The sequence below is a fragment of the Burkholderia sp. 4NA327C6 genome (assembly GCF_005502655.1).
GTDB classification, from domain to species: domain Bacteria; phylum Pseudomonadota; class Gammaproteobacteria; order Burkholderiales; family Burkholderiaceae; genus Burkholderia; species Burkholderia contaminans.
On the sequence record NZ_SCNZ01000012.1, the window covers coordinates 56,230 to 170,430 of the forward strand.

The 114,201-nt window shown below is 68.0% G+C and carries 103 protein-coding genes (1 of these 103 only partly in view); 44 read left to right on the plus strand and 59 right to left on the minus strand.

Features of this window, described 5'->3' with window-relative positions:
- Positions 1-45: 45 nt before the first annotated feature.
- Positions 46-798: a molybdopterin-synthase adenylyltransferase MoeB gene (moeB, locus tag FFS49_RS14605; protein WP_039346236.1), complete on the plus strand. Its 753-nt coding sequence runs from the start codon at positions 46-48 to the stop codon at positions 796-798.
- Positions 799-872: 74 nt separating this feature from the next.
- On the opposite strand, the gene ptsP is transcribed toward moeB, so the two are convergent.
- From ptsP to FFS49_RS14640, 7 genes are all read right to left on the minus strand, one after another.
- Positions 873-2,645, minus strand: coding sequence for a phosphoenolpyruvate--protein phosphotransferase (gene ptsP / locus FFS49_RS14610; protein WP_039346522.1), 1,773 nt, complete (start codon positions 2,643-2,645; stop codon positions 873-875).
- Between the two features lie 201 nt (positions 2,646-2,846).
- Positions 2,847-3,116 carry an HPr family phosphocarrier protein gene (locus FFS49_RS14615; protein ID WP_006477716.1) on the minus strand — a complete coding sequence of 90 codons (270 nt, stop codon included), beginning with the start codon at positions 3,114-3,116 and terminating at the stop codon, positions 2,847-2,849.
- Positions 3,117-3,189: 73 nt separating this feature from the next.
- Positions 3,190-3,660, minus strand: coding sequence for a PTS fructose transporter subunit IIA (locus tag FFS49_RS14620; RefSeq protein ID WP_039346239.1), 471 nt, complete (start codon positions 3,658-3,660; stop codon positions 3,190-3,192).
- 230 nt (positions 3,661-3,890) lie between these two features.
- The gene (gshB, locus tag FFS49_RS14625) at positions 3,891-4,847 is read right to left on the minus strand and encodes a glutathione synthase (protein ID WP_039346241.1); all 957 of its coding nucleotides are present in this window, start codon (positions 4,845-4,847) and stop codon (positions 3,891-3,893) included.
- A 26-nt stretch (positions 4,848-4,873) separates the two neighbouring features.
- The gene (gene gshA, locus FFS49_RS14630) at positions 4,874-6,163 is read right to left on the minus strand and encodes a glutamate--cysteine ligase (RefSeq protein ID WP_105816766.1); all 1,290 of its coding nucleotides are present in this window, start codon (positions 6,161-6,163) and stop codon (positions 4,874-4,876) included.
- A 244-nt stretch (positions 6,164-6,407) separates the two neighbouring features.
- Entirely contained in the window at positions 6,408-7,922 is a 1,515-nt protein-coding gene (locus tag FFS49_RS14635) for an ammonium transporter (RefSeq protein WP_071335128.1), read from the minus strand.
- Between the two features lie 37 nt (positions 7,923-7,959).
- Positions 7,960-8,298, minus strand: coding sequence for a P-II family nitrogen regulator (locus tag FFS49_RS14640; RefSeq protein ID WP_006398175.1), 339 nt, complete (start codon positions 8,296-8,298; stop codon positions 7,960-7,962).
- Positions 8,299-8,653: 355 nt separating this feature from the next.
- Here FFS49_RS14640 and FFS49_RS14645 point away from each other — a divergent pair, with 355 nt between their 5' ends.
- Positions 8,654-8,905 carry an accessory factor UbiK family protein gene (locus FFS49_RS14645; RefSeq protein WP_006489451.1) on the plus strand — a complete coding sequence of 84 codons (252 nt, stop codon included), beginning with the start codon at positions 8,654-8,656 and terminating at the stop codon, positions 8,903-8,905.
- A 311-nt stretch (positions 8,906-9,216) separates the two neighbouring features.
- On the plus strand, positions 9,217-10,848 hold the full coding sequence (locus FFS49_RS14650) for a YifB family Mg chelatase-like AAA ATPase (RefSeq protein WP_105816765.1): 1,632 nt from the start codon (positions 9,217-9,219) through the stop codon (positions 10,846-10,848).
- Positions 10,849-11,181: 333 nt separating this feature from the next.
- Here the strand turns inward: FFS49_RS14650 and FFS49_RS14660 are convergent, their stop codons facing one another.
- Positions 11,182-11,754 (minus strand): hypothetical protein, encoded by a 573-nt coding sequence (locus FFS49_RS14660; protein WP_105816764.1) that lies wholly within the window; start codon positions 11,752-11,754, stop codon positions 11,182-11,184.
- A 160-nt stretch (positions 11,755-11,914) separates the two neighbouring features.
- On the opposite strand from FFS49_RS14660, the gene FFS49_RS14665 reads away from it, so the two are divergent.
- Entirely contained in the window at positions 11,915-12,451 is a 537-nt protein-coding gene (locus FFS49_RS14665; protein WP_039346524.1) for a TlpA disulfide reductase family protein, read from the plus strand.
- Positions 12,452-12,548: 97 nt separating this feature from the next.
- Here FFS49_RS14665 and FFS49_RS14670 read toward each other — a convergent pair whose 3' ends face one another.
- The 9 genes from FFS49_RS14670 to FFS49_RS14710 form a co-directional block, all read right to left on the minus strand.
- Positions 12,549-13,904: a sigma-54 dependent transcriptional regulator gene (locus FFS49_RS14670; RefSeq protein WP_105816763.1), complete on the minus strand. Its 1,356-nt coding sequence runs from the start codon at positions 13,902-13,904 to the stop codon at positions 12,549-12,551.
- A gap of 94 nt (positions 13,905-13,998) precedes the next feature.
- The gene (locus tag FFS49_RS14675) at positions 13,999-16,023 is read right to left on the minus strand and encodes an ATP-binding protein (RefSeq protein ID WP_105816762.1); all 2,025 of its coding nucleotides are present in this window, start codon (positions 16,021-16,023) and stop codon (positions 13,999-14,001) included.
- A 4-nt stretch (positions 16,024-16,027) separates the two neighbouring features.
- On the minus strand, positions 16,028-17,317 hold the full coding sequence (locus FFS49_RS14680) for a dicarboxylate/amino acid:cation symporter (protein ID WP_039346259.1): 1,290 nt from the start codon (positions 17,315-17,317) through the stop codon (positions 16,028-16,030).
- A gap of 357 nt (positions 17,318-17,674) precedes the next feature.
- Positions 17,675-19,360, minus strand: coding sequence for a cation acetate symporter (locus FFS49_RS14685; RefSeq protein ID WP_105816761.1), 1,686 nt, complete (start codon positions 19,358-19,360; stop codon positions 17,675-17,677).
- Between the two features lie 11 nt (positions 19,361-19,371).
- Positions 19,372-19,677: a DUF485 domain-containing protein gene (locus FFS49_RS14690; RefSeq protein ID WP_071335156.1), complete on the minus strand. Its 306-nt coding sequence runs from the start codon at positions 19,675-19,677 to the stop codon at positions 19,372-19,374.
- Positions 19,678-19,797: 120 nt separating this feature from the next.
- Positions 19,798-21,003 carry a CaiB/BaiF CoA-transferase family protein gene (locus tag FFS49_RS14695; RefSeq protein ID WP_071335157.1) on the minus strand — a complete coding sequence of 402 codons (1,206 nt, stop codon included), beginning with the start codon at positions 21,001-21,003 and terminating at the stop codon, positions 19,798-19,800.
- A gap of 31 nt (positions 21,004-21,034) precedes the next feature.
- Positions 21,035-22,171: an acyl-CoA dehydrogenase family protein gene (locus tag FFS49_RS14700; protein ID WP_105816760.1), complete on the minus strand. Its 1,137-nt coding sequence runs from the start codon at positions 22,169-22,171 to the stop codon at positions 21,035-21,037.
- 14 nt (positions 22,172-22,185) lie between these two features.
- Positions 22,186-23,394, minus strand: a complete 1,209-nt coding sequence (locus FFS49_RS14705; RefSeq protein ID WP_039346268.1) for an acyl-CoA dehydrogenase family protein — start codon at positions 23,392-23,394, stop codon at positions 22,186-22,188.
- Between the two features lie 29 nt (positions 23,395-23,423).
- The gene (locus FFS49_RS14710; protein WP_105816759.1) at positions 23,424-25,556 is read right to left on the minus strand and encodes a 3-hydroxyacyl-CoA dehydrogenase NAD-binding domain-containing protein; all 2,133 of its coding nucleotides are present in this window, start codon (positions 25,554-25,556) and stop codon (positions 23,424-23,426) included.
- 261 nt (positions 25,557-25,817) lie between these two features.
- Here FFS49_RS14710 and FFS49_RS14715 point away from each other — a divergent pair, with 261 nt between their 5' ends.
- Both FFS49_RS14715 and ggt read left to right on the plus strand, forming a co-directional pair.
- Entirely contained in the window at positions 25,818-26,780 is a 963-nt protein-coding gene (locus FFS49_RS14715; protein ID WP_039346271.1) for a LysR family transcriptional regulator, read from the plus strand.
- 71 nt (positions 26,781-26,851) lie between these two features.
- The gene (ggt, locus tag FFS49_RS14720; RefSeq protein ID WP_105816758.1) at positions 26,852-28,729 is read left to right on the plus strand and encodes a gamma-glutamyltransferase; all 1,878 of its coding nucleotides are present in this window, start codon (positions 26,852-26,854) and stop codon (positions 28,727-28,729) included.
- Positions 28,730-28,792: 63 nt separating this feature from the next.
- Here ggt and FFS49_RS14725 read toward each other — a convergent pair whose 3' ends face one another.
- From FFS49_RS14725 to FFS49_RS14755, 7 genes are all read right to left on the minus strand, one after another.
- Positions 28,793-29,524, minus strand: a complete 732-nt coding sequence (locus FFS49_RS14725; protein WP_105816757.1) for a UPF0149 family protein — start codon at positions 29,522-29,524, stop codon at positions 28,793-28,795.
- 106 nt (positions 29,525-29,630) lie between these two features.
- Complete coding sequence (locus FFS49_RS14730) at positions 29,631-30,593, minus strand: ABC transporter permease subunit (protein ID WP_105816756.1); 963 nt, start codon at positions 30,591-30,593, stop codon at positions 29,631-29,633.
- On the minus strand, positions 30,593-31,390 hold the full coding sequence (locus FFS49_RS14735; RefSeq protein ID WP_105816755.1) for an ATP-binding cassette domain-containing protein: 798 nt from the start codon (positions 31,388-31,390) through the stop codon (positions 30,593-30,595). The genes FFS49_RS14730 and FFS49_RS14735 overlap by 1 nt, the downstream gene beginning before the upstream one ends.
- Before the next feature lie 40 nt (positions 31,391-31,430).
- Positions 31,431-32,447 (minus strand): taurine ABC transporter substrate-binding protein, encoded by a 1,017-nt coding sequence (gene tauA, locus FFS49_RS14740; RefSeq protein ID WP_105816754.1) that lies wholly within the window; start codon positions 32,445-32,447, stop codon positions 31,431-31,433.
- Positions 32,448-32,699: 252 nt separating this feature from the next.
- On the minus strand, positions 32,700-33,692 hold the full coding sequence (lipA, locus tag FFS49_RS14745) for a lipoyl synthase (protein WP_039346279.1): 993 nt from the start codon (positions 33,690-33,692) through the stop codon (positions 32,700-32,702).
- A complete protein-coding gene (lipB, locus tag FFS49_RS14750; protein ID WP_105816753.1) occupies positions 33,685-34,443 on the minus strand; it encodes a lipoyl(octanoyl) transferase LipB in 759 nt (252 codons plus the stop codon). Before lipB ends, lipA begins: the two co-directional genes overlap by 8 nt.
- Before the next feature lie 84 nt (positions 34,444-34,527).
- Entirely contained in the window at positions 34,528-34,854 is a 327-nt protein-coding gene (locus tag FFS49_RS14755) for a DUF2917 domain-containing protein (RefSeq protein ID WP_039346529.1), read from the minus strand.
- 102 nt (positions 34,855-34,956) lie between these two features.
- On the opposite strand from FFS49_RS14755, the gene FFS49_RS14760 reads away from it, so the two are divergent.
- Positions 34,957-35,928, plus strand: a complete 972-nt coding sequence (locus FFS49_RS14760; protein ID WP_105816752.1) for a transcriptional regulator GcvA — start codon at positions 34,957-34,959, stop codon at positions 35,926-35,928.
- Between the two features lie 25 nt (positions 35,929-35,953).
- Here FFS49_RS14760 and FFS49_RS14765 read toward each other — a convergent pair whose 3' ends face one another.
- The 10 genes from FFS49_RS14765 to FFS49_RS14810 form a co-directional block, all read right to left on the minus strand.
- A complete protein-coding gene (locus FFS49_RS14765) occupies positions 35,954-36,262 on the minus strand; it encodes a YbeD family protein (RefSeq protein ID WP_011353335.1) in 309 nt (102 codons plus the stop codon).
- Positions 36,262-37,188 (minus strand): D-amino acid aminotransferase, encoded by a 927-nt coding sequence (locus tag FFS49_RS14770; protein WP_105816751.1) that lies wholly within the window; start codon positions 37,186-37,188, stop codon positions 36,262-36,264. The genes FFS49_RS14765 and FFS49_RS14770 overlap by 1 nt, the downstream gene beginning before the upstream one ends.
- Positions 37,189-37,236: 48 nt before the next feature.
- Positions 37,237-38,550, minus strand: coding sequence for a D-alanyl-D-alanine carboxypeptidase family protein (locus tag FFS49_RS14775; protein WP_039346288.1), 1,314 nt, complete (start codon positions 38,548-38,550; stop codon positions 37,237-37,239).
- 488 nt (positions 38,551-39,038) lie between these two features.
- On the minus strand, positions 39,039-39,683 hold the full coding sequence (locus FFS49_RS14780; protein ID WP_034198940.1) for an alpha/beta hydrolase: 645 nt from the start codon (positions 39,681-39,683) through the stop codon (positions 39,039-39,041).
- Positions 39,684-39,696: 13 nt separating this feature from the next.
- Complete coding sequence (locus tag FFS49_RS14785) at positions 39,697-40,014, minus strand: ferredoxin (RefSeq protein WP_011694422.1); 318 nt, start codon at positions 40,012-40,014, stop codon at positions 39,697-39,699.
- 186 nt (positions 40,015-40,200) lie between these two features.
- Entirely contained in the window at positions 40,201-41,352 is a 1,152-nt protein-coding gene (locus tag FFS49_RS14790; protein WP_105816750.1) for a VanZ family protein, read from the minus strand.
- Between the two features lie 19 nt (positions 41,353-41,371).
- Positions 41,372-41,995: an ABC-type transport auxiliary lipoprotein family protein gene (locus FFS49_RS14795; protein WP_105816749.1), complete on the minus strand. Its 624-nt coding sequence runs from the start codon at positions 41,993-41,995 to the stop codon at positions 41,372-41,374.
- Positions 41,996-42,033: 38 nt separating this feature from the next.
- Positions 42,034-42,963, minus strand: a complete 930-nt coding sequence (locus tag FFS49_RS14800; protein ID WP_039346314.1) for an MlaD family protein — start codon at positions 42,961-42,963, stop codon at positions 42,034-42,036.
- 17 nt (positions 42,964-42,980) lie between these two features.
- Complete coding sequence (locus FFS49_RS14805) at positions 42,981-43,895, minus strand: ABC transporter ATP-binding protein (protein ID WP_137909846.1); 915 nt, start codon at positions 43,893-43,895, stop codon at positions 42,981-42,983.
- The gene (locus tag FFS49_RS14810) at positions 43,892-45,016 is read right to left on the minus strand and encodes an ABC transporter permease (RefSeq protein ID WP_039346320.1); all 1,125 of its coding nucleotides are present in this window, start codon (positions 45,014-45,016) and stop codon (positions 43,892-43,894) included. The genes FFS49_RS14805 and FFS49_RS14810 overlap by 4 nt, the downstream gene beginning before the upstream one ends.
- Positions 45,017-45,309: 293 nt before the next feature.
- On the opposite strand from FFS49_RS14810, the gene FFS49_RS14815 reads away from it, so the two are divergent.
- The 3 genes from FFS49_RS14815 (at position 45,310) to FFS49_RS14825 (ending at position 49,037) form a co-directional block, all read left to right on the plus strand.
- Positions 45,310-47,379, plus strand: coding sequence for a bifunctional 2',3'-cyclic-nucleotide 2'-phosphodiesterase/3'-nucleotidase (locus FFS49_RS14815; protein WP_039346322.1), 2,070 nt, complete (start codon positions 45,310-45,312; stop codon positions 47,377-47,379).
- Positions 47,380-47,387: 8 nt separating this feature from the next.
- Positions 47,388-48,233, plus strand: coding sequence for a tetratricopeptide repeat protein (locus FFS49_RS14820; protein ID WP_105816747.1), 846 nt, complete (start codon positions 47,388-47,390; stop codon positions 48,231-48,233).
- Positions 48,234-48,476: 243 nt separating this feature from the next.
- The gene (locus FFS49_RS14825) at positions 48,477-49,037 is read left to right on the plus strand and encodes a hypothetical protein (protein WP_105816746.1); all 561 of its coding nucleotides are present in this window, start codon (positions 48,477-48,479) and stop codon (positions 49,035-49,037) included.
- A 67-nt stretch (positions 49,038-49,104) separates the two neighbouring features.
- On the opposite strand, the gene FFS49_RS14830 is transcribed toward FFS49_RS14825, so the two are convergent.
- From FFS49_RS14830 to FFS49_RS14840, 3 genes are read right to left on the minus strand one after another with little or no spacing between them, the layout of a single operon-like run.
- Entirely contained in the window at positions 49,105-49,476 is a 372-nt protein-coding gene (locus FFS49_RS14830; protein ID WP_171026764.1) for an OmpA family protein, read from the minus strand.
- Between the two features lie 49 nt (positions 49,477-49,525).
- Complete coding sequence (locus FFS49_RS14835) at positions 49,526-50,200, minus strand: M35 family metallo-endopeptidase (protein ID WP_171026765.1); 675 nt, start codon at positions 50,198-50,200, stop codon at positions 49,526-49,528.
- Entirely contained in the window at positions 50,187-50,741 is a 555-nt protein-coding gene (locus tag FFS49_RS14840) for a hypothetical protein (protein WP_105816743.1), read from the minus strand. Before FFS49_RS14840 ends, FFS49_RS14835 begins: the two co-directional genes overlap by 14 nt.
- Before the next feature lie 469 nt (positions 50,742-51,210).
- Here FFS49_RS14840 and FFS49_RS14845 point away from each other — a divergent pair, with 469 nt between their 5' ends.
- The 3 genes from FFS49_RS14845 (at position 51,211) to FFS49_RS14855 (ending at position 53,354) form a co-directional block, all read left to right on the plus strand.
- Positions 51,211-52,131: a biotin--[acetyl-CoA-carboxylase] ligase gene (locus tag FFS49_RS14845; RefSeq protein WP_105816742.1), complete on the plus strand. Its 921-nt coding sequence runs from the start codon at positions 51,211-51,213 to the stop codon at positions 52,129-52,131.
- A complete protein-coding gene (locus tag FFS49_RS14850) occupies positions 52,128-52,916 on the plus strand; it encodes a type III pantothenate kinase (RefSeq protein WP_105816741.1) in 789 nt (262 codons plus the stop codon). The genes FFS49_RS14845 and FFS49_RS14850 overlap by 4 nt, the downstream gene beginning before the upstream one ends.
- A gap of 195 nt (positions 52,917-53,111) precedes the next feature.
- Positions 53,112-53,354: a hypothetical protein gene (locus tag FFS49_RS14855; RefSeq protein WP_105816740.1), complete on the plus strand. Its 243-nt coding sequence runs from the start codon at positions 53,112-53,114 to the stop codon at positions 53,352-53,354.
- A 16-nt stretch (positions 53,355-53,370) separates the two neighbouring features.
- On the opposite strand, the gene rfaE2 is transcribed toward FFS49_RS14855, so the two are convergent.
- From rfaE2 to FFS49_RS14890, 6 genes are all read right to left on the minus strand, one after another.
- Positions 53,371-53,856 carry a D-glycero-beta-D-manno-heptose 1-phosphate adenylyltransferase gene (gene rfaE2 / locus FFS49_RS14860; RefSeq protein WP_105816739.1) on the minus strand — a complete coding sequence of 162 codons (486 nt, stop codon included), beginning with the start codon at positions 53,854-53,856 and terminating at the stop codon, positions 53,371-53,373.
- 150 nt (positions 53,857-54,006) lie between these two features.
- Positions 54,007-54,885, minus strand: coding sequence for a diiron oxygenase (locus FFS49_RS14865; protein WP_011353352.1), 879 nt, complete (start codon positions 54,883-54,885; stop codon positions 54,007-54,009).
- A 464-nt stretch (positions 54,886-55,349) separates the two neighbouring features.
- Entirely contained in the window at positions 55,350-56,576 is a 1,227-nt protein-coding gene (locus tag FFS49_RS14875) for a patatin-like phospholipase family protein (protein WP_039346338.1), read from the minus strand.
- A 24-nt stretch (positions 56,577-56,600) separates the two neighbouring features.
- Positions 56,601-57,353, minus strand: coding sequence for a PhaM family polyhydroxyalkanoate granule multifunctional regulatory protein (locus tag FFS49_RS14880; protein ID WP_039346342.1), 753 nt, complete (start codon positions 57,351-57,353; stop codon positions 56,601-56,603).
- An 88-nt stretch (positions 57,354-57,441) separates the two neighbouring features.
- Positions 57,442-58,269: an enoyl-CoA hydratase/isomerase family protein gene (locus FFS49_RS14885; RefSeq protein WP_039346345.1), complete on the minus strand. Its 828-nt coding sequence runs from the start codon at positions 58,267-58,269 to the stop codon at positions 57,442-57,444.
- Positions 58,270-58,406: 137 nt separating this feature from the next.
- Entirely contained in the window at positions 58,407-59,399 is a 993-nt protein-coding gene (locus FFS49_RS14890) for a fumarylacetoacetate hydrolase family protein (RefSeq protein WP_039346348.1), read from the minus strand.
- Positions 59,400-59,529: 130 nt separating this feature from the next.
- On the opposite strand from FFS49_RS14890, the gene FFS49_RS14895 reads away from it, so the two are divergent.
- The 6 genes from FFS49_RS14895 to FFS49_RS14925 all read left to right on the plus strand — a co-directional run bounded on the left by FFS49_RS14895 (position 59,530) and on the right by FFS49_RS14925 (position 67,120).
- Complete coding sequence (locus FFS49_RS14895; RefSeq protein WP_105816738.1) at positions 59,530-60,396, plus strand: IclR family transcriptional regulator; 867 nt, start codon at positions 59,530-59,532, stop codon at positions 60,394-60,396.
- 126 nt (positions 60,397-60,522) lie between these two features.
- The gene (locus FFS49_RS14900) at positions 60,523-61,803 is read left to right on the plus strand and encodes a DUF3108 domain-containing protein (protein WP_105816737.1); all 1,281 of its coding nucleotides are present in this window, start codon (positions 60,523-60,525) and stop codon (positions 61,801-61,803) included.
- 254 nt (positions 61,804-62,057) lie between these two features.
- The gene (locus FFS49_RS14910) at positions 62,058-62,315 is read left to right on the plus strand and encodes a DUF3567 domain-containing protein (RefSeq protein WP_006477667.1); all 258 of its coding nucleotides are present in this window, start codon (positions 62,058-62,060) and stop codon (positions 62,313-62,315) included.
- A gap of 200 nt (positions 62,316-62,515) precedes the next feature.
- Positions 62,516-63,583 carry a homocysteine S-methyltransferase family protein gene (locus FFS49_RS14915; RefSeq protein ID WP_039346538.1) on the plus strand — a complete coding sequence of 356 codons (1,068 nt, stop codon included), beginning with the start codon at positions 62,516-62,518 and terminating at the stop codon, positions 63,581-63,583.
- Positions 63,584-63,625: 42 nt separating this feature from the next.
- Positions 63,626-66,343, plus strand: a complete 2,718-nt coding sequence (gene metH, locus FFS49_RS14920; protein ID WP_039346353.1) for a methionine synthase — start codon at positions 63,626-63,628, stop codon at positions 66,341-66,343.
- A 189-nt stretch (positions 66,344-66,532) separates the two neighbouring features.
- Positions 66,533-67,120, plus strand: a complete 588-nt coding sequence (locus FFS49_RS14925; RefSeq protein WP_039346355.1) for a hypothetical protein — start codon at positions 66,533-66,535, stop codon at positions 67,118-67,120.
- 304 nt (positions 67,121-67,424) lie between these two features.
- On the opposite strand, the gene FFS49_RS14930 is transcribed toward FFS49_RS14925, so the two are convergent.
- A complete protein-coding gene (locus FFS49_RS14930; protein ID WP_011353361.1) occupies positions 67,425-67,748 on the minus strand; it encodes a DUF1840 domain-containing protein in 324 nt (107 codons plus the stop codon).
- A gap of 200 nt (positions 67,749-67,948) precedes the next feature.
- On the opposite strand from FFS49_RS14930, the gene argS reads away from it, so the two are divergent.
- The 6 genes from argS to FFS49_RS14960 all read left to right on the plus strand — a co-directional run bounded on the left by argS (position 67,949) and on the right by FFS49_RS14960 (position 76,106).
- Complete coding sequence (argS, locus tag FFS49_RS14935; RefSeq protein WP_105816736.1) at positions 67,949-69,745, plus strand: arginine--tRNA ligase; 1,797 nt, start codon at positions 67,949-67,951, stop codon at positions 69,743-69,745.
- Between the two features lie 103 nt (positions 69,746-69,848).
- Complete coding sequence (locus FFS49_RS14940) at positions 69,849-70,754, plus strand: SPOR domain-containing protein (protein WP_039346359.1); 906 nt, start codon at positions 69,849-69,851, stop codon at positions 70,752-70,754.
- A gap of 69 nt (positions 70,755-70,823) precedes the next feature.
- Positions 70,824-71,462 carry a thiol:disulfide interchange protein DsbA/DsbL gene (locus FFS49_RS14945; RefSeq protein ID WP_039346369.1) on the plus strand — a complete coding sequence of 213 codons (639 nt, stop codon included), beginning with the start codon at positions 70,824-70,826 and terminating at the stop codon, positions 71,460-71,462.
- Positions 71,463-71,481: 19 nt separating this feature from the next.
- Positions 71,482-72,255, plus strand: coding sequence for an SDR family oxidoreductase (locus tag FFS49_RS14950; RefSeq protein WP_046544310.1), 774 nt, complete (start codon positions 71,482-71,484; stop codon positions 72,253-72,255).
- Between the two features lie 409 nt (positions 72,256-72,664).
- Positions 72,665-74,260 (plus strand): ABC transporter substrate-binding protein, encoded by a 1,596-nt coding sequence (locus FFS49_RS14955; RefSeq protein WP_105816735.1) that lies wholly within the window; start codon positions 72,665-72,667, stop codon positions 74,258-74,260.
- A gap of 199 nt (positions 74,261-74,459) precedes the next feature.
- On the plus strand, positions 74,460-76,106 hold the full coding sequence (locus FFS49_RS14960) for an ABC-F family ATP-binding cassette domain-containing protein (RefSeq protein ID WP_105816734.1): 1,647 nt from the start codon (positions 74,460-74,462) through the stop codon (positions 76,104-76,106).
- A gap of 16 nt (positions 76,107-76,122) precedes the next feature.
- On the opposite strand, the gene FFS49_RS14965 is transcribed toward FFS49_RS14960, so the two are convergent.
- Positions 76,123-77,202, minus strand: coding sequence for an MBL fold metallo-hydrolase (locus FFS49_RS14965; protein WP_105816733.1), 1,080 nt, complete (start codon positions 77,200-77,202; stop codon positions 76,123-76,125).
- A gap of 304 nt (positions 77,203-77,506) precedes the next feature.
- On the opposite strand from FFS49_RS14965, the gene aceK reads away from it, so the two are divergent.
- From aceK to bioB, 11 genes are all read left to right on the plus strand, one after another.
- The gene (aceK, locus tag FFS49_RS14975; RefSeq protein WP_105816732.1) at positions 77,507-79,324 is read left to right on the plus strand and encodes a bifunctional isocitrate dehydrogenase kinase/phosphatase; all 1,818 of its coding nucleotides are present in this window, start codon (positions 77,507-77,509) and stop codon (positions 79,322-79,324) included.
- Positions 79,325-79,379: 55 nt separating this feature from the next.
- On the plus strand, positions 79,380-80,147 hold the full coding sequence (gene can, locus FFS49_RS14980; protein ID WP_039346539.1) for a carbonate dehydratase: 768 nt from the start codon (positions 79,380-79,382) through the stop codon (positions 80,145-80,147).
- Between the two features lie 108 nt (positions 80,148-80,255).
- Positions 80,256-80,933, plus strand: coding sequence for an SDR family oxidoreductase (locus FFS49_RS14985; protein WP_039346388.1), 678 nt, complete (start codon positions 80,256-80,258; stop codon positions 80,931-80,933).
- A gap of 39 nt (positions 80,934-80,972) precedes the next feature.
- Positions 80,973-81,410 carry a YchJ family protein gene (locus tag FFS49_RS14990; RefSeq protein WP_039346391.1) on the plus strand — a complete coding sequence of 146 codons (438 nt, stop codon included), beginning with the start codon at positions 80,973-80,975 and terminating at the stop codon, positions 81,408-81,410.
- A gap of 106 nt (positions 81,411-81,516) precedes the next feature.
- Positions 81,517-82,800, plus strand: a complete 1,284-nt coding sequence (locus FFS49_RS14995) for a CocE/NonD family hydrolase (RefSeq protein ID WP_105816731.1) — start codon at positions 81,517-81,519, stop codon at positions 82,798-82,800.
- Between the two features lie 151 nt (positions 82,801-82,951).
- A complete protein-coding gene (locus tag FFS49_RS15000; RefSeq protein ID WP_224755985.1) occupies positions 82,952-83,341 on the plus strand; it encodes a helix-turn-helix transcriptional regulator in 390 nt (129 codons plus the stop codon).
- A complete protein-coding gene (locus tag FFS49_RS15005) occupies positions 83,341-84,690 on the plus strand; it encodes a HipA domain-containing protein (protein ID WP_105816730.1) in 1,350 nt (449 codons plus the stop codon). Before FFS49_RS15000 ends, FFS49_RS15005 begins: the two co-directional genes overlap by 1 nt.
- Positions 84,691-85,089: 399 nt before the next feature.
- Positions 85,090-86,436: an adenosylmethionine--8-amino-7-oxononanoate transaminase gene (gene bioA, locus FFS49_RS15015; protein ID WP_039346397.1), complete on the plus strand. Its 1,347-nt coding sequence runs from the start codon at positions 85,090-85,092 to the stop codon at positions 86,434-86,436.
- On the plus strand, positions 86,433-87,635 hold the full coding sequence (gene bioF, locus FFS49_RS15020; protein ID WP_105816728.1) for an 8-amino-7-oxononanoate synthase: 1,203 nt from the start codon (positions 86,433-86,435) through the stop codon (positions 87,633-87,635). Before bioA ends, bioF begins: the two co-directional genes overlap by 4 nt.
- Complete coding sequence (gene bioD / locus FFS49_RS15025; protein ID WP_105816727.1) at positions 87,632-88,351, plus strand: dethiobiotin synthase; 720 nt, start codon at positions 87,632-87,634, stop codon at positions 88,349-88,351. Before bioF ends, bioD begins: the two co-directional genes overlap by 4 nt.
- 62 nt (positions 88,352-88,413) lie before the next feature.
- Positions 88,414-89,436: a biotin synthase BioB gene (gene bioB, locus FFS49_RS15030; RefSeq protein ID WP_071335184.1), complete on the plus strand. Its 1,023-nt coding sequence runs from the start codon at positions 88,414-88,416 to the stop codon at positions 89,434-89,436.
- A 205-nt stretch (positions 89,437-89,641) separates the two neighbouring features.
- Here bioB and FFS49_RS15035 read toward each other — a convergent pair whose 3' ends face one another.
- From FFS49_RS15035 to FFS49_RS15050, 4 genes are all read right to left on the minus strand, one after another.
- Positions 89,642-90,367, minus strand: coding sequence for a copper homeostasis protein CutC (locus FFS49_RS15035; RefSeq protein WP_039346407.1), 726 nt, complete (start codon positions 90,365-90,367; stop codon positions 89,642-89,644).
- A 94-nt stretch (positions 90,368-90,461) separates the two neighbouring features.
- Positions 90,462-90,866, minus strand: a complete 405-nt coding sequence (locus FFS49_RS15040; RefSeq protein WP_071335186.1) for a hypothetical protein — start codon at positions 90,864-90,866, stop codon at positions 90,462-90,464.
- A complete protein-coding gene (locus FFS49_RS15045) occupies positions 90,863-91,246 on the minus strand; it encodes a hypothetical protein (protein ID WP_105816726.1) in 384 nt (127 codons plus the stop codon). The genes FFS49_RS15040 and FFS49_RS15045 overlap by 4 nt, the downstream gene beginning before the upstream one ends.
- A gap of 156 nt (positions 91,247-91,402) precedes the next feature.
- Positions 91,403-92,689 (minus strand): EAL domain-containing protein, encoded by a 1,287-nt coding sequence (locus FFS49_RS15050; protein WP_039346416.1) that lies wholly within the window; start codon positions 92,687-92,689, stop codon positions 91,403-91,405.
- Positions 92,690-92,986: 297 nt separating this feature from the next.
- Here FFS49_RS15050 and FFS49_RS15055 point away from each other — a divergent pair, with 297 nt between their 5' ends.
- The gene (locus FFS49_RS15055) at positions 92,987-94,654 is read left to right on the plus strand and encodes a Na+/H+ antiporter (RefSeq protein ID WP_039346420.1); all 1,668 of its coding nucleotides are present in this window, start codon (positions 92,987-92,989) and stop codon (positions 94,652-94,654) included.
- 89 nt (positions 94,655-94,743) lie between these two features.
- Here the strand turns inward: FFS49_RS15055 and FFS49_RS15060 are convergent, their stop codons facing one another.
- From FFS49_RS15060 to FFS49_RS15065, 3 genes are all read right to left on the minus strand, one after another.
- A complete protein-coding gene (locus FFS49_RS15060) occupies positions 94,744-98,316 on the minus strand; it encodes an indolepyruvate ferredoxin oxidoreductase family protein (protein WP_105816725.1) in 3,573 nt (1,190 codons plus the stop codon).
- Positions 98,317-99,601: 1,285 nt separating this feature from the next.
- Positions 99,602-99,760, minus strand: a complete 159-nt coding sequence (locus FFS49_RS41980; protein ID WP_171026766.1) for a hypothetical protein — start codon at positions 99,758-99,760, stop codon at positions 99,602-99,604.
- 468 nt (positions 99,761-100,228) lie between these two features.
- Positions 100,229-100,786: a sugar O-acetyltransferase gene (locus FFS49_RS15065; RefSeq protein WP_105816724.1), complete on the minus strand. Its 558-nt coding sequence runs from the start codon at positions 100,784-100,786 to the stop codon at positions 100,229-100,231.
- A gap of 438 nt (positions 100,787-101,224) precedes the next feature.
- On the opposite strand from FFS49_RS15065, the gene FFS49_RS15070 reads away from it, so the two are divergent.
- Positions 101,225-101,839 carry a glutathione S-transferase gene (locus FFS49_RS15070; protein WP_105816723.1) on the plus strand — a complete coding sequence of 205 codons (615 nt, stop codon included), beginning with the start codon at positions 101,225-101,227 and terminating at the stop codon, positions 101,837-101,839.
- Positions 101,840-101,890: 51 nt separating this feature from the next.
- On the opposite strand, the gene FFS49_RS15075 is transcribed toward FFS49_RS15070, so the two are convergent.
- On the minus strand, positions 101,891-102,853 hold the full coding sequence (locus FFS49_RS15075) for an ion channel (RefSeq protein WP_039346434.1): 963 nt from the start codon (positions 102,851-102,853) through the stop codon (positions 101,891-101,893).
- A gap of 179 nt (positions 102,854-103,032) precedes the next feature.
- The gene (locus tag FFS49_RS15080) at positions 103,033-104,052 is read right to left on the minus strand and encodes a sulfate ABC transporter substrate-binding protein (RefSeq protein WP_105816722.1); all 1,020 of its coding nucleotides are present in this window, start codon (positions 104,050-104,052) and stop codon (positions 103,033-103,035) included.
- Positions 104,053-104,504: 452 nt separating this feature from the next.
- Here FFS49_RS15080 and dapA point away from each other — a divergent pair, with 452 nt between their 5' ends.
- On the plus strand, positions 104,505-105,398 hold the full coding sequence (gene dapA / locus FFS49_RS15090; RefSeq protein WP_105816721.1) for a 4-hydroxy-tetrahydrodipicolinate synthase: 894 nt from the start codon (positions 104,505-104,507) through the stop codon (positions 105,396-105,398).
- Between the two features lie 21 nt (positions 105,399-105,419).
- On the opposite strand, the gene FFS49_RS15095 is transcribed toward dapA, so the two are convergent.
- The 3 genes from FFS49_RS15095 to FFS49_RS15105 form a co-directional block, all read right to left on the minus strand.
- Positions 105,420-105,800, minus strand: a complete 381-nt coding sequence (locus FFS49_RS15095; protein WP_039346442.1) for a type II toxin-antitoxin system VapC family toxin — start codon at positions 105,798-105,800, stop codon at positions 105,420-105,422.
- Positions 105,800-106,027, minus strand: coding sequence for a prevent-host-death protein (locus FFS49_RS15100; protein WP_039346445.1), 228 nt, complete (start codon positions 106,025-106,027; stop codon positions 105,800-105,802). The genes FFS49_RS15095 and FFS49_RS15100 overlap by 1 nt, the downstream gene beginning before the upstream one ends.
- A 96-nt stretch (positions 106,028-106,123) precedes the next feature.
- Positions 106,124-107,176 (minus strand): LysR substrate-binding domain-containing protein, encoded by a 1,053-nt coding sequence (locus FFS49_RS15105; protein WP_105816720.1) that lies wholly within the window; start codon positions 107,174-107,176, stop codon positions 106,124-106,126.
- Positions 107,177-107,282: 106 nt separating this feature from the next.
- On the opposite strand from FFS49_RS15105, the gene FFS49_RS15110 reads away from it, so the two are divergent.
- On the plus strand, positions 107,283-108,551 hold the full coding sequence (locus FFS49_RS15110; RefSeq protein WP_105816719.1) for an MFS transporter: 1,269 nt from the start codon (positions 107,283-107,285) through the stop codon (positions 108,549-108,551).
- 66 nt (positions 108,552-108,617) lie between these two features.
- Here FFS49_RS15110 and FFS49_RS15115 read toward each other — a convergent pair whose 3' ends face one another.
- Positions 108,618-109,256 carry a glutathione S-transferase gene (locus FFS49_RS15115; protein WP_105816718.1) on the minus strand — a complete coding sequence of 213 codons (639 nt, stop codon included), beginning with the start codon at positions 109,254-109,256 and terminating at the stop codon, positions 108,618-108,620.
- A 112-nt stretch (positions 109,257-109,368) separates the two neighbouring features.
- On the opposite strand from FFS49_RS15115, the gene FFS49_RS15120 reads away from it, so the two are divergent.
- From FFS49_RS15120 to FFS49_RS15130, 3 genes are all read left to right on the plus strand, one after another.
- Positions 109,369-110,289: a LysR substrate-binding domain-containing protein gene (locus tag FFS49_RS15120; protein WP_105816717.1), complete on the plus strand. Its 921-nt coding sequence runs from the start codon at positions 109,369-109,371 to the stop codon at positions 110,287-110,289.
- A gap of 249 nt (positions 110,290-110,538) precedes the next feature.
- A complete protein-coding gene (locus FFS49_RS15125; RefSeq protein WP_039346461.1) occupies positions 110,539-110,829 on the plus strand; it encodes a hypothetical protein in 291 nt (96 codons plus the stop codon).
- Positions 110,830-110,877: 48 nt separating this feature from the next.
- Positions 110,878-112,998 carry a phosphocholine-specific phospholipase C gene (locus FFS49_RS15130; protein ID WP_039346464.1) on the plus strand — a complete coding sequence of 707 codons (2,121 nt, stop codon included), beginning with the start codon at positions 110,878-110,880 and terminating at the stop codon, positions 112,996-112,998.
- A 51-nt stretch (positions 112,999-113,049) separates the two neighbouring features.
- Here the strand turns inward: FFS49_RS15130 and FFS49_RS15135 are convergent, their stop codons facing one another.
- A complete protein-coding gene (locus FFS49_RS15135; RefSeq protein WP_039346467.1) occupies positions 113,050-113,673 on the minus strand; it encodes an alpha/beta hydrolase in 624 nt (207 codons plus the stop codon).
- Positions 113,674-114,008: 335 nt separating this feature from the next.
- On the opposite strand from FFS49_RS15135, the gene FFS49_RS15145 reads away from it, so the two are divergent.
- Positions 114,009-114,201, plus strand: partial view of a glyoxylate/hydroxypyruvate reductase A gene (locus tag FFS49_RS15145; protein ID WP_039346470.1) — the 5' portion only. 749 nt of this gene lie beyond the right edge of the window; 193 of the gene's 942 nt are visible here — the first part of the coding sequence; its start codon is at positions 114,009-114,011; its stop codon lies off the right edge, out of view.

A 114,201-nucleotide genomic window follows, 5' to 3' on the forward strand; every position in this document is an offset into this window, starting at 1 on the left:
CGCGCCTAAAATAACGACACATACGCCGCCTCGCCACGACTCCCCATGAACGACGATCAACTCCTTCGCTACTCCCGTCACATCCTCGTCGACGAAATCGGCATCGAGGCACAGCAGCGCTTTCTCGATGCGCATGCGATCGTCGTCGGCGCGGGCGGCCTCGGCTCGCCCGCCGCGATGTACCTCGCGGCATCGGGCGTCGGTACGATCACGCTCGTCGACGCCGATACGGTCGATCTCACGAACCTGCAGCGGCAGATCCTGCACGTGACGGCTTCGGTCGGCCGCCACAAGGTCGAATCGGGGCGCGACGCGCTCGCGCAGCTGAACCCCGAGGTGAAAGTGCACGCGGTCGCGGAGCGTGTCGACGATGCATGGCTCGACGCGCACGTGCCGCACGCGAGCGTCGTGCTCGACTGCACCGACAACTTCGCGACGCGGCACGCGATCAACCGCGCCTGCGTCGCGCATGGCGTGCCGCTCGTATCGGGCGCCGCGCTGCGCTTCGACGGGCAGATCAGCACGTTCGACTTCCGCGACCCGGCCGCGCCCTGCTACGCGTGCGTGTTTCCGGAAGACCAGCCGTTCGAGGAAGTCGCGTGCGCGACGATGGGCGTGTTCGCGCCGACGGTCGGGATCATCGGCGCGATGCAGGCCGCCGAGGCGCTGCGCGTGATCGGGGAAATCGGCAAGACGCTCAACGGGCGCCTGATGATGCTCGATTCGCTGCGGATGGAATGGACGACGATGAAAATCGCGCGCCAGGCCGACTGCCCCGTGTGCGGGGGCCGGCACTGACGCGCGACGGGCATGCGCCCGGCGGCGCATGCATGGTGACACTTCGCTACGATTAGCGCAGACGCGGGCGCCTGCTACGCAGCCGCATCCGCGCGCGGCTCCGCCACCGACAGGCGCTGCAACGCGGCTTGCACTTCCTCCGGCTCGAACGCGGCGAGCACGTCGGCCGTCGGCTTTTCGAGCGCCTTCAGGTGGGCGCGCAGGATCTCCTGCTTCACGACCAGCAACTGGCTCGGGTGCATCGAGAACTCGGTGAGCCCCATCCCGAGCAACAGACGCGTGAGCGCCGGGTCCCCCGCCATTTCCCCGCATACCGACACGGACACGCCCGCGCGCTTCGCTTCGCGCAACGTATAGGCGATCAGGTGCAGCACGGCCGGATGCAGCGGGTCGTACAGGTGCGCGACCGCGTTGTCCGCGCGGTCGATCGCGAGCGTGTACTGGATCAGGTCGTTCGTGCCGATCGACAGGAAATCGAACCGCTTCAGGAACAGCGGCAGCGCGATCGCCGCGGCCGGGATCTCGATCATCGCGCCGATGCGCACGTTCGGGTCGTACGAGAGCCCCGCGTCGTCGAGCTGGCGCTTCGCCTCGCGGATCAGGTCGAGCGTCTGGTCGATCTCCTGCGCGTGCGCGAGCATCGGGATCAGGATCTTCACCTGGCCGAACGCGGACGCGCGCAGGATCGCGCGCAACTGCGTGAGGAACATCTGCGGCTCGGACAGGCTCCAGCGGATCGCGCGCAGGCCGAGCGCGGGGTTCGGCGCCGTCTCGTAGCCTTCGTCGAGCGCCTCGAGCGGCTTGTCCGCGCCGACGTCGATCGTGCGGATCGTCACCGGCATGCCCTTCATCCACTCGACAGCCCGCTTGTACGCGGCGAACTGCTCCTCCTCCTCCGGCATCTCCTTCTGATGCATGAACAGGAACTCGGAACGGAACAGGCCGACGCCGACCGCGCCGGCCTCGACGGCCGCCTTCGCGTCGTCGGGCAGCTCGATGTTCGCGTACAGCTCGATCTTGGTGCCGCACAACGTTTGCGTCGGCGAGAACTTCAGGCGCTGCAGCTTGCGTTGCTCCAGCAGCTTCTCGGACTGCCGGTACGAATATTCCTCGAGGACGATCGGCGCCGGATCGACGATCACGATGCCCTGGTCGCCGTCGACGATGATCAGGTCGTCCTGGCGAATCAGCGCGCTCGCATGCTGCACGCCGACCGCGGCCGGAATGCCGAGGCTGCGCGCGACGATCGCCGTGTGCGACGTGCGCCCGCCGAGATCGGTGACGAACGCCTGGAACGACTGCGACTTGAACTGCATCATGTCGGCCGGCGCGATGTCGTGCGCGACGACGATCATCTCGTTCGTGCCGTTCTTGGCCGCACGGTCGAGCGCCTGCGACGCGGACGGTGCGCCGGCGAGCGCCTTCAGCACACGCTCGACCACCTGCTCGATGTCGGCCTTGCGCTCACGCAGGTATTCGTCCTCGATATCGTCGAAGTGGCGCGTGAGCAGCTCGAGCTGCTCGGTCAGCGCCCACTCGACGTTGTAGCGGCGCGTGCGGATCAGGTCGATGGTTTCCTGCACGAGCATCTCGTCGCTCAGGATCATCGCGTGGACGTCGATGAATGCGCCGACTTCGCTCGGCGTGTCGTCGGTCAGGTCGGCGCGCAGCGCTTCGAGTTCGTGATGCACGACCTCGAGCGCGGTGCGGAAGCGCTCGACCTCCGCATCGATCTGGTTTGCCTCGACCAGGTAATGGGCGACGTCGAGCGCCGCCGGCGCGATCAGATACGCTCGCCCGATCGCGATACCACGTGAGACGGGAATGCCATGCAGCGTGAAGGACACGCGCACCTCCTCTGTACAAGTAAAGCCGCGGCACACTGCTGCGATGCGCTTATGACCCCGGTTAGCGATTATAAATTCCGCGACTCCCCGCTGACTGCATGCACCGCAGCATTGCGCATTCCGCATCAATGCTTCCGACGAAAAAAATGCCGCGGAATTCGCGGCATTCTGACTGGAAACGGCAACGATCCCGCGCGAGGATCACTGGCCTTCGCCGAACTTGTCGGCGATCAGCTTCAGCAGCGCGTCCATCGCTTCCCGCTCGTCGGGCCCTTCGGTCTCGATCGTCACGGTGCTGCCGATGCCGGCCGCCAGCATCATCACGCCCATGATGCTCTTCGCATTGATCTTGCGCCCGTTGCGTGTCATCCAGACTTCCGACTGGAAGTTGCCGGCCAGTTGCGTAAGCTTGGCCGATGCGCGCGCATGGAGCCCCAATTTATTGACGATGGTGGTTTCTTGTTGAAGCATGATTCTCGGTCGGGTCGGTCGGGACCGCCGGCGGCGCGCGCAGGCGGGTCGGTCTAAAACGGAAAACGGAGGCTCAGTGCGATTCGGTGCGCGGCTGCGGTTCGGGCGGAATCGGCGCGCACTGGCCGCAGCCGGTTTCGCTCGGCGGCGGCGGCGTGCCGGCCGACACCTCGTGCACGCCCTTCGCGCCGCCGGACAGCGCCTTGTCGACCAGCTTGTCGAGCGGCACGGTGCGGTAGCAGACGGCACGCACGAGCATCGGCAGGTTCACGCCCGCGAGCACGCGCACGTTGTCGAGCTTCGCGAGCTGGCCCGCGATGTTCGCGGGGGTCGCGCCGTACATGTCGGTCAGCACGACCACGCCGTTCTCTTCCCGGAGACGCGCGAGCTCCGCATGCGCGAACGCCATCACCTGGGTCGGGTCGCTGTCCGCCATCACGTCGATACAGCCGATGCGGGCGGGCACGCCGCCATAGATGTGCGCGATGCAGTCCCGCAGCGCGGTGGCGAGCGGGGCGTGCGCGATGATCAGGATCCCGGCCATGTCAGATCGCTCCCGGCCGCCCCTGGCGGGCCAATACCCCGCGGCGGGGCAATGAGCGTAGCGAGTGTGGGAAACGTTCCATGTTCAGCCTTGCAACAGTTTCGGCCCGACCGCCGGGCCTTGGGTGCGCGAGCGCGGCACCGGGCAAGCGGGCATTGTAGCAGGCCGGTCGAACTGCTCGGCGACGGGGGACCTGCGCGGCCGCCGCCGGGGTTGCGCGGGAAAGCAGCCTACGCGGCTGCCCGCTCCAGCGCGTCGATGAACATTGCGGCGACGTCGAAGCCCGTCTGCTCCATGATCTCGCGGAAGCACGTCGGGCTCGTGACGTTCACCTCGGTCAGCCAGTCGCCGATCGCATCCAGGCCGACCAGCAGCAACCCGCGTGCCGCGAGCACGGGCCCGAGCGTTTCGGCGATCTCGCGATCGCGCGCGGTCAGCGGCTGCGCCACGCCGAGCCCGCCCGCCGCGAGATTGCCGCGCACTTCGCTGCCCTGCGGAATCCGCGCGAGCGAAAACGGCACCGGTTCGCCCGCAATCAGCAGGATGCGCTTGTCGCCTGCCTTGATCTCCGGAATGAACTTTTGGATCATCAGCGAGCGCGTGCCGTCGTGGCCGAGCATCTCGATGATCGCGCCGAGATTCATCCCGTCGGCCTTCACACGGAACACGCCCATCCCGCCCATGCCGTCGAGCGGCTTGACGATCACGTCGCCATGCTCGGCGTGGAAGGCGCGCAGGCGCGCCGCATCACGCGTGACGAGCGTCGGCGCGACGAATTGCGGAAACTCGCCGATCGCGAGCTTTTCCGAGTGATCGCGGATCGACTGCGGCTTGTTGAACACGTGCGCGCCCGCCCGCTCGGCAAGCTCGAGCATCCACGTGGCCGTCACGTATTCCATGTCGAACGGCGGATCCTTGCGCATCAGCACCGCACCGAACGACGTCAGCGCACGGGATTCGTGCGCGGCCGCCTCGTACCACGGATGGCGGTGCAGATCGGCCGTATCGCCGACGATCGTCACGCGCTGCACGTCCGCCTCGACGCCCGAACCCGTCCACGCGAGCTGGTGCGGCTCGCATGCGTACACCGCATGCCCGCGCCGCGCCGCCTCCGCCATCATCGCGTAGGTCGAATCCTTGTAGATCTTGAAGCGCTCGAGCGGGTCGGCGATAAAGAGAATGTCCATGAGGTCCTGTACGTAGCGAAGGTCCGTTACACCTGGATGGCTTCGGGGTCGGTCTTTTCCAGTTCGATCGACGACGCGATCAGCGACAGCCGCGCGACGACGCCGTACATGTAGAAGCGGTTCGGCGGCGCGGCGCCCGGCTTCGCGCCCGCATCCGGCAGCGCGGTGTGCTCGAAGCCGAGCGGCACGTAGTGCATGCCGGGCGCGTTCAGGTTCTGGTCGCGCTCACGGCCGGCGTGCGTGCGGTAGAAGCCGCCGACCACGTAGCGGTCGATCATGTACACGACGGGCTCGGCGACTTCGTCGCCGACGCGCTCGAACGTATACACGCCTTCCTGCACGATCACGTCGCGCACCGCGAGGCCGGCCTTCGACTCGGCCATCTGCGTGCGCTCGGCCTTCGACATGCGGCCGATCTCGGCCGCATCGTGCACGGTCATCACGCCGCGCCCCGCCGTGCCCGCGTCGGCCTTCACGACGACGTACGGTTTCTCGCTGATCCCGTATTCGCGGTACTTGCGCGCGATCTTCTTCAGCACGCCGTCGATCGCATCGGCGAGCGCCTGCTCGCCTTCATGCGCCTGCCAGTCGACGCCTTCCACGTGCGCGAAATACGGATTCACCATCCACGGATCGACGCCGACCATCTTCGCGAACTTCTTCGCGACGTCGTCGTAGCACGAGAAATGCGTCGACTTGCGGCGCACGGCCCAGCCCGCGTGCAGCGGCGGCAGCAGGTACTGCTCGTGCAGGTTTTCCAGCACGGCCGGAATGCCGGCCGACAGGTCGTTGTTCAGCAGGATCGAGCACGGATCGAAATTCTTCAGGCCGAGGCGGCGCTGCGAACGCTCGAGCGGTTCGAGCACGATCTTCTGGCCGTCGGCCAGCGTGATCGGCGTCATGTCGGTGATGCTCGGGTCGAGCGAGCCGAAGCGCACGTTCAGGCCGGCCTGGCGCATGATCGTGGCGAGACGTGCGACGTTTTCGAGGTAGAACGCGTTGCGGGTCGGCAGCTCGGGAATCACGAGCAGGTTCTTCGCGTCCGGGCAGATCTTCTCGATCGCGGCCATCGCCGCCTGCACGGCGAGCGGCAGCACTTCGGACGGCAGGTTGTTGAACGCGCCGGGAAACAGGTTCGCGTCGACGGGCGCCAGCTTGAAGCCGGCGTTGCGCAGGTCCACCGAACAATAGAACGGCGGGGTGTGTTCCTGCCATTCGAGCCTGAACCAGCGTTCGATCGCAGGCGTCGCGTCGAGGATCTTCTGCTCGAGTTCGAGCAGCGGACCGTTCAACGCGGTAACGAGGTGGGGAACCATGAATCACTCGCGAGCGGGAGAATGAAGATTGTAGAGCAATTGCCCTGCCCATTTGGGGATTGTTCCCGGCTTCACAAGGATATGGAGGAAGTTTTCGGCTATTGACCCGATAGAGTGAAGGGTTATCCGCTACGGCAGCGCGTGACAGAAGAAAAAAAGCCCGCCGGGTGAGGCGGGCCCAAGTCGCTGCGCTCATTCATGGCGGGCGCCGTCGTCGCGGCGGCCCGCCGGTCATCCTTGTGACTTATTCGACATGCTCGCCGTGCAGGATCACGTCGAGGCCTTCGCGCTCTTCTTCTTCCGACACGCGCAGGCCGATCGTCAGGTCGATCAGCTTCAGCAGCACGAAGCTCAGCACGCCGCTGTAGACCAGCGTGATCAAGACGCCCTTCGCCTGCAGCAGCAGGCTGCCGTCGGCGCCGCCGATATCCTTGACCGCGAAGACGCCGGTCAGCAGTGCGCCGAGAATCCCGCCGATGCCGTGCACGCCGAACGCGTCGAGCGAATCGTCGTAGCCGAGCTTCGACTTGAGCCACGTCGCCGACCAGAAGCACACGACGCCCGCCGCGATACCGATCACGAGCGCGCCTGCCACGCCGACGAAGCCGGCTGCCGGCGTGATCGCCACCAGACCCGCGACCGCGCCCGACACGATGCCGAGCACCGACGGCTTGCCCTTCGCGATCCATTCGGCAAACATCCAGCCGAGCGCCGCGCACGCCGTCGCGACTTGCGTCGTCAGCATCGCGAAGCCGGCACGGCCGTCGGCCGCGACTGCGGAGCCCGCGTTGAAACCGAACCAGCCGACCCACAGCATCGAGCCGCCGATCATCGTCAGCACGAGGTTGTGCGGCGCCATCGATTCACGACCGTAGCCGACGCGCTTGCCGAGCACCAGGCACGACACGAGGCCCGCGATACCTGCGTTGATGTGCACCACCGTGCCGCCCGCGAAGTCGAGCACGCCGTCAGCCGACAGCCAGCCGGTCGGCTCCCACACCATGTGCGCGATCGGCACGTAGACGATCAGCGACCAGAGCGTCATGAACACGAGCATCGCCGAGAACTTCATCCGGTCGGCGAACGCGCCGCAGATCAGCGCCGGCGTGATGATCGCGAACGTCATCTGGTAGACGAAGTAGACCGATTCGGGAATCGTCGGTGCCAGGTGGCTGACGGTCAGCGTCGTCGCCTTGTCGCCGTGGATGTAGTTCATGCCGTGCAGGAACGCGCGCGACAGGCCGCCGATGAAGCCGCTGCCCGGCGTGAACGCGAGGCTGTAGCCGACCACCGTCCAGAGCACCGTGATCACCGCGGTGATCGCGAAGCTCTGCATCACGGTCGCGAGCACGTTCTTCTTGCGGACCATGCCCGCGTAGAACAGCGCGAGGCCGGGGATCGTCATGAACAGCACGAGCGCGGTGGACGTCAGCATCCACGCGGTGTCGCCCGCGCTGATCTTCGACGAATCGACCGAGAACGGGGCGGTCGGCGCAGCGGGAGCGGCCGGTGCCGAAGCAGCGGCGGCAGCCGACGCGTCGGTGGCGCCCGAGGCCGGTGCGGCGGCAGCGGCGGTTGCGGAGGCGTCGGTGGCAGCCGGTGCCGAAGCGGCCGGCGCGGCAGCAGCCGATGCGTCGGAAGCCGTTGCGGCGGGCGCGGACGCAGCCGCGGCGGACGCCGCGTCGTCGGCGAGCGCGGAGCCGACGCCGGCCGCGATCAGCGAGCCGGCCATCAGCAGGGACATCAGAAGTTTGCGCATCTTGGGTTTCCTCTTGTCGCTTGTCTTGTCTGTTCTGTTACAGCGCGTCAGCGCCGGTCTCCCCGGTGCGAATCCGGATCACTTGCTCGATGGGCGTGACGAAGATCTTGCCGTCGCCGATCTTGCCGGTGCGCGCGGCCCGCTCGATCGCTTCCACCGCCTGGTCGACGAGATCGTCCGACACGGCCGCCTCGATCTTCATCTTCGGCAGGAAATCGACCACGTATTCGGCGCCGCGGTACAGCTCGGTATGCCCCTTCTGGCGCCCGAACCCTTTCACCTCCGTCACCGTGATGCCCGAGACGCCAAGCGCCGACAGCGCTTCGCGCGTCTCATCGAGCTTGAACGGCTTGATGATTGCGGTAATGAGTTTCATGAAGTCCTCTCGCAGAGTTGTCCCGTCGAATTGGTTGGAATGTTGTAACGGACTCTTCTCAGCAACTCGCATGCCAAGTCGGTTCGAGCACCGTTTCAAAGGGCTTCATCAAGGGGTCGCATCGCGCGATGTAAGGCGCGGAAGCCCGGCCGAATGGCCAACGTGGCCCGGTTTGCTGGCGCGGCGAAAGGATCGTTGCTAGAGTGCACGCACGTCCCGGATCGCCGGGGCATTCACCCATGCGGGCGCCATGCCCGGAATTCGCGCTCCGGGCGCACCATTTCCGGTCATGCGTGCATCATGGGCACGTACGCAACTGAAGATGCACATTTTTTGTGCAAGGAAGGGGAATCACATGAAGCAACCCAGCGACGTTTTCAACGATCTGCAGTCGCGCGTCAGCGATCTGCTGAAAAACTCGCCGGCCAAGGACGTCGAGCGCAACGTGAAGGCCATGCTGTCGCAAGGCTTCTCGAAACTCGATCTCGTCACGCGCGAGGAATTCGACACGCAGGCGCAGGTGCTCGCCCGCACCCGCGTGCGCCTCGAGGAGCTCGAGAAACGCGTCGCGGAACTCGAGCAGAAGCTCGCCGCGCCGCAAGCCTGACGCCCTGCCCGGCCGCAAGGTCCGGGCGCGGGCCGCCTCGCGCGGCCCGCGCCCGCCGCCTTGAAGCACTGAAGCACTGAAGCACTGAAGCACTGAAGTCACCGTACCGCTCTTCGTCGTCCGTCGTTCTACGCAGTACCCCCGCTGTTCGCTGTTCATCGCTCTTCGCTGTTCTTCGCTCTTCGCAGTCCGTCGTTCCGCTGTTCCTCGTTCTTTCCCCGCGCCACGCCGGCAAGCGCGCACCGTTCCTCCGATTCCCGCGGCATGCGGCCTCGAACGGCCGTCGTCCGTCTTTTTTCAGGAGCCTCGCCATGTCGCTCGCCGTGGTGCGCAGTCGCGCGCCCGCCTCCGGCCGTGCGCCGGACGTCACCGTCGAAGTCCATCTCGCCAACGGGTTGCCGTCGTTCTCGATCGTCGGCCTGCCCGATCTCGAAGTCCGCGAAAGCCGCGAGCGGGTGCGCGCCGCGCTGCAGAACTGCGGCTTCGACTTCCCCGTGCGCCGCATCACCGTCAACCTCGCGCCGGCCGACCTGCCGAAGGAGTCGGGACGGTTCGACCTGCCGATCGCGCTCGGCATCCTCGCCGCGAACGGCCAGATCCCGGCCGACGCGCTGGCCGGCCGCGAATTCGCGGGTGAACTGTCGCTGACGGGCGCGCTGCGGCCGATGCGCGGCGCGTTCGCGATGGCGTGCGGCGTGGCGCGGGATTGGCAGGTGGCGGAAAGCGGCGCGGCTTCCGGCCTGGGTTCCGGCACGTTCTCCGGTTCAGGCGACGGTGGCCGGGAGGCCGGCCCGCAGCCGCACTCCGCCGCCGCGTCGAACGCCCCCGAGCTGTACCTGCCGCTCGCCAGCGCCGCCGAGGCCGCGCTCGTGCCGGGCGTCACCGTGTTCGGCGCGCCGGACCTGCCCGCGCTGTGCGCGCACCTCACCGGCGCGCCCGACGGGCGGCTCGCGCCGGTCGCGGCGCCGTGCCTCGACGGCCTGCCGATGCCGGCCGCGCCCGATCTCGCCGACGTGGTCGGCCAGCGCGGCGCCCGCCGCGCGCTGGAAGTCGCGGCCGCGGGCGGCCATCACATGCTGATGGTCGGGCCGCCGGGGGCCGGCAAGTCGATGCTGGCCGCACGGCTGCCGGGCCTCCTGCCGCCGCTGACCGACGACGAGGCGCTGACGTCGGCGGCGCTCCTCTCCGCGAGCCGCCTCGGCTTCTCGCCCACGCAGTGGCGCCGGCGGCCGTTCCGTGCGCCGCATCACTCGTCGAGCGCCGCCGCGCTGGTCGGCGGCCGCAACCCGCCGCAACCGGGCGAGATCACGCTCGCGCACCTCGGCGTGCTGTTCCTCGACGAACTCCCGGAATTCGACCGGCACGTGCTCGAAATGCTGCGCGAGCCGCTGGAGGCCGGCCGCATCACGATTTCACGTGCGGCCCAGCAGGCCGACTTTCCGGCCGCTTGCCAGCTGATTGCCGCGATGAATCCGTGCCCGTGCGGCTGGCACGGCGATCCGTCGGGGCGCTGCCGCTGCTCGCCTGACGTCGCCGCACGCTACCTGCGCAAGCTGTCGGGGCCGCTCGTCGATCGCATCGACATCCAGATCGACCTGCCCGCGCTGTCGCCCGCCGAACTGGCGACGCGCACATCGGCGCCCGGCGAGCCGAGTGCCGCGGTCGCCGCGCGGGTTGCGCAGGCGCGTGCGCTGCAACTCGATCGGCAGGGCAAGACGAACCACATGCTGAGCGGCCGCGAGACCGACGACCTGTGCCGGCCGACCGACGAAGGCGAACGGCTGTTGCGCGAGGCCGGCGAGCGCTTCGGCTGGTCGGCGCGCGCGTATTACCGCGTGCTGAAGGTCGCGCGGACGATCGCCGACCTGGCCGGCGACCCGCTGCCGACGGCCGCGCAGATCGCCGAAGCGATCCGCTACCGGCGCGCGCTGACGGCGCTTTGAACGCCCTCGGAGGACAAAATCCGGCTGTCAAGACTTGACTTATGCACAATTCCGCGAATCCGGCCCCGGATCAGGGCTCGGTGAGACCTTTGCGGCACGGAATCCGTATCTCCTTGTTTTGATTCACCTTTCCCAAAAGGCAAGCGAGCGACCAAACAGGCCGGAAGGCCGTCCCGCGCGGCTTGGCGGGAAATCCGGGCAACTTTTCAACAAAGTTATCCACATGCGCTGTGGATAGCCGAAAAAACCTCGCAAAATCCGGCGACTAGCGTCGAAAGCTGCGAATGAACTTTCAGTTGCCACCGCGTGTCTGAGCGCCCTCGCCGGCCGCCGTCAGTCGAGTTTGAACGACCCGAAAAACTGGTCGAGCTGCTCCTGCGCGAGCGGCCCGTCGGCAATCACGACAGCCTGGTACGCGTGCCGGCCGCGCGCGGCGAGCCGCGCGACGATCGTCTTGTGCGTGCGATCGCCGCCGGCCGCCGCGCCCGCGACGCGCAGCTCGAGCCCGTTCACCGCGCCGCCGGCCGCGAGCGGCACGGGCACCGACGCCGTCTGCGGCGCGCCCGCGAGGTTGCGGGACAGCCCGGCGCGCAAGAACTCGAGCGCCGCGCGGCGCGTGTCGTCACGGTCGTCCGGCAGCGTCAGCGTGCCGACCGCGAACACCGCGCCGTCGACGTGCGCGGCCTGCATCCGCATCGGCATCGACGTGCCGCCGATCGCCACCGGCTGCTCCTCGACGGTCGGCTTCGCCGGCAGGTCGATCGTGTAGCCGGCATCGTTGTGCAGCGTGCGCCAGTCGTACGACGGCGAGCACGCGGCCAGTGCCGCGCTCACGCACGCGAGCGCGGCGAAGTGTCGCAACGGGCGAAAAAGGGGGCGCAACGAAACGATGACTTCCTTCGGCATGGCGTGGATCGGGCAGGCAAAACGGGCATTATCCGCTGAACGTGAAATCCGGGATGTGTGCCCGCCGTCGGTGCGCAAGCCGCATTCGCGCTAAAATGAGCGTCGAATTTCGATGTCCTTTGCATTGATCCGCGTCATCGACCGACTCCGAGAGCACCAGATGAACACCACGCCTCCCGTCCGGCGCAGCGCCGGCCCCGCCCGCTACATCGTCGCCGCCGTCGTCGTCGCGGCGATCGCCGTCGCCGGCTTCTTCGCATTCAACGGCAAGTCCAGCGTGCCGGACGCCACGTTCACGCTGCTGTCGGGCCAGAAGGTCTCGACTGCAGGCGATCTGAAAGGCAAGGTCTATCTCGTGAACTTCTGGGCGACGAGCTGCGCAACCTGCATGCAGGAAATGCCGCAGATGGTCGATACCTACAACCGCTTCAAGGGTCAGGGTCTGGAATTCGTCGCGGTCGCGATGAACTACGATCCGCCGATGTACGTCGCGAACTACGCGCAGACGCGCCAGTTGCCGTTCAAGGTCGCGCTCGACGACGGCAGCGTCGCGAAGCAGTTCGGCAACGTGCAGCTCACGCCGACCACCTTCGTCGTCGACAAGGACGGCAAGATCCTGAAGCGCTACGTCGGCGCGCCGCAGTTCGCGGAACTCGACGCACTGCTCAAGAAGGCACTCGACGGCAACGCGGCCTGAGCGCCGCCCGATCCGGCTCGAAGGGCCGCGCACCGCGCCCTTCCCCGCACGACGGACCGCATGACCGGGCAACCCGGTTCCGCGGTCCGTTTGCTTTTCAGCGCTCGGTTTCGCCTTTCGCCGACAGCCCGTAGCGCTTCATCTTCTCGTACAGCGTCGCCTTGCCGACATGCAGCCGGTCGGCCGTCGCGGCGACCGCGCCGCCCGTCTGGTTCAGCGCCTCGGCGATCACCGCGCGCTCGAACTGCTCGATGCGCTCCTTCAGCGTCTGCTCGTTGTCGGCGTTGTCGCCGCTCGCGCCCGTCTCCTGCGGCATGTCGGCCACGCCGAGCACGAAGCGGTCGGCCGCGTTGCGCAGCTCGCGCACGTTGCCGGGCCAGTCGCGCTGCATCAGGCTCGCGCGCTGCCGGTCGGTGAGCACCGGCGCGGGCCGCGCGTAGCGCACGGCCGCATCGAGCATGAAATGCTCGAACAGCGGCACGATGTCCTCGCGGCGCTCGGCGAGCGGCGGCAGCGCGATCGTCACGACGTTGAGGCGGTACAGCAGGTCGCGCCGGAACGTGCCGGCCGCGACGAGCTCGCTCATGTCGCCTTTCGCAGCCGCCACCACGCGGCAGTTCACGCGGATCGGCTGGTTCGAGCCGAGCCGCTCCAGCACGCCGTCCTGCAGCACGCGCAGCAGCTTCACCTGCAGCGCGAGCGGCATGCTTTCGATTTCATCGAGGAACAGCGTGCCGCCGGACGCATATTCGAGCTTGCCGACGCGGCGCTTCGCGGCGCCGGTGAACGCGCCGGGCTCGTAGCCGAACATCTCCGACTCGAACATCGGCTCGGGCAGCGCGCCGCAGTTCACCGCGATGAACGGCTTGTCGCGGCGCGGCGACAGCTCGTGCAGGCTGCGCGCGATCAGCTCCTTGCCGGCGCCGGTGTCGCCGTTGATCAGCACCGACGCATCGGTCGGCGCGACGTTCGCGATCAGCTTGCGCACCTGCTCGATTGCCGGACTGCGGCCGATGATGCGCGGCGCGACGACGTTCTGCCCTGCCAGCTCGCGCCGCAACGCGTGGTTCTCGAGCACGAGCTCGCGGCGCTCGAGCGCGCGGCGCACCGTCTCGATCAGGCGCTCGGCCGCGAACGGTTTTTCGATGAAGTCGTACGCGCCGTCGCGCATCGCCTGCACGGCCATCGAGATGTCGCCGTGCCCGGTGACGAGGATCACGGGCACGTCGGGCACGCGCTCGCGGCACTGCGCGAGCACGTCGAGCCCGCTCGCGCCGGGCAGCCGGATGTCGCTGACGATCGCGCCGGCGGTATCCGCGACGATCGCCTTCTCGGCCGCTTCGGCCGACTCGAAGCCGGCGACGTCGAACCCCGCCAGCTGAAGGCTCTGCACGCTGGCGCGGCGAACGAGCGCATCGTCTTCGATATAGATCACTTGCAGCCGGTTGGCCATCGTACTCACTTGCTCCTGACGGGCCGCGCGGCGGCAGCGCGCGCGGCGTCGTTGATACCGATCGTGCGCCGATCGGGCGGGCGGCGTGGCGCGCCTAGCGCGAGCCCGCCGGCTCGGACACGGAGTCCGGATGATGCGTGCGGGCGCGCCGCAGCGTCAAGACGAACAGCGCGCCGCCCGAGGGCGCGTTGCGCGCTGTGAGCGCACCGCCCGCATCGCTCGCGATCGACGACGAGATCGCGAGGCCGAGCCCGAGCCCGCGCCCCATTTCCTTGGTCGTGAAGAACGGCTCGAACAGGCGCGGCAGCAGGTCGGGCGCGATGCCGCTTCCGTTGTCGCGCACCTCGACCGCGAGCGTGGCCGCCGACACCGCGATCGTCACCTCGATCGCCGGCGCCGCCACGCCCGCGACCGCGTCGAGCGCGTTGCCGAGCAGGTTGATCAGCACCTGTTCGAGGCGCAGATCCTCGCAACGGGCGACGAGCTCGGGATAGTCGCGCGCCAGGTCGAGCGGCACATCGTGCGCGGGCGACACGGTCGCGTCCTGGAGCGTCAGCGTGAGCGCAACGCCGCGCAGGCGCTCGTCGAGCAGCGACAGCACGCTGCGCAGCGCGCGCACGACGAGCGCCTGCTCGTTGCGCGGCTTCGCGCGGCCGACGAACAGCTTCAGCTGGTTCGTGATCTTGCCCATCCGCTCGGTGAGCGCGGCGATCGCCTCCAGGTTCTCGCGCGCGGCCGCCTGCTCGCCGCGATCGAGCAGCACGCGCGTGTTGTCCGAGAAGCTGCGCAGCGCCGCGAGCGGCTGGTTCAGTTCGTGCGTGATGCCGGCCGCCATCTGACCGAGCGCGGCGAGCTTGCTCGCCTGGATCAGTTCGTCGTGCGCGGCGCGCAGCTCCTGCTCCGCGCGGATCCTGTCGCCGACTTCCTTCTGCAACTGCTCGTTCGCCTCCGACAGGTCGGCCGTGCGCTCCTCGACGCGCCGGTTCAGCTCCGCATAGGCCTGCTGCAGCAGCGCGCGGCCGCGGATCATTTCCCGCACGCGCGCGCGGCGCATCCGCCAGTAGAACGCGAGCAGCGCGACCGACACGAAGCCGAAACCGGTGACGATCGTCGCGTTGCGCGCATCGGCGTCGACGGGCGCGATCGGCGCGAGCGTGACGAGCAGCCAGTCGGGCTCGCCGATCCGGCGCTTGCTCGCGAGGTAGCGCGGCGCGCGCAAGCCGGGGCCTATGCCGGCCGCTCCGAGGCGCACGATCTCCGCATCGGGGCCGAGCACCTGCTCGATGCGCAGCGGCAGCGGCGTGACGGGCTGCTGCGCGTACTGGCGCGTCTCGTAGATCGACTCGGCGACGGGCCCCGTGAGCGGCCGCAGCGTGTGGTACTTCCATGCGGGCACCGACGACAGGAACACGACGCCGTGATCGTCCGCGACAACGAGCGGCTCGGACGCATCGGCGCCCTGGAACCATTCGAGATTGAGCTTCACGACGACGACGCCCGCGATCTTGCCGTCGCGCCACACCGGCTGCGAGATGTAGTAGCCCGGATCGCGCGAGATCGTGCCGATCCCGAAGAAGCGGCCGACCTGGCCGTTCATCGCGTCGAGGAAATACGGGCGGAAACGGTATTCGGTTCCGACGAAGCTGTCGGGCGCACGCCAGTTGCTGGCGGCGACGCACAGGCCGTCCGCGCCGATCACGTAGGTGACGGTCGCGTGCGCGTGTTCGTTGAGGTCTTCGAGATAGCGATTGACGCGCCCGGTGTAGTCGGCGCGCTTCGGATCGGCAAGCAGCTCCTGCACGTACGGGTGGCTGCCGAGCAGATAGGGCAGCGACTCGTAGCGGTCGAGCGTGCTCTTGAGCGCGTTGGTGGTGCGGTCGACGCGCACCGCGGCGTTGCGCTGCAGCTCGGCGACGCCGCGCCGCCAGGTGATCGTCCACGTCAGCGCGCACGCCGCGGCTAGCGCGGCGGCAAGCACGACGAGAATGAGCAGGCGGCGCGTCACGGTCGAGGCTTCCTGGCGATGCGGATCGCCTATTGTGTCATAGGCCCCCGCCCCTCTGCGCTGGCCGCCGCGGGCCGCGCCGGCGGCGGGCGGTGCCGCCGCCTGCTCCTTCATGCCGTCAGACGCCGGCCGTCTCGGTCGGCGTCACTTCGCCGCCGCCCTTCAGCGCCTGGCGCAGCTTGTTGCGGTCGAGTTCCTTCTCCCAGGCCGACACGACGACCGTCGCGACGCCGTTGCCGACGATGTTGGTCAGCGCGCGGCACTCGCTCATGAAGCGGTCGATACCGAGGATCAGCACCATGCCCGACAGCGGGATCGTCGGCACGACGGCCAGCGTCGCGGCGAGCGTGATGAAGCCCGCGCCCGTGACGCCGCTCGCGCCCTTCGACGTCAGCATCGCAACGGCCAGCAGCGTGAGCTGCTGCATCCACGTCAGTTCGATGTTGGTCGCCTGCGCGATGAACAGCACGGCCATCGTCATGTAGATGTTGGTGCCGTCGAGGTTGAACGAATAGCCGGTCGGCACGACGAGGCCGACGACCGAACGCGAGCAGCCTGCCTTCTCGAGCTTTTCCATCAGCTGCGGCAGCGCGGCTTCCGACGAGCTCGTGCCGAGCACGATCAGCAGCTCTTCCTTGATGTACGACACGAAGCGGATGATCGAGAAGCCGGTGAAGCGCGCGATCGTGCCGAGCACGACCAGCACGAACACGACCGACGTCAGGTAGAACGTGCCGATCAGCTTGAGCAGCGGCACCAGCGAGCCGACGCCGTACTTGCCGATCGTGAACGCCATCGCGCCGAACGCGCCGATCGGGGCCAGCTTCGTGACGATGTGCACGATGCCGAACAGCACGCGCGTGAGCCCGTCGATGAAGTCGGTGACGACCTTGCCGCGCTCGCCGAGGTGCGCGAGCACGCTGCCGAACAGCAGTGCGATCAGCAGGATCTGCAGGATTTCGCCCTGCGCGAATGCATCGACCATCGTGTTCGGGATGATGTGCATCAGGAAGTCGACCGTCGACTGCCCGTGCGCCTTCGCCGCGTACGACGCGACGGCCTTGCCGTCGAGCGTCGCCGGATCGATGTTGAAGCCGACGCCCGGACGCAGGATGTGCGTGGCCGCGAGGCCGAGCACCAGCGCGAAGGTCGACACGATCTCGAAGTACAGCAGCGCCTTGCCGCCGACGCGGCCGACCTTCTTCATGTCCTCCATGCCGGCGATGCCGGTGACGACCGTACAGAAGATGATCGGGCCGATCACCATCTTGATCAGCTTGATGAAGCCGTCGCCGAGCGGCTTCATGTCGGTGGCGATCGACGGGTAGAAGTGGCCGAGGATCACGCCGACGATGATGGCGAAGATCACCTGCACATAGAGCACTTTGTAGAAGGGTTTCTTCTTCACGATGGTTCCTGCAGAAGTAGATGAGCCGATGGAAACGGCGTCACGCGCGCGGACGAATGTCTCAGGGGAAAGGCATTCGCCCGCGCGGCTGCCGTGCCGCAACAAGCGATGCCTCAGGACGTCCGGAGGGGGAGGAAGGCAGTGGTCATCGATTGTCTCCTTGCTTGCTGTAGTAGTTCGGCCGTGGGATGGCCGTGCGCTTTATATTGCAAGGTCAATGCCAGGTTCCTGAAACCCGTCAAACCTTTGTATTCATTGTATTTCTCATAATGCGGCAGGCAAGGAAATCCGGGATTCCGGATTTCCGGAAAATATCCGTCCGGCGATCCGGACGGAGGCATCGTTTCATCAGACGAATCAATGCTGCACGGCCCGGCCGGCCAGCACGCCCGTCTGCGCGTAGAACTCCTGCTGCGTGAACGCGTCGCGCTCGCGGCGTGCGCGCTCGCCGCGATCCGCGAGCGAGCCGACGACGATCCCGATGAAGGCGAGCGGCACCGACACGAGCGCCGGGTTGTCGAGGAACACCGGCGCGTGCGCGTGGTGCAGCACGTCGACCCACACCGACTTCGACAGCACCGTGAGCGCGACCGCCGACACGAGGCCGAGCCCCCCGCCGAGCACCGCGCCGCGCGTCGTCATCCCGCGCCAGAAGATCGACATCGCGAGCACCGGGAAATTGGCGCTCGCGGCCACCGCCGCGACGAGGCCGACCATGAACGCGACGTTCACGTGTTCGAACAGGATCGACAACCCGATCGCGACCGCCGACAGCGCGATCGTCGCCGCGCGCGAAATGCGCATCTCGACGCGTTCGTCGGGCTTGCCGCGCGCCCACATCTGCGCATACAGGTCGTGCGAGATCGTCGTCGCGCCGGCAAGCGTCAGGCCCGCGACCACCGCGAGGATCGTCGCGAACGTGACGGCCGCGATGAACCCGTAGAACCAGTTCCCGCCGACCGCCTGCGCGAGCTTCACCGCGACCATGTTCGAGCCGCCGAGCAGGTCGTGCGTCAGGTTGAACGTGCCGTTCGCGCCGACCTTGAAGAACTCCGGATGCTGCGCGAGCAGCACGATCGCCGAGAAGCCGATCACGAAGGTCAGCAGGTAGAAGTAGCCGATGAAGCCGGTCGCGTAGAGCACCGACTTGCGCGCCTCCTTCGCGTTCGGCACCGTGAAGAAGCGCATCAGGATGTGCGGGAAGCCGGCCGTGCCGAACATCAGCGCGATGCCGAGCGACAGCGCGTTCGCAGGATCGCGGATCAGCTTGCCGGGGCCCATGATCGACAGCGCGCCCGGATGCACGGCCACCGCGCGGCGGAACATCTCGTCGACGCTGAAGCCGAATTCGCCGAGCGCGAGCACGACGAGCAGCGTCGCGCCGCACAGCAGCAGCACGGCCTTGATCACCTGCACCCAGGTGGTGGCCGTCATCCCGCCGAAGAACACGTAGACGACCATCAGCACGCCGACGATCAGCTCGGCCGTGCCGTACGACAACCCGAACAGCAGCTGGATCAGCTTGCCCGCGCCGACCATCTGCACGACGAGGTACAGCACGACGATGGTCAGCGAATTCGCGGACGTCAGCAGCCGGATCGGCCGCTGCGCGAAGCGGTACGCGACGACGTCGACGAACGTGAACTTGCCGAGGTTGCGCAGCGGCTCGGCGATCAGGAACATCACGAACGGCCAGCCGACCAGAAAGCCGATCGAGTAGATGAGCCCGTCGAAGCCGAACATGAACACCATCCCGGACAGCCCGAGGAACGACGCGGCCGACATGTAGTCACCCGCGATCGCCAGCCCGTTCTGCAGCCCGGTGATGCCGCCGCCGGCCGTATAGAAGTCGCGTGTCGAGCGTGTGCGGCGCGCGGCCCAGCGCGTGAGCGCGAGCGTCGCGAACACGAACGCGAAGAACATCCCGATCGCGACCGGGTTCAGTTCGACCTTGTCGGGCATCGGGCCCGCGACCGATACCGCGTGCGCGGCGGAGGAAGCGAGAACGGCAGGCGCGCCGAGCGCCGTCGAGAGTCGTCGCATGTCGGCCTCCGTCACGAACGCTGCAGGATCGCGTCGACGCGGCGGTCGAACGCACGGTTCGCGCGCAGCACGTAGCACGCGGTCAGGCCGATCGCGACCAGGATGATCGCGACGCCCGCGGCGATCCCGACCGTCATCGTCGCACCGCGGTACAGCGGCGCGGCGAGCACGTGCGGCGCGAGCGCAACGAGCAGGATGAAGCCGTAGTACGTGGCGATCATCAGCGCCGTCAGCGTGAAGCTGAAGCGGCGCCGCGCCCGCACGAGCTGCTGGTAGTCGCGGCGCGCCGTGACCGATTCGATGACGGAAAGCTCCATGGTGTCTCCTTCGCCTCGTCTGTTCGCAAGGCGTGTCTTGTGGATGGCCGGCGCGTCAACCGATCCGCCCGCGCCGCGGCGGTGCAATGCAATGTGTTCTGCCCGTGCATGGGCGTGCGCTCAGACCACGCGATCCGCACGCAGCCGCGCGACCTCGTCGGCCGACATCCCGAGCCAGCCGCCGAGCACCGCGTCCGTATCCGCGCCGAGCACCGGGGGCGCACCGCGCACCGGCAACCGCGCCCCATCGAAGCGATACGGTGGCGCAAGCACGTCGACGCCGCCCGCGACCGGGTGCGGCTGTCGCGTGACGAGCCCCGCGCGCGTCGCGCGTTCCGACTTCAGCGCTTCGTGCAGCCCGAGCACTTCGCCGCACGGAATGCCTGCATCGGCGAGCGCCGTGAGCAACGCCGCGCGCGGCCGGCGTGCGAGTTCGCCGCAAATCTCGGGCAGCAGCTCGGCGCGGTTTTCCGAACGGCCGAGGTTGGTCTTGTAGCGCGCGTCGGCCGCGAGATCGGGCCGCTCGATCGCGTCGCAGAAACGCGCGAACTGCGTGTTGTTGCCGACCGTGATCACGAGCGGGCCGTCGGCCGCGTCGAACACACCGTACGGCACGACCGACGGATGCGCGTTGCCGTAGCGCGGCGGGTCCTCGCCCATCAGCAGCGCGTCGAGCCCGTAGTACGCGGTGATCATCAGCCCGCAGTCGAACAGCGCCATCTCGATGCGCCGCCCGCGCCCCGTCGCATGGCGCTCGTACAGCGCGGCGAGGATCGCCTGCGCGGAATACATGCCGGTGAACAGGTCGACCGCCGCGACGCCGAACTTCAAGGGCGGCTGGCCTGCCTCGCCGTTCAGCGCCATCAGCCCGGCCTCGCCCTGCACGACGAGGTCGTAGCCGGGCCGCGCGGCCTCGGTGCCCGAGCGGTCGTAGCCGGAAATCGCGCAGTGCACGAGGCGCGGATTCAGCTCGGCCAGCGCATCGTAGCCGAGCCCGAGCTTTTCCGCGCCGCCGAACTTGAAGTTGTGGAGCACCACGTCGGCCTGCGCGGCCAGCTCGCGTGCAAGGCGCCGCCCTGCTTCGGTCTGCAGGTCGAGACAGATCGAGCGCTTGCTGCGGTTTACGCTGTTGAAGTAGGTCGTCTCGGTGTCGCCGATCCTCAAGCCCCAGTCGCGCGTGTCGTCGCCGCGCGCCGGATGCTCGACCTTGATCACTTCCGCGCCGAAATCGGCGAGCACCATCGCGCACCACGGGCCCGCGAGCACGCGCGAGAAATCGAGCACCTTCACGCCGGCCAGCGGCAATGCGCGCGATTCGTTCGTCATCCTTGTCTCCTCCATTCGCGTCGTTCGTTATTTACTGTTTCGACAGCGCGATGTAGCGCACGAGGTGATGATCCTCGTCGCCGAGCTGGTGATCGATCATCACGAGCCGCTTCGCGTAGTGCGACAGCGGCAGCTCCCACGTCATCCCGATCCCGCCGTGCAGCTGGATGCTCTCCTCCGCGACGAGCGTGCCGATCCGGCCGATGCTGTATTTGGCGGCGGCGAGCGCGCGTTCGCGCACCACGCGCGGCGCATCGAGCTGCGCGGCCGCGTTGATCACCGCCGAGCGCGCCTGCTCGACTTCGAGCAGCAGGTCGGCCATCCGGTGCTGCAGCGCCTGGAAGCTGCCGATCGGCAAACCGAACTGCTTGCGCGTGCGCAGGTAGTCGAGCGTGTACTCCTTCGCCACATCCATCGCGCCGAGCGCTTCCGCCGACAGCGCGAGCAGCCCGTAGCCGAGCACGCGTTCGAGCAGCTCCGCGCCGGCCTCGCCGTCGTGCGCGCCGAGCGCGGCATCGGCCGGCAGCACGACGCGTTCGAAGCGCACCTCGGCCGCGCGGCCGCCGTCGATCTTCCGGTAGTCGCGCAGTGATACGCCCGGTGCATCGGCCGGCAAGACGAACAGGCCGATGCCGGCTGCATCGTCGTCATGACCCGACACGCGCGCGCTGACGACGAAGAACGCCGCCTGCGCGGCCTGGTCGACGACACCCTTCGCGCCCGTCAGCACCCAGCCGTCACCCGAGCGTTCGGCACGCGTGCGCACGGTCGTCAGTTCGTAGTGCGAGCCCGGCTCGTCATGCGCGAACGCGGCGCTCGCGCGGCCGTCGATCAGCGCGGCCAGCCAGTCGCGATGCGCGGCGCCGCCGGCGAGCGACAGCGCACGGCCCGCGAGCAGCGCGCCGAGGAACGGCTCGACGACGAGCCCGCGCCCGAGGCATTCGAACACCACGGCGATGTCGAAGCCCGCGCCGCCGAACCCGCCGTCGGCTTCGGCAAACAGCGCGCCGACCGTGCCGAGTTCGGCAAAGCGCCGCCACATCGCGCGATCGAACCCCTCGGCCGACTGCGCGATGCGATCGCGCACCGGGAACGCATACTGCTCGGCGATGAAGCGGTTCAACGTATCCGCCAGCATCCGGCGGTCTTCTGTGTGCTGGAAATCCATCGTCGCGTCCCTCGTTACAGCCCGAGCATCATCTTCGCGATGATGTTCTTCTGGATCTCGTTCGAGCCGCCGAAGATCGACAGCTTCCGGTTGTTGAAATACTGCTGCGCGGCGCTCGCGGCGTCGTCCGGGCCGACCGGCTCGCCGTCGTAGTCGGCATCGAGCGCTTCCTCGACGAACGGCTGCGCGTACGGCCCCATCGCGCGCCGCATCAGCGCGGTGATCTCCTGGCGGATCTGCGTGCCGCGGATCTTGAGCATCGAGCTTTCCGCTCCGGGCGCGCCGCCGCCCGCGACCGCGGCCAGCACGCGCAGGTTGGTCGTGCGCATGTTCTCGAGCTCGATCTCGACGCGTGCTACGCGCGCCGCGAAGAACGGATCGTCCGCGAGCGGCCGGCCGTTCTTCGTGACCTTCGCGGCCACCGCGCGCAGCCGGTCGAGCGCGGCCGTCGAGAAGCCGATCCCCGCGATGTTGGTGCGCTCGTACGTGAGCAGGTATTTCGCGTAGGTCCAGCCGCGGTTCTCTTCGCCGACGAGGTTTGCCGCAGGCACGCGCACGTCGGTGAAGAACACCTCGTTGACTTCGTGCTCGCCGTCGAGCGTGATGATCGGGCGCACCTCGACACCCGGCGTGTTCATGTCGATCAGCAGGAAGCTGATGCCCTCCTGCTTGCGCACGTCGGTCGCGGTGCGCACGAGGCAGAAGATCATGTTCGCGTAGTGGCCGAGCGTGGTCCACGTCTTCTGGCCGTTCACGAGATAGTGCTCGCCCTGCGCGTCGATGCCGCGCACCGCGCTCGTCTTCACCGCCGCGAGATCGGAACCGGCGCCCGGCTCCGAGTAGCCCTGGCACCACCAGTCGGTGCCGTCGAGGATGCGCGGCAGCCAGTGGCGCTGCTGCGCCTCGTTGCCGTACTTGATCAGCACGGGGCCGAGCATGTTCACGCCGAACGGCACGATGCGCGGCGCACCCGCGAGCGCGCATTCGTTGTCGAACAGGAACTTCTGCGCGACGCTCCAGCCGGGGCCGCCGTATTCGCGCGGCCAGTGGCTCGCGAGCCAGCCGCGCGCGTTGAGGATCGCGTGCCATTCGCGCATGTCGTCGCGCGTGAGATGCAGGCCGCCCTTCACCTTGCGCGCGATGCGCGCGGGCAGTTCGGCTTGCAGGAAGCGCTGCACTTCCGTGCGGAAGGCTTCCTCTTCAGGGGTGAAATTGAGGTCCATCTTCGGTCCGTGGCGAATGCGGTGGGCGTTCAGTCGATGCGGTTCAGGCTCGCGAAATCCGCGCCGCGCGCGACGAGATCGACGAGCAGCGGCGACGGCTTCCAGAACAGCGGATCTTCCTTCGCGAACGCGCGGATATCGGCGAGCACGTTCGCGAGGCCGATCGTGTCCGCGTAATGCATCGGGCCGCCGCGATAGCGCGGGAAGCCGTAGCCGTACAGGAACACCGCATCGACATCGAGCGGGCGCAGCGCGATCTTCTCGTGCACGACGTTCGCGCCTTCGTTGATCATCGCGGCGAGGTAGCGGCGCAGGATCTCGTCGTCGGTGAACGTGCGCGGCGTGATGCCCTTCTTCGCGCGTTCTTCGGCGACGATCGTCTCGACTTCCGGGTCCGGTGCGCCGACGCGCGCGCCGTCCGGATACAGGTAGTAGCCGCGCGCCGTCTTCTGGCCGAACCAGCCGCGCTCGCACAGCCGGTCGGAAATCTCCACGTAGCGCGAGCGCGGGTCGCGCGTCGCCGCGCGGCGCTTGCGGGTCGCCCAGCCGATGTCGCCGCCCGCGAGGTCGACGACCTGGAACGGGCCCATCGGGAAACCGAATTCGCGCACCGCGCGATCGATCTGGTACGGCGACGCGCCGTCTTCCATCAGGTAGTCGGCCGCCGTGCGATAGACCGCGAGGATCCGGTTGCCGATGAAGCCGTCGCACACGCCCGCGCGCACCGGCGTCTTCTTCAGCTGCTTGGCCAGTGCGAACGCGGTCGCGACGACGTCCGCGCTCACGCGCGCCGGCACGACTATCTCGAGCAGCTTCATCACGTTGGCCGGCGAGAAGAAATGCAGGCCGATCACGTCGGCCGGCCGGTCGATGCTCGCGGCCAGTTCGTCGATGTCGAGATACGACGTGTTGGTCGCGAGCACTGCGCCCTGCTTGCACACGCGCGCGAATTCGGCGAACACACCCTTCTTCACCGCCATGTCCTCGAATACGGCCTCGATCACGACGTCGGCCTGCGCAAGCGCGTCGTACGACGTGCTGCCCTTGAAGCGCGCGAGCCGCGCCGCGTGTGCGGCCGGCGTCATCCGCCCTTTCGCGACGAGGCCGTCATATACCTTCTCGACGTGCGCTCGGCCACGGGCGAGCGAGGCTTCGTCGCGTTCGATCATCGTCACCGGCAGCCCGGCATCGAGCGCCGCGACCGCGATGCCCGCGCCCATCGTGCCGCCGCCGACCACGCCGATCCGCTCGACCGGCCGCGCGCTCGCGCGCCGTGCCTCGGGCGCCTTCGCCGCTTCGCGCTCCGCGAAGAACGCATGCACGAGGCCCGCGCGCTGCGGGCTGTCGATGCACTGCAGGAACAGGCTGCGCTCGAGCTTCATCCCCGCGTCGAACGACTGCGTGAGCGCGGCCTCGACCGCGTCGACGATCTTCGCGGGCGAGAACAGGCCACGCGATTTCTTCGGCAGCTCGGCACGCGCCGCATCGATCGCAGCCTGCGCGGTCGCGCGGTCGGCCAGGCCCTGCGCATCGCGCGTGCGGCGCACCGGCGCGCCGAGCGACACGAGTTCCTGCGCATAGGCGAGGCCTTCAGCGAGCGTGTCGTCGCTGTGCGCGATGCGATCGACGAGGCCGAGCGCGAGCGCTTCCTCGGCACTCGCATGGCGGCCCGTCAGCATCAGGTCGAGCGCGGCCTTCGCACCGATCAGGCGCGGCGCGCGCTGCGTGCCGCCCGCGCCGGGCAGCAGGCCGAGCGTGACTTCCGGCAGCCCGAGCTTCGCGCCCGGCACCGCGAGCCGGTAATGCGCGGCGAGCGCGACTTCGAGGCCGCCGCCGAGCGTCGCGCCGTGCAGCGCGACCACGACCGGCTTCGTGCCCGATTCGATCCGCTCGCACACGTCGGGCAGCGACGGCGGCACGATCGGCTTGCCGAATTCGCGGATGTCGGCGCCCGCGATGAAGTTGCGGCCGGCGCCGACGATCAGCACCGCGCGGATCGCGTCGTCGGCGTGCGCGGCGTCGATCGCATCGGCGAGGCCGCGCCGCACGTCGGCGGACAGCGCGTTGACGGGCGGATGGTCGATCGTGACGACGAGCACCTTGTCGCGCCGTTCGCGCGTGACGGTGCCGGCCGGGCTGGCGGGGGAAGCGGGTGAGTTCATCGTGTCTCCTTGACGCGGCGACCGATGCGTCGACGCCGGTTCGTGGCTCACGGCCACGCGAGCGGCGCCGGGGCACCGGCCCCGGTCCCGCACGAAGCGGGACAAGATCCGGCCGTACGCCGGGCATGACCTGATTCTCGATTGATCGAGATTCATTGACAATTCCCTTCCGCTTTTACAAGCTGTCAAGTCTGACTTGACACTGAATGCTTCCGGCCGCGAGCGAGATTCATCAGCGGGACGGATCAGGAGACGCGACGCATGGACCTGAACGCGCTGACGCTGCTCGTCGAGATCCTCGACGCCGGCAATCTCAGCAAGGCCGCGCAGCGGCTCAAGATGAGCCGCGCAAACGTCAGCTACCGGCTGAACCAGCTCGAGCGCTCGATCGGCCAGCAGCTCGTGCGGCGCACGACGCGGCGCATCGAGCCGACCGAGATCGGGCTGAAGCTGTACGAGCACGGCCGGCGCATCCGCAACGAACTGCTCGCCGCGCAGGAATCGGTGACGACGCTCGGCCAGGACCTGCAGGGCCGCGTGCGGCTGTCGGTGCCGAGCGGCTACGGGCAGATGGTGATGTCCGACTGGCTGCTCGCGTTCAAGCGGCTGCATCCGGGCATCGTGCTCGACGTCGTGTTCGAGAACCGCGTGGAAGACCTGATGCGCGACGAGATCGACATCGCGGTGCGCGTGATGCCTGAGCCGCCGCAGAACCTCGTCGCGCGCGACATGGGCGCGGTGCGCTACGTCGCGTGCGCGTCCGCCGAATTCGCGGCCGAGCACGGGATGCCGGCGAGCCTCGGCGCGCTGTCCGCCGCCCCCGTCGTCACCGCGACGGTAATGGGCCGGCAGCTCAGGATCGCCGCGTATCTCGGCGACGAACGCCACGAGGTGCTGCTCGAGCCCACGCTGATTTCGGAGAACTTCCTGTTCCTGCGGCAGGCGATCCTCGGCGGGATCGGGGTCGGCATCGTGCCCGACTACGTGATGCAGGACGACATCCGGCGCGGCACGGTCGTCACGTCGCTCGACGCGTACCGGCTCAGCATCTTCGGCACGCACATGTACATGCTCTACATGCCGAACCGGCACCACACGCGTGCGACGTCGACATTCATAGAGTTCATCCTCGAACAGGCCGGAAAGACCGGCCGGGGCGGGCCCGGCGCGATGCGTCAGGGTTTCCTGTCGGGTGACAAGCCGCCGGGCGCGCGGCGACAATAGCGCGCCGGGGCGGGCAGCCGCGTTTCGCCGGCACCGTCGCCTCCTTCGAATTCACTGCTGCCGAGGGTTCAATGTTCGACCGGATTCGCCCGCATTCGCGCTCCTGGACGCTGCTCGCCGCCGTCGCGCTCGTCGCGTTCAACGCCGGCTGCACGTCCCCGTCCACGCCGCCGTCGGGCGCGGTGGTGCCCGTCGCCGCCGCCTCGGGCGCCGCCGTGCCGCTGCCCGGCTTCCACGCGCCCGAGCTGTCGTCAGGCTGGACCGACAAGCCGGGCTGGACCTCGCAACACTTCATGATCGCCGCCGCGAACCCGCTCGCGACGCAGGCCGGCTTCGACATGCTGAAGGCCGGCGGCACCGCGATCGACGCGGCGATCGCCACGCAGATGGTGCTCGCGCTCGTCGAGCCGCAATCGTCGGGGATCGGCGGCGGCGCATTCATGCTGTACTTCGACGGGAAGGCGACGCAGGCCTACGACGGCCGCGAGACCGCGCCGGCCGCCGCGACCGAGCGCCTGTTCTACGGGCCGACCGGCCAGCCGATGAGCTTCTACGAAGGTGTCGTCGGCGGGCGCTCGGTCGGCACGCCGGGCGTGCTGCGCATGCTCGACGCCGCGCATCGCGCGCACGGCAAGCTGCCGTGGCGCCGGCTGTTCCAGCCGGCGATCCGGCTCGCCGAGCACGGCTTCACGATCAGCCCGCGGCTTGCGATGCTGATCGCGAACGACCGATACCTGAAGAACGATCCGGCCGCCCGTGCGTACTTCTACAACGCGAATGGCTCGCCGAAGGCCGCCGGCACGGTGCTGAAGAACCCCGCGCTCGCGACCGTGCTGCGCCAGGTCGCCGACCGCGGCGCGAACGCGTTCTACAGCGGCGCGATCGCGCGCGACATCGTCACGAAGGTGCGCAAGCACCCGACCAACCCGGGCCTGCTGTCGCTGCAGGATTTCGCGCGCTACAAGGCGAAGGTGCGCACGCCGCTGTGCGCCGACTACCGGCGTTCGGTCGTGTGCGGGATGCCGCCGCCGTCGTCGGGCGGCCTCGCGATCGCGCAGATGCTCGGCATCCTGGAAGCGATGCCCGACTGGCAGCAGATCGGCGCGCAGAAACCGGTGCGCAACGACGTCGGCTACGAGCCGACACCGTTCGCCGCGCACCTGTTCAGCGAAGCCGGGCGCCTCGCGTATGCGGACCGCGCGCGCTATGTCGCCGATCCCGATTTCGTGCCGCTGCCGGGCGGCAGCTGGGCGAGCCTCACCGACAAGACCTATCTCGCGCAGCGCGCGCACCTGATCGGCGACAGCAGCATGGGCGTCGCGCAGGCCGGCACGCCGCAGGGCGCGACGCTCGCGATGGCCGACGACCGCAGCCCCGAGTTGCCGTCGACGTCCGACATCGCGATCGTCGACCGCTACGGCCAGGCGCTGTCGATGACGACCAGCATCGAGGATGCATTCGGCTCGCGGCTGATGGTGCGCGGCTTCATGCTGAACAACCAGCTCACCGATTTCTCGTTCGTGTCGAACGACAACGGCCGGCCGGTCGCGAACCGCGTGCAGCCCGGCAAGCGGCCGCGCTCGGCGATGTCGCCGGAGCTCGTGTTCGACAAGAAGACGAAGCAAGTGACGATGATCGCCGGCTCGGCCGGCGGCCCCGCGATCATCAATCACGTCGCGAAGACGCTGGTGGGCGTGCTCGACTGGGGGATGACGATGCAGCAGGCGATCGCGCTGCCGAACGTCGGGTCGATGAACGGGCCGACGCAGCTCGAACGCGGCCGCGTGTCGGAAGCCCTCGCCGACGGGCTGAAGGGCCGCGGGCACGACGTGCAGGTCGTCGAGATGAACTCGGGGCTGCAGGGGATCCAGCGGCTGAACGTGCAGGGGCAGACGGTGTGGTTCGGCGGGGCCGATCCGCGGCGGGAAGGGGTGGCGATGGGGGAATGAGAGGCACGCTTGTCAGCGAGCATCCCCGCAGCCGACCCACGCGGCCGATACGCAGCGGGTCGCTCAGTGCAGCGTGCCCGCCGCGCCGCAGCACTTCTTGAATTTCTTGCCGCTTCCGCACGGACACGGATCGTTGCGGCCAATTTTCGGTTCGGAACGCTGAATCGTGGTGGCCAGGCTCCGCTCATGCACGGCCTTGCGATACGGCAGCCAGTAACGGTAAATGGCGGCGATGCTCGCGGGAATCCGGTCGGCCAGAATTTCCCGCCCGCTCGGGTCGAGCATCAGCGTTGCTTCGTCGGACGACGCTTCGTTGGACGCGCGCTCATCGGCACCGAGCAAACGAAGTGGTTGCATCCAGTCCCGGCCTTGCGGGTCGTCGAAGAGCGGCTGCCAGTATTGCGCGGAAAGCGCGACGCCCTGCATGAAACCCGCTGCCCACGCCTCGGCATCGCGATATTCACGCACCTCGTCAGCGTACGTGACCGTGCCGAAAACGGGCGCAAACTCATCCGGATCGCGCTCCAAGCTGTGGATGACGCCGTTGTAATACCGCATCAGCAAATCGAGAACGCGCTGCGCTTGCTCGATCGAATCGAACGCCGGCGCATCGTCCTGCGTCGGTCCCCAGATACCGGGTAGCCATTCGCTCGGCAGCAGCGTCACCGGGCCTGCGGCAATCGCAGTCAAGTACCCATCGAGTCCTTCAAGCGTCAAGGTCTCGTCCGAAGTGACATCGGACAGCAGGAACCGGTCGAGTTCGCCGACTTCCGCTTGAGTAAGAGATTTCATCATGCAGGCACTGTACGTTGTCTGTCTTCGACGTACAACTCCCGGGTTATGCGCTTTACCGCGTCGCCCGCTCTCGCGTAATTCGGAGGCGCGCCAGCATGATTTGACCTTACCCTCTCCCCTTCCACGGCACCACCCGCCGCTCGACCCAGCGCATCGCGAGATCGAACAGCCACGCGATCGCGCCGATGATCAGGATCCCCATCACGACGATATCCGTGCGCAGGAAGCTCGATGCGTTGAGCACCATCTGTCCGAGCCCGGCGGTCGCGGCAACCATCTCGGCCGCGACGAGCGTCGTCCAGCCGAAGCCGATCGCGATCCGCAGCCCGGTGAGGATTTCCGGCAGCGCGGCCGGCAGCACGACGTGGCGCACGATCTGCGCGAAACTGCCGCCGAGCGAATACGCGGCGTTGATCTGCTCGACGGTTGCCGCGCGCACGCCGGCGCGCGCGGCCATCGCGATCGGCGCGAAGCACGCGAGGAAGATCACGACGAGCTTCGCCGTTTCATCGATACCGAACCAGATCACGACGAGCGGCAGGTACGCGAGCGGCGGCAGCGGCCGGTAAAACTCCAGCAGCGGATCGAGCACGCCGCGCGCAACGCGGCTCACGCCCATCAGGATGCCGGCCGGCACGCCGATCGCCGTCGCGAGCAGGAACGCGCCGAACACGCGCGCGGCACTCCACAACAGATGCTCGGACAACGGCAAGCCGCCCTGGATGCGACCATGCCACGCATCGACGAATGCCGTCCATACGGCCTCCGGTGCGGGCAGGAACAGCGGCGGCAACCACTGGCGATGCGTGGCGACCCACCACAGCACGGCCAGCACCGCGACCGTCGCCGTGCTCAAGGCCGCCGTCTTCCCTTCGCCCGGCAACCGGTAGCGGCGCGACGACGGTGCACGACGTTGCGCCGCCGGAGCCCGCGTGCGATCGCCTTGCTCGAAACCTGCGGCCGTGCGATCGGCCGCCCACGAATCCTGCGTGCTCATGCTGTCCTGCCTGTGCAAAGTGCTGATCCGACCGCGTCCGACCGACGCGCCCTGTCGCGCGATTTCATGCATCACGCGGCCGCCGCGACCGCTTCGTCGCGATGCAGATACGCGATCAGCCGCTCGCGCCACGCGATGAAATCGGGTGACGATTTCACCGCGCGTGCGTCGCGCGATTCGACATAGCGGCGCGCGAACGGCAGCTCGAAGGTTTCCGCGATCCGGCCGGGGCCGGGCGTCATCACGACGAGACGCGTCGCAAGGAACAACGCCTCCTCGACATCGTGCGTGATGAAGAACACGGTCTTGCCGGTGCGCGCCCACACGTCGAGTACGAGCGCCTGCATCGTGCCGCGCGTCATCGCATCGAGCGCGCCCATCGGTTCGTCCATCAGCAACACGCGCGGGTCGCTCGCGAGTGCGCGCGCGATGCCGACACGCTGCTGCATCCCGCCGGAGAGTTCGTACACGCGTGCGCGCGCATGGCGCTCGAGACCGACGAGCGCGAGCATCTCTTTCGCCCGCGCTTCGCGTTCGGCTTTCGACACGCGCGCGAAACGCAGCCCGAGCGCGACGTTGTCGAGCACGTCGAGCCACGGCAGCAACGCGTATTTCTGGAACACGACGCCGCGATCGGCGCCGGGGCCCGTGACCGGCACGCCGTCGACGCACACGTCGCCGGTCGTCGGCGCGACGAAGCCGGCCATGCAGTTCAGCAGTGTCGTCTTGCCGCACCCGGACGCGCCGAGCGCGACGACGAATTCACCGGACTCGATGCGCAGGTCGACGCGCGCGAGCGCCTGCGTCGTCGGCCTGCCGCGCTCGCCCGGATAGGCGACCGATACCTGACGGACTTCCAGCATGCTCATGATCGACGGGCTCCGCAACGAGTGGGCTGAACGGCCGCGCTCAGCGCGCGGCCTTCTGCACGAACTGCGGATCGACGCCGGCCGAATAGTCGGCGAGCACCGTCTGGATCGTGCCTTGCGATTTGAGGAACGTGGCCGTGGCCGCGAGCGACTTCGCGGCGCCCGACTGCGCACCGCCGCCGAGCCACGTCGGCGAAGCCTGCTCGGCCGCCGTCGGGAACGCGTAGAGCGCGAGGCTGGCCGGCACATCCTGCGCGTTCGCGCCCGATACCTTCGCGACCGCCGCGACCTGCGGCGAGCCGACCTTCCACGCCGCCGCATGCGCGCGGTAGTCGGCATCGGCCGCCGCGAGCACCTTCACGAAGCGCGTGACGAACTCGGGGTTCTCGCGCGCGAACTTGCGGCTCACGACGAAGCCGTCGAAGGTCGCCTTGCCACTTTCTTTCGCAACCTGGCCCGACGTCGTCAACACGGTGCCCGACTGCTTGACCTTCGCCAGCACCGGATCCCAGATGTAGGTCGCGTCGATGTCGCCGCGTGCCCACGCCGCCGCGACTTCGGGCGGACGCAGGTTGACGATCTTCACGTCGTTCGGATTGACGCCCGCGGCCTGCAGCGCGACGAGCGTGTGGAAATGCGACGTCGACACGAACGGCACGCCGATCTTCTTGCCCTTCAGCGCGGCGATGTTGGTGACGCCCGAGCCGTTGCGCGCAACGAGCGCCTCGGCGTCGTTGATGTTGTCGAGCACCCAGAACAGCGAAATGTCGAGCCCCTGCGACAGCCCGGCCGCGATCGGGCTCGAGCCCGCTTCGCCGAGTTGCACGGAGCCCGACGCGAGCGCGCGGATCACGTCGGCGCCGCTGTCGAGCTTGCGGAACGTGACCTTGTAGCCGGTCGCCTTTTCGACTTCACCGCTCGCCTGCGCGTAGCGCCACGGCACCACCATGTCCTGGTACGCGATCACGACTTCGCGCGTTTCGGCGTGCGCCGCGCCGAGCGCGGCAAAGGCGGTCAGCGCGACGACGGCGCGGCGGATGAAGCTGAAACGGGACATGCGGCTCTCCTTCGGAATGCGGGCATTGTTGCGGGAGAGCCGACTATAGGAGCTTTGCGCGCGGTGGGAGCGAACTTATCCTGCGAAGCTATCGATGCCGTTTCAGCTTTGCTTTCCATGCTTGACCGGATTGCGCGTCCGGTCGGGTGGCGATTGCCTTGCGAACGCAGGAATGGCGTCCGCATCAACGAAAAAGCCCGCATCGCTGCGGGCTTTTTTCGGGTTCGCCGGAAGACGGCGAAGCAAGGACGCTCAGACCACTCCGGCCCCGTGCGCCTGCAGATCGGCGTGATAGCTCGAGCGCACCATCGCGCCGACGGCCGCGTGCGTGAAGCCCATCTTGTACGCCTCTTCCTCGTACATCTTGAACGTATCCGGATGCACGTACGCGCGCACCGGCAGGTGGTGCTCGGACGGCTGCAGGTACTGGCCGATCGTCAGCATGTCGACGTCGTGCGCGCGCAGGTCGCGCATCACCTGCAGGATTTCCTCTTCGGTTTCGCCGAGGCCGACCATCAGGCCCGACTTCGTCGCAACGTCCGGATGCAGCGCCTTGAAATCCTTCAGCAGCTTCAGCGAGTGCGCGTAGTCCGAACCCGGGCGCGCTTCCTTGTACAGGCGCGGCACGGTTTCGAGGTTGTGGTTCATCACGTCCGGCGGGGCGGCGTTCAGGATCGAGATCGCGCGGTCGAGACGGCCGCGGAAGTCCGGCGTCAGGATTTCGATGCGCGTTTCCGGCGACTGTTCGCGCACTTCGCGGATGCACTCGACGAAGTGGCCGGCGCCGCCGTCGCGCAGGTCGTCGCGGTCGACGCTCGTGATCACCACGTACTTGAGCTTGAGCGCGCCGATCGTACGCGCGAGGTTCTTCGGCTCGTCCGGATCGAGCGGATCGGGGCGGCCGTGGCCGACGTCGCAGAACGGGCAGCGGCGCGTGCACTTGTCGCCCATGATCATGAACGTCGCGGTGCCCTTGCCGAAGCATTCGCCGATGTTCGGGCAGCTCGCTTCCTCGCACACGGTATGCAGGTTGTGCTCGCGCAGGATCGTCTTGATCTCGTTGAAGCGCGAACTGCCGGTGGCCGCCTTCACGCGGATCCACTCGGGCTTCTTCAGCTTCTCGATCGGAATGACCTTGATCGGAATGCGCGCCGTCTTCGCCTGCGCCTTCTGCTTGGCGGTCGGATCGTAGGCAGGAGTCGCGGCCGAATCGGCCGGTGCGGGAGAAGCGGTAACGTCAGTCATTCGAATGTTGTTCCAGTGCCTGCGGCTTGTCGGCGGCCGCGGATGCGCCGTCGAGGTTGGCGATCAGACGGCGCACCAGCGTGTGCGCGACGTCGTTCCAGTCGGCGGCAACCTCGAGGCTCGCCATGTCGACAGTTTCCAGTCCGGCATAGCCGCACGGGTTGATCGCAAGAAACGGGCGCAGATCCATCTTCACGTTCAGGCTCAGCCCGTGATAGCTGCAGCCGTTGCGGATCTTCAGGCCGAGGGCCGCGATTTTCGCGCCCTCGTGCACGCCGGACGCCACGTAGATCCCGGGCGCGCCCGCCTTGCGGACCGAAGCGAGATTATACGCCGCGAGGGTTTCGATCACGGCCTCCTCGATCTTCGTCACGAGCGTGCGCACCATCAGCTTGCGCCGGCGCAGGTCCAGCAGCAGGTACGCGACGATCTGGCCGGGGCCGTGGTAAGTGATTTGCCCGCCGCGGTCGACCTTCACGAGCGGCACGCCGCTGTCGGCCACCAGCAGGTGGGCCGGGTCTCCGGCCTGGCCGAGCGTGTAGACGGGCGGGTGCTCGACCAGCCAGATCTCGTCGCCGGTATCGGCCGTGCGCGTGTCGGTGAACGCGCGCATCGCGTCGAAGCTCGCCTCGTAGGTCTCGACGCCCCGCCACCGCACGGTGACCGGCGGGGCCGGCTGATCCGGGGACCCGGCGGGCGATGCGGAAACGGCAACAGGCGTGGACATGATGGAAACCGGCGAGACGGACATGGGCGGTAGTTTACCGAAAACCCGTGGGTCTCGCCGGCCTCGGCAGAGGGACGGATCGCCGGTATCCGTCGGAGGAAATGATGGTCAGACGGTGCGCCAGCCGTCGTGAAGCAGCGCGGTCAGGCGTTCGCGCAGCCGTGCCAGCCCGCCGAGCGCGACTTCCCGGGGCGGCCGCGACACCGAGAACGCGACGCGCGTGCCCTCCCGGCCTTCCGCGCTGAGCCACAGCCGCTCGCCGCGGCGCAGCTTCAGCGTTTCGCCGTCGACCAGGAAGTAGTCGTTGACGTCGTTGCTGCGCGTCGCCCAAACCGGCCCGCTCTGGACGATCAGCCGCGTGCTGCGTTGTACCTTCATCGGCACGGTTTCGCCCGCGGGGATTTCGAACGTGATGCTTGAAGAGATTTCTTGCATGATCGACTCCGCCAATAAGTGCTCCGATGGCTACAATCGTAGTCACTCCAAGGCGTCAGACAAAACGACCAATTTTCACGTCGATGTGAGGAAAATTAGCAAATGGACCTCCGCCAGCTACCTGCGCTGAACGCGATTCGCGCGTTCGAAGCCGCCGCCCGTCACGAGAATTTCTCGCGCGCCGCCGACGAGCTGTTCGTCACGCACGGCGCGGTCAGCCACCAGGTCCGCGCACTCGAGGAGGAGCTCGGCGTGCAGCTGTTCACGCGCAACGGCAAGCGGCTGTGCCTGACCGACGCCGGCATGCGCTACGCGCAGCAGATCCGCACCGCGCTGATGGTGATCGCTGACGCGACCCGCGACGTGCGCGCGAGCGACCGCGACCGGCGGCTCGTGGTGTCGATGCTGTCGTCGTTCGCCGCGCGCTTCATCACGCCGCGCATCGGCACGTTCATCGAGCGGCATCCGGAAATCGACGTCGAGCTGCAGTCCACCAACTCGCTCACCGATTTCGCGCGCGACGACGTCGATCTCGCGATCCGGTTCGGCCAGGGCAACTATCCGGGGCTGCACGTCGAGCCGTTGTTCGACGAGGTGTTCTTTCCGGCGTGCGCGCCGACGCTGAACGGCGGCAAGCTGCCGCAAACGCCCGCCGATCTCGTGCACTACCCTCTGCTGCGCTCGGACGACGAGCTGTGGCGGCCGTGGTTCGACGCGGCCGGGCTCAAGACGCTGACCGAGCCGAAACGGGGGATTCTGTACCAGGACTCGTCGAACCTGCTGCTGGCCGCGATCGACGGCCAGGGCATCGCGCTGGTGCGCCGCTCGCTCGCGGTACACGACCTGCTCGACGGGCGCATCGTGCGCCTGTTCGACATCGACGGGCCGAGCCCGTGGCACTATTTTTTCGTGTGTCCGCCGCCGCTCCTGAACACGCCGCGCGTGCAGGCGTTCAGGACCTGGCTGCTTCAGGAAGTCGCCGAATACAAGCAGCTGTGCGACGAACTGGACGCGCGGCGCGCGGCGGGGAAGACCCCGGCCGAGTGCGCGCAGGAAGGAGGATGGAGGGCGTAGGGCCTGTTCCCGCTAATAACAGGCCCTAGAGTACGACCTTGACCATCGGATGGCCGGTCAGTGCGCGGTAGATGTTGTCGAGCTGTTCCTGGCTCGTCGCCCGCACGGTGATCGTGAGGCCCGTGTAATTACCGCCGCTCGACGCACGCTCCTCGATCTTCTCGACATCGATCTCGTTGTCGTGAACGGCCACGACCTTGAAGATCGTGTCCTTGAACTCCGGGTGCGCCTTGCCCATGATCTTGATCGGGAAATCGCACGGGAACTCCAGCAGCGACTCCTTCCGGGTATCGATCGCGCCGGTCACCTCGATGGTTTTGGTGGGTTCGCTCATCATTTGCTCCGGGTTAGGTCAAACTGTTCAAACTCGCGCGCTTTCGCGCGCTGGTACGCGTCATACAACGCCGCGAATACGGGGCCCGGCTTTCCGCCATGCACGGGCAGATCGTCGAGCGACGTGACGGGCAGCACTTCCTTCGTGGCCGACGTGATCATGATTTCGTCGGCCGCGCGCAACTCCACTTCGCTGATCTCGCGTGCGACGAACGGGATCTTGCATTCGTCCGCCAGTTCCTCGATCAGCGCGTAGCGGATCCCCTCGAGGATCTTGTTGCTGCGCGGCGGCGCGAGCAGCTCGCCGTTCTTCACGATCCACACGTTCGACGACGAGCCTTCCGTCAGGTTGCCGTCGCGCAGTTGCAGCGTCTCGAACGCATCGCGTTCGGCCGCATGCTGCGCCATCAGCACGTTGCCGAGCAGCGAGATCGACTTGATGTCGCAATGCAGCCAGCGACGATCCTCGGCCGTCACGCAGCGCACACCCTTCGCGCGCTCGTCTTCCGACGGCAGGCGCAGCGGGCTCGTCATCATGAACACCGTCGGCACCGCGTTCGCCGGGAACGCGTGGCCGCGCTTCGCGACACCGCGCGTCACCTGCAGGTAGACGAGCGCGTTGGCCGCTCCGAGCCCTTCGGCATTCGCCGCGACGACGCGCTCGATCAGCGCACGCCAGCCCGCGTCGTCGTGCGGGCTCGCGATGCCGATCTTCTTCAGGCTGCGCTCGAGCCGCGCCAGATGCTGCTCGATCCGGAACGGCACGTGCGCGCCGTCGTGCGCATAAACGGGGACAACTTCATACACGCCGTCGCCGAAGATGAACCCGCGGTCGAGCACCGGTACACGGGCTTCCGACAGCGGCACCATTTCCTCCTGCGACGATACGCTGAGGTAGACGATCGGTTCGAATTCGGCTTGGCTCATAGCTATGACAGATGGGGATGAAGTCGTGAAAACAAAGGCCCGTCGTGCTTACTTCTTCTTGCTGAACATCAGCAGGATCGAGTCCCAGATACGCCCGAAGATACCCGCTTCCGGCACGGCCTGCAGTGCGACGACCGGGAATTCGGACAGCGTCTTGCCGTCGGCGACGATCTTCACGGTGCCGACCTGCTGGCCTTCCGCGAGCGGCGCGATCAGCGGCGCGTTGACGTCGACTTCCGTCTTGATCTTGTCGCCGAGGCCGCGCGGCACGGTCGCCCACTGGTCGCCCTTCACGCCGACCTGCACGGTGTTTTCCTTGCCCTTGTAGACGCGCGGCGTCGACATCGCCTGGCCGCCCTTGAACAGGCGCACCGAATCGAACGCGCTGTAGCCGTAGTTCAGCATCTTCATGCTGTCCTGCGTGCGGTCGCTTTCCTTCTGCTCGCCCATCATCACCGATACGAGGCGGCGCTGGCCGTCCACGCCCGGAATCGCGCGCTTCGACGACGCGATCAGGCAATAGCCGGCCGCCTGCGTGTGGCCCGTCTTCAGGCCGTCGACCGTCGGGTCGAGCCACAGCAGACGGTTGCGGTTGCCCTGGCGGATGTTGTTGTACTTGAATTCCTTCTCCGAGAAGATGCCGTAGTACTGCGGAAAATCGCGGATCAGGTGCGCGGACAGCTTCGCGAGGTCGCCGGCCGTCGTGTAGTGGTTCGGGTCGGGCATGCCGTTCACGTCGGCGAAGTGCGTGCCCTTCATGCCGAGGCGCTGCGCCTCGTCGTTCATCAGCGTGACGAACTGCCCTTCGCTGCCGCCGACGAGTTCGGCCAGCGCGATCGCGGCGTCGTTGCCCGACTGGATGATCATCCCGTACACGAGGTCGTGCACGGACACCGGCTTGTTCGCCTCGATGAACATGCGCGACTCGTCGCGGCCGACGCGGCGCACGGCTTCGCTCGGCGTGACGATCTGCTCCATCGAGATCTTCTTCTTGTCGAGCGCCTCGAACACGAGGTAGGCGGTCATCAGCTTCGTCAGCGACGCGGGCTCGACGCGTTCATCGGCATTGCCCGATGCGAGCACCGTGTTGCTGGTCGCATCGACGAGCACCCACGAGCGCGCATTCACGCCCGGCGGCGGCACCGCGCCCGGCATGTAGGTCGCGGGCGCGCCGGTGAACTGCTCGGTGGCGGCCGGCGCCGCATGCGCGGCCTTGGCCTTGGCGGCCGGCTTCGCCTCGGCGACGACGATCGTCGATGCGAGCGCGACGGGCAGCATCACGCCGAGCGCGACGTTGCGCGCGGCGGTGCCGAAGGCGATGGAGGAAGCGAGGGACTTGAGGCCTTGGGGAGACAGACGCATGATCGATTCAGGCTGATGGCAGAAAGTGCGGTGCGAAACGCGCAGGGTTGAACGGCAAGGCGGCGGGCGTTTCGGGCACTCGCCCGACATCGTCGGGCGACGCGAAACGCGCCGGTTGGACTCGTGCGGACGCGTTCGGTTCGCGGCCGTCGCGAGCGGGCGGACAGGCGGCGAAACGAGCGCCGCAATGGGCCCAGCCGGGCCGCGGGCGACGCGGAATCCGGCCATTATACGTGGGCGCGCAGGGCGTTTTCGCGAACCTGGCGCCGGATGGTTGCACATCGGCATCGGGCGCGGGGTGGCGGCAAGTTGCCCGTCATCGCACGCGAAGGTGTGCGAAAGGCATGCGCAGGCGAGGTGGAAGCGGGGTGGCACCGCACGGGGCGGCGCGATGTCGCGTGGGGAAAAGCGCGCCTCGGGCGAGGGCCGGAGGTCATGTGCAGGAAGCGACGCAGGCCGCCGGCGTCATGCCGGCAACCGCCCACTGGCTAGCGCCATGCGTCGACGATGATGCGCTTGAGCACGTGCAGCTTGCGATGCAGGAAATGCTCGGCGCCGGGGATCACGACGACCGGCAGTTCCTGCGGCCGCGCCCAGTCGTACACGGACGCGATCGGCACCGTGTCGTCGGTTTCGCCGTGGATCACGAGCGTGTTCTCGGGCACGTCGGCCACCTGCCAGCGACTCGCGGCCGTGCCGACGAACACCATCCGTTCGATCGTCTCGCCCGCGTCGCGCAGCCGCTTCGCGACGTGCGACAGCACGAAGGTGCCGAACGAGAAGCCCGCGAGCACGAGCGGCAGGTCGGCATACGCGGGCTGCGCGCGCATGTGCGCGAGCACCGCGAGCAGGTCGTCGGCCTCGCCGGTGCCGTTGTCGTGCACCCCTTCGGTCGCGCCGACGCCGCGGAAGTTCGACCGGAACACGACGTAGTTCAGCTGCACGAGCGTGCGCGCGAGGGTTTGCGCGACCTTGTTGTCCATCGTGCCGCCGAACAGCGGATGCGGATGCGCGACGAGCGCGATGCCGCGCGGCGCGGCGCCGCTTTCGCGCACTGCGTCGGGGAGATCGACGGCGATTTCGATCTGCCCGACCGGGCCCGCGATCAGCGACTTCTGCGTATGAACGTTCATTCGGCCGGCCCGCTCAGATCTTCAGGCGGTCGACGACCTTGCCGTCGCGCAGGTGCGACTCGACGATCTCGTCGATGTCGGCCTGGTCGACGTACGTGTACCACGTGCCTTCCGGATACACGACCATCACGGGCCCTTCCTCGCAGCGGTCGAGGCAGCCGGCCTTGTTGATGCGGACCTTGCCGGGCCCCGCGAGGCCGAGCTCCTTCACGCGCTTTTTCGCGTATTCCTGCATGGTCTGCGCGTCGCATTGCGCGCAGCTCGGGCGTTCGGCGCCCGGTTCGCGCTGGTTCAGGCAGAAGAAGACGTGGTGCTGGTAGTAGGAATCCATGATGGTGACGAGCGGCCCGGCGCGAGGCCGTGCGGAAAGAGGAGCGGTTGTCGCTGCGCGGGGCAACGGGTGTGTAGTGTTCGGTGCCGATGGGTGCCGAACACTGCACTCATGCCGAAGATTATAGCGAGCGGCACGCGCCGCTGCCTGCGATACCGCCGCGACCGCGGCGCCGCAGCCCTCGCGTCACCGGCGCAAGGCAGACGGCAGCCATGCATGCTCGACGCGCTGGCCGAGCCAGATCAGCGCCGCGTACGGCCAGATCCACGCGAGCCAGCGCGCGAGGCTGTTGAAGTGCACGTAGCGGCCCTGCCGCCAGCCCGACAGCGTGAAGTCGAAGAACGGATTGACCGGCAGCAGGTTCACGAGCGCCACGCCGGCCAGCAGCGCGAGCGCCGCGAGCATCGCGCGCCCGGTCGCCGGCACGTGCAGCGCGACAAGCGCGGCCGCGAAGCCGAGCTCGATCCCGAGCCGCGCGCCGGGCGTCGCCCACACGACGACGAGGCCGGTGGCCGACTGCATGAACGTCGCGGCCGCCTTCAGCACGAGCGTCGCGGCGACGAGGGCGATCAGGAGCCGGATGCGCGGCGCACGCGGCCGCATCGCGAGCGACGCGATCGTCAGTGCGGCGAACAGCATCAACCCGCCGAGCGCGGCCTCCCATGCGGAATCGGACAGCCAGCCGTCGACGCGCTCGGGCCATTCGCCCACGCGCCATGCTGCCGGCAGCCACGCAAGCAGCGCGTCCTGCATCGACGCGTCGGCGCGCTCCCACAGCGCGGCCGGCCAGTCGCCGATGCCGAACAGGAACGGCGACGGGAACAGGATCGCGAACGGCCACAGCCCGGCGAGCAGCAGCGGCGTCGCGCCGTCGTCCTCGAACCACGCGAAGCGCAGCCGGCGCAGCGCGCCGCGATCGAGCAGCGCACCGGTGGCCGGCGCGACGAGCGCGGCGCCCAGCAGCGCACCGAGCGCATTGGCCGCGAGATCGAGATTCGACGCGACGCGCGTCGGCAGGTAGGTTTGCAGCGCCTCCATCGAGCCCGACAGCAGCACGCCGAGCCCGGCCGCGATCAGCGTCGCGGCCACGCCGCGCGAGCGCGGGTGCAGCGCGAGCACGGCGAGCGCGCCGAACGGCATGTAGCCGACTACGTTCGTGACGACGTCGAATGCGGTCACGTAGCGCTGCATCGGCGCGAACAGGTAGTCGAACGGCCCGATGCCGAGCGACACCCAGCCGCCGAACGGATACAGCGACGCGTAGACGACGAGTGCCGCGTAAGCGGCAAAGGCCTGCCGCGCGAGCGGCGATGCGCGAGGGGTGCCGGTCGCGCTCATCGCGGCTGCGCGGCACGCGTCACGGCGTGCCCGCGTACGCCTGCATGCCGACCCACGCGGCGATCTGCGACACGAGCTGATCGCTCGCCGTCGCGAGCGCGCGGGCGCCACCCGCCGCATCGGGCGTGCTCGACGGCGCTCGTGCAACGAACGTGCGCTGGCCGAGCACCTTGCCGTCCAGCATCAGCGTCGCGCGCGCGGTCACGGCGCCGTGGCTCTGCGACTGGCCGTCGAACACCTGTTCGAATTCGTTCAGGTCGACCTTGAGGGTCGGCGCGCGCACGCCGTCGGTGCCTTCGAGCACCGTGCCGCGCGACGACAGCGCGCCGCGCAGCCGCTGCGTGAGCAGCTGGGCGGGCGGCGCAGTCCAGCGGCTGTCGCGGTAGACGGCCACATGCTGTACGTCCACATACGCGAGGCGGTAGGCGAACTTGTCGGAGTCGAGCGCGTCGGGCGCGGCGACGTCGAGCACCTTCAGCGCGGGCCCCGGGCCTGCGGACACGACCGACGTGGCCGGCCCGAGGTCGTAGCGCACATTCGACAGCACCGCGCTGTTGCCGGCGCAGCCGGCGGCGAGCGACAGCGTCAGCACGGCAAGCGCGGCCGCGGCGGGACGCAGCGCGCGGTCAAGGATTCGTGGCATGGCGTGTTCCTGCATGATGTTTCCGGTTTCGATGGGTATCACTGCCCGGCCGTCGCACCCGGCCAGACGAAGCCGGGCTCGCCGGGCCCCGGCGCCGCGCCGGGCGAACCGAACAACAGACTGCGCGGATTGCGGCCAAGTTCACCGGCCACGTCCTTCAATTGCCGCGATGCGTCGCCGACGTTGCCGGCGAGCGCGTTGAAACGCGGCAGCGTGTCGTACTGCACGCGCGCGTTGAGGTCGTTCAGCGCGACGCCGACCTGCTCCGCGGCCGTGCCGGCCTTGTTCAGGTTCGACACGAGCGGCCCGTTCGGCTGCAGCAGCGTGTTCGCCGACGCCATTGCGCGGTTCACCTCGTGCATCGTCTCCGGCAACGCGGTGACCGCCGGGCCGAGCTGCTTCGTCAGCGTGGCGGCGCCATCGGCCGCGTGCTGCAGGCTCTCGGCGGTCGCGCGCAACTGCTCGCGCATCTCGGGCGACATCAGCGCATTCGCGCTCTTCGCGGCCAGTTCGAGCTGCCGCAGCAGCACGTCGCCGCGCTCCTGGATCTGGTCGAACAGGCTCGGGCGCATCGGGATCTGCGCGATCGCCTTCGCCGACGACGGCAACGGCGCGAGATCGCGGCCCGTGTCCTCGAGCTGCACGAACGCAATGCCCGTCACGCCCTGGAAGCCGAGGCTGCCGTAGGTCGACTGCGTGATCGGTGCGTCCTGGTCGACGAGGATCCGGATCCGGATCTGGCCCGGGTGCGAGCGATCGAAGCCGATCGACTGCACCTTGCCGACGTCGAGGCCGCGAAAGCGCACGGCCGCGTCCGGGAACAGCCCCGTCACGTTGGTGCGCGCGAGCAGGTCGTACGGCACGCGCACGGTGCGGTCGACGTTGAACCAGAACACGGTGCCCGCGATCGCGAGCGTCAGCGCGATCGTGAACAGGCCGGCCCAGAACGCATGTGATTTGTTTTCCATTCGCGGATTCCTTGCTCCTACAGCTCGACGCTCGACAGCGCCGGTTCGAGGGCCGCCTTCGGCAGCTTCGCGCGCCGCTCGGGCGGCAGCGCCTGCAATGCGCGGCGCCCGCGCAGCCCCAGGAAGTATTCGTGGATGAACGGATGGTCGACGTTCGCGGCCTCCTCGACCGGCGCGGCGACCAGCACCTTGCGGTCGGCCAGCACCGCGACGCGTGTCGACAGCGCGACCATCGTGTCGAGATCGTGCGTCACCATCACGACGGTCAGCCCGAGCGTGCGATGCAGCGTCGCGATCAGCTCGACGAATTCGTCCGACGCCTGCGGATCGAGGCCGGCCGTCGGCTCGTCGAGGAACAGCAGCTCGGGCTCGAGCGCGATCGCGCGCGCGATGCCCACCCGCTTGACCATCCCGCCCGACAGCGCGGCCGGCATCTTCGACGCATGCTTGCACGGCAGCCCGACCATCTCGAGCTTCAGCATCACGATGTCGTGCAGCAGGTCCGGCGGCACGCGGCCGAGCTCGCGCAGCGGCTGCGCGACGTTGTCGAATACCGTCATCGACGAGAACAGCGCGCCCTGCTGGAACAGCATCCCGGAGCGCGTGCGCATCATCCGCGCGCTCGCGTCGTCGATCGTCGCCGTATCTTCGCCGAACACCTTGATCGTGCCCGACGTCGGCCGCTCGAGGCCGAGGATCTGCCGCACGAGGGTGGTCTTGCCGGAGCCCGAGCCGCCGACGATCGCCACGATCTCGCCGCGCCGCACGTCGAAGTCGAGCTTCTGGTGAATGATGTTGCGCCCGTAGCGCTTGGTCAGGTTGCGCACCTCGATCACGAGGTCGGCTGCATCGGCCGCCGCAGCCGGCCCGGCAGCGACCGCCCCGGCGCCGATGGCCGCGGCGTGCGCGGTCGTTTCGTTCGAAGCGTTCATCCGAGCCCCACGTTCTGGAACAGGATCGCGAACACCGCGTCGGCGAGGATCACGACCGTGATCGACGACACGACCGACGTGGTCGTGCCTTCGCCGAGGCTCTGCGAGTTCGCCTTGATCCGGAAGCCGAAATGGCAGGCGACCAGCGCGATCAGCATGCCGAACACGACGCCCTTGCCGACCCCGATGTACAGGTTCGCGATCGGCACGACGCCCGGCAGCGAGCGCACGAAATAGTTGACGTCGATGCCGAGTACGAGCTTCGCGGCGAGCGCGCCGCCCGTCAGCGCGATGATGTTGGTCCACATCACGAGCAGCGGCATTGCAATGCCGAGCGCGAGCACGCGCGGCAGGATCAGCCGCAGCCCGTGCGGGATGCCCATCACGCGCATCGCGTCGAGTTCCTCCGTCACGCGCATCACGCCGATCTGCGCGGTGATCGCCGAGCCCGAGCGGCCCGCGACGAGAATCGCCGACAGCACCGGGCCGAGCTCGCGGATCACCGACAGCCCGAGGATGTTCACGATGTAGCGGTTCGCGCCGAACATCTGCAGCTGCTGCGCGGACAGGTAGCTGAGCACGATGCCGATCAGGAACGCGACGAGCGCGGTGATCGGCAGCGCCTGCGCGCCGGCGCTGTAGATGTTCGCCGAGGTTTCCTTCCACGGCATCGTCTTCGGGCGGCGCAGCACCGACAGCGCATCGAGGATCACGAGGCCGAACATCGCGATGCCGCCCTGCAGGTGTTCGCCGAACGCGAAGATCGCCTGGCCGAGCCGCGTGACGGGATCGAACCGCACGATGCGCTCGGGCGCCTCGCGCTGGCTGTCGAGCCGCTCGATGCGCTCGAAGATCGTGCGCTGCGTGGCGCTCAGCGCGACGCCGGCCGGCAGCTTGCGGCCCCACACGCGCCACAGCGCCTGGCCGCCGACGTGGTCGAGCCGCTCGATGCCGGACAGATCCCATTCGCTCACGCGCCCGGACGCGATGCTCGCGATGCGGCGCGCCACCGCGCCGCGATTGCGTGCAAGCGCGAGCGCGGTCCACTGACCGGTCAGGCGCACCGTCTGGCCCTGGCCGCCGGCGTCGACCGACAGGCCGGGAGGAGTCTCGAAGTCCAAGGGCAGGTTGTTTGCAAAAAGGTGACAGCGGCCATTGTAGCGAACCGTCCGACGACGCGACGTGAGGATTTCGGTGGGGCGCCCGGCCGGGGGAGCCAGGCCGGGAACGCCGGCCCCGGGGGATGCGCGAGAGCCGACGCCGCCGGCCCGTTGCCGGCTTCGTCACCTTTCATTCTTCCGTCACGATTCCTTTCGATACTCTCACGCGCCGCACCTCAGGCCGTCGGCGCCCCGCGCCGCCATGCGTTGCGACTCTCGCATTCCATAAAACAGAACACCGAACAGGACAACCGATGCGTCTCCCCCTGCTTTCCCGCCGTCGCGTGCCGGCCATCGCCGCGCTCGCCAGCCTCGCCTTCATCCTCGCCGCCTGTGGCGGCGACGACGTCACCTCGCAGCCGGTAACGCCGCCGGCGGCCCAGGCGCCCGTCGGCACGACGGCCACGCTCGCCCTGCTCGAGACGACCGACCTGCACACCAACGTGCTGTCGTACGACTATTTCAAGCTCGCCGCCGACAACTCGCTCGGCTTCGAGCGCGTGTCGACGCTGATCGCGCAAGCGCGCGCGCAGTATCCGAACACGCTGCTGCTCGACAACGGCGACACGATCCAGGGCACCGCGCTGTCGGACTACCAGGCGCTCGTGAAGCCGGTCGGCTGCGACCAGACGCTCGCGATCTACAAGGTGATGAACGCGGCGAAATTCGACGGCGGCGGGATCGGCAATCACGAATTCAACTACGGGCTGCCGTACCTGTCGCAGGTGACCGGCAACACGTTCGAGGTCGACGGCTTGCCGGCGCCGGCCCAGCAGAAGAAATGCGCGGGCCCGAACTTCCCGCAGGTGCTCGCGAACGTGATCAGCGCGAAGACCAACGCGCCGCTGTTCACGCCGTACACGATCCTGACCCGCACCGTGACCGCGACGACGCCGGACGGCAAGACCGTCAGCGCGCCCGTGAAGATCGGCATCATCGGCTTCACGCCGCCCGCGATCATGAGTTGGGACAAGCGCTGGCTCGACGGCAAGGTCTACACGACCGGCCTGAAGGAAGCCGCCGAGAAATACATTCCTGAGATGCGCGCGAAGGGCGCCGATCTCGTCGTCGCGATCTCGCACGGCGGCCTCGACAATTCCGCGTATTCGCCGACGATGGAGAACGGCAGCTGGTGGCTGTCGAAGGTGACCGGCATCGACGCGATGCTGATCGGTCACTCGCACCAGGTGTTCCCGGACGCGAACAGCACCGTGTCGCAGTTCAACCTGCCGGGCGTCGACAAGGTCAAGGGCACCGTCAACGGCGTGCCGACCGTGATGGCCAACTACTGGGGCAAGCACCTCGGCGTGATCAAGCTCGGCCTGAAATTCGACGGCAAGACGTGGAGCGTCGACAAGTCGCAGACGACCGTCGAGGCGCGGCCGATCCAGAACGCCGACAAGAGCTACGTCGCGGCCGATCCGTCGGTATCCGCCGCGATCGCGGCCGAGCACCAGGCGACGATCGACTACGTGAAGACGCCGATCGGCTCGACCGACTACCGGATGAACTCGTACTTCGCCGATGTCGGCGACCCGGGCGCGATCCAGATCGTCAACGAGGCGCAGGCCGACTACGTGAAGACCTACGTGCAGGCGAACCTGCCGCAATACGCGTCGCTGCCGGTGCTGTCGGTCAGCGCGCCGTTCAAGAGCGGCTTCGGCGGCGGCACCGACTACACCGACGTCGCGCCGGGCGCGCTCGCGATCAACAACGCGGCCGACCTGTACCTGTACCCGAACACCGTGTACGCGGTGAAGGTGAGCGGCGCCGACGTGAAGAACTGGCTCGAAACAGCCGCGAAGCGCTTCAACCGCATCGACCCGACCAAGGCGACCGTGCAGCCGCTCGTCAGCACGTTCCCCGGCTACAACTTCGACATGTTCACGTCGGCCGATCTCGCGTATGAAATCGACGTCACGCAGCCGGTCGGCAGCCGGATCAAGAACCTGACGTACAAGGGTGCGGCGATCGACCCGAACGCGCAGTTCATCGTCGCGACCAACAACTACCGCGCGAGCGGCGGCGGCAACTTCCCGGGCCTCGACGGCAGCAAGACGATCTTCGCGTCGCCCGATGCGAACCGCGACGTGCTGATCGCGTTCATCAAGAAGCGCGGCGCAATCACGCGCGCGGCCGACGGCGCCCAGCGCAGCTGGCGCTTCACGAAGCTCGCGAGCTCGGTCGCGCACGTGCAGTTCGCGTCCGCGCCGAATCGCCTCGGCGACGCGGCGGCGGCCGGCCTGACCGGCATCACGCAGGTCGCGGCCGACGACGGCTCGGGCAAGAACCTCGCCACCTACGAAATCGACCTCACGCAATGAGACCCGCGATGCAACCGATCCGGACGATGCGGCCGGCCGAAACCGGCCTCTCCGCCGCCGCGCGGCGCCTGCTGCGCGCGAAACTTCCGCCGGCCGCGCTGCTCGCGGTGGCGGCCGTGACCGTCGCGGCCGTCGTCGCGGCGACCGGCCTGCGCGGCGCCGGCCCCGCGCCGAGCGCCGCGCAGCTCGACGAGTGGCAGGCGATGGTCACGCAGGCCACCGAGCCGCACGCGCTCGCGCAGTTGCGCACGCTGGCGCGCGGCGGCTCGGGCGACGCGCAGGCGGCGCTCGGCATCGCGCTCGTCGACGCGCGCGAACCGGGCCTGCGCGACGAGGGGCGCGGCTGGCTGGAAACGGCCGCGGCAGCAAACAGCAAGGCCGACGCGCCGGCCGCGCGGCGTGCGCAGCTCGCGCTCGGCAAGGCGTTGCTGCTCGGCAGCAGCGACATGCCGAAGGACTATGCACGCGCCCGCACGCTGCTCGGCGAAGCGGCCGCGCAGGGCGACCCGGCCGCCGCGTATTACCTCGGGCTGATCTATCGCAGCGGTTACGGCGTCGCCGCCGATCCCGTGCAGGCCGCGCACTGGTTCGACGTCGCGTCGCGCGCGGACATCCCGGCCGCGGACTTCATGCTCGCGAACGCGTACCGCGAAGGCAGCGGCGTGCCGCGCGACGAGGCGCGCGCGCTGGCGCTGTATCGCCGCGCCGCCGAGCACGAGCTGCCGGAAGCCGTGCAGACGCTCGCGATGGCCTATCGCAACGGCGAGCTCGGGCTCAAGCCCGACGCGGACGAGTTCCATGCGCAGTGGATCGAGACCGCGCACGCGCTGAAGCACCCGGTCGTCGCGCCTTGACGATGCTTCCGCCCGCAGGCGCACACGCATGCGCGAACCGGCAGCCCGCCGGCATCCCGCCGGCTGCATGACGCGCATGCCGCGACGCCCCGCGCATCGATCACACGGCAACGGAATCGATCGCGGGGCGCGGGCCCGCGCGCCGTTTGCATTGCCGCCGTCGGGCCGCTCCATGCCGGTCGTTCGGCGTGCGGCAATGCATTAACATGCAGCCTCACAATAAAACCTGAGAGATCTGCATCCATGTCCCATCGCCTTTCCTGGCGTGGTGCCGCTGCCGTCGACGCCGTCGCCGTCGCCGTCGCCGTTGCCATCGCCGCCGCCCCGCTCACCGCACTCGCCGCGCCGCCCGCCCAGCCCGACATCTTCAACGCCGCGCTTTGCAAGCCGCCGTTCACGTCGGACCTGATGGACTCGATCTACAACACCGCCAAGGCAGCCGATCCGAAACCGGACGAGTCGATGCTGGGCGCCGCGGTCTATCGCCTGCCGGAGCCGATCCACCACGATGGCTTCACGACGCAGCAGGTCGTGTTCGTCAGTACCGGGATCGGCGTGCTCGTGGACGGCGAGGTCGCCGACCAGCTCGCGAAGCGCTACCAGCTCACCCTCGAGAAGGGCAACCTGCTGGGCGCGTCGACCGTCGGCTATTCGCGCCGGCTGACGGTCCGCGGCCCGGGCGGTGCGCTGATCCTCGTGTCGGCCCGTCAGGGCTCGGCACTGAAGGGCAAGACGCTGCTGGCGTGCGAAATGACGTCCGAGGAGGACATCAAGGCGCTGGAGCGGATTGAGATGCGGCGCTAAGGACGTGGAGCGCAGGCGCGACGCAACGCCACTGCGGGAAAATCTCGCATGCGAATACCTTGCGTCGTTACTTCTGCTCCGGCAGGACCGTACCGCACGGATTCTCGCAACCTTCCGATGAACACGCTGGAATGAACTCTATTTCTATCTGATTGCGTTTACTCGACGGAACAACGGAGTTGCTTCGCCAGATTTTAGAGTTCATGTGAATCCGATCTTTTGCTACGCCGAGATCGAGCAGATACGCTCGGACAGCATTCGCCCGAGTACGGGCGATCGAAATTGCGTCGCGCTCATGCTCGTCGGCATATCCGTAGATCACGACGGGACCATTGTTGGCCGCACTGTTCCGAACGGTCACCAACAAGCTGGCGAGCGCAATCCGGTCAGCATTTGAAATGGCCACGACGCCGAGGTCGAGCCTACTTGCGTATTGCAAGGAAAAGCTGCAAGCAAACACGACGCTTGAAGCACAAAGCCCCACAAGGCTAATCGATGCCCAAGATATACCACGCAATATTGTCCGCATTCCTGATCGCCATTGTCGGGACCTCTTTGGCGAGCCGCCTGCTGAGAAATTGTCCATAGGTGTTCTTGTAGTCAATCGCTCCGAATGTATCCCGAAAATGCACACACTCGTGAACAATGGTCAGTTGCATCGAGGAAAACGTACCCGCACTCGTATCCGGAAGCTCACAGAACTTCGGGGAAATCGATATCGTGTGCGTGGCGGTATCGGGGCCGCAAACGTGCGCAACTTCGCCGTCTAGATTTTTGGTATTTGGCGTACAGCCGAGAGCCCGATCAAGGTCGGGATCGGAGCGAACGAAATTCCTTGCCGTCAATCCGTTCATGACTGTGATCAACGCCACCAATCCGTTCGTCAGCGCACCGCGAGTGGGCTCGTCGGCGACCCCGAACCACTCTCTGACTCTCGCCCGCGCAGGCTCTCTCCAGACATGGAGTTCGTCGACTCTCTGCGTGATTATTTTTACGGCATCGTCGCGCAACGTCAGGACTTTCTTCCGAAATTCCGCGTCCGTCATGTTTTTGCAGATTGGCGGCCCGTCGACTGCCAATAAAAGCTCGATCTTCGAACCATGCGTCGTATTCGTCATGGCTGAGTCATGCACGGTCACGTATTCGTAGTCATCGTGCGGCATGGCCATGCTCCACTATTTCAATTCTCAGTTTCTCCGCGTAGCGCGTTGCTACGCGCTGTGTGAGCCCGGCACTATCAGTCATACCGCTGAAGACACGTCCGGAACTGGTATGTATTCGATACGGCACACCGACCAAAGGCTGCCCCGTTTTCTCGTTTTTCAATACATACTGCTCGTCGCATTCCGCACCACCGACGGGCAGGTGAGAATGTTCGTCTCCCAGCCCTTTCCGCTCGGTGGACCCGTCCCCGACCCGCATCTTCATGCCCCGTTCGGCATAGAACACAGGCGGCGGACTGCACCCACATGCATTGATATCCCCGCTCAGCGCCCATCCTTGGCCATTCGGTGCCCTGCCGGGCAAGCGGGGGCCTTTCGGCGCGACAAACCCCACCTGCTTGCAAGCCGTGCAGTAGGTCTTCATATAGAGCGTGGCGATCTGCACCCGCGGCGGTGGATTGGAACACGTGACGCATTCCAGTCCTTCGGTGATCGTCGCGCTGCCGCCCCGGTCGCCCTTGGCGAGGAAATAGCGGATCATGCGGCGTCGTCTCGGCTCATCGCGCCCGAGCAACGCTCATCCGCGAAAGTACCGGGCGCCGCCCATTCGACAGACGTCAGTCTGCCAGCGGCATACCGGCCGACGCCAACCAACGAAGGCCCGCGTAACCATTTCTCTCCACCATTCATCCGGATTCCCTCTCGTCGCTATCCGCGCAAATCTCCTCGCACCAAAATGCACGGTCGACACAAAGAAATCCATCATACGAATTCGAAATTCCGATCAATCGATATCGGTCGACGACGTTTCGTCGATCGATCAATCGGAATGTCGGAGCTACGGTGATTCCAGCTCATATGCACTCGACTACCCGAATGCAACTTCTCTCGATTCGTCACGAACACATTCGCGCGAAGCGTCGCGCATCCATCGGTCCCTGCCGCACGAGGAAATGACCGTCGCCCCGCTTGCCGACGCGCCATCGCCCCCTGTCGCTACAATAGGCGCCATGAACGCCCCCACCTCCTCCGACACGCCCGATTCCGGCGACGCGCACATCGCGCGCAACCGGCTCGAGGCGCACCTGGACGCCGCGCCGCGTGCGTGGCCGCTCGACGTCGTCGCCGCCACCGGCTCGACCAACGCCGACGTCGCGACCCGGCTCAAGGCGCTGCCGCGCAAGGCGAACGCGCTGCCCGCGCCGCTCGTGCGCGTCGCGTTCGAGCAGACGGCCGGCCGCGGCCGGCAGGGCCGCCCGTGGTTCGCGCAGCCCGGCAATGCGCTGCTGTGCTCGGTCGGCTGCATCGTGCCGCGCCCCGTCGAAGCACTCGGCGGCCTCAGCATCGCGATCGGCGTTGCGCTCGCCGAAGGGCTGGCCACGCTGCCGCTCGACGCCCATACGCGCGTCGCGCTCAAATGGCCGAACGACCTGCTGCTGACCGCCACCGACGACGGCACGCCACGCATCGTCGGCAAGCTCGCCGGGATCCTGATCGAAACCGCGTGGACCACCGCCGACGCCACCGCCGTCGTGATCGGCTTCGGCATCAACGTGCGCGGCGCGGAGGCCGTCGCCGCGCAGGTCGACGCGCTGCGTGCGCGCGAAGCGACGCTCGCGAGCGGGCTGCCGCCCGCCGCGCTGTCGATCGCGTGCGCATCGGCCAACCTGACCGATACGCTCGCCGCGTCGCTGAATGCGCTCACACCGGCGCTCGCGCAGTTCGGCGCCGAAGGGCTCGCGCCGTTCCTGCCGCGCTGGCACGCGCTGCACGCGTACGCGGGGCGCGAAGTCGTCCTGCTCGAACAGGGTGTCGAACGCGTGCGCGGCATCGCGACGGGCATCGACGCGACCGGCCAGCTGCTGCTCGATACGCCGGACGGCGTGCAGGCGATCGCCGCCGGCGACGTGTCGCTACGCGAAGCGCAATGAACGAGCCGCACCTGCTGATCGACGCCGGCAACAGCCGGATCAAGTGGGCGCTCGCCGATGCGCAGCGCACGCTCGTCGAGACGGGCGCGTTCGGCCACACACGCGACGGCGGCGCCGATCCGGACTGGTCGACGCTGCCGCGTCCGCGCGGCGCATGGATCTCGAACGTCGCGGGCGCCGAGGTAGCCGCCCGGCTCGACACGCTGCTCGACGCACGCTGGCCCGGCCTGCCGCGCACGACGATACGCTCGCGTCAGACGCAATGCGGCGTGACGAACGGCTATACGACGCCCGACCAGCTCGGCAGCGACCGCTGGGCCGGCCTGATCGGCGCGCACGCGGCGTTTCCGGGCGAGCACCTGCTGATCGCGACGTTCGGCACCGCGACGACGCTCGAGGCGCTGCGCGCGGACGGCCGCTTCACGGGCGGGCTGATCGCACCGGGCTGGGCACTGATGATGCGCGCGCTCGGCACGCACACCGCGCAGTTGCCGACGCTGACCACCGACATCGCGAGCGGCCTGCTCGCGGGTGCGCAGGCCGAACCGTTCCAGGTCGACACGCCGCGCTCGCTGTCGGCCGGTTGCCTGTACGCGCAGGCCGGGCTGATCGAACGCGCGTGGCGCGATCTCGCGGATGCATGGCAGGCGCCCGTGCGGCTCGTGCTGGCCGGCGGCGCGGCGGACGACGTCGCGCGAGCGCTGACGCTCCCGCATACGCGGCACGATGCGCTGATCCTGTCCGGGCTCGCGCTGATCGCCGCGGAAGCGGCGGCGCAGGCGTGACGGAAAGGCGCCGGCATCGCGCCGGCGCACGGCAACATGCGCCCGTTCGGGCCTGCGTCACGATGACGGTGGAGACGGGCCGCGCCATGACGGCAGCCCGCACGCGCGGTCAACGGGACGCATGAAATAGCCGGCGATGCGGCCGGCCCGATTGAATGACGTGAACCACTTCAATGACGACGAGGAGTGTCGACGATGCTGCGCTGGCTGATCGCTGTTCTCTTTCTCGCCAACATGCTTGCGTTCGTGGTGGCGCGCGGCGTGTTCGGGCCGCTGCCGGCGGCCGGCCCGCGCGAACCCGGCGTGCTGGCGCGGCAGGTGCAGCCCGAGGCGCTGCGCGTGACGCCGCTCGCGCAGGCGACCGACCAGCCCGTCATCGGCGGCCCGATCGCGCCGCCGGGCGTCACCGCCGAGCCGCTCGCAGCATCCGCGCCCTGACGGCGCCGGGCCGCGCTCAGGACTGCTGCGCGCGCACCTTCTTCAGCAACGCGGTGGTCGAGCGATCGTGCTCGAACGGAATCGCCAGCGCCCGGCCACCCCAGGCACGCACCAGCGCCGATTCCGGCAACGCATCCATGTCGTAGTCGCCGCCCTTCACGAGGATGTCCGGCCGCACGGCCTCGATCAGCGACACGGGCGTCTTTTCCTCGAACGTCACGACCCAGTCGACGCTTTCCAGCGCCGCGAGCAGCGCCGCGCGGTCTTCCTCGCGATTGATCGGCCGGTCGTCGCCCTTGCCGAGCATGCGTACCGACGCGTCGCTGTTCACGCCGACGATCAGGCATGCGCCGAGCGCTTTCGCGTCGGCGAGATACGTGACGTGGCCGCGATGCAGGATGTCGAACACGCCGTTGGTGAACACGACGGGCGACGGCAGCGTGGCGCGCAGGGCGACGAGGGCATCACGGGTGATCAGCTTGCGTTCGAAGATGGCGGACATGATGGAAGTCGGGCGGAATGGGCAACTGCGCACGCGGCGGCGGCGCCAGATAAAAAGCCCGCCGGACTGACCGGGCGGGCTTCATGCAACGGGTACGACATCACGCGACGCGGCCGGCGCGATTCACGCCGGCTGCGGCGCCAACCGGCCTCAGGCCGGCTGCGCGGCCGACGACGGGCCGCTTTCGGCCTGCAGGCGGCCGGTGACTTCCTTGCGGTAGCGGTTCAGCTCCTGTGCGGTCGCGAACGTGCGCTCGAACAGGATCGACAGGTTGTGCAGGATCCGCTCGACGACCTTCTTTTCCCACTCGCCGTCGAAGCGGATCTGCTCGTCGAGCCAGCGCTCGAGCCATTCCGGATCCGGCAGGCGCGACTGCACGGTGTCGCGCGGGAACAGCGCCTGGTTCACGTGCAGGTTGGTCGGGTGCAGCGGCTTCTCGGTGCGGCGCGCCGACGCCATCAGCACGCCGATCTTCGCGAACGCGGCACGTGCGACGTCGCCGCAGTTGTTCAGCGCCTTCTTCATGTAGCGCAGGTACGCGCCGCCGTGGCGTGCTTCATCGCGCGAGATCGTTTCGTAGATCTGCTTGATGACCGGCTCGGTGTGCCAGTCGGCCGCGCAACGGTACCAGTGGTTCAGGCGGATCTCGCCGCAGAAGTGCAGCATCAGCGTCTCGAGCGGCGGCGCCGGGTCGAACTGGAAGCGCACCGCGTGCAGCTCCTCTTCGGTCGGCACCATTTCCGGCTTGAAGCGGCGCAGGTATTCCATCAGCACGAGCGAATGCTTCTGCTCTTCGAAGAACCACACGCTCATGAACGCGGAAAAGTCGCTGTCGTGCTGGTTGTCGCGCAGGAACATTTCCGTCGCGGGCAGCGCCGACCATTCGGTGATCGCGTTCATCTTGATCGTCTTCGCCTGCTCGTCGGTGAGCAGCGAAGCGTCGAACTTGTCCCACGGAATGTCCTTCTCCATGTCCCAGCGGACGGCTTCGAGCGATCGGTAAAGTTCCGGATAAAGCATCGTGTTCATGATGGTCCCACCCCTGTTCTGCGCAATGCGACTTCTCTAAACGTGACTGTTGCCGCGCAAGCACGCCCGAGCGCGCCTTTTGCAGCCAAGACTCAAATTTTACGCGGGAAACCGGCCCGCCGGACGGTGATTCCTCGTCCGGCAACCGGGCGGCCGCGCGCCGCCGTTGCGGCATGCCGCAGCCGCTCCGCGAACGGAACCGGCTGCACGCTTGCCTGAGTGGGGGCCGGCGCTGGCCGGCTCGTTGGCGCGCCCGTCCCCTGCCCCAGGCGGGTTCCCCGAAAGGTCCCGTGCGGATGCCGGATCGGCGGGCTGCTCGATATGGTGTATACGGCGGCGGCCATGATATCACGCGTGCATGACGGTTCCGAGACGCCCGCCCGGTCGTGCGCCGCCAATCACGGTGCGGCGATCGGTCGCGGCCGACCGTCGCGAAAACGCAACCTTACATTGTCCTGCAAGCATCAGACCCGTATTTCGCCGGTCGCGAGTCCGTCTTCCGGCGGCATGCCGGCGGCCGGTGCGCTGCCGCCGTCCGCCTGCGCAATCCAGCCGGCCAGCGTGTCGCGCTGCGCGCGCCCGTCGCGGTAGCCGAGCTCGATCAGTTCACGCGTAAATGCCTCCTCGAACAGCAGGTAGCTCGCGAACGACGCGCCGGCCGGCTGGCTGCCGCCGATCGCGCCGAGCAGCCCGCGCATCGTCGCCGGCATCTGCTTCAGGTGCTTCGCGGCGATCAGCTCGATGCGCTCGGACGGCGCGATCGCGAGCACGTCGACGTGCCGCCAGCCGCTGTCCACCTCGACCTGGTGCGGCAGGTGCTCGATCATCCGGTTGATGTGCTCGATGCGCTCGATATCCGAGCCGATCGAGTCGAGGAACACGCTCGCGAGCACCTGCTGGCCGATCTGCGCGAGCGTCGGGTAGCCGCGCACCAGCCCGTGGCCGTTCGCGGCCGGAATCTCGGGCCGCGGGTCGGCCGCGCCGACCACGACGATCCGGTCCGCGCCGAAGTGAATGGCCGGCGACAGCGGCGCAATCTGCCGGATCGACCCGTCGCCGAAGTATTCGATCTGTCCGTCGAGCACGAGCGGCACGGCCGGGAACACGAACGGAATCGCCGACGACGCGAGCAGGTGCGACGCCGACAGGTCGACGAGCCGCGCGGTGCGCTGCGCGCGCCGCCACGCCTGGATCGGCTGCGCCGCCTGGTAGAACGTGAGGTGGCGCCCGCTCGAATAGCTGAGCGCCGTCACCGCGAGCGCGTGCAGCAGGCGCGCCTCGAGCATCTGCTCGATCCGGTGGAAGCTCAGCTCGCGCTGCAACAGATGCGCGAGCGGCGCATTGTCGAGCAACCCGCGCGGCGAGCGGCGGGCCGCCCAGCCGAAGGTCATCGTCGCCAGCCAGCGTGCGCCGGCGGCCGCGATGCCGAGCCAGTCGGTGCGATAGACGTAGTCGGCGCGCAGCGGCTCCCAGAATTCGAGCAGGCGCCGCACGCCATGGGAAAAGTCGTCCGCGTGGCTCGCGATCGACGTCGCGTTGATCGCGCCGGCCGACGAGCCGCACACGACCGCGAACGGCAGCGTGTGCCGCAACGGATCGGCCTCGCGCGCGATCTCGGCCAGCGCTTTCAGCACGCCGACCTGATAGGCGGCGCGTGCGCCGCCTCCCATCAGAACGAGCGCGAGCCGCATGATCGACCTGCTACCTGCGCCGCGTCACGTCGAACGCTTCGGCGGACGGGTTTCGGGCGACGAAGCGGCAGCCGCACGCGCCGCGGCCGAGCCGGCCGAACCGGCGGACTTCGCGCGCTTCGCGGCAGGCTTGCGCGGCGCGGCGGCGGCCGGCGCCGGCTTTGCGGCCGGCTCCGGCGAAGCGGCCGCGTCCGGCGGCGCATCGCCCGGCGCGGCGGGCTGCATGCCCGGCTGCGCCATCGCGAGGCTCGCGAGCTGGTTGAACTGCGACTGCAGCAGGTTCCACCAGCCCGACGGGTCGAAGGCCTGCTGCGCGGCGTCGCCCGCCGCCGCATCCGACGCGTCGGCTTCCGGTGCCGGCGATGCATCGCCCGACGCGTGTTTCGCCGCATGCGCGGCCGCGACGGCCGCTTCCTCGGCCGCCGACATCGAGCTCTGCGCGAACGCGCCGAACGCACGCAGCGTCGCGAGCGTCGCGCGCTGCACCTCGAGCGCCTGGATCGCCGACTGCAGCATCCCGAGATTGAGCTTCAGCCACTGCTCGACCGCGCGCAGATCGGTGATCCGCTTGTCGAGTTCCTCGACGCTCGTAAGCGGCGCCATCATGTCGGACATGCTCGACAGCGACGGCGGCAGCCCTTGCGTGGCGCCCGGGAACGACGTCATCCCGCCGAACGGCGACATCCGCATCATGTCCCACATCCGGTCCATCATGTCGGCGGGCTTGAAGCCGGCAAAGCCGGCGAAAGGGTTGGAGCCGGAGGCATCGGTCGTCATACGGGCATCCTGGTTGACTGGGTGAGAGCGAGGCGGCCGCCATGCGTCGCGCGAGCCGCGCCTGGGTCGATCATAGCGCCGGCGCGTGTCAGAACGGCGCGTCGCCGGGGAATTCGGGCGGGCGGCGCTCGCGCAGCGAGCGGATGCCTTCCTGCACGTCGGGCCCGGAAAAGCCCATGAATTCGAGCGCCAGCGACGTATCGAAGGTCGGGCCGGCCGTGCGCAGCCAGTTGTTCAATGCGTACTTGGTCCAGCGGATCGCCGACTGCGAACCGTGCGCGAGCCGCTCGGCCACTTCGTAGGCCTTCGGCAGCAGATCGGCCGGCTCGACCGCGAGCGACACCAGCCCGATCCGCTCGGCCTCCTCGCCGCTCACCGGCTCGCACAGCATCAGGTAGTACTTCGCCTTCGCCATCCCGCACAGCAGCGGCCACACGATCGCCGCGTGATCGCCGGCCGCGACGCCGAGCCGCGTGTGACCGTCGATGATGCGCGCATCCTTCGCGGCGATCGAGATGTCGGCGAGCAGCCCGGCGACGAGCCCCGCGCCGACGGCCGGGCCATGCATCGCCGAGACGATCGGCTTGCTGCAGTTGATCACGTTGTAGACGAGGTCGCGCGCCTCGCGCCATACGCGGGCACGCACGTCGAAGTCGTTCGCCATGTCCTCGACGAGCGCGAGGTCGCCGCCCGCCGAGAAGCCCTTGCCTTCGCCGCGGATCACCGCGACGCGCGTGTCGGGATCGCGGTCGACGTCGCGCCAGATGTCGGCGAGCTCGCGATGCATGCGTGCGTTCGCGGTCGCGAGGCCGCTGCGGTTCGCGCCCTCGCCGCTCATCACGATGTCGAGCACGCCGTGGTCACGGCGCGTCACCTTCAGTGCTTCGTAACCGCCGTACGCGGCGAGATCGGCCATGCGCTCCTCCTTGCTCGAGGTTCTCGAACCCCTGAATCGAGTGTAGCCAAGCCCGCGCGGGCAAACATCAGGCGAAACCCGGCGCGCGGGCCGGGCCCGGGTTTCGCGAAAGCGGCGCGCTGCGTGCTCCGCGTGACTTACGCCGCGCCGTCGGGCGGCGCGACCGACTGCTCGATCGCGCCGAAGATCGACTTGCCGGCCGTGTCGAACATCTCGATGCGCACGGTGTCGCCGTAGCGCATGAATTCCGTCTGCGGCGCGCCGTGCTCGATCGTCTCGAGGCAGCGCTTCTCGGCGATGCAGCAGTAGCCGCGCTTCGCGTCCTTGTTCGACACCGTGCCCGAGCCGACGATCGAGCCGGCGCGCAGGTTACGCGTCTTCGCCGCGTGCGCAATCAGCTGGCCGAAGTGGAACACCATGTCGGTGCCGGCATCGGGCTGGCCGACCTTCTTGCCGTTCCAGTGGACGATCATCGGCCGGTGCACGCGGCCTTCACGCCATTCGTCGCCGAGCTCGTCGGGCGTCACGGCGACCGGTGCGAACGCGGTGGCCGGCTTGCTCTGGAAGAAGCCGAAGCCCTTCGCGAGCTCGGCCGGAATCAGGTTGCGCAGCGACACGTCGTTCACCAGCGTCACGAGCCGCACGGCCTTCAGCGCTTCGTCGGGCGTCGCGCTCATCCGCACGTCGCCGGTGATCACCGCGACTTCCGCCTCGAAATCGATGCCCCATTCCTCGGACGGGCACACGACGTCGTCGCGGGCTCCGAGAAAATCGTCGCTGCCGCCCTGGTACATCAGCGGGTCGGTCCAGAATTCGGGCGGCATCTCGGCACCACGCGCGCGGCGCACGAGCTCGACGTGGTTCACGTACGCGGAGCCGTCGGCCCACTGGAACGCGCGCGGCAGCGGCGCCATGCAGTTGGCCGGATCGAACGCGAACGCGTTGCGCGCGCGGCCGTGGTTCAGCGCGTCGTACAGGTCGCGCAGTTGCGGCGCGTAGAACGCCCAGTCGTCGAGGACGCGCTGCAGCGTCGGCGCGATCGCATCGGCGATCGCCGCGGTGTGCAGGTCGCGCGACACGACGATCAGCTGGCCGTCGCGCGTGCCGTCCTTCAGCGAAGCAAGTTTCATAAGGGGGACTCTGCCGTTGTAGTGACGATGGAGGGAATCTATTTTACGATGGTGAATCCCTGCGGCGCGCTGCGATTGTGCGCGCTGTTTTCTCCCCAATTCCTGCCGCCTTTTCGCGCACCTGCCGCCCATGCCCGCCAGCCCGCTTCGCGACGACGATCTCGCCGACTCCGACACCGATGACGCCGCTTCCGGCGAGCACGGCGAGAAGGTCCGTTCCGGCATCCAGTCGATCGAGGTCGGCTTCCGCCTGCTCGACGTGCTGACGAGCGAGCCGCGCGCGATGATGCTGCGCGACCTCGCGCAGCGCGCGGGCATGAGTCCTGCGAAGGCGCACCGCTACCTGGTCAGCTTCTCGCGGCTCGGCGTGGTGTCGCAGGACCCCGTCTCGGGCCGCTACGAGCTCGGCGGCTTCGCGCTGCAGATGGGGCTCGCGCGGCTCGCGCGCGTCGACGGCGTGAAGCTCGCGCGGATCGCACTGACCGAATTCCGCGACCGCCTCGACCAGACGGTCGGCATCGCGGTATGGGGCAACCAGGGGCCGACGATCGTGCACTGGATGGAATCGAGCCACCCGGCGAAGGCGTCGCTGAAGCTCGGCGACGTGATGCCGCTGCTCGGCTCCGCGACGGGGCTGCTGTTCGCCGCGTACCTGCCGCGCAGCAAGACCGCCGCGATGCTCGAGCGCGAACTCGCCGATACGCGCCGCTCGCCGCATCACGGCGGCCCGCGCACGCTCGACGAGGTCGACGCCGTGCTCGCCGACGTACGCCGGCACGAGGCCGCGCGCGTCGAGGGGATGCTGCTGCCGACGATCCACGCGTTCTGCATGCCCGTGTTCGATGCGGTCGGCGAACTCGCGCTCGCGATCGTCGCGCTCGGCCAGGAAGGCTCGTTCGACATCGCATGGGGCGGCGAGATCGACACCGCGCTGCGCGCCTGCGCGCAGAAACTGTCTTACGAACTCGGCTATAGTCCCGACGCACGCGACGCCTGACGCATCCGGCACCCGCCCCCCGGCGCCTGCCCGTCAAGCGGCGCGAACGCGCGGCGCAGTCGACAGTCCGATTCCTGTGGCGCGCGCTGCGCACCCGACGTCACGCGACGCCCCGATCCTGTTCCGATGCCCATGCAGCCTGCCGACACCCGCCCGAGTCACGCCTTGCCCCGCCACTGGCTGCGCGTGGGCATTGCGCTCGTCCTCGTGCTGGTGCTGCACGCGCTTGCCGCGTTCTGGCTGATGCGCAACCGCGACGCGTTCACGCCGCCCGCGCCCGCCGAAGTGCCCGTGCAGATCGAGCTGCTGAAACCGCAGCCGATCGAGCGCCAGCCCGCGCCGCCTGCGCCGAAGCCGGTCGAGCGGCCGGCCGCGCCCGCCCCGGCTGCCCCGAAGGCCGCCGCACCGAAACCCGCGCCTGAGCCCGTCCTCACATCGACGCAGACGGACGAACACGGCGAGCCGCCGGCCGCCGCGTCCGCAGCGAGTGGCGTGCCTGCCGCATCGGGCGTGCATGCCGCGTCGGCTGCCGGTGCCGCCAGCGCCTCGACACCGGGCCCCGCGACGAACGGCGTGAAATTCGCCGCGCCGCCGTCCGGCGACCTGCAGTACGACACGTTCTACAACGGCATGCAGAACATGATCGGCACGATCCACTGGCGCACCGACGGGCGCACCTACGACCTGTCGGTGTCGATGCCCGTGCCGTTCGTCGGCCCGTTCAACTACCGCAGCGAGGGCCGCATCGACGCGTTCGGCGTCGCGCCCGACCGCTACGTCGAGAAGCGCGGCAAGCGGCCGGAAGACATCGCGATCTTCAACCGCGAGATCCGGCAGGTCGTGTTCACGCGCACGCCGAACAACGCACCGCTGCCCGATGGCGTGCAGGATCGCTTCAGCATGCTGATGCAGCTGTCGGGGCTCGTGCGCGGCAATCCGTCTGCGTACAAGCCCGGTGTCACGCAGCAGTTCTTCGTGATCGACAACAACAGCGGCGAAACCTGGCCGATCACCGTGATCGGCGACGAGCAGGTGCAGACGCAGGCCGGCATCATCGGCGCGCGGCACTTCATGCGCCTGCCGCGGCGCGACGGCGACACGCGCCGCATCGACATGTGGCTCGCGCCGTCGCTCGGCTGGCTGCCCGCGCGGCTCGTGCAGACCGAACCGAACGGCGCACAGATCGAGCTGTTGTGGCATGGCCGGCTCGCGGCGCCGGGCGCGCCGTCCGATGAAACACCGGCAGGCGGCGCAACGCATGCGCCCGCCGGTGCACCGGCGCCGGACGCATCGACCGCTCCCGCTGCGGAACCGGCACAACCCGCACCGCCGGCCACCGTGCAACCGCCGGCACAACCGGCTGCACCGCCCGCGCCCTCGCCTGTCACATCGCCTGTCACACAGTGAACTCGCGCGCCAATGCGCGCGATTCGGCAATTTCGACCGATTACAGATTTCCGTGAAACGGCCGATGACACTCTTTAACAACTATTTCAGTCCACCGGCAGACAATGGGAAACGTTTCATAGACATCGGCTTCTAACCGATACACCCCACGCAAACGGGAACGGGGTGTGCAGCGCAAGCCCCTTGAAACCGGCAAGGCTCGCCCCACCTAGGGGACAACAAGGCCAGATGCCACTGCGAAGAGGAGTGCCGCCATGCAAATGATCTACAACAGCCCCAACTACTGCGTCGTCGAATTTGCGCCGCAGGCCGGCCACCACCTGATGAATGCCGGCGGATATGAAATCGTCGACAAGAACGCGCAGCGCGAAATCTTCATCGACGGCGAACTTGCCGAACGATTCCGCGCGCACGTGAAGCAGTTGATCGAGGATGAACCGTCGCTCGATGAAGTCGACGAATTCCTCGGACAATTCGACAGCCTGATGATGATGCCCGTCGTGCTGCACTGACGACCCGCGGCCCGGCGCCTCGTGCGGCCGGGCCATTCGCCGCGCATCGACGCGGCGCCGCGAGCACTCCGATCCTGCCCCCGCCCGGTTCGCCGGCGGGGGTTTTCATTTGGCGGCCCGGCCGGCGCGGCGCAAGGCGGGCGGTGCCCATGCGCACCGGCTACAATGACGGTTTTCCCGTCTTCGCCGGTCTCTCGCCCATGTCTGCGACTCCTCTCGCCGCTTCCGTCCCGCTCGACGCGCCCTACACGCGCGGCGCCGCGCTGCCCGCGCTGCTCAAATCGCGCATCCTGATCCTCGACGGCGCGATGGGCACGATGATCCAGCGCTACAAGCTCGACGAAGCCGCGTATCGCGGCGAGCGCTTCAAGGATTTCCCGCGCGACATCAAGGGCAACAACGAGCTGCTGTCGATCACGCAGCCGCAGATCATCCGCGAGATCCACGACCAGTACTTCGCGGCCGGCGCCGACATCGTCGAGACCAACACGTTCGGTGCGACGACCGTCGCGCAGGCCGACTACGAGATGGAAGATCTCGTCGTCGAGATGAACATCGAATCGGCGAAGCTCGCGCGCGAAGCGGCCGAGAAATACGCGACGCCGGAAAAACCGCGCTTCGTCGCGGGCGCGATCGGGCCGACGCCGAAGACCGCCAGCATCTCGCCGGACGTCAACGACCCGGGCGCACGCAACGTCACGTTCGACGAACTGCGCGCGTCGTACTACCAGCAGGCGAAGGCGCTGCTCGACGGCGGCGTCGACCTGTTCCTCGTCGAGACGATCTTCGACACGCTGAACGCAAAGGCCGCACTGTTCGCGCTCGACGAGCTGTTCGAGGACACCGGCGAGCGCCTGCCGATCATGATCTCGGGCACCGTCACCGATGCGTCGGGCCGGATCCTGTCGGGCCAGACGGTCGAGGCGTTCTGGAATTCGCTGCGCCATGCGAAGCCGCTCACGTTCGGCCTGAACTGCGCGCTCGGCGCGGCGCTGATGCGCCCGTACATCGCCGAGCTCGCGAAGCTGTGCGACACCTACGTGTCGTGCTATCCGAACGCGGGCCTGCCGAACCCGATGGCCGAGACGGGCTTCGACGAGACGCCGGACGTCACGTCGGGCCTCCTGAAGGAATTCGCGCAAGCCGGGCTCGTGAACCTCGCGGGCGGCTGCTGCGGCACGACGCCCGAACACATCGCCGAGATCGCGAAGGCGCTCGCCGACGTGAAGCCGCGCCGCTGGCCGAACCAGTACAGCGACAACGCCTGACCCGACCGCCCCACGTCCTTCATCACCAGAATTCGCACCGCCATGACCGATCACATGATGCGCCTCGCCGGCCTCGAGCCGTTCAACGTCACGTCCGGAACGCTCTTCATCAACGTCGGTGAACGCACCAACGTCACCGGCTCGAAGGCGTTCGCACGCATGATCCTCAACGGCCAGTTCGACGAGGCGCTCGCGGTCGCGCGCCAGCAGGTCGAGAACGGCGCGCAGGTGATCGACATCAACATGGACGAGGCGATGCTCGATTCGAAGGCGGCGATGGTGCGCTTCCTGAACCTGATCGCGTCGGAGCCGGACATCGCGCGCGTGCCGATCATGATCGACTCGTCGAAGTGGGAAGTGATCGAGGCGGGCCTGAAGTGCGTGCAGGGCAAGGCGATCGTCAACTCGATCTCGCTGAAGGAAGGCGAGGACGCGTTCCGCCACCACGCGCACCTGATCCGCCGCTACGGCGCGGCAGCCGTCGTGATGGCGTTCGACGAAACCGGCCAGGCCGACACCTACGAGCGCAAGATCGAGATCTGCACGCGCTCGTACAACTTCCTCGTGAACGAAGTCGGCTTCCCGCCGGAAGACATCATCTTCGACCCGAACATCTTCGCGGTCGCGACGGGCATCGAGGAGCACAACAACTACGCGGTCGACTTCATCGAGGCGACCCGCTGGATCAAGCAGAACCTGCCGTACGCGAAGGTGAGCGGCGGCGTGTCGAACGTGTCGTTCTCGTTCCGCGGCAACGACCCGGTGCGCGAGGCGATCCACACCGTGTTCCTGTACCACGCGATCCAGGCGGGGATGGACATGGGCATCGTCAACGCGGGCCAGCTCGGCGTGTACGCCGACCTCGACCCGGAGCTGCGCGAGCGCGTCGAGGACGTGATCCTGAACCGCCGCGACGATTCGACCGACCGGCTGCTCGAGATCGCCGACAAGTTCAAGGCGGGCGGCGCGAAGAAGGAAGAGAACCTCGAGTGGCGCAACCAGCCGGTCGAGAAGCGGCTCTCGCATGCGCTGGTGCACGGCATCACGAACTTCATCGTCGAGGATACCGAGGAAGTGCGCGCGAAGATCGCTGCGGCCGGCGGCCGCCCGATCAACGTGATCGAAGGGCCGCTGATGGACGGGATGAACATCGTCGGCGACCTGTTCGGCCAGGGAAAGATGTTCCTGCCGCAGGTCGTGAAATCGGCGCGCGTGATGAAGCAGGCGGTTGCGCACCTGATCCCGTTCATCGAGGAAGAAAAGCGCCTGCTCGCGGAAGCGGGCGGCGACGTGCGTGCGAAGGGCAAGATCGTCATCGCGACCGTGAAGGGCGACGTGCACGACATCGGCAAGAACATCGTGTCGGTCGTGCTCCAGTGCAACAACTTCGAAGTCGTCAACATGGGCGTGATGGTCCCGTGCAACGAGATCCTCGCGAAGGCGAAGGTCGAGGGCGCGGACATCATCGGGCTGTCGGGCCTCATCACGCCGAGCCTCGAGGAAATGGCGTACGTCGCGTCCGAAATGCAGCGCGACGACTACTTCCGCGTGAAGAAGATCCCGCTCCTGATCGGCGGCGCGACGACCTCGCGCGTACACACGGCCGTGAAGATCGCGCCGCACTACGAAGGCCCGGTGGTCTACGTGCCGGACGCGTCGCGCTCGGTATCGGTCGCCTCCAGCCTGCTGTCCGACGAAGGCGCGACGAAGTACCTCGACGAGCTGAAGTCCGACTACGAACGCATCCGCGACCAGCACGCGAACCGCAAGGCGCAGCCGATGGTCACGCTCGCCGAAGCGCGCGCGAACAAGACCAAGGTCGACTGGGCGGGCTACCAGCCGGTGAAGCCGAAGTTCATCGGCCGCCGCGTGTTCAAGAACTACGACCTGAACGAGCTCGCGCAGTACATCGACTGGGGCCCGTTCTTCCAGACCTGGGATCTCGCGGGCCCGTACCCGGCGATCCTGAACGACGAGATCGTCGGCGAATCGGCGCGGCGCGTGTTCTCCGACGCGAAATCGATGCTCGCGCGCCTGATCCAGGGCCGCTGGCTGACCGCGAGCGGCGTGATCTCGCTGCTGCCCGCGAACACCGTCAACGACGACGACATCGAGATCTACAGCGACGAGTCGCGCTCGGAGGTGCTGCTGACCTGGCGCAACCTGCGCCAGCAGAGCGTGCGCCCGGTGGTCGACGGCGTGATGCGGCCGAACCGCTCGCTCGCCGACTTCATCGCGCCGAAGGAATCGGGCGTCGCCGACTACATCGGGATGTTCGCGGTGACGGCCGGCCTCGGCGTCGACGCGAAGGAAAAGCAGTTCGAAGCCGACCACGACGACTACAGCGCGATCATGCTGAAGGCGCTCGCCGACCGCTTCGCGGAAGCCTTCGCGGAAGCGATGCACGCGCGCGTGCGGCGCGAGCTGTGGGGCTACGCGAGCGGCGAGACGCTCGACAACGACGCGCTGATCGCCGAGAAGTACGCGGGCATCCGCCCGGCGCCCGGCTACCCGGCCTGCCCCGACCACCTGGTGAAGCGCGACATGTTCGACGTGCTGCGCGCGGACGAGATCGGCATGAGCGTGACCGACTCGCTGGCGATGCTGCCGGCCGCGAGCGTGTCGGGCTTCTATCTCGCGCATCCGGACAGCACGTATTTCTCGGTCGGCAAAATCGGGCAGGATCAGCTCGAGGACTATGCGCAACGCATGGCGCTGTCGCTCGACGACGCACGCCGCGCGCTCGCGCCGCAGTTGTAATCGCACCGACTGCGGCGCCCCGCCGCGTCCATCGCCACGCGCCCCGATCCAGGGGCGCGTCGCACAACGCCGTGATTCATCAGGATACCTAATCTCAATAATCGAGATCGACGTCCCTGCAACGCCGAGCCTTCGGGCCAACGCGCGTGGGCGAGATGACGCACCCTTCTCCCTAAAATCATTCCCGCCATGTCGATCTTCGAGATCCGGATTACCGAAACGCCAGCGGACAGCGGGAGCTCGTTCCCGTCGACGATCTACCGCGGCGAGCGCTGGGATCTGAGCCATCTGCGTCCGTTGACGTTCACCTGCGACCTGGAAACCGGCTTCGACGTGACGGTTCTGGTCCTGTTCTCCTGTCACTGCTTCACACGCAGCTTCAAATGGGACGGACGCACCCGCGACGCCATTCCGGACGACGAGATCTACGACGACGGCCGCGAGACACGCGTGCTCTGCGCGGACCGGTACCGCGCGTCACGGCAGCTGCTGCGCGGCGTGATCGTCGGACTGGCGACGCGCCGGATCGTCGTCGCGGATGAACGGCAACCCAATTTCGTCACGGTGGAAACGGTCGCATCGGACGGCACGCAACGCGTGTATGCGGTGTTCTTCGAGGTTTCGAAAGACCGGATCAGGAAACGCCGGCTCATCCTGCGCGTGCAGTCGGCCTACATGCTGGATGGCGGCCTGAACCGGCGCCAGCGGGAAGCCCGGAAAGTCGCGTTGCGCACGTTGCTGCGCGCAAGCCTGGAAGGCCGCAAGATCCGGGCGTAGAAAAACCAACGGCCGCCTTTCGGCAGCCGTCGCATGCGGGATTCTCTTTCCGTCTCTCGACGAAGTACCCACTCCAGGTGGGGCCCGATCGCTCGGGCGGCGCTATGTTTTCGCACCCGCTTTCACATAGTCTTGCGTTGAATTATAAGGAAATTCACCTCTCGGTCAAGGCAAGCCCTCCCGCCACCGCCCGCTCCGGGCGCACCATCGCCCGGCGCATTTTCATCAGACAAAAGAAAAAGCCCGCTCGGAAGCGGGCTTTTTCCTGCCTTTCGATCCTTTCGGAGCGGCCGGGCAAGCAGGCTCAGAAGCCCCAGTGCACGTCGGCTTCGCCGGCTTTCGCCTCGCGCAGCATCGTCAGGAAGGGGGCGACGCGCTGGGCCAGGCTCGGCGGCACTTCGTGGTGCGCGTGGTCGGCTTCGTCTTCGTGGAAATGGCCGGCGTGCTCGGCGCGTTCCTGCTTCGCCTGCGCAACCGCGCCTTCCAGCTTGGCGATCGCGTGGTCCAGTTCGTCGTGCGTAATCACACCGCGCTCGCCCAGCTGCTTGCCGACGAGACCCAGCACATACACGGCGAAATCCTTCAGCACGTCGAGATCCTGTGCCGCCTTGCTCTTGAACGTAATCATGACAATTCCCTTTTCATCTTGTTGTGCCTGCGCGGCGCGGTTGGGGAACGCCGACAGACCGGCGTCCGGCCTCGCGGACGCGGGCCGCCTGAGCGGCATATTAGCACCTGTTAAAATTCTGCGATCCCTGAAACGCGCGCTTAAAAAGCGCGCCGGCGGGCCGGCGTTTCCGGCCGCCACCAACGAAGCCTTCTACCAGCATGCTGCCAGCACACAAACAGACCCTCGAAGCCCTGCTCGCGGATAGCGTCAAGCAGGTCGCACACGCGCTGAAAGGCGCCGGCGCGGCAAACGCCGACGCCACGTTCGTCGCCCCCGCCATCACGCTGGAACGCCCGAAGGTCGCCGCGCACGGCGACGTCGCGTGCAACGTCGCGATGCAGCTGGCGAAGCCGCTCGGCACGAACCCGCGCCAGCTCGCCGAGCAGATCGTCGCCGCCCTCACCGCCCAGCCGGGCGCGCAAGGCCTCGTCGAAGCCGCCGAGATCGCCGGCCCCGGCTTCATCAACCTGCGCCTGTCGGCCGCCGCGAAGCAGGCGGTGATCGCCGCCGTGTTCGACCAGGGCCGCGCGTTCGGCACGTCCGATCGCGAGAAAGGCAAGCAAGTGTTGCTCGAATTCGTGTCGGCGAACCCGACCGGCCCGCTGCACGTCGGCCACGGCCGCCAGGCCGCGCTCGGCGACGTGCTCGCGAACGTGATCGCGAGCCAGGGCTACGCGGTGCACCGCGAGTTCTACTACAACGATGCAGGCGTGCAGATCGGCAACCTCGCGATCTCGACGCAGGCGCGCGCACGCGGCCTGAAGCCGGGTGACGCGGGCTGGCCGGAAGCCGCGTACAACGGCGAATACATCGCCGACATCGCACGCGACTTCCTGAACGGCGAAACGGTCGCCGCGTCGGACGGCGAGCCGGTCAAGGGCACGGGCGACGTCGAGGATCTCGACGCGATCCGCAAGTTCGCGGTCACGTACCTGCGTCGCGAGCAGGACATGGATCTGCAGGCATTCGGCGTGAAGTTCGACCAGTACTACCTCGAGTCGTCGCTGTACAGCGAGGGCCGCGTCGAGAAGACGGTCGACGCGCTGATCGAGGCCGGCATGACCTACGAGCAGGACGGCGCGCTGTGGCTGCGCACGACCGACGAAGGCGACGACAAGGATCGCGTGATGCGCAAGTCGGACGGCACGTACACGTACTTCGTGCCGGACGTCGCGTACCACGTGACGAAGTGGGAGCGCGGCTTCACCAAGGTGATCAACATCCAGGGTTCGGACCACCACGGCACGATCGCGCGCGTGCGCGCCGGCCTGCAGGGCCTGCACATCGGGATCCCGAAGGGCTACCCCGACTACGTGCTGCACAAGATGGTCACCGTGATGCGCGACGGCCAGGAAGTGAAGATCTCGAAGCGCGCGGGCAGCTACGTGACGGTGCGCGACCTGATCGAATGGTCGGGCGGCGCGGCGGCGGGCCAGGAAGCGGCCCCCGACCTGATCGACGAAGCGACCATCACGCGCGGCCGCGACGCGGTGCGGTTCTTCCTGATCTCGCGCAAGGCCGATACCGAGTTCGTGTTCGACATCGACCTCGCGCTGAAACAGAACGACGAAAACCCGGTCTATTACGTCCAGTACGCGCACGCGCGGATCTGCTCGGTGCTCAACGAGCTGAAAGCGCGCTACAACGTCGACGTCGCGCAACTGCCTGGCGCCGACCTGTCGCAGCTGACGAGCGCGCAAGCGGCGTCGCTGATGCAGAAGCTGGCCGAGTACCCGGACATGCTCACGCACGCGGCCAACGAACTGGCACCGCACGCCGTTGCGTTCTACCTGCGCGACCTCGCTGGCGAATTCCACTCGTTCTACAATGCGGAGCGCGTGCTGGTGGACGACGAAGCGCCGCGCAATGCACGCGCAGCACTCCTCGCCGCGACCCGGCAGGTGCTCGAGAATGGTCTGGCGGTGCTCGGCGTGTCCGCGCCCGCCAAGATGTAAGGACGCAAGCAGCCCGATCCGGGCTGTGAACGGCCGCGGCAGCGCCCGCCGTCGGGTGGCCGCCCCGGCCCTCTCACGATTCTTTTTGCAGGTGACTCAAGCAATGGCACAACCACGCCGAACTTCGAAGCAATCGAAACAAGCCGGAGGAACATTTCTTGGAATCGTGCTGGGCCTGATCGTCGGCCTCGCGATCGCCGTGGTGGTGGCGCTCTACATCACGCGTTCCCCGTCGCCTTTCGTGTCGAAGGTCGCGCCGCCGCCGGCCGACAACGCCGCGAGCCAGCCGCAGCAGTTCGATCCGAACCGTGCGCTGCAGGGCAAGACGCCGGGTCAGCCGGTGCCGCAGGCCGCGCAGTCGGCGCCGCCGAACACCGCGCCCGGCCAGGCCGCGAACCAGACCCAGGGCGGCCTGCTGCCCGAACCGCAGATCGTCGAAGTGCCGCCGCAGGCCAACGGGTCGAGCGGCTCGAACAACACCGGCAGCTCGAACAACTCGACCGCGTCGAACAATACGTCGTCGGGTAACGGCGTCGCCGTCGCGCCGAAGCCGGCCGACACCACGCCGCCGCCGAAGAAGACGCAGCAAGCGCAGCAGCAACAGCAGCAAGGCGGCGAGGACGATCTCGCCCGCTTCGCCGCGCAGAAGCAGGCGCAGCAAGCCGCCGCGCAAAAGCAGCAGCAACAGCAACTGGCGGCGAACACGCCGAAGCCGACCTCGTCGGCCGCGGCCGCCGCGGCAGCGAAGCCGCCGACCGCGAACGACGCGAATACCGGCTACTTCCTGCAGGTGGGCGCGTACAAGACGGAAGGCGACGCCGAGCAGCAGCGCGCGCGCCTCGGCTTCCAGGGCTTCGAGTCGAAGGTGTCGAAGCGCGATGTCAGCGGCGTGACGTACTTCCGCGTCCGTGTCGGCCCGTTCTCGAAGTTCGAGGATATGAACTCGGCTCGCCAGCGCCTGTCCGATGCAGGTGTCGACACGGCGGTGATTCGTTTCACGAAGCAGTAAGCAACCTGCCGAGCCCACTCAGAACCCGTTACGTTTCGTAACCCGAGCAACTGATTCGACGTTCACAACATGAAAAAACTGCTTAGCACGCTCCTTCTGTCCCTGGGCCTGGCGGCCGGCCTCGCGCAGGCTTCGCCCGCCGCACCGGTCGCCGGCAAGGACTTCGAGGTGATGAAGTCGCCGCAGCCGGTGTCCGCGCCGGCCGGCAAGGTCGAGGTGATCGAATTCTTCTGGTACGGCTGCCCGCACTGCTACGAATTCGAGCCGACGATCGAGGCCTGGGTGAAGAAGCAAGGCAACAACATCGACTTCAAGCGCGTCCCCGTCGCATTCCGTGACGATTTCGTCCCGCACTCGAAGCTGTTCTACGCGGTGTCCGCGCTCGGCATCTCCGAGAAGGTCACGCCGGCGATCTTCAACGCGATCCACAAGCAGAAGAACTACCTGCTGACGCCGCAGGCGCAGGCCGACTTCCTGGCCACGCAAGGCGTCGACAAGAAGAAGTTCACGGACGCGTACAACTCGTTCAGCGTGCAGGGCGAAGTGAACCAGTCGGCCAAGCTGCTGAAGGACTACGCGATCGACGGCGTGCCGACGGTCGTCATCCAGGGCAAGTACAAGACGGGCCCCGCCTACACGAACAGCATCCCGGGTACCGCCCAGGTGCTCGACTTCCTCGTGAAGCAGGTTCAGGACAAGAAGCTCTGATCCCCGCCCGCGCGCCGGCATGACTACTCCGCTGAAGGTCTTCATCACCGGCGCATCGAGCGGCCTCGGCCTCGCGATGGCCGAGGAATACGCCCGCCAGGGCGCCACGCTCGCACTCGTCGCGCGACGCACCGATGCCCTCGATGCGTTCGCGCGGCGGTTCCCGAAGCTGTCCATCTCCGTCTATTCCGCCGACGTGCGCGACGCCGATGCGCTCGCGACGGCCGCCGCGTCGTTCATCTCGACGCACGGCTGCCCCGACGTCGTGATCGCGAACGCAGGCATCAGCCAGGGCGCCGTCACGGGCCAGGGCGATCTCGCGACGTTCCGCGACGTGATGGACATCAACTACTACGGGATGGTCGCGACGTTCGAGCCGTTCGTCGGCCCGATGACGGCCACGCGCCACGGCACGCTGGTCGGTGTCGCGAGCGTTGCCGGCGTGCGCGGGCTGCCCGGCTCCGGCGCGTACAGCGCGTCGAAATCGGCCGCGATCAAGTATCTCGAAGCGCTGCGCGTCGAGCTGCGGCCGGCCGGCGTCGGCGTCGTGACGATCGCGCCCGGCTACATCCGCACGCCGATGACCGCACACAACCCGTACCGGATGCCGTTCCTGATGGACGCCGACCGCTTCGCGGCGCGCGCGGCCCAGGCAATCGCCCGGCAGCACGCGTTCCGCGTGATTCCGTGGCAGATGGGCGTCGTCGCGAAGGTGCTGCATGTGTTGCCGCGCTGGCTGTACGACCGCCTGTTCGAGAAGGCGCCGCGCAAGCCGAAGGCCGGGGCGCACTGACGCAACGGCGAGTGCCGGCCCGCGCGATGCTTCGAGGGCCGTCTCTCCGTCTCTCCGTCTCTCCGTCTCTCCGTCTCTCCGTCTCTCCGCACCGACGCCAAGCTGCTTCGACGCTTCGATTCGCGGCACGCCCGCACCGCTCCCGCGCCGCCCCCGACGCGCCGCTGCCCAGCATCGCGGGCCCCAGCGCTCTTCCACCCGCAGCCTCCGTCGCCCCACTCGCCGCCCCAACACCCGTTCCGTCGCGAACGCAGCCGTTTTTCGGTCAATTCGCCGCGTTCAGGCGCCTTTTTTCACGCGCCGTGCGCTTTGACGGTATGCTATTCGCCAGCCGCGCCGGCCCTGTCCGCTTCCGGGCCGCGCCCGCATCCCGTCACCCAGCAAAAACACAAGCCACGTGGGAGATCCTATGCAGGTCAAGCTGTTCGCCGCGGCCACGCTCGCCGCCGCCCTCGCCGCCCCCGGCCTCGCCGCCGCCAAGCCGCTCACCATCTGCACGGAATCGAGCCCGGACGGCTTCGACGTCGTGCAGTACAACTCGCTTGTCACGACCAACGCATCGGCCGACGTGATCTTCAACACGCTCGTGTCGTACGACGAAGCCGCGAAGAAGGTCGTGCCCGCGCTCGCCGACAAATGGGATGCGAGCGCCGACGGCCTCACGTACACGTTCCACCTGCGCCCGAACGTCGCGTTCCAGACTACCGACTATTTCAAGCCGACCCGCTCGCTCGACGCGGACGACGTCGTGTTCACGTTCTCACGGATGCTCGACGACTCGAATCCGTGGCACAAGGTGGCCGGCGCGAGCGGCTTCCCGCACGCGCAGTCGATGGGCCTCGTGAAGCTCGTGAAGTCGGTCACGAAGGTGGACGACAACACCGTGAAGTTCGTGCTGAACGAGCCGAACGCGACGTTCGTGCCGATCCTGACGATGGGCTTCGCATCGATCTACTCGGCCGAATACGCAGACCAGCTGCTGAAGGCCGGCAAGCAGGCCGACCTGAACGCGAAGCCGGTCGGCACCGGCCCGTTCGTGCTGAAGAGCTATACGAAGGACGCGCTGATCCGCTACGACGTGAACCCGACCTACTGGGGCACGAAGCCGAAGGTCGACCGGCTGATCTATGCGATCACGCCCGACCCGTCGGTGCGCCTGCAGAAGGTCAAGGCCGGCGAATGCCAGATCGCGCTGTCGCCGAAGCCGCAGGACGTGCTCGCCGCGAAGGGCGAAAGCGCGTTGAAGGTCGTGCAGACGCCCGCGTTCATGACCGCGTTCGTCGCGCTGAACACGCAGAAGAAGCCGCTCGACAACGACAAGGTGCGCGAAGCGCTGAACCTCGCGTTCGACCGCGCGACCTACCTGAAGGTCGTGTTCGACAATACCGCGACGGCCGCGAACAACCCGTATCCGCCGAACACGTGGAGCTACGCGAAGGACGTCGCGCCGTATGCGTACGATCCGGCGAAGGCGAAGCAGCTGCTTGCGCAGGCCGGCTTCCAGAACGGCTTCTCGACGACGATCTGGACGCGCCCGACCGGCAGCGTGCTGAACCCGAACCCGAAGGTCGGCGCGGAGCTGCTGCAGGCCGACCTCGCGAAGATCGGCGTGAAGGCCGAGGTCAAGGTGATCGAATGGGGCGAGCTGATCAAGCAGGCGAAGCTCGGCCAGCATGACATGCTGTTCATGGGCTGGGCCGGCGACAACGGCGATCCGGACAACTACCTGTCGCCGCTGTTCAGCTGCAATGCGGTGAAGTCGGGCATCAACTTCGCGCGCTTCTGCGACACGCGGCTCGACAAGCTGATCGCCGACGGCAAGTCGACCGCCGACCAGGCCAAGCGCGCAAAACTGTACGAAGCCGCGCAGAAGATCATCCACGACCAGGCGCTGTGGATTCCGCTCGGCTACCCGACCGCGGCCGCGCTCACGCGCACGAACGTGAGCGGCTATCACGTGAGTCCGTTCGGACGGCAGAACTTCACGACCGTCGCCGTGCAGTAACGCGATCCTCGCGCGTGGCGCGCAGGCGACGGTGCGTCCGACCGTCGCTTGCGGCCCGCGCGCCGCGCTTGCTACACTGCGCGCTCATTCCTCATACCGGACGCCAGCCAAAGTGAACAACTAAGCCTTCCCGAAATGTTTTCGCCGCCGTGCCACGCACGCCGCGCGCGAAGGTCTTCACGCATTTTTGGAGGTGCTTATGGCTGCAGCCACGCCCACCGGCGCGCTCGTCGCGCTTCATCACGTTTCCTTCCGCTTCGACGACGGCTTCACGCTGTTCGATTCGCTCGACCTGTCCATCGACCGCACGCCGACCGGCATCGTCGGCCGCAACGGCATCGGCAAGAGCCAGCTCGCGCAATTGATCGCGGGGCGCTGCGCGCCGAGCGCGGGGACGATCGAGCGGCACACGTCAGTCGTCTACGTCGCGCAGCAGCATGACGACGGCGACGTATCGGCCGGCCCGCGAACCGTCGCGCAGATTGCCGCGCTCGACGCGCCGCTCGGCGCACTCGCGCGTCTCGCCGACGGTCGCGCGGAACCACACGACTTCGACCTGATCGGCGACCGCTGGGATCTCGCGGAGCGGCTGCGCATCGCGCTCGACGCAGCGGGCCTGCACGACGTGCGCGCCGACATGCCCGCGCAGGCATTGAGCGGCGGCCAGCTCGCGCGCGTCGCGCTGATCGGCGCGCTGCTGTCCGGCGCGGGCTTGCTCGTGCTCGACGAACCGACCAACCATCTCGACGCGCCGGGCCGTGCGTGGCTGCGCGCGGCGCTCGACGGCTGGCGCGGCGGCGTCGTCATCGTGAGCCACGACCGTGCGCTGCTTGCCGACGTACAGCGCATCGTCGAGCTGACGCCACAAGGCGTGCGCGCGTATGGCGGCAACTACGCGCTCTATCGTGCGCAGCGCGACGCGGAACAGGATGCCGCGCAGTCCGCGCTCGACAACGCGCGTGCCGAACGCGGACGCGTCAGGCGCAGGCTCGAACAGGAGCACGACACGATCCAGCGTCACGCGGCCGCGTCGCTGCGCGACGCGAAGACGGCCAACCTGTCGTCGATGGCAAAACAGAGTCGCAAGGGTGCGGCGCGCAGCATCATGGGCACGGTGCGGCGCCACCAAAGCGAATTCAAGGCGACGCTCGACGAACGCGTACAGGAAGCGGCCGCTCGCGTCGAAGCCGATGCGCCCGTGCTCGTGTCGCTGCCGGGCACTGCGGTCAGTGCACGCCGCCAGTTGTTCACGCTCGACCGCGCGCAACTGCCGTGGCGCATCGCCGGCGATGCCGACGCGATCACATGGTCGGCCAGCGGCCCGCTACGCATCGCATTGACCGGCCCGAACGGCTGCGGCAAATCGACGTTGCTGCGCATGCTCGCGGGCGAGCTTTCGCCGCGTTCAGGTGCATGCACGACGCACGTGAGCGCCGCGTATCTCGACCAGCGGCTCGCGCTGCTCGATCCCGATCGTTCGATCGTCGAGCAACTGGGGCTGCTCGATACGCCGCTCGCCGAAGGCGACCTGCGCAGCCGTCTGGCGCTGCTGCAGCTCGACGCGGTGCGCGCGACGCAGCCCGCGCGGCAGCTGAGCGGCGGCGAACGGCTGAAGGCCGCGCTCGCCTGCGCGCTGTGGCGCGGCGTGCCCGCGCAGCTGCTGCTGCTCGACGAGCCGACCAATCACCTCGATCTCGAATCGGTGCGGGCGATCGAAGCCGCACTGGCGGGCTTTCCCGGCGCGATCGTGGTCGCGTCGCACGACACCGCGTTTCTCGCGGCGCTCGACCCGACGCACACGATGCAATGGCATCGCGACGGGTGGCGCTACGAACCCGTCGCCTGAGGAGAACGCAGCGGTATCAGCCGGCGGTGCGGAACCGCAGCACGCCGTCGTCGCCCTGCTCGCGCACGAGTTCGCCCGCGAGCCACAGCAGGTTCAGGTGCGCGAGCGCCTCGCCGAGCGCGAACGTCATCTGGTGGATGTCGAGCTCGCGCCGGCGGAACATGATCGGCACGACGTCGGCTGCGCTCATCGGCTTTTCCGCGCACGCGACGCGCACTTCGGCCAGGCGCGCGTCATGGTGCTCGCGCAGTTGCGTGATGCGCGTACGCACGCCGCGGAACGGCTTGCCGTGCGACGGCAGCACCAGCGTATCGGGCGCCATCGTCTCGTAGCGGCCGAGCGACTGCAGGTACAGCGCGAGCGGGTTCGCTTCCGGTTCGAGGTCGAACACCGACACGTTCGTCGAGATGCGCGGCAGCACCATGTCGCCGGAGATCAGCACGCCGTCCGCTTCGCTGTGCAGCGCGCAATGTTCAGGCGAATGGCCGAAGCCGGTCACGACGCGCCACGTGCGCGCGCCGATCGTCACCGCGTCACCCTCGCGCAGGCGCCGGTAGCGCGGCGGCACGGCCGGCACGAGATCCGAGTAGTAGCTGCGGCGGTTGCGCAGCTTGTCGAGCGCGGCCGGATCGGTCAGCCCGTGGCGCGCGAAGTGATCGGCGGCCGCCGCGCCGCCCGCGTTCGAGCCGTTGCCGGCCGCCATCAGGCAGCCGAACATGTACTCGCCGAGCGTCATCCACAGCCGCACGTTCCAGCGGCCCTTGTCGCCGCCTTCGCACAGCCAGTTCGCGAGGCCGAAGTGATCGGGGTGGCAGTGCGTGACGAGCACGCGCAGCACGGGCAGGCCGTCGAGATGCGTGTCGAAGATCTGCTCCCAGTGCGTGCGGATCGCGTCCGACGAGATCCCGCAATCGACGATCGTCCAGCCGGGCTGCCCGTCGATCTCGTCGCGCAGCAGCCACAGGTTGATGTGATCGAGCGAGAACGGCAGCGGCATGCGCAGCCAGCGCACGCCGGGCGCGACCTCGAACGTGTCGCCCGCGGCGGGCAGCGTGTCGGCGAAGGGATAGTCGAGTTGGTGTTCCAGTGCGTTCATCGGTGGGGCGTCTCGTCGTTATCGGTGCGATTGCGCGCCGGCGGCAGGCCGCGGCGGGCGGTGCGTCGATTCTATCGCCGTCCCGAGGAACGCGTGCCCGGCGGCTTGCCGCCCGTCAAAAAAAGTTCGTGCCAGAATCGGTTCCGTACCCGTATCTTTACGCGAAGATGCACCGAACGGCACCCAACGGCGGGCAACCCGCCGCCGGCCGGCCGGCCGCGCCTTGCCGCAAAGCCCTTGAATTGCCCGCTTGGGCGCTAAAATGGCGAGTGCTTACAGCCCCTCCCGAACGAGCCTGCACGCGATGAATCACTTCCCCAAACTGCTGTCTTCGCAGATCGGCTTCGACGTCGCGCAGACGTTGCTCGAGAACTTCGACCGCCACTACCGGATCTTCCGCGACGCGGCCGTCAAGGCGAAGACGCTGTACGAGCAAGGCGACTGGCACGGGCTGCAGCGGCTCGCGCGCGAGCGGATCACGTCGTACGACGATCGCGTGAAGGAATGCGTCGAGGTGCTGGAAGACGAATACGACGCGGAGAACATCGACGACGAAGTGTGGCAGCAGATCAAGCTGCACTACATCGGGCTGCTCACGTCGCACCGCCAGCCCGAGTGCGCGGAAACCTTCTTCAATTCGGTGTGCTGCAAGATCCTGCACCGCTCGTACTTCAGCAACGATTTCATCTTCGTGCGCCCGGCGATCTCGACCGAGTACCTGGAGAACGACGAGCCGGCCGCGAAGCCGACCTACCGCGCGTACTATCCGGGCACCGACGGGCTCGCGGCCACGCTCGAGCGGATCGTCACGAACTTCCAGCTCGAGCCGGCGTTCGACGATCTCCCGCGCGACATCGCGTGTGTGATGGAGGCGATCCACGACGAATTCGGCCACTTCGACGAAGCGCCGAATTTCCAGATCCACGTGCTGTCGTCGCTGTTCTTCCGTAACAAGAGCGCGTACATCGTCGGCCGCATCATCAACGCCGACCGCGTGCTGCCGTTCGCGGTGCCGATCCGCCACGTGCGCCCGGGCGTGCTCTCGCTCGACACCGTGCTGCTGCGCCGCGACCAGCTGATGATCATCTTCGGCTTCTCGCACTCGTATTTCCTCGTCGACATGGGCGTGCCGTCCGCGTACGTCGACTTCCTGTGCACGATCATGCCCGGCAAGCCGAAGGCGGAGATCTACACGTCGGTCGGCCTGCAGAAGCAGGGCAAGAACCTGTTCTATCGCGACCTGCTGCACCATCTGTCGCATTCGAGCGACCGCTTCATCATCGCGCCCGGGATCAAGGGCCTCGTGATGCTCGTGTTCACGCTGCCGTCGTTCCCGTACGTGTTCAAGATCATCAAGGATCACTTCCCGCCGCCGAAGGAAACCACGCGCGCGCAGATCATGGAGAAGTACCAGCTCGTGAAGCGCCACGACCGCCTCGGGCGGATGGCCGACACGCTCGAGTATTCGAGCGTCGCGCTGCCGCTCGCGCGGCTCGACCACGCGCTCGTGCGCGAGCTGGAGAAGGAAGTGCCGTCGCTGCTCGAATACGAGGACGGCAATCTCGTCATCAAGCACCTGTACATCGAGCGCCGGATGACGCCGCTCAACCTGTACCTGCAGAACGGCTCCGACACCGACGTCGAGCACGGCGTGAAGGAGTACGGCAACGCGGTGAAGGAGCTGATGAAGGCGAACATCTTCCCGGGCGACATGCTGTACAAGAACTTCGGCGTCACGCGCCACGGCCGCGTGGTGTTCTACGACTACGACGAGATCGAGTACCTGACCGACTGCAACGTGCGCCGCGTGCCACCACCGCGCAACGAGGAAGACGAACTGTCCGGCGAACCGTGGTATACCGTCGGCCCGCACGACATCTTTCCGGAGACCTACGGGCCGTTCCTGCTCGGCGACCCGCGCGTACGCGACGTCTTCATGAAACATCACGCGGACTTTTTCGATCCCGCGCTGTGGCAGGCCAGCAAGGACAAGCTGATCCAGGGCGAATTGCCCGACTTCTATCCATACGACACCGCGCTGCGCTTTTGCGTGCGCTACCCCGCGCGTTTCGGCGCGACGGAGCGGGGCGATGCCGCAGGCGACGCGCAGCGCGCCGCCTGACGCCCGCTTTACCGCACCGATTGCGACCCGATTTCCGCCAACGGAATCCACACCGATGAACCCCCAAGACAATCCGCTTTCACACCTGTTCGACAACAACGACGCCTGGGTCAAGCACAAGCTCGAGGACGACCCGCAATTCTTCGCGCGTCTCGCCCACCAGCAGGCGCCGGAATATCTGTGGATCGGCTGCTCGGATTCGCGCGTGCCCGCGAACGAGATCATCGGCCTGCCGCCGGGCGAAGTGTTCGTCCACCGCAATATCGCGAACGTGGTCGTGCACAGCGACCTGAACTGCCTGTCGGTGATCCAGTTCGCGGTCGATATCCTGCGCGTGAAGCACATCATGGTCGTCGGCCACTACGGCTGCTCGGGCGTGAATGCCGCCCTGCTCAACCGCCGCGTCGGCCTCGCCGACAACTGGCTGCATCACGTGCAGGACGTGCGCGAACGCCACACGGCGCTGCTCGACGCATGGCCGGTGGGCGAAGCGCGCTATCGTCGCCTGATCGAGCTGAACGCGATCGAGCAGGTCGTCAACGTGTGCCGCACGACGATCGTCAACGACGCGTGGGCGCGCGGCCAGTCGCTCACCGTGCACGGGCTCGTGTACGGCGTGCACGACGGCCGGATGCGCAACCTCGGGATGGCCGTGTCGAGCTTCGACGCGCTCGACGAGACCTACAAGCGCTGCGTGGCCGCACTCGTCGCCGGCGGCGAGCATGCACCGGACAACGACATGATCGCGGCGGACGCCGCACGGCTCGAAGGCGTCGCGCAGGCTGTCGCCGCCACGCTGAAGCCGTGCGACGACGCGAAGTAACGCAGCGGCCTGCGCGGCGGACACTGCGCAGGCGTGCAGCCGTGCCACCCATCGAACGGATCTGACACCGGCGCTGCCGCGGCGGCGCCAAGCAAAGGAGCGACGGGCATGAAAACCGCATTGATCGTCGGTGCATCGCGCGGCCTCGGCCGCGAATTCGTCCGCCAATACCGGCGCGACGGCTGGAACGTGATCGCCACCGCGCGCGACGACGCGTCGCTCGACGCGCTGCGCGCGCTCGGCGCGCACGCGCATGCGCTCGACATCACGCAGCCCGAGCAGATCGCGGCGCTCGGCTGGAAGCTCGACGGCGAGCGGCTCGATGCGGCCGTGCTGGTGTCGGGTGTGTACGGGCCGCGCACCGAGGGGGTCGAGACGGTCACCGCCGAGGATTTCGACGCGGTGATGCATACGAACGTGCGCGGGCCGATGCAGTTGCTGCCGATCGTGCTGCCGCTCGTCGAGGACGCGCGTGGCGTGCTGGCCGTCGTGTCGAGCCGGATGGGCAGCATCGCCGAGGCGACCGGCACGACCGGCTGGCTGTACCGCGCGAGCAAGGCCGCGCTGAACGACGCGCTGCGCATCGCGTCGCTGCAGACGCGCCACGCCGCGTGCATTTCGCTCCATCCCGGCTGGGTGCGCACCGACATGGGCGGCGCGCAGGCCGCGATCGACCCGGAAACCAGTGTGACCGGCATGCGCCGCGTGATCGCCGAATCCGGCGCGGACGTGTCGCAGGCAAACGGCCGCTTCTTCCAGTACGACGGCGTCGAGCTCAGCTGGTGAGCCGGCATCACAACCTGGCGTCGTTAATTCCCGTTTCGCATGATTTTGAACCGACCTGACGCGTGCCCGTGCGGCGGCGCGTCCCCCGCTCCCGCCGGCAAAGCGCCGGCGCCCCGCTATGCGGCCTGCTGCGGCCGCTTCATCGACGGCGGCCAAGCCGCGCCGACCGCGCTCGAGTTGATGCGCTCGCGGTACAGCGCGTACGTGCTCGGCGCGACCGACTACCTGCGCGCGACCTGGGCCGCGCGCACCTGCCCGGCCGATCTCGACACCGACCCCGACGCACCCGACGCGCCGCGCTGGCTCGGGCTCGCGGTCAAACGCCATGCGCCGCTCGACGAGCGGCACGCGGAGGTCGAGTTCGTGGCGCGCTACAAGGTCGGCGGACGCGCTTACCGGCTCCACGAGACGAGCCGTTTCGAGCGCGACGAACAGGGATTCTGGCGTTATGTCGACGGCGAAGTAAGTGAACGTTGACAAATAGTTGCTGTGTCAGACGCCGGGTAATTCCCGCATTGCACAACCTCATTTTGTCCGGCTACGATGACCTGGAATTGGTCATGTTGCATGGCAGGGCTTACGAATGGCGTTCAGCAAGGTATTGGTGGGATGGATGGCGGCCTGTGCGCTGTCGGCCGCTCAGGCCGGTACGCTGTCGAGCGCAAATTCAGGGACGGGTGCCGGCGCCAGCGGGTCGCTCGCCCACGCCGAACGCTTCGACTACAGCGATTCGAACCTGCCGCAGGTCGCCGCCGACCTGAACGAACAGATCCTCCGCATTCCGGCCGACGCATCGGGCACCGTCACGCTCGAAGCCACGCTCTTCAAGCCGAACGGCCCGGGCCCGTTCCCGCTCGTCGTCTTCAATCACGGCAAGAACACCGGCGATCTCCATCTGCAGCCGCGCAGCCGGCCGCTCGCGTTCGCGCGCGAATTCGTGCGCCGCGGCTATGCGGTGGTCGCGCCGAACCGCCAGGGCTTCGCGGGCTCGGACGGCACGTACCAGCAGGAAGGCTGCAACGTCGGCAAGAACGGCCTCGCGCAGGCGGCCGACGTCGACGCAACGGTGCGCTACATGTCCCACCAGTCGTACGTCGATGCGTCGCGCATCGTCGTCGCCGGCACGTCGCACGGCGGCCTCGTATCGGTCGCGTACGGCACCGAAGCCGCACCGGGCGTGCGCGGCATCATCAACTTCTCCGGCGGGCTGCGCCAGGATCTCTGCGACGGCTGGCAGAAGAACCTCGTCGACGCGTTCGACCAGTACGGCGCACACACGGCCGTGCGGTCGCTGTGGCTGTACGGCGACAACGATTCGGTGTGGACGCCCGGGCTCGTCGCGCAGATGCACGGCGCGTACGTTTCGCACGGCACGCAGGCCCAGTTCATCGATTTCGGCCGCTACAAGGACGACGCACACCGGCTGATCGTCGATCGCGACGGCGTGCCCGTATGGTGGCCGGCGGTCAACGCGTTCCTCGCGCAGCTGAACCTGCCGACCTCGGTGCGCTACGCGGTCGCGAACCCGCACGAACCGAAGGCGAGCGGCTATGCGTCGATCGACTCGGTCAATGCGGTGCCGTATGTCGACGAAGCCGGCCGCGAAGGCTATCGGCGCTTCCTGAACCAGCATCCGAGCCGCGCGTTCGCGGTGTCGTCGGAAGGCGCGTGGTCGTGGGCCGAAGGCGGCGACGATCCGATGGCGCTCGCGCTCGACAACTGCGCGAAGCAGGGCGCAGGTTCGTGCAGGCTGTATGCGGTCAACGACCGGGTCGTGTGGAACAACGCGACGCAGACGGCCGACAGCGACGACAGCGACGACAGCAACGCACGCGACACCGGCACGCCGGCGCTGGCTTCGCGTTGACGCAAGTCCGTCACTTCCCCCTCGCACGTCACGCCGAGGCCATCGCAGCGCCTCGCTTCACGCACCGCTCACGCTCGTAAAATCGAGCGCAATCCATGTAACGCTCGTTTTTACGAGCATTCAGCTTGAATTCGCGTAGGCATGATCTATCATGCTCGTTATTTCGATCCCTATCGACATAACGATTGATTTTACGAACATGAAGGTCAATCAAGCCGCTGCGGCCAGCCCAACCGTTCTCGCGGAAGCCGCCCGCGTTGGCGAAGCGCTCGCCCGTCTGCGCGTTTCGCGCCGCGTTCAGCAAAACGAGGCGGCCACCCGCGCCGGGCTCTCGCGCAATACCGCCTATCGTATCGAGAAAGGCGATCCTGGCGTCGCCCTCGGGCAGTGGCTTCGGTATCTCGACGCGATTGCGCCAGGAACGACCCTGCTGGAACTGCTCTCTGGAACGGATCCGTCGCTCAAGGCTCAAGCGGCCCGCGAACGCGGCCGGCGTGTGCGCTCGCTCACCGACAACGAACTCAAGGATCTGGACTTCTGATGGCTGCCGTCGTCAAAAGACTCGCGGTGTTTGCCTATCTTGACGATGACTGGGTACCCGCCGGCCTGCTCGAAATGACCGAAGACGGCGTGAGCCTGCAGGCGTCGAGCTTCGCATACGGCTTGCGCTATCTCGGCCGGCCCAACGCCATCGAAATCGACCCGGTCAGCTTGGGCCTCGCAAGAAAGGACGAGATACGCGGCAAGATGAACTTTCCGGTGGGCGGATTGACGCAGTTCGGCGGTATTCGCGACGCCGCGCCCGATGCATGGGGGCGACGTGTCATCGAAGCCAAGCTCAGGGCCAAAGCCAACGCGCTGCCCGAGTCCACCTATCTCCTGCACGCCGGCAGTCAGCGGATCGGCGCACTCGATGTTCGGGAGAGCCTGGACACGCCTCCCGGCCCGCAGACGGGCAATGGCCTGCTCAACCTCGAATACCTGGTCAATTCGGCGGCGCGCATCGAGGAAGGCGAGACCGTGCCCGCCGAACTCGAGGCCATCTTCGTACAAGGGAGCGGCCTCGGCGGTGCTCGCCCGAAGGCGACGGTGCGCGACGACGACGGCGTGTTGTGGCTGGCCAAATTCCCGAGTCTCGGCGATCGGTTGAACCTGACGGTCATCGAAGAAGCCACGCTTCGTCTGGCGGCACGGTGCGGCATTCGGGTACCGCCCACCCGCATCGTCGACGCGGGAACCCGTCAGGTCATGTTGATCCGCCGATTCGATCGGTACTGGACCCACCCCGAATTCGACACCGTTCGCGGCGACGACGCGTTATACCTGCCCCCTCGCGCCGGAACGACCGAGCGAAGACTCCCCTTCGCGAGTGCGTTGACCCTGGTCGGCTGCTCCGAGATGGAATCGATGGCGAAAAGTTACCAGGACGTCGCGCACGCGATCCGGCAGCATGGACACATCGATGCCATTCGCACCGACAACCGGGAACTGTTCAAGCGGATGGTCTTCAACATTCTCGTGAGCAACGACGACGACCACCTGCGCAACCACGGATTCATCCACGACCCCCGCCTCCCCGGCTGGCGCCTCAGCCCGCTGTACGATGTCCTGCCCCGGCCGAGCAGCGCGCACGAGCGCTATCTGCATCTTGGCATCGGGCCGCAAGGCCGGCTCGCGACGCTGGACAACGCGTTCGACGCCCGGGATGCGTTCGGTCTGTCGAAAACGGATGCCGGACTCGCGATTGCGGAAGTCTGGCAACCGACCCGCGAGTGGAAGACGTGGTTCGAGGAGCGCGGCGTGCCCGGCAAGGAAATCGACAATATCGCGCCGGCGTTCCGCCACATCGATGACGTATCCCACTCGACGCTACGTAAAGCGTTGCCCTGATCTCACCTTCCATCGGCGTCCGTCCCGGCGCCTTGCCATGCATGGCCTCCGTCGATCGGGCAACGCAAGACGCTGGGTCGTTCGATCTCCCTGTGTCGCCACAAACCACCCATTTCATCATTCCCCCTATTTCTGCGCCGTCACGCCCCACCCAGCCCACGATTTTTTTCGGTTGGGGGGGCTCACTCGAACGTCGTCATCTGCGGTCATTTCGGGACATCTGAACCGTACCGTCCCGAGCCGCCCCGATCTGCGCCGAACTCCCGCCGGGCAAGGCTTCGCAGCGTTTGTAACCGGTAGTGCAACGGGTCGCGGAACACGCTAATCTCAGCGCGTTTCGTGTCCCGCCGCGCGGCATCCCGACGATGCCGCGCAGCCGTTTTATCCCCCGGAGTCGCCTTGAGTACGCCAGCCACCGACGACTGGGTCGCGCGCAGCCTGCGCGCGGTCTGGCATCCCTGCACCCAGATGAAGCATCACGAGCGCCTGCCGCTCATCCCCGTCGCACGCGGCGCGGGCCTGTGGTTGTACGACCGTGACGGCCGCCGCTACTTCGATGCGATCAGCTCGTGGTGGGTCAACCTGTTCGGCCATGCGAACCCGGACATCAACGCGGCGCTGAAGGACCAGCTCGACACGCTCGAGCACGCGATGCTCGCCGGCTGCACGCACGAGCCCGCGATCGAGCTCGCGGAGCGGCTGCACGCGCTCACCGCGCGCACGCTCGGCCATGCGTTCTTCGCGTCGGACGGCGCGTCGGCGGTCGAGATCGCGCTGAAGATGAGCTTCCACGCGTGGCGCAACCGCGGCCGCGCGAACAAGCAGGAATTCGTCTGTGTAGCGAACAGCTATCACGGCGAGACGATCGGCGCGCTCGGCGTGACCGACGTCGCGCTGTTCAAGGACGCGTACGACCCGCTGATCCGCCATGCACACGTCGTCGCGTCACCCGACGCACGCGGCGCGCTGCCGGGCGAAACGGCCGCCGACGTCGCGGGCCGTGCGCTGGCCGACGTGCGGCGCCTGTTCGTCGAACGCGGCGACCGGATCGCCGCGCTGATCGTCGAGCCGCTCGTGCAGTGCGCAGCCGGCATGGCGATGCACGATCCGTCGTACGTGCGCGGCCTGCGCGCGCTGTGCGACGAATTCGGCGTGCACCTGATCGCCGACGAGATCGCGGTCGGCTGCGGCCGCACCGGCACCTTCTTCGCATGCGAGCAGGCCGGCGTCTGGCCCGATTTCCTGTGCCTGTCGAAGGGCATCAGCGGCGGCTACCTGCCGCTGTCGCTCGTGCTCACGCGCGACGATGTTTTCGCCGCGTTCTACGACGACGACACGACGCGCGGCTTCCTGCACTCGCATTCGTACACCGGCAACCCGCTCGCGTGCCGCGCGGCGGTCGCGACGCTCGACCTGTTCGAGCGCGACGACGTGCTCGCGGCCAATGCCCGCAAGTCGGCGACGCTGCGCGCAGCGCTCGCGCCGCTCGACGCCCACCCGCAGGTGCGCCACCTGCGCGAGCGCGGCACGCTGTTCGCGTTCGACGTCGCGCTCGACGGCGACGCGGCGCGCGGCTTCTCGCGACGCTTCTTCGAACGCGCGCTGGAACGCGAGCTGCTGCTGCGCCCGATCGGCACGACCGTGTACCTGATGCCACCGTACGTGATGAGCGACGACGACATCGCGTGGCTCGCGCAAAGCACGCGCGACACGCTCGATGCGACGCTGGAGGGTCTCGTCCGATGAGCCTGCTCGATACCCTGCAACGCGGCCTCGCCGAGCTCGACGCGCAAGGGCTGCGCCGCGTGCGCCGCACCGCCGACACCGCGTGCGATGCGCGCATGACCGTCGACGGCCGTGAGATCGTCGGCTTCGCGAGCAACGACTATCTCGGCCTCGCCGCGCATCCGGCGCTCGTCGCCGCGTTCGCCGAAGGCGCGCAGCGCTACGGCTCCGGCAGCGGCGGCTCGCACCTGCTCGGCGGCCATTCGCGTGCGCATGCGACGCTCGAGGAAGAACTCGCCGCCTTCTCGGGCGGCTTCTCCGACGCGCCGCGCGCGCTGTACTTCAGCACCGGCTACATGGCGAACCTCGCCGCGATGACAGCGCTGACGACCAAGGGCGCGACGATCTTCTCCGACGCGCTGAACCACGCGTCGCTGATCGACGGCATGCGGCTGTCGCGCGCGAACGTGCAGGTCTATCCGCATGCGGACACGGCCGCGCTCGCCGCGTTGCTCGACGCATCGGATGCCGAAACGAAGCTGATCGTCAGCGACACGGTGTTCAGCATGGACGGTGACATCGCGCCGCTCGCCGAGCTCGTCGCGCTGGCCGAACGCCACGGCGCGTGGCTCGTCGTCGACGATGCGCACGGCTTCGGCGTGCTCGGCCCGCAGGGCCGCGGCGCGCTCGCGGCCGCCGCGCTGCGCTCGCCGCATCTCGTGTACGTCGGCACGCTCGGCAAGGCCGCCGGCGTCGCGGGCGCGTTCGTGATCGCGCACGAGACCGTGATCGAATGGATGATCCAGCGCGCGCGCAGCTACATCTTCACGACGGCCGCGCCGCCGGCCGTCGCGCACGCGGTATCGGCCAGCCTGAAGGTGATCGCGGGCGACGAAGGCGACGCGCGACGCGCGCATCTCGCCGCGCTGATCGAGCGCACGCGCGCGCTGCTGCGCAACACGCGCTGGCAGCCGGTCGATTCGCACACGGCCGTGCAGCCGCTCGTGATCGGCAGCAACGACGCAACGCTCACGGCGATGCGCGCGCTCGACGCGCATGGCCTGTGGGTGCCCGCGATCCGGCCGCCGACGGTGCCCGTCGGCACGTCGCGGCTGCGTGTGTCGCTGTCGGCCGCGCATTCGTTCGACGATCTCGCGCGGCTGGAAGCCGCGCTGATCGAAGCCAGCGAGGCGCAGGCCGTGCAGGAGACCGCGACATGACCGCCCCGCTCTCGCTGTTCGTTACCGGCACCGACACCGAAATCGGCAAGACCTTCGTATCGGCCGCGATGCTGCACGCCTTCGCGCGACATGGCCTGCGCGCGGCCGCACTGAAACCCGTCGCGGCCGGCGCGTATGAACGCGACGGCGTGTGGCGCAACGAGGATGCCGACCAGCTCGACGCGGCCGCGAACGTCGTGCTGCCGCCCGAGCTGCGCACGCCGTTCCTGCTGAAGGCACCGGCCGCGCCGCATATCGTCGCCGCGCAGGAAGGCGTGACGCTCGACATCGACACGATCGTCGCCTGCCATCGCGAAGCGCTGACGCGCGCGGAGATCGTCGTCGTCGAAGGCGCCGGCGGCTTCCGCGTGCCGATGAACGACACGCAGGACATGGCCGATCTGGCGGTCGCGCTCGGCGTGCCGGTCGTGCTCGTGGTCGGCGTGCGGCTCGGCTGCATCAACCACGCGCTGCTGACCGCCGACGCGATCGCCGCGCGCGGCCTCACGCTCGCCGGCTGGGTCGCGAACCACGTCGACCCGGCGATGTCGTTCCCCGACGAGAACATTGCAACGATGCGCGACTGGCTCGAGCGCGAGCACGGCGCGCCGCTGCTCGGCCGCATTCCGCACATGAGCCCGGCCGATCCCGAATCCGCCGCGGCGATGCTCGACATCGCCGCGCTCGTCGAGACGCTGCGCGCCGCGCAGCATTGACCCAACCGAAACAGATCCCCGATCCCCCGATCCCTCATCCCCGACCAGGACAGGAAAACGATATGACCCAAGCCCAGACTGCCGCCACCGTGCAACCCGACGCGATTCCCGTGGCCGCTCCGGTCTCGCAGCGCTGGCGCGTCGCCGACGTCGTCGCGCTGTTCGAGCTGCCGTTCAACGACCTGATCTTCCGCGCGCAGCAGGTGCACCGCGAGCACTTCGACGCGAATGCAGTGCAGCTGTCGACGCTGCTGTCGATCAAGACGGGCGGCTGCGAGGAAGATTGCGGCTACTGCTCGCAGTCGTCGCACCACGACACGGGCCTGAAGGCCGAGAAGCTGATGGACGTCGACGCGGTGCTCGACGCCGCGCGCGCGGCGAAGGCGAACGGCGCGAGCCGCTTCTGCATGGGCGCCGCGTGGCGCAACCCGAAGGAGCGCCACATGCCTGCGCTGACCGAGATGGTGCGCGGCGTGAAGGAACTCGGCCTCGAGACCTGCATGACGCTCGGCATGCTGGAAGACGAACAGGCGCAGGAGCTCGCGAGCGCGGGCCTCGACTACTACAACCACAACCTCGACACGTCGCCGGAGTTCTACGGCCAGGTGATCTCGACGCGCACCTACCAGGATCGCCTCGACACGCTCGACCGCGTGCGTGACGCGGGCATCAACGTGTGCTGCGGCGGCATCATCGGGATGGGCGAATCGCGCCGCGAACGCGCGGGCCTGATCTCGCAGCTCGCGAACCTGAACCCGTATCCGGATTCGGTGCCGATCAACAACCTCGTCGCAATCGAAGGCACGCCGCTCGAAGGCACCGCGCCTCTCGACCCGTTCGAATTCGTGCGCACGATCGCGGTGGCGCGGATCACGATGCCGAAGGCCGTGGTGCGCCTGTCGGCCGGCCGCGAGCAGCTCGACGACGGCCTGCAGGCGATGTGCTTCCTCGCCGGCGCGAACTCGATGTTCTACGGCGACCAGCTGCTGACGACGAGCAACCCGCAGTCGCAGAAGGACCGCGCGCTGTTCGAACGCCTCGGCATCCGTTCGAGCGATGCGGACGCGATGACGGCGAACGCGTAAGCGGCACGCACGGCGAGTTCGTTCGCCACATGAAAAAGCCGGGATACGTCCCGGCTTTTTTCATCCGATCGTCTGCACCGGAAAGCCTCGCGCGCCGTCCCGCCTAGCAGGTGACTCGCCCGTCATGTGGCCCCCGCTTCCCGCCGGCGTATCTGTGTGTCGTATCGGCGCGCACGGCAGCGGCCGCTACCGTCCGCCGTGTGCGTCACACGTGTGCCGCCGCGCCGTCGATCGCCGCGCGCACGCGCTCGACGAGTGATTGATCGACCGGCGCCAGCACCTCCCCGCGCGGCCGCACGCCCGAACCGAAATGCACCGCGCGCACGCCGGTCGCGCGGACGAAATCGCCGACCGCATCGACCGTGAGCCCCGAGCCGGCCAGCACCGTGCAGGTCGAGCCTGCCGCCTGCCGCACCAGCCGCGTGATCGTCGCGACCGCGTCGAGCACCGACGGATGGCCGCCCGACGTCAGCACCGACGTGACGGACGGCACGCGCAGCAGCGCGTCGAATGCGGCGTTGAGATCGCGCGAGACGTCGAACGCGCGGTGGAAGGTCAGTGCGCGACCGTCCGCTGCGGCCGCGATGCGCGCCAGTGCGTCGAGATCGACGTCGCCGCGTGCGTCGAGCGCGCCGAACACGACGCCGTTCGCACCGGCCGCGACGGCTGCACGCACGTCGCGTTCGATCACGCGGAGATCGTCGGCGTCATAGACGAACGACCGGCTGTGCGGTCGCACGATCACGTTGACGGGGATCGGCACGGCGGCCACGACGGCTTCGATCAGGCCGACGCTCGGCGTCAGCCCTCCTTCGGTGATCGCGGTCACGAGTTCGAGGCGGTCGGCGCCCGCGCGGGCGGCGGCCTTCGCATCGCCGACGGTCGTGGCGATCACTTCGAGGAGAACGGAGGAGGCGGCGTTTCGGTTCATGGGCGGCCCGCGATTCGTCTGGACAATTCGCGCATCCTAGCCGAGCCGCGTGACGGACGCCAGTGTGCCGGCCGCGGCGCCGTGAACGACGCAGTCAACCGCGCCGCACGAGCCACACGCCGACGAGCGCGGACAAGCCGGTCACCGCGGTGCCGGGCGCGAACCGGAACATGCGCGCGTTGAAGTACGCGCCCTGCTGCTGCATCACGTCGACGATCGCCGGTGTGAGCACGAGCATCCCCCAGCCCACCATCCCGAGCGCGGTGGTCGCGGCCGCGACGAGCAACACGATGCCCGCGCCGCGCGCACGCGGCCGGAATGCGCCGGCAAACGCGCCCGCAGCGAGCAACAGGGCCGACACCGCGAACAGCACGGCGACGAATACGACGGTCGCGCCCGCGTGGCCGACTTTCATGAACGCCATCATCTGCGCGGTGATCACGCACATGCCCGCGATCGTGAACAGCATGATCGCGAGCGCATTGCGCGCGAAGCTCATGCGTTCGCCTGGAAATACGCGGTCGCGGGACGCCGGAACAGCAGATAGACGAACAGCGCGAACAGCAGGACGCCGGGAATCAGCACCGCATACATCGACGTCGGCATGTTGACGAACGAGAACGCGAAGCCGAGCACGGCCGTCGCGATATAGGCCTTGCGCGACCATTCGCGGCCCTTGAGGATCGCGATGCCGATCACGACGTTCACGGCTTCGAGGATCACGCTGATGCCGAGCGTCGCCCAGACGGGCAGCAGGTAGTGCGACAGCAGCGCCTGGGTGGTCGGCATGCCGATCGTGAATGGCGTATAGACGCACGTGATCGCGTTGGTCACGATGATGATCCACGCGAGAATGGTCAGCGAAATCGGTCTTTTCATTGTGTTTTCCTTGTTATTCGCCGCCATGGTGGCCCCCGGGACGGCGCGCTCGCGGTCACGATGGCCGCGGTCGGGCCATTGTCGGGGAAGCGCAAGGCGAACGCAACGGCCGCCCCGTTCCGCTCGCCCCATCCGCCGGCGCCGGTGCGCGCGGCGCTAGCCGGCGTCCGCTTCGTCGTCGCGCCAGTCGATATCGCCGCACAGCACGCGCTGCGCGTCGCCGATGCGCACGGCCACCGACAGCGTCACGCACGGCTGCGCCTCGTTGATCGACAGGTAAGGCCGCGTGACCTGCACGCGCCCCGGCTCGGCGATCGCCGAGCGGAAATACGGCCGGCGCAGCCAGTTCGCGCCCTGCGCGTCGGCCAGCGGCGAGAAGCGTGCCTCGGCAAGTGCGCGGTCGGCGCGCAGCACGACGTTGCGGCCCGACTGGCGGCCGTGCGCGTCGAGCAGGAAGCAGCGCGCGGCCGCGTCGAGCGCGAGGAAGTTCCAGCACACCTCGTCGAGCGGCTCGCCGGCCGCGAGACGCTCGGCCGCACGTTCGAACGCGCGCAGGTACGGCGCGAGCCGCTGCGCATCGCGCCGCTCGCGCGCGTCGGTCTGCTGCCGGAAGCGCTCGGTCAGCTCGCCGATGCAGCCCGTCGCGGCCGCGCTGTCCGGCAGCCCCGGCGCCGGCCGGCCGAAATAGTAGCCCTGCACGAAATCGGCCTCGCACGACAGCGCGATCTGCGCCTCGTGCTCGGTCTCGATGCCCTCGACGAGCACCAGCTTGCCGGCCTCGTGCAGCAGCGTCACGAGCCCGTGCAGGATCGCGGTGAGCCCCGTACGGTGCGCCGCGTGCGACAGCATGATCCGGTCGAGCTTCACGATGTCCGGGTTCAGTTGCCAGATCCGCTCGAGGTTCGAGTGACCCGCGCCGAAATCGTCGAGCGCGATCAGGAAGCCGTGCGTGCGGAATTCGCGCACGGCCTCGGCGAGCCGCTCGACGTCTTCCGCGCGCTGTTCGAGCACTTCGAGCACGACGCGGCGCGGCGGCATGCCGAGCCGCTTCAGGTTCGCGAGCAGCGCGGCCGCCTGGAACGGGTCGGTGAGCACGCCCGGATGCACGTTGAGGAACAGCCACTCGCGCTCGGCGCCGAGCAGCGCGAAGTTCTCGAGATGCAGCGCCTGCGCGAGCCGGTCGAGCTGCAGCAGCTCGCCCTGGCGCGCGGCTTCGCCGAACACGTCGAGCGGCGACACGGCGCGATCGAGCGCATCGTGCGCGCGCAGCAGCGCCTCGTAACCCACCGCACGCTGGTGCGACAGGCTGAAAATCGGCTGGAATACGGTCGTCAGCGTCATGTCGCGGTGCTGCGTCGCCAGACGTTCGAAGCCGGAACTCACCTCCCGCTCGAACCGGTACGGCGACGCGGCGGCCGGACGCTCCTGTTGCACGATCGTCATGCGTTCCTCCTGGTATTGCCTTCGAACGCGGCGCCCGACACAGCGAGCGGCGCGTGCATTGTCTTGGTTGGACCCTCGGTTGCCCGGTCGACGCCGGGCGGCTGCCCCATATCAAGCAAGCTCCGTGCAAGGCGCCGACAACCCTTGCGCCGCGCGGCTCGCGCCGGGTTGCCGCACCATCCCGGCGCAGGTCGAGCGCACCATTTTCGTGCGCGCGCACCGGCCGCTCGAACGCAGCCGTTACGCCAGCAGGCTACACTCCGTACGATCGTTTCATTCCCCGTATTCGCCGTATCGATGGAAATCGTCTTCACAGTCCTGATCCTGCTGCTGACCGTCGCGCTGTCCGGCGCCGTCACACGCATCCTGCCGTTCCAACTGCCGTTGCCACTGATGCAGATCGCGTTCGGCGCGATGCTCGCGTGGCCGAAGCTGAACCTGCACGTCACGTTCGATCCCGAAATCTTCATGCTGCTGTTCATTCCGCCGCTGCTGTTCGCGGACGGCTGGCGGATTCCGAAGCGCGAGCTGTACCTGCAACGCCGCGCGATCCTGATGCTCGCATTCGGGCTCGTGTTCATGACGGTACTCGCAGTGGGCTACTTCGCGCACTGGCTGATACCCGAGTTGCCGCTGCCGATCGCGTTCGCGCTCGCGGCCGTGCTGTCGCCGACCGACGCGGTCGCGCTGTCCGGGATCGCCGGCAAGGGTCGCATTCCGCCGCAGCTGATGCACATCCTCGAAGGCGAGGCGCTGATGAACGACGCGTCGGGCCTCGTCGCGCTGAAATTCGCGATCGCCGCCGCACTGACGGGCATGTTCTCGCTGCGCGACGCATCGGTCACGTTCGTGATCGTCGCGGCCGGCGGGCTTGCGACGGGCGCGATCGTGTCGTGGGCGTTCAGCGCGCTGTCGACCCGCTTCCTGAACGCCGAGCAGGAAGGCGATCCGGCCCCCGGCATCGTGATGACGCTGCTCGTGCCGTTCGCGGCCTACCTGTTCGCCGAGCACCTCGACCTGTCGGGCGTGCTGGCGGCCGTGTCGGCCGGGATGATGATGAACTACACGAGCTTCTCGCGTAAAAGCACCGTCGCGTCGCGCGTGCGTGCCGAAAGCACGTGGGCGATGATCGAGTTCGTGTTCAACGGCATGGTCTTCATCATGCTCGGGCTGCAGCTGCCGCACATCATCGGCCGCACGCTCGTCGACGCGCACCACACGAGCGACGCGCTCGTCGGCCGGATGATCTTCAACGTCTGCGCGATGATGCTCGCGCTGTATGCGATCCGCTTCCTGTGGGTCTGGCTGCTGCGCTGGTTCGCGAGCCGTCGCGCCGCGCGCCACGGCCTCGCGGGCACGATGGCCGGCGTGCGCACGATCGCGGTGATGACGGTCGGCGGCGTGCGCGGCGCGGTCACGCTCGCCGGCGTGCTGTCAATTCCGGTCGCGCTGTCCGACGGCGTGCCGCTGCCGGGCCGCGATACAGCGATCTTCGTCGCGTCGGCCGTGATCCTCGGCTCCCTCGTCGTCGCGGTGATCGGCCTGCCGCTGCTGCTGCGCGGCGTGCGTTCATCGCGCAGCCCGCTCGGTGACGAGGAACGCGCCGCGCGCGCGGCCGCCGCGCAGGCCGCGATCCGCGCGATCGATTCGTCGCACGACGCGATCTCGGTCGATCTCGACGAATCGGGCGCTGCACGCTGCGCGGATATCTCCGCGCGCGTGATGGACCAGTACCGCCGCCGCCTCGCGACGCTCGCCGACGACGGCCCCACGCCGCGCGCGGAAGCGAAGCAGGCCGAAACGATGGAACTGCAGATGCGGATCGCCGCCGTGCGCGCCGAACGCTCCGCGCTGTATCGGCTGCGCAGCGAGAGCAAGATTTCCGACGAGACGCTGACGAAGCTGCTCCGCGAGATCGACCTGTCGGAAACCGCGCTGTCGACGCGCAAGAAAGGCCTTGTCTAAAGGCTCGGCGGCTGCCTGAACGCGGCGGCTGCCCAATAAAAAACGGCGACGCTCGAGCGTCGCCGTTTTCACATCCGCCCGCGTTCGCGTTACTTCGCGACGACGACCGGAATCCCCTTCAGCATCCCCGCCCCCTTCATCTCGTCGAGCGCGTGCTGCACGGCCGCGCTCGTCGCCGCTTCGATGCCGAGCTGCAGTGCGAGCTCGCGCTCCGCGCGCTTCACGCCGGCCAGGTTGCGCACCTTCACGTGACCGAAGCCGCGCACGCGTGCGTGCAGGTCGGCCAGTTGCGTGACCTGCGCCGCATTGCTGGCGGTCGTTGCCGCGAGCGCACGCGCGAGCGTCGTCTCGTAGTCGTCGGCGAGCGCACGCTCCATCCTGCGCTCGACGGTGCGGCCGAACGGATCGAGCCACGTGCCGCGCAGGCTGCGCACGCGCGCCAGCATGCCGAACACCGGCCACATCCACTGGCCGAACACGCGCTTCTTCGGTGCGCTGCCGTCGCGGCCGGCCTTCGCGACGGTCGGCGGCGCCAGGTTGAACTTCACGCGATACGCCTGCCCCGGCACGCCTTCGAATTGCGCTTCGAGCGCCGTGCGGAACGCGTCGTCCGTGTACAGCCGCGCGACTTCGTATTCGTCCTTCACCGCGAGCAGCCGGTAGAACGTCGTGGCGACCGCGCGCGTCAGCGCGTCGTCGCCCTTTGCACGTGCCGCGCTCACGAGCGCACGATAGCGCTCGACATAGCGTGCGCCGCCGTAAGCATCGAGACGCGCTTCGCGATCGGCGATCAGCTCGGCGAGCGTCTCCGGCGCGGCATGCGCGGCCACCGTGTGACGCGCGTTCCACAACGCATCGAGGCCCGCCGCGTCGCCGGCCGCCATCCGGCCGATCGAGAACGCGAGCTTGTTCATCGGCACCGCGACGTTGTTCAGCTCGATCGCGCGCATCATCGCCGCGAGCGACACCGGCACGAGGCCGAGCTGCCATGCATACCCGAGCATCAGGATGTTCGCGCCGATCGAATCGCCGAGGAACTTCGCGGCGAGCGCCTGCGCGTCGCAGCTCGACAGGTAGCCGTCGCCGGCCGCGTGGCGCATCTTCTCGAGCAGGGCATCCGCGTGCAGGTTCGCGTCGGGGTTCTGCACGAACGACGCATTCGGGATCCGGTGCGTGTTGACGACGATCCGCGAACGCTCGTGACGCACCGTCTGCAGCGCCTCGGCGCTCGCGCCGACGACCATGTCGCACGCGAGCAGCACGTCCGCCTGCTGCGTGTCGATGCGCACCTGGTTCAGCCAGCGGTCGCTCGATGCGATCCGCACGAACGACAGCACCGAGCCGCCCTTCTGCGCGAAGCCCATGAAGTCGAGCACCGACGCGCTCTTGCCTTCGAGGTGCGCGGCCATGCTGATTAGCGCGCCGACCGTCACGACGCCCGTGCCGCCGACGCCCGTCACGAGCATGTCGAACGGCGCCGCGTCGAGATGCGTGGCCGGCACCGGCAGCGCGTCGACGCGCGCGGCCAGCGCGGCTTCGTCGAATGCAGCGCCGGCGGCTTTCTTCAGCGCCGCGCCTTCGACCGTCACGAAACTCGGGCAGAAGCCGTTCACGCACGAGTAGTCCTTGTTGCACGACGACTGGTCGATGCGGCGCTTGCGGCCGAGCGGTGTTTCGAGCGGCTCGACCGACAGGCAGTTCGACTGCACGCCGCAATCGCCGCAGCCTTCGCACACGGCGTCGTTGATGAACAGGCGCTTGTCCGGGTCGGGGAATTCGCCCTTCTTGCGGCGGCGGCGCTTCTCGGCCGCGCAGGTCTGGTCGTAGATCAGCACGGTGACGCCCGGCGTCTCGCGCAGCTCGCGCTGCACGGTGTCGAGTTCGCTGCGGTGATGGAACGTCGTGCCCGGCGGGAACTGGCCGTGATGACCGTCGTACTTCTCCGGCTCGTCGGACACGACCACGAAGCGCGACACGCCCTCCGCCTCGACCTGCCGCGCGATCTGCGGCACCGAGATGCTGCCGTCGACCGGCTGGCCGCCCGTCATCGCGACCGCGTCGTTGTAGAGGATCTTGTACGTGATGTTCGCTTTCGCGGCGACCGCCTGGCGGATCGCGAGGATGCCCGAGTGGAAGTAGGTGCCGTCGCCGAGGTTCTGGAACACGTGCTTCGTGTTGGTGAACATCGCGTGCGCGGCCCAGTCGACGCCCTCGCCGCCCATCTGGATCAGGCCAGTCGTGTCGCGCTCCATCCACGAGGCCATGAAGTGGCAGCCGATGCCGGCCTGCGCGATCGAGCCTTCCGGCACCTTCGTCGACGTGTTGTGCGGGCAGCCCGAGCAGAAGTACGGCGTGCGCTTCACCGCGTCCGCCTCGTTCGACAGGATCTGCGGCGCGACGAGCTCGACCACGCGCTCGCGGCGGTCGAGCGCCGGCTTGTGGCGCGCGAGCCAGTCGGCGAACACCGGCAGGATGCGCGACGGACGCAGCTCGCCGAGCTCCGACAGCAGGCAGCCGCCGGCGGCGTCGTGCTTGCCGAGCACGCGCGGGCGCGCGCCTTCCGTGCGGTTGTACAGGTAGTCCTTGATCTGCTGCTCGATGACGGGGCCCTTCTCTTCGATCACGAGCACTTCGGCGAGCCCGTCGACGAAGGTTTCGACGCGCGTCATTTCGAGCGGATACGACAGGCCGACCTTGTAGATCCGCACGCCGGCCGCGTCGAGATCGGCCACCGTCAGGTCGAGGCGGCGCAGCGCTTCCATCAGGTCGAGGTGCGCCTTGCCGCAGGTCACGATGCCGACGTTCGCCTGCGCGCTCGGCGCGATCCACTTGTCGATGCTGTTGGTGCGTGCGAAATGGCGCACCGCGTCGAGCTTCGCGGCGAGGCGCGCTTCGATCGTGAGGCTCGGCAGGTCAGGCCAGCGGTTGTGCAGGCCACCCGCCGGCGGCGTGAAGCCTTCCGGCGCGGGCCACTGCGTCTGCAACGCGTCGAGGTCGACGGTCGAGCCCGATTCGACCGTTTCGGAGATCGCCTTGAAACCGACCCACGCGCCCGAGTAGCGCGACAGCGCCCAGCCGTACAGGCCGAATTCGAGCATGTCGGCGATGTTCGCCGGGTTCACGACCGGCATGTGCCACGCGATCATCGCGAAGTCGCTCTGGTGCGGCATCGACGACGACACGCAGCCGTGGTCGTCGCCCGCGACGACGAGCACGCCGCCATGCGGCGACGAGCCGTACGCGTTGCCGTGCTTCAGCGCATCGCCGGCGCGATCGACGCCCGGGCCCTTGCCGTACCACATCGCATACACGCCCTCGACCGTGCGCTCGGGATCGGCCTCGACCCGCTGCGTGCCGAGTACGGCCGTGCCGCCGAGTTCCTCGTTGATCGCGGGCAGGAAGCGCACGCCGCCGGCGTCGAGCAGTTTCTTCGCCTTCCACAGCTGCTGGTCGACCATGCCGAGCGGCGAGCCGCGATAGCCGCTGACGAAGCCGGCCGTGTTGAGCCCCTGTTCGGCGTCGACCGTGCGCTGCATCAGCAGCAGGCGAACCAGCGCCTGCGTGCCGGTCAGGAAGATCCGGCCGCGCGTCGCGGTCAGGTTGTCGGTCAGGCGGTAGTCGGACAGGGCAGGCGTGCCGTCGACGGGCAGGCGGGCAGTCATGGGGGGATGTCTCCGGATTGTGCTGTTCTGGGCGGCTCGGCAGGGCGTCGGGCGACGCGTGACTGGCGGCTGCGAATGGCTCTATTTTTTCGCGCGCAGCCGAGAATGTTTTTTCTCATCTTGCTCGGGCGGGCCGTCTGTGAGAAAAACCGCGCAGCTTTTTGTCGGGATTTGAGAGAATTTTCGCGCGCGGCGGTGGGGCGGGATCGGCGACGTGTCGGAGCGGGCGGGTCGTTTGCCGGGGAAACGCGTGGCGGTCCGACGGTGGCCCGGGTAGGTGGCAGGTAACGCTCGCGCCCCGTGTGACAAGGGTTTCAGCGCCTCGTGGCGGTGCATCTCACCATTGAAATGCACAGCGTTGCGACTGGTCGGTGGCTCGGGATGTCCACAACGCCTCACCCCTTGGCCGACCGGGCTCGCGCGCTCACCGTTCGATTGCACAGAATTTCGAGTGGCGTGGGGGCCGGGATGTCCACATCGTTGTCGGCATGAATATGGCGCTTGCCTCGACGCTCACCATTGAAATTCACAGCGCGGCGAGTGAGTTTCAACGGCGGATATCCACATCGGCGAGGATGTATTGCGTCGGTCGGCAGCTCGCCTCAGCGTTCGAATGCTCGGGGGCGCGAGTGGGCTTATCGGCCGGACGGGCACACAGGGACCCGCATGCTGCCAATCGCGGGCTCCCGCTCACCATGAAAATGCAATGGGTCGGGAGCGGGCTTATCGGCCGAACAGGCGCGCCGGAACCCACGTGCTGCGCAATCGCTGGCCTGCCTTCACCGTTGAAACACGCCGGGACGCGAGCGGGTTTATCCGCCAGACATGTACGACGGAACGCGCATGCTGCACAATCGCGGGCCCGCACTCACCATTGAAATACACAGGGCTTCGAGTGTCTGCGACAGCGGTTATCCACGCCCGATCCGGCATTGCCGACCAGCCACGCGGGCGCCCTCACCGTTGAGAACCACAGCGCTTCGAGTGGTCCGGGACGCAGGATATCCACATGCATGCGCATCCTCCGATGCGACAACGGATGCGTACAGCGGAGAGTGCGACCGGCGGGAAATCCATGCTGGAAGCGGCTCACCGACCGATCGAGTACTGACGCTCACCGTCGAAATGCACAGTGCCGCGAGTCGTTTCGGTGACCGGATATCCACACGGGGGCTCGCGTTGCCCCCGCTAGCACGCTCGCGTCCGAACCGGACGTGCACGCCGCGTCGGACGGAACCGCTCGCCGAACGATCGTGTCTTGCCGCGCCGACCACCGATCGCGTATTCATGCTCGCCGCTGCATCGCGCAGCGTTTCGAGTCGCTTGCGAACGCGGCGATGCGCAGCGAAATCTGCGCATTGCAGACCACGCGCTCGCGCTCACCGTTAAAATGCACGGCCTTCCGGGGGAGCTTCCGGAACCGGATATCCACTTCGCGGCGCACGCACGGTTCCGCCACACATGCGCGCGTTCGGCTAGAATGCGCGACGCTTCGAACCGCGCAAAGACCGCAAAACCGCACCAGGACAGGCGCATCGCCCGATCGGGTGCCGCCCCTCACCGGTGAATTCCACAGCATTTCGCGTCGTTTCGAGGGCGAGTTGTCCACAACCCGCTTCATGCATTCCGTATCATCCGGTGATCCTCACCTGTGAAATGCACAGGGCGCCGAGTCGTTTCGGCGTGAGGATATCCACAACCGATCGCTCGACGCGACCTTCGTCAGACCTTCGACTGGAACGGCCCGCGCATTCGCCGACGGCTATCGGGCATTTACCGGAAAGCCCCGTCCAGACGGCCTCGGCGGCACCCTCACCATTCAAATGCACAGTGTTCCGAGTCGCCTTGGGGGTGGGTTATCCACATCGGTCCAACGAGACTGCATCGAACAGGCATGCGCCCTCGAGCCGCATTACTCGGCAATCGACCGGATGACCGCTGCCGGATTGCCGCCGACCAGCACATTCGGCGAAACGTCCCGCGTGACGACGGCCCCTGCCGCGACCACCGAGTTCTCGCCCACCGTCACACCGCCGATGATCGTCGCGCCGGCACCGATCCACACGTTCCGCTCGATCACGATCGGCTTCGCGAGAACGAAGTCGCGCCGCCGGGAAGGTTCGACGGGATGACCGGACGTGATGAGGCTGACGTTCGGCCCGATCATCACGTCGTCGCCGATCTCGAGCCCGCCGAGATCGTAGAACGTGCAGTTCTGGTTGATGAACACGTTGCGCCCGAGCTTCATGCCGGTGCCGCCCGTCGCATGGAACGGCGGGATCAATGCAAAGCCGTCGTCCACTTGCATGCCGATCAGTTCTCCGAACAACGTGCGAACCTCGGCGGCGTCGTCGAACGTCAGGCGATTGATCCGCGCGGCGATCGACATCGCCCGCTTGACCTCGGCCACCATCGCCGCCGATTCCGGCGTTCTTCTCGGAATGATCGTGGTGCGATCGTCGTTTGCCATGTGTGAGTTGTCTCCCGGGATATTCCTGTTTCGCGATGCATCGGCGATTGCGGCAGGATGCCAATGTTGCCGTATGTGCGGGCGCTGCGGGCTTCGTGATGCCTTGCGAGGAATACCGGTTCACGCCGGGCTTCCGTCACATTCACAACTAGTCTTGACATTACTAGTTATGAATAAACCCTCTTATGACACAAGGCGTTACCCAGCCTCCCCCCGATTCGCGCTCGACACGCAGCGCATCCGGCCATCACACCGATGGCCCCGCCTCGGCGTACACCCCTGGCCGGGCACCCCTGGCCGGGCACCCCTGGCCGGGCACCCCTGGCCGGGCGCCCCTGGCCGGGCGCCCCTGGCCGGGCGCCCCTGTCCGAACCTCCGCTGCTCGGGTACGCTTGAGCATCCACCGGACCGACAGTTGCACCCAAACGCGGAGGCACGATGAAGCTCTACTACTGGCCGAAGACCCGGGCATTCCGGGCATTGTGGATGCTCGAAGAACTCGGCGTGGTGTATGAACTCGTGCCGATCGACCTGCGTTCGCACGAACAGGGCAGCGACGCGTTCGTGCAGGTCAACCCGATGGCCAAGCTGCCCGCGCTCGACGACGGCAGCGTGCCGTTCGCCGAATCCGGCGCCGTACTGCTCTATCTCGCCGACCGCTGTCCGGGCGCCGGGCTCGGCATCGCGCCCGACGATCCGCTGCGCGGCCGTTTCCTCCAATGGATGTTCTTCACGCCGACCTGCCTCGAACCGGCGATGGCCGAAAAATTCACCGGCGCGTCGGGCAATCCGGTCGCGTTCGGCTGGGGCAACATCACGCGCGTGCAGCGTGCACTCGCGCAAGCGCTCGCCCATAGTCCATGGCTCATCGGCGACCGCTTCACCGCGGCAGACCTGCTGCTCGCCAGCACGCTGAAGATCGCGTTCGACGCGCATCTGCTGCCGCACGAAGGCGTGCTCGGCGACTATGTCGCGCGCGCCGAGGACCGCGACGCATTCCGCCGCGCGGTCGCGATCGAACAGCGCGAAGCGTCACGCCTGCTGCATGCGTGACGTGTAGACGTGCAGCGCGTGGGCGGCGCTACCGGCCGCCCGCGAGCGCACCTACGCGGCCGGGCCCGACGTCGCGGCGCCGGCATTGACCACCGCGCCCGGCGAGCCGCGCTCGTCGGTATCGGCGTCGACCGGCACCACCTCATGAAAATGCGTGTAGTCGATGTGCGTGATGCCGTCTTCGTCGTGCATCAGGTCGACATAGCGGTGACGCCAGCGGATCTCGTCATGCTCCCAGGAATGACGCGCCTGCATCACCTGCGCGGTCGTCTCGTCCGAGCCTTCGATCGTGATCAGCAACGACGCGTCGCGCGCAGCGAGCGATTCGGGCGTCTCGCCGAACAGCGCGCTCGATTCGTCGATCACGTGCATCAGGTTCCAGCCGAGCAGGAAAATCGGATGCTCGCTGCGCACGAGCGCCAAGTCGTGGATCTTGCGCAGCGTATAGCCCTCGTGCGTGCCCTCGACGCGCATCAGCCGCAGTTTGGCCTGCGCCTCGGCAATCACGTTCTGGCGCGCATTCGCGGCGCGCACCATCAACGTCATCCTGCCGTTCAACGGCCGGACGATCGCGTAGCGTGCGAACAGGATCTTCGCCTGCGGCCGCGAAAACCGCGCGAACACGAGCCCGGTGGCCATCGCGATGCCCGACATCCCGACGAAGATCTCGAACGTCGCGACCAGGTGCGCATAGACGGTCTGCGGATGCATGTCGCCGTAGCCGACGGTCGCGAGTGTCTCGACACTGAAGAAAAACGCGCCGCCGAAGCCGGCCGGCGACTGGTTCGCAATCGGTGCATGGCCAAGCAGGTAGAGCGTCGCAAAAGCGCCGTTGAGCAGCAGGAACAGCACGGCGAGCGACAGGAAGAACACGGGCCAGCTCACCGTCAGCGCACGGTGATAGAGGTCGCGCCAGCCGAGCGGCGGCATCCCGTACGCGATCACCGGGCGAGTGCCCGACCAGAGCTTGCGGCCACGGCCGCGGGAGGCTGGGGAGGACGAATCGACGTTCATCGCGCGGTGCCGGAAACAGGGAGGCGATGAGCGTAGCACGCGCGGCGGCGGCCGGGTATGCGTACCGGTTCGGAATGGGAATCCGTCGCACCGCCGGCCGCGCGGCGCAAAAAAAGCCGGCCGCGAAAGCGGCCGGCTGCGTCGTCGGTGGGTGGGCACGCGCGCAGTGCGCGCGGCGCTCACTTGCGGTCGACGATCACCTGGTCGAACGTGCCGCCGTCCGCGAAGTGCGTCTTCTGCGCGTTCGCCCAGCGGCCGAAGACCTGCTCGACGCTGAACGTCTTCAGCGGCTTGAATTCGGCCGCATGCTTCTTCAGCACGTTCGCGTCGCGCGGGCGCAGATGATGTTGCGCGATGATCTCCTGTGCTTCCGGCGTGTACAGGTAGTCGAGATACGCCTGCGCGACCTTGCGCGTGCCCTTCTTGTCGACGACCTTGTCGACGACGGCGACGGGCGGCTCCGCGAGGATGCTCGACGACGGGTACACCGCGTCGAACTGCGCGCCCGACGCACCGGTGTCCATCAGCGCGACTTCATTCTCGAACGTGACCAGCACGTCGCCGATGCCGCGCTGCGTGAACGTCGTCGTCGCGCCGCGGCCGCCGGAGTCGAGCACCGGCACGTTGCGGAAGATCGCCTTCTCGAAGTCGATCGCCTGCTGGTCGGTCGCGCCCTTCTGCTTCTGGAAGCCCCACGCGGCGAGATACGCGTAGCGGCCGTTGCCCGACGTCTTCGGGTTCGCGATGATTACCTGGACACCCGGCTTCGCGAGATCGCTCCAGTCCTTGATCGCCTTCGGGTTGCCCTTGCGCACCAGGAACACCATCGTGGTCGAGTACGGCGAGCTGTTGTCGGGGAAACGCGCGCGCCAGTCCTTCGGCAGCAGCTGGCCGCGCTCGGCGAGCAGGTCGATGTCGTTCGGCTGGTTCATCGTCACGACGTCGGCCTGCAACCCTTGCAGCACCGACAGCGCCTGCGCGCTCGACGCGCCGTGCGACTGCTTGATCGCGATCGTCTCGCCGGTCTTCTGCTTGTAGGCAGCGGCAAAACCCGCGTTGATGTCCTTGTAGAGTTCGCGCGTCACGTCGTACGACACGTTCAGGATCGACGTATCCGCGTGCGCGGCCGTTGCCGCCACGACCAGCGCCGCCGCCGCGCCCGTGTGCAGCCAGCGGCCGATCCCCTTCATGCTTGCCATCGTGATATGCCCCGTTTCCAGTGGTGGTGAATGTGCGTGACGGCACGCGTACGCGCTGTCATCGAAACGTAAGCGGGCATTCTAGCGGCCGGGCGCAGCGCCCTTTCCAATCAGTCGTGGAAAGCAAATCTCGAATTCTGCTAAACGGCGGCGGACGCTCGCGCGCGGATCGGATCCGGTGTTAAGATCGCCGCTCAGCCCATTTCCCGGTTCCTCCATGTCCGCTGCCCTGCGCTCGCTTCCGATCCTCGCCGCCGTCGCGGCAGGTGCGCGTGCGGCCGGGCTGAAACTGAAAAAACGACTCCTCGACTGACGGGGACGTCGCGTCCCGTCAGGCGAATGCCGGACGGGATGCCCGCAGGTCGTTTCTTTCTCCTTGCTCGCACGCCTCGCTCCGGCACTCCGCCGGCGGAACGGTTCCTTCCCACTCCGTTTCCACCATGAGGCTCTGCATGAACACACGTTTCGAAGGTATCTGGCTGCCGATCATCACGCCGTTCCACCACGGCGAAGTCGACCATGCCGCGCTCGCTCGACTCGCGCGCCACTATGCGGCAACGGGCCTCGCGGGCTTCGTCGCGGGCGCGACGACCGGTGAAGGCGTGCTGCTCGACGCGCGCGAACAGGACGCCGTGTTCGCGACGCTGCGCGACGCGGCACCCGGGCTGCCGATCGTCGTCGGGCTAACGGCGAGCGCGACGCATTTCGCGGCCGCCCGTGCGCGCGAACTCGCGGCGCTGCGGCCCGACGGGCTGCTCGTCACGCCGCCCGTCTACGTGCGGCCGACGCAGGACGGCATCCGCCGCCACGTCGAGGCGATCGTCGACGCGGCCGACCTGCCGGTGCTCGTCTACAACATCCCGTACCGCACCGGCGTGAACGTCGAACTGGACACGCTGCAGGCGCTCGCGCGCGACCCGCGCGTCGCGGGCATCAAGGAATGCGGCGGCACGCTCGACCGGATGAGCCGGCTCGTGCACGACACGCCGCTCGCGATCCTGTCCGGCGACGACAACCAGAACTTCGCGGCGATGTGCGCCGGTGCGCACGGCGCGATCGCGAGCAGCGCGCACGTGCTGCCCGAATGGCATGTGCGCATCCGCGCGCTGCTGCGCGACGGTCGGCTCGCCGACGCGCGGCGCCTGTCGGTCGCGCTGCAGCCGCTCGTCGCGGCGCTGTTCGCGGAGCCGAACCCGGCGCCGGTGAAGGCCGTGCTGGCCGCGCAAGGGTGGTGCGAAGACGGATTGCGGCTACCGTTCGTGCCGGCGAGTGAAGGATTGAGGGAGCGGCTGGCGACCATTTGCAGGGAACTGGAAACGTCCCCGCAAGCTGTCGCGGTAGCGTAGGATTTCGCTTCCGAAACTGTTTCAGACTGTCAGGATTCGGGACGCGCCATACTGCGCGAGGTGGCTGTCAGCCGTGACGAGCAACAGCGGTTCGCACCACGCTTGCGCAACGAGCAACCGGTCGAACGGGTCGCCATGATGATGGGGCAGATGACGCACGGCAGCGCCGTGCGTGGCCCGGACCGGTAGCTCGCGATACTTGCTCGTCTTGATCTCACCGACGAGCCGATCCACGTCGACGTCCAGCTTTCCCTTCCCGGCTTTGATCGCCATCTCCCAGATGCTCGCGCTGCTGACGAACACGGCATCGGCGCAGGTGATCAGCCTGCGCGCACGAACGCTCAGTTTCGGATCGTCACCCCACATCCACAGGAAGATGTGCGTATCGACCAGCAACCGTATTACTTCCCTTCGAACTCGGCCAACTCTTCGGCGGAGAGGGGCGCATCGAAGTCGTCGGCCATCCATATCTGCCCCTTGAGGGCACCGAACCGATGGATGGGTTCAAGCGGCACCAGCCGGACCGACTGTTTGCCGTCCTGCGCAATCACGACGCGTTCACCCGCGATCGCGGCATCGAGCAGCCGCTGCAGGTCGAGCGCGGCTTCAGGGACAGTGGCAACTTGCATGATGGGCTCCATTGAGTGAGCCACCATTGTTACGACCTTCGCTCCGTTCCTCCAATAGGCCGATTGTCCAGTCGACCGCATACGTATCGATCGGCATCACGCCGCCAGCGCCGCCCCGGCCCCCTCCGTCGCATCCTGCACCGCCTGCTTCACGATCCGCGCGAGCCGATCGACGGTCGGTGTCGTCGACGACGTGCGCCGCAGCAAGATCAGCGGCAAACTCGGCAGTGCCGGCAACCCGCACGAAGCCGCATCGAGCACGCGCACCGACGCGGGCAGCCCGTACTGCGAGCGCACCGTCAGCCCGAGGCCGGCCGCCGCCGCGGCCCATAGCCCGGCAAGACTGGGCGTCGTGAACGCAACGCGCCACGGCACGCCCGCGCGGTCGAGCGCACCGGTCGCCGCGCCGAAGAACCGGCACGGCCGGTCGAACACGACGAGCGGCAGCGGCTCGCCCGGCGCGCGCACCGCGCGGCCGCCCGTTTCGTCCGCACCGCCTTCCTCCTCCGCACCGCCGCCCGGCATGCCGAAGCCGGTCGCGACCGAGCCCGCCGCCCCCACCCACTGCATCGGCACCTGCGCGATCGCTTCGCTGTCGATCCCCGCGCGCGCCACCAGCGCCGCCGACGCCGGGTCGCCCCACACCAGCGCGAGATCGAGCTGGTTCGCGTCGAGGCGGTCGAGCAGGTCGGCATTGCGCGCCACGCGCGCCTCGATCCGCACCTTCGGATGCGCACGCGCGAACCGCCCGAGCACGTCAGGCAGAATCGCCTCGCCGAAATCCTCCTGCAGCCCGACACGCACCCAGCCGTCGAGATTCATGCCGCGCACGGCCGCGGCCGCCTCGTCGTTCAGCTCGACCATCCGCCGCGCATAGCGCAGCATCGCGTCGCCGGCATCGGTCAGCGCCAGCCCGCGGCCGGCCTTCACGAACAGCGGCGTGCCGGCCTGCTCCTCGAGCTTGCGGATCTGCGCGCTCACCGCCGACGACGAGCGCGCGACGCGGTCGGCCGCCTTCGCAAAACTGCCGAGATCCACCCCGGCGACGAGGCTGCGCAGCGCCGCCACGTCGAAGTTGGGCCGGGCCAGCGTGGCATCGGCCAGCTCGCGCGACTCGCCGTCGTCGCGTGGAATGTCTTGTCCGGACATCTCAACCATCCTGTTTTATCGAACGATTCATCAAGAACTTTCCGATTTTCAGGATGAATGTAGGGCGCCAGACTGTGGATGTCAATTTCCAACCGGGCCTGCCGTCATGGATACCTCGTGCATCGCTTCCCCCTCCTCGCCCGCCCGCGACGTGCGCGGCGCGGCTCATCGCTGGCGCGTGCTGGCGGCCGGCGTCGCCGCGAACATGAGCTTTTCGGCCGCGGCGGCCGGCATTCCGACCACGGCCGTGTGGATGCGCTCCGCCTATCACCTCGACAACGGCGCGCTCGGCCTCGTGCTCGGCGCGCTCGGCTTCGGCGTCGCGCTGTCCGAACTGCCGTGGGGGATGGCTGCCGACCGCTTCGGCGACCGCCGCGTGCTGCTCGCCGGGCTCGTCGCGACGGCCGCGATGTTCGCGTTGATGGTGTGCACGATCGTCCCGACCGCGCACGGCGTGCCGCCGCTGATGCGCGTCGTGGCAGCAATGTGCTGCGTCGGCCTGCTCGGCGGCAGCGTGAACGGGTCGAGCGGGCGCGCGGTGATGCGCTGGTTCGGCGAGCGTGAACGCGGGCTCGCGATGAGCATCCGCCAGACGGCCGTGCCGCTCGGCGGCGGCATCGGCGCGGCGCTGCTGCCGTCGCTCGCATCGCACCTGGGCTTCGCCGCGGTATTCGGCGCGCTGATGCTGTTGTGCGCGGGTTCTGCCGCGCTCACCTGGCGCTGGCTGCACGAGCCGCCGGCCGAACCGGCCGTCGCGCAACCGGCCACGCATCGCCCCGTCGAGCAACAATCCGCGCGACAGGTGCGCAACCCGCTCGCGAGCGTCCCCGTGTGGCGCATCGTGCTCGGCATCGGCCTGCTGTGCGCGCCGCAGTTCGCGGTGCTCACGTTCGCGACAGTGTTCCTGCACGACTTCGGCCGGCTCGGCCTCGCCGGCATCAGTGCGGCGATGGTCGCGCTGCAGCTGGGCGCGATGGTGATGCGCGTGTGGAGCGGCCGTCATACCGACCGGCACGGCAACCGGCGCGCGTATCTGCGCGGATCGGTATTCGTCGCGGCCGGCTCGTTCACGGTGCTCGCAGCCGCAACGGCTGGCAGTGCGCACGTGCCGCTCGCCGCGATCGTCGCGATTCTCGTCTTCGCCGGCATCTGCGTGTCCGCGTGGCACGGCGTCGCGTACACGGAGCTCGCGACGCTCGCGGGCGCGAATCAGGCGGGCACCGCACTCGGGATGGCCAATACGATCGTCTACCTCGGGCTGTTCGCGACGCCCCTCGCGATTCCACCGCTGCTCGCAGTCAGTTCGTGGAGTGTCGTGTGGCTCGCGGCCGCGCTGGTCGCCGGCGCGACCTATCCGCTGTTCGCCGCGAAATAGCAGCCGCTGGCAGCCACTCGTCTCACGCGGGCGTTGCAGCGCACGCCACGACGCCCGCGCCATCCGTCAGGCCGCTTCGCGCGCCAACGCACGCCGCGCAGCCGGCCGCTCGGCCTCGCGCTGCGCGTGGGCGGTCCACGCGGGATGCCGCGTCATGTCGAGCCCGATCGCGACGCCCCAGCGATACAGCACGAACAGGAACGGATCGACGATCGAATGCGCGCCCGGCTCGGCCCATGTGCGGCCGTCGGCGAGCGCGGCTTCGATCGCCTCGTTCGCGGCCTCGATCGTGCGTCGCCCGTGCGCGCTGACCTCGCTGTGCAGCGCCGGATCGCCGATGAAGCGGCCCGGCCTCCACAGTGCGCCGTAGCCGACGCCATGCACCCAGCCGACCAGCCAGGCGAGCCACTCGTGGCACCGTGCCTCGCGCAGCGGGTCGCCGAGCGGCAGCAATTGCGCATCGGGATAACGGCGCGCGAGATACGTGAGGATCGCCGGCGTTTCGGTCAGCACGTGCCGCTCGCCCGGAATCGCGAGCACCGGCACACGCGCCTTCGCGTTGATCGCGAGATAGCGCGCCTCGAGGTTCTGCTGCTTCTGCAGGGAGACGATTTCGACGTCGAACGGCGCGCCGGTTTCCTCCAGGGCGATATGGACGGCGAGCGAACACGCGCCCGGCGAAAGATAGAGACGGTATGCGTTCATGGTGGTGGGACCCGACGGGGCTGTGGAAGACGGAACCGAGTGTAGGAACGCGTGCCGGCCCGCCGCAAACGATGAATTGTCGTGCTCGAACATTAGTGTTACTAATACCCGCATGCGACGCATCCACCTTCCTCCGCTACAGACGCTGCGTGCATTCGAGACCGCCGTGCGGCTACAGAGCTTCACGCGCGCGGCCGACGCGCTCGCGCTCACGCAAGGCGCCGTGAGCCAGCACATCCGCACGCTCGAGGCGCAGCTAGGCTATCCGCTCTTCACGCGCGAGCGTAACGGCGCGACGCCGACGCACGCCGCGCACGCGCTCGCACTGCAGGTACGCCAGGGCCTCAGCGTGCTCGAACGCGCGTTCGAGCCGGCACTCGCCGTGCGCAGCCGCCCACGCACTTGCGACGTCACGCTGAACGTCAGCGTGCTGCCGAGCGTCGCCGAGCGCTGGCTCGCACCGCGCCTGCCGCGCTTCACGGCCGCGCACCCGCACATCGCGATCGTGCTGCACCCGGAGGTGGCGCTCGCGCCGCTGCGCAAGCGCGACCGCATCGACGTCGCGCTGCGCTACGGGCCCGGCACGTGGCCGGGTGTCGTCACCGAGAAGCTGATGAACGAGACGATCTTTCCGGTCGCAAGCCCCGCGTACCGCAATCGCGACGGCGTCGCGCCGCGCGTGCCGGCCGATCTCGTGCGCGCGACGCTGCTGCGCCATCCCGCGCAGCCGTGGGAACCTTGGCTCCAGGCCGCGCGGATCGACCTCACCGAATCCGCGCGCGCGCCACGCTTCACCGATGTGAATGCGCTGATCGACGCGGCGCTGAAAGGCCGCGGCGTCGCCCTCGCGCGCCGCTCGCTGATCGAGCCCGAACTCGCGAACGGCACGCTCGTGCGCGTGTCGACGGTGCGCATCACCGACGTGTACGCGCACTACGTCGTGTGGCGCCCCGACCATCCGTACGAAGCGGCGATCCGCACGTGGCTCGACTGGCTGCGCAGCGAGGTGCGGCGACGCACGCCGCGGCGCTGAGGTCACGCGATCGGCTGCATACGTTCATCATGAACGGCGATGCCGTGGCGTACGGCATGCCCGCGTAAAAGTGCCCGACTCGCATCGCCCGCCGGGAAATTTTTGCGCCCTCGCAATCCCGTGCAAGTGACTGGTCAGGATATCGAAAGCATTCGCGATCACGCACCGGTCGCAAACGATTCACCGAAACGTCGCATCGCGTCGGCATACTCGAAAACGTTTCCCGATCAGCCAGCCAGGAGAGAAGTCATGCGTCGCGTTTCCGTCGTCGTTCTTTGTGTCGCCGCTTTCGTCGCCGCCTGCAGTGACGACGCGCCGCACGACGCACACGCGACCGACGCCTCGCAGCAGGCCGGCGCATCGTCCGGCTCCGCCAGCGCATTCAACAACGACGCAGCCGCGAACCCCGCTGCGTCCGATGCCGCGCCGCTCGCGCCGCCCGTCGTGCACTACCCGCCCGATGACGACGACGACGCGAAGCCCGCGGCGAATGCGGCAAACGCGGCCGCGTCGAGCGCGGCAGCGTCGTCACCTGGCTGATCCCGCCGCTTCCGTCCCCCGACCGCAGCAGAACCGAGGTGAAATAACATGACGTCATCGAGCCGCCGCCGTTTCCTGCATACCGTCGCACAATCCGCGGGCGCCGCCGTCGCGCTCAACGCCTTCCCCGAATCGATCCGCCGCGCGCTCGCGATTCCCGCCGCGCGCGGCACCGGCACGATCCGCGATGTCGAGCACATCGTCGTGTTCATGCAGGAAAACCGCTCGTTCGATCATTACTTCGGACACCTGCGCGGCGTGCGCGGCTACAACGACCGCTTCCCGATCCCGCTGCCGAGCGGCAAGCCGGTGTGGTACCAGCCGTCGAAGGCCGACCCGGGCAAGCCGGTGCTGCCGTTCCGGTTGAACACGCTGACGACGAGCGCGCAGTGCGTCGGCGACCTCGACCACTCGTGGTACAAGACGCACGCGGCAATCGACGGCGGCCGCTACGACCAGTGGCCCGCGAACAAGACCGACATGACGATGGGCTATCACGTACGCGAGGACATCCCGTTCCACTACGCGCTCGCCGATGCGTTCACCGTGTGCGACAACTACTTCTGCTCGCTGCCGGGGCCGACGCACCCGAACCGCTCGTACCTGATGACCGGCACCGTCGACCCGACCGGCAAGTTCGGCGGCCCGCTGCTCGACAACAGCGACTATGTCGACGGCGACGGGCCGCCCGCCTACCAGCTGCTGTCGTGGACGACCTTTCCCGAGCGTCTCGAAGCACACGGCGTGTCGTGGCAGATCTACCAGCAGGGCACGACGGGCAACGATCCGTACAACGGCAACTACGGCACGAACGTGCTGCAGAACTTCGCGAACTTCATCAACGCGAAACCCGGCTCGTCGCTGTACCAGCGCGCGCAGACAGTGCGCACGCTCGACAACCTGAAGGACGACGTGATCAACGACCGGCTGCCGCAGGTGTCGTGGCTGTGTCCGCCCGCCGCGTTCTCCGAGCATCCGAAATACACGCCCGCATACGGCGCGAACTACACGTCGCAGATCCTCGACGCGCTCACGTCGAACCCGGACGTCTGGCGCAAGACCGTGCTGTTCATCATGTACGACGAGAACGACGGCTTCTTCGACCACATCGTGCCACCGCAGCCGCCGACGTCGGCCGCGCAGGGCGCATCGACCGTGACGACCGACGGCGAGCTGCACACGGTCGTGAACCCCGGCCGCGGCGGCAGCTATACGGCCGACGGCCTGCCGTACGGCCTCGGGCCGCGCGTGCCGATGACGGTCGTGTCGCCATGGACAAAAGGCGGCTTCGTGTGCTCGCAGGTGTTCGACCACACGTCGGTGATCCGCTTCATCGGCGAGCGCTTCGGCATCGACGAACCGAACATCACGCCGTGGCGCCGCACGGTGTGCGGCGACCTCACCGCCGCCTTCGACTTCCGCTCGTCAGACGCGTCGTTCCCGCCGCTGCCCGACACGAGCCAGTACCGCTCGATCGCCGACCAGCAGTGCACATCGCAGCCCGCGCCGACCGTGCCCGCGACGCCATCGCCGATCGACCCGCAGGAACCCGGCGTGCGGCCGGCGCGTGCGCTGCCGTACGAGCTGCACGTGAACGCGAGCGTCTACGGCGGGACCAAACTTCGAATCGAGTTCGCGAACCGCGGCAACCAGGGCGCGCACTTCCACGTGTATGCGACGAACCGAACCGACGGCCCGTGGCGCTACACGGTCGGCGCGCGCCGCGTGCTGCATGCGGACTTCGACCTGACGGTGACGAACGGGGCGTACACGTTCGCGGTGTACGGGCCGAACGGATTCGTGCGCGTGTTCTCGGGCAACGTATCGGCCCCGGCCGCACCGCATCGCAACCCTGCGCAACCGGAAGTGAAGGCCGGCTACGACGTCGCGAACGGGAACCTGTACCTGAAGCTGCGCAACCATGGCGGGGCCCACGTCACGCTGACGCTGACCGACAACGCGTACGGCGCGCCGTCGCGGCAGGTGACGCTGCATGGCGGCGACGAGCGCGTCGAGCAATGGATGCTCGCGTCGAGCCACCAATGGTATGACGTGACGGTGAGCGACGGCGCGGCCGGCACCTTCTCGCGCCGCTTCGCGGGCCACGTCGAGAACGGCCGGCCGAGCTATTCGGATCCGGCGGCGGTGCGGCCCGTCTCCGCGGCGTAAACGTAACGGCGCGGGGCGGCACGGCGCCCGCCGTACCGCTCGCCCGGCGCGTCAGACCGCATGCGCGAGCGCGCGATCGACGAGTGCGGTCTCGAAGCCGTCGTCCGCGTCGCGAAAGCGCAGCGGTGCCGCGCAATGGACGAGCGTGTCGATGAAGTACTTCGCGCGCGGCCACGGCCCGAAGCCGGCCGCGGTGTTGATGTGCCCCGCGTCGCCGAGGTTCACGAACGCGCTGCCCAGGTGCTGCGCGAGCGTGCGCGCGTCGCCGAGCGGCATCCACGGATCGGTTTCGCTGCCGATCACGATCGACGGCACGGCGAGCCGGCGCGCGTCGAACGGCCCGGCAAACGTGAATTTCTTCGGACTGGCGGGCGCGACGAGCAGCACGCCCGCGACATCGCCCGTGTGCGGCCACTGCGCGAGCGCATGTGCGGCCGCGAGGCAACCGAAGCTGTGCGCGGCCAGCACGAACGGGCCGCGTTCGCGGTCGAGCAATGCACGCACCGATTGCGCCCAGCGCGCAAGATCGGGCGCGTCCCAGTCGTCCTGCTCGACGCGCAGCGCGCGCGGGAACTGCCGTTCGAGCCAGGTCTGCCAGTGAGCACCTTCGCTGCCGTGCAGGCCCGGAACGGTCACGAGCCGCGGCGGCCACGCCGATTTGCTGCATGCGCGCATGATTGCCCTCGCTTGCTTGAAGACGGGATTCGATTGTGGCGCGGCGCCCCCGGCGGCCGAACCAATATTTTGTGCTTTGCTTTTGCCTGGGCCGGCCATCCGGAGGCAGGCCATCCGGGGCGGTGGCTCGCCCCGCGCACCGACGCGCGATGCGCCGCGAGACCGTAGAATGTGGGCTTCCCGTCAGCTTCACATGGAACCGGGGCCGGGCGCCGATGCGCCGGGCGCCTGGCCGTCAGGAGACGTCCGATGTCCGCTACGCCCGCCGGCGCGCTGCGCCCGGCCCTTCTCGCCGTTCCCGTGACGCGCCTCGCCGGCGCGCGCGCCGTCACCCAATGAAGATCCTGTTCCACTCCCCGCATCAGGAAGCCAGCGCGTGGCGCGACGAGATCGCGCATGCGCTGCCGGAAGCCGAACTGCGCGCGTGGCAGCCGGGCGACACGGCCGCCGCCGACTACGCGCTGGTCTGGCGCGCGCCGCGTGAATTCTTCGCCCCGCGCGACGGCCTGCGCGCGATCTTCAACCTCG

Coding starts and splice junctions, on each gene's coding strand:
- moeB (WP_039346236.1), top strand. CDS start 46: ATGAACGACGATCAACTCCTTCGCTACTCCCGTCACATCCTCGTCGAC.
- FFS49_RS14615 (WP_006477716.1), bottom strand. CDS start 3,116: ATGCTTCAACAAGAAACCACCATCGTCAATAAATTGGGGCTCCATGCG.
- FFS49_RS14620 (WP_039346239.1), bottom strand. CDS start 3,660: ATGGCCGGGATCCTGATCATCGCGCACGCCCCGCTCGCCACCGCGCTG.
- gshB (WP_039346241.1), bottom strand. CDS start 4,847: ATGGACATTCTCTTTATCGCCGACCCGCTCGAGCGCTTCAAGATCTAC.
- gshA (WP_105816766.1), bottom strand. CDS start 6,163: ATGGTTCCCCACCTCGTTACCGCGTTGAACGGTCCGCTGCTCGAACTC.
- FFS49_RS14635 (WP_071335128.1), bottom strand. CDS start 7,922: ATGCGCAAACTTCTGATGTCCCTGCTGATGGCCGGCTCGCTGATCGCG.
- FFS49_RS14640 (WP_006398175.1), bottom strand. CDS start 8,298: ATGAAACTCATTACCGCAATCATCAAGCCGTTCAAGCTCGATGAGACG.
- FFS49_RS14645 (WP_006489451.1), top strand. CDS start 8,654: ATGAAGCAACCCAGCGACGTTTTCAACGATCTGCAGTCGCGCGTCAGC.
- FFS49_RS14650 (WP_105816765.1), top strand. CDS start 9,217: ATGTCGCTCGCCGTGGTGCGCAGTCGCGCGCCCGCCTCCGGCCGTGCG.
- FFS49_RS14660 (WP_105816764.1), bottom strand. CDS start 11,754: ATGCCGAAGGAAGTCATCGTTTCGTTGCGCCCCCTTTTTCGCCCGTTG.
- FFS49_RS14665 (WP_039346524.1), top strand. CDS start 11,915: ATGAACACCACGCCTCCCGTCCGGCGCAGCGCCGGCCCCGCCCGCTAC.
- FFS49_RS14670 (WP_105816763.1), bottom strand. CDS start 13,904: ATGGCCAACCGGCTGCAAGTGATCTATATCGAAGACGATGCGCTCGTT.
- FFS49_RS14675 (WP_105816762.1), bottom strand. CDS start 16,023: ATGAAGGAGCAGGCGGCGGCACCGCCCGCCGCCGGCGCGGCCCGCGGC.
- FFS49_RS14685 (WP_105816761.1), bottom strand. CDS start 19,360: ATGCGACGACTCTCGACGGCGCTCGGCGCGCCTGCCGTTCTCGCTTCC.
- FFS49_RS14690 (WP_071335156.1), bottom strand. CDS start 19,677: ATGGAGCTTTCCGTCATCGAATCGGTCACGGCGCGCCGCGACTACCAG.
- FFS49_RS14695 (WP_071335157.1), bottom strand. CDS start 21,003: ATGACGAACGAATCGCGCGCATTGCCGCTGGCCGGCGTGAAGGTGCTC.
- FFS49_RS14700 (WP_105816760.1), bottom strand. CDS start 22,171: ATGGATTTCCAGCACACAGAAGACCGCCGGATGCTGGCGGATACGTTG.
- FFS49_RS14705 (WP_039346268.1), bottom strand. CDS start 23,394: ATGGACCTCAATTTCACCCCTGAAGAGGAAGCCTTCCGCACGGAAGTG.
- FFS49_RS14710 (WP_105816759.1), bottom strand. CDS start 25,556: ATGAACTCACCCGCTTCCCCCGCCAGCCCGGCCGGCACCGTCACGCGC.
- FFS49_RS14715 (WP_039346271.1), top strand. CDS start 25,818: ATGGACCTGAACGCGCTGACGCTGCTCGTCGAGATCCTCGACGCCGGC.
- ggt (WP_105816758.1), top strand. CDS start 26,852: ATGTTCGACCGGATTCGCCCGCATTCGCGCTCCTGGACGCTGCTCGCC.
- FFS49_RS14725 (WP_105816757.1), bottom strand. CDS start 29,524: ATGATGAAATCTCTTACTCAAGCGGAAGTCGGCGAACTCGACCGGTTC.
- FFS49_RS14730 (WP_105816756.1), bottom strand. CDS start 30,593: ATGCATGAAATCGCGCGACAGGGCGCGTCGGTCGGACGCGGTCGGATC.
- FFS49_RS14735 (WP_105816755.1), bottom strand. CDS start 31,390: ATGAGCATGCTGGAAGTCCGTCAGGTATCGGTCGCCTATCCGGGCGAG.
- tauA (WP_105816754.1), bottom strand. CDS start 32,447: ATGTCCCGTTTCAGCTTCATCCGCCGCGCCGTCGTCGCGCTGACCGCC.
- lipA (WP_039346279.1), bottom strand. CDS start 33,692: ATGACTGACGTTACCGCTTCTCCCGCACCGGCCGATTCGGCCGCGACT.
- lipB (WP_105816753.1), bottom strand. CDS start 34,443: ATGTCCGTCTCGCCGGTTTCCATCATGTCCACGCCTGTTGCCGTTTCC.
- FFS49_RS14755 (WP_039346529.1), bottom strand. CDS start 34,854: ATGCAAGAAATCTCTTCAAGCATCACGTTCGAAATCCCCGCGGGCGAA.
- FFS49_RS14760 (WP_105816752.1), top strand. CDS start 34,957: ATGGACCTCCGCCAGCTACCTGCGCTGAACGCGATTCGCGCGTTCGAA.
- FFS49_RS14765 (WP_011353335.1), bottom strand. CDS start 36,262: ATGAGCGAACCCACCAAAACCATCGAGGTGACCGGCGCGATCGATACC.
- FFS49_RS14770 (WP_105816751.1), bottom strand. CDS start 37,188: ATGAGCCAAGCCGAATTCGAACCGATCGTCTACCTCAGCGTATCGTCG.
- FFS49_RS14775 (WP_039346288.1), bottom strand. CDS start 38,550: ATGCGTCTGTCTCCCCAAGGCCTCAAGTCCCTCGCTTCCTCCATCGCC.
- FFS49_RS14780 (WP_034198940.1), bottom strand. CDS start 39,683: ATGAACGTTCATACGCAGAAGTCGCTGATCGCGGGCCCGGTCGGGCAG.
- FFS49_RS14785 (WP_011694422.1), bottom strand. CDS start 40,014: ATGGATTCCTACTACCAGCACCACGTCTTCTTCTGCCTGAACCAGCGC.
- FFS49_RS14790 (WP_105816750.1), bottom strand. CDS start 41,352: ATGAGCGCGACCGGCACCCCTCGCGCATCGCCGCTCGCGCGGCAGGCC.
- FFS49_RS14795 (WP_105816749.1), bottom strand. CDS start 41,995: ATGCCACGAATCCTTGACCGCGCGCTGCGTCCCGCCGCGGCCGCGCTT.
- FFS49_RS14800 (WP_039346314.1), bottom strand. CDS start 42,963: ATGGAAAACAAATCACATGCGTTCTGGGCCGGCCTGTTCACGATCGCG.
- FFS49_RS14805 (WP_137909846.1), bottom strand. CDS start 43,895: ATGAACGCTTCGAACGAAACGACCGCGCACGCCGCGGCCATCGGCGCC.
- FFS49_RS14815 (WP_039346322.1), top strand. CDS start 45,310: ATGCGTCTCCCCCTGCTTTCCCGCCGTCGCGTGCCGGCCATCGCCGCG.
- FFS49_RS14820 (WP_105816747.1), top strand. CDS start 47,388: ATGCAACCGATCCGGACGATGCGGCCGGCCGAAACCGGCCTCTCCGCC.
- FFS49_RS14825 (WP_105816746.1), top strand. CDS start 48,477: ATGTCCCATCGCCTTTCCTGGCGTGGTGCCGCTGCCGTCGACGCCGTC.
- FFS49_RS14835 (WP_171026765.1), bottom strand. CDS start 50,200: ATGCCGCACGATGACTACGAATACGTGACCGTGCATGACTCAGCCATG.
- FFS49_RS14840 (WP_105816743.1), bottom strand. CDS start 50,741: ATGATCCGCTATTTCCTCGCCAAGGGCGACCGGGGCGGCAGCGCGACG.
- FFS49_RS14845 (WP_105816742.1), top strand. CDS start 51,211: ATGAACGCCCCCACCTCCTCCGACACGCCCGATTCCGGCGACGCGCAC.
- FFS49_RS14850 (WP_105816741.1), top strand. CDS start 52,128: ATGAACGAGCCGCACCTGCTGATCGACGCCGGCAACAGCCGGATCAAG.
- FFS49_RS14855 (WP_105816740.1), top strand. CDS start 53,112: ATGCTGCGCTGGCTGATCGCTGTTCTCTTTCTCGCCAACATGCTTGCG.
- rfaE2 (WP_105816739.1), bottom strand. CDS start 53,856: ATGTCCGCCATCTTCGAACGCAAGCTGATCACCCGTGATGCCCTCGTC.
- FFS49_RS14865 (WP_011353352.1), bottom strand. CDS start 54,885: ATGAACACGATGCTTTATCCGGAACTTTACCGATCGCTCGAAGCCGTC.
- FFS49_RS14875 (WP_039346338.1), bottom strand. CDS start 56,576: ATGCGGCTCGCGCTCGTTCTGATGGGAGGCGGCGCACGCGCCGCCTAT.
- FFS49_RS14880 (WP_039346342.1), bottom strand. CDS start 57,353: ATGACGACCGATGCCTCCGGCTCCAACCCTTTCGCCGGCTTTGCCGGC.
- FFS49_RS14885 (WP_039346345.1), bottom strand. CDS start 58,269: ATGGCCGATCTCGCCGCGTACGGCGGTTACGAAGCACTGAAGGTGACG.
- FFS49_RS14890 (WP_039346348.1), bottom strand. CDS start 59,399: ATGAAACTTGCTTCGCTGAAGGACGGCACGCGCGACGGCCAGCTGATC.
- FFS49_RS14895 (WP_105816738.1), top strand. CDS start 59,530: ATGCCCGCCAGCCCGCTTCGCGACGACGATCTCGCCGACTCCGACACC.
- FFS49_RS14900 (WP_105816737.1), top strand. CDS start 60,523: ATGCCCATGCAGCCTGCCGACACCCGCCCGAGTCACGCCTTGCCCCGC.
- FFS49_RS14910 (WP_006477667.1), top strand. CDS start 62,058: ATGCAAATGATCTACAACAGCCCCAACTACTGCGTCGTCGAATTTGCG.
- FFS49_RS14915 (WP_039346538.1), top strand. CDS start 62,516: ATGTCTGCGACTCCTCTCGCCGCTTCCGTCCCGCTCGACGCGCCCTAC.
- metH (WP_039346353.1), top strand. CDS start 63,626: ATGACCGATCACATGATGCGCCTCGCCGGCCTCGAGCCGTTCAACGTC.
- FFS49_RS14925 (WP_039346355.1), top strand. CDS start 66,533: ATGTCGATCTTCGAGATCCGGATTACCGAAACGCCAGCGGACAGCGGG.
- FFS49_RS14930 (WP_011353361.1), bottom strand. CDS start 67,748: ATGATTACGTTCAAGAGCAAGGCGGCACAGGATCTCGACGTGCTGAAG.
- argS (WP_105816736.1), top strand. CDS start 67,949: ATGCTGCCAGCACACAAACAGACCCTCGAAGCCCTGCTCGCGGATAGC.
- FFS49_RS14940 (WP_039346359.1), top strand. CDS start 69,849: ATGGCACAACCACGCCGAACTTCGAAGCAATCGAAACAAGCCGGAGGA.
- FFS49_RS14945 (WP_039346369.1), top strand. CDS start 70,824: ATGAAAAAACTGCTTAGCACGCTCCTTCTGTCCCTGGGCCTGGCGGCC.
- FFS49_RS14950 (WP_046544310.1), top strand. CDS start 71,482: ATGACTACTCCGCTGAAGGTCTTCATCACCGGCGCATCGAGCGGCCTC.
- FFS49_RS14955 (WP_105816735.1), top strand. CDS start 72,665: ATGCAGGTCAAGCTGTTCGCCGCGGCCACGCTCGCCGCCGCCCTCGCC.
- FFS49_RS14960 (WP_105816734.1), top strand. CDS start 74,460: ATGGCTGCAGCCACGCCCACCGGCGCGCTCGTCGCGCTTCATCACGTT.
- FFS49_RS14965 (WP_105816733.1), bottom strand. CDS start 77,202: ATGAACGCACTGGAACACCAACTCGACTATCCCTTCGCCGACACGCTG.
- aceK (WP_105816732.1), top strand. CDS start 77,507: ATGAATCACTTCCCCAAACTGCTGTCTTCGCAGATCGGCTTCGACGTC.
- can (WP_039346539.1), top strand. CDS start 79,380: ATGAACCCCCAAGACAATCCGCTTTCACACCTGTTCGACAACAACGAC.
- FFS49_RS14985 (WP_039346388.1), top strand. CDS start 80,256: ATGAAAACCGCATTGATCGTCGGTGCATCGCGCGGCCTCGGCCGCGAA.
- FFS49_RS14990 (WP_039346391.1), top strand. CDS start 80,973: ATGATTTTGAACCGACCTGACGCGTGCCCGTGCGGCGGCGCGTCCCCC.
- FFS49_RS14995 (WP_105816731.1), top strand. CDS start 81,517: ATGGCGTTCAGCAAGGTATTGGTGGGATGGATGGCGGCCTGTGCGCTG.
- FFS49_RS15000 (WP_224755985.1), top strand. CDS start 82,952: ATGCTCGTTATTTCGATCCCTATCGACATAACGATTGATTTTACGAAC.
- FFS49_RS15005 (WP_105816730.1), top strand. CDS start 83,341: ATGGCTGCCGTCGTCAAAAGACTCGCGGTGTTTGCCTATCTTGACGAT.
- bioF (WP_105816728.1), top strand. CDS start 86,433: ATGAGCCTGCTCGATACCCTGCAACGCGGCCTCGCCGAGCTCGACGCG.
- bioD (WP_105816727.1), top strand. CDS start 87,632: ATGACCGCCCCGCTCTCGCTGTTCGTTACCGGCACCGACACCGAAATC.
- bioB (WP_071335184.1), top strand. CDS start 88,414: ATGACCCAAGCCCAGACTGCCGCCACCGTGCAACCCGACGCGATTCCC.
- FFS49_RS15035 (WP_039346407.1), bottom strand. CDS start 90,367: ATGAACCGAAACGCCGCCTCCTCCGTTCTCCTCGAAGTGATCGCCACG.
- FFS49_RS15040 (WP_071335186.1), bottom strand. CDS start 90,866: ATGAGCTTCGCGCGCAATGCGCTCGCGATCATGCTGTTCACGATCGCG.
- FFS49_RS15045 (WP_105816726.1), bottom strand. CDS start 91,246: ATGAAAAGACCGATTTCGCTGACCATTCTCGCGTGGATCATCATCGTG.
- FFS49_RS15050 (WP_039346416.1), bottom strand. CDS start 92,689: ATGACGATCGTGCAACAGGAGCGTCCGGCCGCCGCGTCGCCGTACCGG.
- FFS49_RS15055 (WP_039346420.1), top strand. CDS start 92,987: ATGGAAATCGTCTTCACAGTCCTGATCCTGCTGCTGACCGTCGCGCTG.
- FFS49_RS15060 (WP_105816725.1), bottom strand. CDS start 98,316: ATGACTGCCCGCCTGCCCGTCGACGGCACGCCTGCCCTGTCCGACTAC.
- FFS49_RS15065 (WP_105816724.1), bottom strand. CDS start 100,786: ATGGCAAACGACGATCGCACCACGATCATTCCGAGAAGAACGCCGGAA.
- FFS49_RS15070 (WP_105816723.1), top strand. CDS start 101,225: ATGAAGCTCTACTACTGGCCGAAGACCCGGGCATTCCGGGCATTGTGG.
- FFS49_RS15075 (WP_039346434.1), bottom strand. CDS start 102,853: ATGAACGTCGATTCGTCCTCCCCAGCCTCCCGCGGCCGTGGCCGCAAG.
- FFS49_RS15080 (WP_105816722.1), bottom strand. CDS start 104,052: ATGGCAAGCATGAAGGGGATCGGCCGCTGGCTGCACACGGGCGCGGCG.
- dapA (WP_105816721.1), top strand. CDS start 104,505: ATGAACACACGTTTCGAAGGTATCTGGCTGCCGATCATCACGCCGTTC.
- FFS49_RS15100 (WP_039346445.1), bottom strand. CDS start 106,027: ATGCAAGTTGCCACTGTCCCTGAAGCCGCGCTCGACCTGCAGCGGCTG.
- FFS49_RS15105 (WP_105816720.1), bottom strand. CDS start 107,176: ATGTCCGGACAAGACATTCCACGCGACGACGGCGAGTCGCGCGAGCTG.
- FFS49_RS15110 (WP_105816719.1), top strand. CDS start 107,283: ATGGATACCTCGTGCATCGCTTCCCCCTCCTCGCCCGCCCGCGACGTG.
- FFS49_RS15115 (WP_105816718.1), bottom strand. CDS start 109,256: ATGAACGCATACCGTCTCTATCTTTCGCCGGGCGCGTGTTCGCTCGCC.
- FFS49_RS15120 (WP_105816717.1), top strand. CDS start 109,369: ATGCGACGCATCCACCTTCCTCCGCTACAGACGCTGCGTGCATTCGAG.
- FFS49_RS15125 (WP_039346461.1), top strand. CDS start 110,539: ATGCGTCGCGTTTCCGTCGTCGTTCTTTGTGTCGCCGCTTTCGTCGCC.
- FFS49_RS15130 (WP_039346464.1), top strand. CDS start 110,878: ATGACGTCATCGAGCCGCCGCCGTTTCCTGCATACCGTCGCACAATCC.
- FFS49_RS15135 (WP_039346467.1), bottom strand. CDS start 113,673: ATGCGCGCATGCAGCAAATCGGCGTGGCCGCCGCGGCTCGTGACCGTT.